Source organism: Streptomyces sp. 351MFTsu5.1, from assembly GCF_000383655.1.
Classification (GTDB): Bacteria; Actinomycetota; Actinomycetes; order Streptomycetales; family Streptomycetaceae; genus Streptomyces; species Streptomyces griseorubiginosus.
The window spans coordinates 171,449-285,690 of the sequence record NZ_KB911782.1; the positions used below are offsets into that span (position 1 = coordinate 171,449).

The 114,242-nt window shown below is 72.3% G+C and carries 102 protein-coding genes (2 of these 102 running past the window's edge); 55 read left to right on the forward strand and 47 right to left on the reverse strand.

Annotated features, from left to right (window positions below; translation table 11 throughout):
- From H295_RS0119720 to H295_RS0119730, 3 genes are all read right to left on the reverse strand, one after another.
- A protein-coding gene (locus tag H295_RS0119720) for an NUDIX hydrolase (protein WP_020137066.1) crosses the window boundary here: on the reverse strand, positions 1-144 show its start. It extends 897 nt beyond the left edge of the window; only the first 144 of its 1,041 coding nucleotides appear in the window; it begins with the start codon at positions 142-144; the stop codon falls past the left edge of the window.
- Between the two features lie 144 nt (positions 145-288).
- A complete protein-coding gene (locus H295_RS0119725; RefSeq protein ID WP_020137067.1) occupies positions 289-489 on the reverse strand; it encodes a hypothetical protein in 201 nt (66 codons plus the stop codon).
- A 182-nt stretch (positions 490-671) separates the two neighbouring features.
- Positions 672-1,622 (reverse strand): ROK family protein, encoded by a 951-nt coding sequence (locus H295_RS0119730; protein ID WP_020137068.1) that lies wholly within the window; start codon positions 1,620-1,622, stop codon positions 672-674.
- Between the two features lie 218 nt (positions 1,623-1,840).
- Between H295_RS0119730 and H295_RS0119735 the strand changes: the two genes are divergently transcribed.
- Positions 1,841-2,890 carry a LacI family DNA-binding transcriptional regulator gene (locus H295_RS0119735; protein WP_020137069.1) on the forward strand — a complete coding sequence of 350 codons (1,050 nt, stop codon included), beginning with the start codon at positions 1,841-1,843 and terminating at the stop codon, positions 2,888-2,890.
- 283 nt (positions 2,891-3,173) lie between these two features.
- Positions 3,174-3,968: a hypothetical protein gene (locus H295_RS0119740; protein WP_028809540.1), complete on the forward strand. Its 795-nt coding sequence runs from the start codon at positions 3,174-3,176 to the stop codon at positions 3,966-3,968.
- On the opposite strand, the gene H295_RS0119745 is transcribed toward H295_RS0119740, so the two are convergent.
- Both H295_RS0119745 and H295_RS0119750 read right to left on the reverse strand, forming a co-directional pair.
- Complete coding sequence (locus tag H295_RS0119745) at positions 3,914-5,893, reverse strand: serine/threonine-protein kinase (RefSeq protein WP_020137071.1); 1,980 nt, start codon at positions 5,891-5,893, stop codon at positions 3,914-3,916. The genes H295_RS0119740 and H295_RS0119745 overlap by 55 nt on opposite strands.
- Positions 5,894-6,000: 107 nt before the next feature.
- A complete protein-coding gene (locus tag H295_RS0119750; protein WP_020137072.1) occupies positions 6,001-7,305 on the reverse strand; it encodes a DUF6986 family protein in 1,305 nt (434 codons plus the stop codon).
- Between the two features lie 191 nt (positions 7,306-7,496).
- On the opposite strand from H295_RS0119750, the gene H295_RS0119755 reads away from it, so the two are divergent.
- Complete coding sequence (locus H295_RS0119755; RefSeq protein WP_020137073.1) at positions 7,497-8,390, forward strand: endonuclease/exonuclease/phosphatase family protein; 894 nt, start codon at positions 7,497-7,499, stop codon at positions 8,388-8,390.
- Positions 8,391-8,448: 58 nt separating this feature from the next.
- On the opposite strand, the gene H295_RS0119760 is transcribed toward H295_RS0119755, so the two are convergent.
- The 4 genes from H295_RS0119760 to H295_RS43385 form a co-directional block, all read right to left on the reverse strand.
- Positions 8,449-9,411: an electron transfer flavoprotein subunit alpha/FixB family protein gene (locus H295_RS0119760; protein WP_020137074.1), complete on the reverse strand. Its 963-nt coding sequence runs from the start codon at positions 9,409-9,411 to the stop codon at positions 8,449-8,451.
- Positions 9,412-9,482: 71 nt separating this feature from the next.
- Entirely contained in the window at positions 9,483-10,271 is a 789-nt protein-coding gene (locus H295_RS0119765) for an electron transfer flavoprotein subunit beta/FixA family protein (protein WP_028809541.1), read from the reverse strand.
- 275 nt (positions 10,272-10,546) lie between these two features.
- Complete coding sequence (locus H295_RS0119770; RefSeq protein WP_020137076.1) at positions 10,547-11,056, reverse strand: flavin reductase family protein; 510 nt, start codon at positions 11,054-11,056, stop codon at positions 10,547-10,549.
- Between the two features lie 208 nt (positions 11,057-11,264).
- Positions 11,265-11,678: a TlpA family protein disulfide reductase gene (locus H295_RS43385; protein WP_028809542.1), complete on the reverse strand. Its 414-nt coding sequence runs from the start codon at positions 11,676-11,678 to the stop codon at positions 11,265-11,267.
- 75 nt (positions 11,679-11,753) lie between these two features.
- Here H295_RS43385 and H295_RS0119780 point away from each other — a divergent pair, with 75 nt between their 5' ends.
- Positions 11,754-12,170, forward strand: a complete 417-nt coding sequence (locus H295_RS0119780; protein WP_028809543.1) for a DUF4395 domain-containing protein — start codon at positions 11,754-11,756, stop codon at positions 12,168-12,170.
- A 186-nt stretch (positions 12,171-12,356) separates the two neighbouring features.
- Positions 12,357-13,085, forward strand: coding sequence for a lysophospholipid acyltransferase family protein (locus H295_RS0119785; protein WP_020137079.1), 729 nt, complete (start codon positions 12,357-12,359; stop codon positions 13,083-13,085).
- A 190-nt stretch (positions 13,086-13,275) separates the two neighbouring features.
- Here the strand turns inward: H295_RS0119785 and H295_RS0119790 are convergent, their stop codons facing one another.
- The 6 genes from H295_RS0119790 to H295_RS0119815 form a co-directional block, all read right to left on the reverse strand.
- Positions 13,276-13,971 (reverse strand): B3/4 domain-containing protein, encoded by a 696-nt coding sequence (locus H295_RS0119790; protein WP_020137080.1) that lies wholly within the window; start codon positions 13,969-13,971, stop codon positions 13,276-13,278.
- Positions 13,972-13,979: 8 nt separating this feature from the next.
- Positions 13,980-14,552, reverse strand: a complete 573-nt coding sequence (locus tag H295_RS0119795; RefSeq protein ID WP_020137081.1) for a transglutaminase domain-containing protein — start codon at positions 14,550-14,552, stop codon at positions 13,980-13,982.
- 61 nt (positions 14,553-14,613) lie between these two features.
- Complete coding sequence (locus H295_RS0119800) at positions 14,614-15,129, reverse strand: GNAT family N-acetyltransferase (RefSeq protein ID WP_028809544.1); 516 nt, start codon at positions 15,127-15,129, stop codon at positions 14,614-14,616.
- Positions 15,130-15,166: 37 nt separating this feature from the next.
- Positions 15,167-16,240, reverse strand: coding sequence for a threonine aldolase family protein (locus H295_RS0119805; RefSeq protein ID WP_020137083.1), 1,074 nt, complete (start codon positions 16,238-16,240; stop codon positions 15,167-15,169).
- Positions 16,237-16,986 (reverse strand): SDR family oxidoreductase, encoded by a 750-nt coding sequence (locus H295_RS0119810; RefSeq protein WP_020137084.1) that lies wholly within the window; start codon positions 16,984-16,986, stop codon positions 16,237-16,239. The genes H295_RS0119805 and H295_RS0119810 overlap by 4 nt, the downstream gene beginning before the upstream one ends.
- Before the next feature lie 35 nt (positions 16,987-17,021).
- Complete coding sequence (locus H295_RS0119815; RefSeq protein ID WP_028809546.1) at positions 17,022-18,419, reverse strand: DUF6421 family protein; 1,398 nt, start codon at positions 18,417-18,419, stop codon at positions 17,022-17,024.
- Between the two features lie 270 nt (positions 18,420-18,689).
- On the opposite strand from H295_RS0119815, the gene H295_RS0119820 reads away from it, so the two are divergent.
- Positions 18,690-19,373, forward strand: a complete 684-nt coding sequence (locus H295_RS0119820) for a glycerophosphodiester phosphodiesterase (protein WP_028809547.1) — start codon at positions 18,690-18,692, stop codon at positions 19,371-19,373.
- Positions 19,374-19,388: 15 nt separating this feature from the next.
- Here the strand turns inward: H295_RS0119820 and H295_RS0119825 are convergent, their stop codons facing one another.
- Positions 19,389-19,925, reverse strand: a complete 537-nt coding sequence (locus H295_RS0119825; protein WP_020137087.1) for a GNAT family N-acetyltransferase — start codon at positions 19,923-19,925, stop codon at positions 19,389-19,391.
- A 71-nt stretch (positions 19,926-19,996) separates the two neighbouring features.
- On the opposite strand from H295_RS0119825, the gene H295_RS0119830 reads away from it, so the two are divergent.
- Both H295_RS0119830 and H295_RS0119835 read left to right on the forward strand, forming a co-directional pair.
- On the forward strand, positions 19,997-20,389 hold the full coding sequence (locus H295_RS0119830; protein WP_020137088.1) for a VOC family protein: 393 nt from the start codon (positions 19,997-19,999) through the stop codon (positions 20,387-20,389).
- A gap of 91 nt (positions 20,390-20,480) precedes the next feature.
- Complete coding sequence (locus tag H295_RS0119835; protein ID WP_020137089.1) at positions 20,481-21,803, forward strand: diacylglycerol/lipid kinase family protein; 1,323 nt, start codon at positions 20,481-20,483, stop codon at positions 21,801-21,803.
- Between the two features lie 21 nt (positions 21,804-21,824).
- Here H295_RS0119835 and H295_RS0119840 read toward each other — a convergent pair whose 3' ends face one another.
- The 3 genes from H295_RS0119840 to H295_RS43390 all read right to left on the reverse strand — a co-directional run bounded on the left by H295_RS0119840 (position 21,825) and on the right by H295_RS43390 (position 26,851).
- Positions 21,825-24,416, reverse strand: coding sequence for a cellulosome protein (locus H295_RS0119840; protein WP_043217649.1), 2,592 nt, complete (start codon positions 24,414-24,416; stop codon positions 21,825-21,827).
- Between the two features lie 168 nt (positions 24,417-24,584).
- On the reverse strand, positions 24,585-25,124 hold the full coding sequence (locus tag H295_RS0119845) for a MarR family winged helix-turn-helix transcriptional regulator (protein ID WP_020137091.1): 540 nt from the start codon (positions 25,122-25,124) through the stop codon (positions 24,585-24,587).
- Positions 25,121-26,851, reverse strand: a complete 1,731-nt coding sequence (locus H295_RS43390; protein WP_020137092.1) for an FUSC family protein — start codon at positions 26,849-26,851, stop codon at positions 25,121-25,123. The genes H295_RS0119845 and H295_RS43390 overlap by 4 nt, the downstream gene beginning before the upstream one ends.
- 158 nt (positions 26,852-27,009) lie before the next feature.
- Between H295_RS43390 and H295_RS0119855 the strand changes: the two genes are divergently transcribed.
- From H295_RS0119855 to H295_RS0119870, 4 genes are all read left to right on the forward strand, one after another.
- Positions 27,010-27,540: a DUF5134 domain-containing protein gene (locus tag H295_RS0119855; protein WP_020137093.1), complete on the forward strand. Its 531-nt coding sequence runs from the start codon at positions 27,010-27,012 to the stop codon at positions 27,538-27,540.
- A gap of 217 nt (positions 27,541-27,757) precedes the next feature.
- Positions 27,758-28,450, forward strand: coding sequence for a phosphatase PAP2 family protein (locus H295_RS0119860; RefSeq protein ID WP_020137094.1), 693 nt, complete (start codon positions 27,758-27,760; stop codon positions 28,448-28,450).
- A gap of 23 nt (positions 28,451-28,473) precedes the next feature.
- A complete protein-coding gene (locus H295_RS0119865) occupies positions 28,474-29,166 on the forward strand; it encodes an HAD family hydrolase (protein ID WP_020137095.1) in 693 nt (230 codons plus the stop codon).
- 215 nt (positions 29,167-29,381) lie between these two features.
- A complete protein-coding gene (locus tag H295_RS0119870; RefSeq protein ID WP_020137096.1) occupies positions 29,382-30,056 on the forward strand; it encodes a TetR/AcrR family transcriptional regulator in 675 nt (224 codons plus the stop codon).
- Here the strand turns inward: H295_RS0119870 and H295_RS0119875 are convergent.
- Positions 30,044-31,546, reverse strand: a complete 1,503-nt coding sequence (locus tag H295_RS0119875) for an LVIVD repeat-containing protein (RefSeq protein WP_020137097.1) — start codon at positions 31,544-31,546, stop codon at positions 30,044-30,046. The genes H295_RS0119870 and H295_RS0119875 overlap by 13 nt on opposite strands.
- A 63-nt stretch (positions 31,547-31,609) precedes the next feature.
- Here H295_RS0119875 and H295_RS0119880 point away from each other — a divergent pair, with 63 nt between their 5' ends.
- A complete protein-coding gene (locus H295_RS0119880; RefSeq protein WP_051135575.1) occupies positions 31,610-32,311 on the forward strand; it encodes a DUF305 domain-containing protein in 702 nt (233 codons plus the stop codon).
- Between the two features lie 24 nt (positions 32,312-32,335).
- Here H295_RS0119880 and H295_RS0119885 read toward each other — a convergent pair whose 3' ends face one another.
- Positions 32,336-32,800: a DUF6214 family protein gene (locus tag H295_RS0119885; protein ID WP_020137099.1), complete on the reverse strand. Its 465-nt coding sequence runs from the start codon at positions 32,798-32,800 to the stop codon at positions 32,336-32,338.
- A 189-nt stretch (positions 32,801-32,989) separates the two neighbouring features.
- On the opposite strand from H295_RS0119885, the gene H295_RS43395 reads away from it, so the two are divergent.
- Entirely contained in the window at positions 32,990-34,363 is a 1,374-nt protein-coding gene (locus tag H295_RS43395; RefSeq protein WP_020137100.1) for an FAD-dependent oxidoreductase, read from the forward strand.
- Positions 34,364-34,399: 36 nt separating this feature from the next.
- Positions 34,400-35,794 carry a nucleobase:cation symporter-2 family protein gene (locus H295_RS0119895; protein ID WP_020137101.1) on the forward strand — a complete coding sequence of 465 codons (1,395 nt, stop codon included), beginning with the start codon at positions 34,400-34,402 and terminating at the stop codon, positions 35,792-35,794.
- Here H295_RS0119895 and H295_RS0119900 read toward each other — a convergent pair.
- Entirely contained in the window at positions 35,714-36,067 is a 354-nt protein-coding gene (locus tag H295_RS0119900) for an ArsR/SmtB family transcription factor (RefSeq protein WP_020137102.1), read from the reverse strand. The genes H295_RS0119895 and H295_RS0119900 overlap by 81 nt on opposite strands.
- 149 nt (positions 36,068-36,216) lie before the next feature.
- On the opposite strand from H295_RS0119900, the gene H295_RS0119905 reads away from it, so the two are divergent.
- Positions 36,217-37,296, forward strand: a complete 1,080-nt coding sequence (locus H295_RS0119905; protein ID WP_020137103.1) for an NADH:flavin oxidoreductase/NADH oxidase — start codon at positions 36,217-36,219, stop codon at positions 37,294-37,296.
- Between the two features lie 32 nt (positions 37,297-37,328).
- Here the strand turns inward: H295_RS0119905 and H295_RS0119910 are convergent, their stop codons facing one another.
- Complete coding sequence (locus H295_RS0119910) at positions 37,329-38,699, reverse strand: PHB depolymerase family esterase (RefSeq protein ID WP_020137104.1); 1,371 nt, start codon at positions 38,697-38,699, stop codon at positions 37,329-37,331.
- A gap of 239 nt (positions 38,700-38,938) precedes the next feature.
- Between H295_RS0119910 and H295_RS0119915 the strand changes: the two genes are divergently transcribed.
- Positions 38,939-39,916: a pectate lyase family protein gene (locus H295_RS0119915; RefSeq protein WP_020137105.1), complete on the forward strand. Its 978-nt coding sequence runs from the start codon at positions 38,939-38,941 to the stop codon at positions 39,914-39,916.
- 50 nt (positions 39,917-39,966) lie between these two features.
- Entirely contained in the window at positions 39,967-40,770 is an 804-nt protein-coding gene (locus tag H295_RS0119920) for a pectate lyase (protein ID WP_028809549.1), read from the forward strand.
- A gap of 65 nt (positions 40,771-40,835) precedes the next feature.
- Here H295_RS0119920 and H295_RS0119925 read toward each other — a convergent pair whose 3' ends face one another.
- A complete protein-coding gene (locus H295_RS0119925) occupies positions 40,836-41,594 on the reverse strand; it encodes a PaaX family transcriptional regulator C-terminal domain-containing protein (RefSeq protein WP_043217671.1) in 759 nt (252 codons plus the stop codon).
- Between the two features lie 55 nt (positions 41,595-41,649).
- On the opposite strand from H295_RS0119925, the gene H295_RS0119930 reads away from it, so the two are divergent.
- The gene (locus H295_RS0119930; RefSeq protein WP_020137108.1) at positions 41,650-43,314 is read left to right on the forward strand and encodes an acyl-CoA dehydrogenase family protein; all 1,665 of its coding nucleotides are present in this window, start codon (positions 41,650-41,652) and stop codon (positions 43,312-43,314) included.
- Between the two features lie 137 nt (positions 43,315-43,451).
- On the forward strand, positions 43,452-45,599 hold the full coding sequence (locus tag H295_RS0119935; protein ID WP_020137109.1) for a hypothetical protein: 2,148 nt from the start codon (positions 43,452-43,454) through the stop codon (positions 45,597-45,599).
- A 229-nt stretch (positions 45,600-45,828) separates the two neighbouring features.
- Here H295_RS0119935 and H295_RS0119940 read toward each other — a convergent pair whose 3' ends face one another.
- Positions 45,829-46,416, reverse strand: coding sequence for a hypothetical protein (locus tag H295_RS0119940; protein ID WP_020137110.1), 588 nt, complete (start codon positions 46,414-46,416; stop codon positions 45,829-45,831).
- 302 nt (positions 46,417-46,718) lie between these two features.
- On the opposite strand from H295_RS0119940, the gene H295_RS0119945 reads away from it, so the two are divergent.
- Positions 46,719-47,804, forward strand: a complete 1,086-nt coding sequence (locus tag H295_RS0119945; RefSeq protein ID WP_020137111.1) for a WD40/YVTN/BNR-like repeat-containing protein — start codon at positions 46,719-46,721, stop codon at positions 47,802-47,804.
- A 54-nt stretch (positions 47,805-47,858) separates the two neighbouring features.
- On the opposite strand, the gene H295_RS0119950 is transcribed toward H295_RS0119945, so the two are convergent.
- Positions 47,859-48,695: an MOSC domain-containing protein gene (locus H295_RS0119950; RefSeq protein WP_043217652.1), complete on the reverse strand. Its 837-nt coding sequence runs from the start codon at positions 48,693-48,695 to the stop codon at positions 47,859-47,861.
- A gap of 246 nt (positions 48,696-48,941) precedes the next feature.
- On the opposite strand from H295_RS0119950, the gene modA reads away from it, so the two are divergent.
- Genes modA through H295_RS0119965 form a run of 3 tightly spaced genes read left to right on the forward strand, consistent with a single transcriptional unit; the run spans position 48,942 to position 51,708 of the window.
- The gene (gene modA / locus H295_RS0119955; protein ID WP_020137113.1) at positions 48,942-49,769 is read left to right on the forward strand and encodes a molybdate ABC transporter substrate-binding protein; all 828 of its coding nucleotides are present in this window, start codon (positions 48,942-48,944) and stop codon (positions 49,767-49,769) included.
- A complete protein-coding gene (modB, locus tag H295_RS0119960; RefSeq protein ID WP_020137114.1) occupies positions 49,766-50,644 on the forward strand; it encodes a molybdate ABC transporter permease subunit in 879 nt (292 codons plus the stop codon). Before modA ends, modB begins: the two co-directional genes overlap by 4 nt.
- A complete protein-coding gene (locus H295_RS0119965) occupies positions 50,641-51,708 on the forward strand; it encodes an ABC transporter ATP-binding protein (protein ID WP_020137115.1) in 1,068 nt (355 codons plus the stop codon). The genes modB and H295_RS0119965 overlap by 4 nt, the downstream gene beginning before the upstream one ends.
- Before the next feature lie 16 nt (positions 51,709-51,724).
- On the opposite strand, the gene H295_RS0119970 is transcribed toward H295_RS0119965, so the two are convergent.
- Together H295_RS0119970 and H295_RS0119975 are read right to left on the reverse strand one after the other, a co-directional pair.
- Complete coding sequence (locus H295_RS0119970; protein WP_063741192.1) at positions 51,725-52,501, reverse strand: aminoglycoside phosphotransferase family protein; 777 nt, start codon at positions 52,499-52,501, stop codon at positions 51,725-51,727.
- Positions 52,502-52,571: 70 nt separating this feature from the next.
- Entirely contained in the window at positions 52,572-53,348 is a 777-nt protein-coding gene (locus H295_RS0119975; RefSeq protein WP_020137117.1) for a hypothetical protein, read from the reverse strand.
- 245 nt (positions 53,349-53,593) lie between these two features.
- On the opposite strand from H295_RS0119975, the gene H295_RS0119980 reads away from it, so the two are divergent.
- Positions 53,594-54,046 carry a peptidoglycan-binding domain-containing protein gene (locus H295_RS0119980; RefSeq protein ID WP_020137118.1) on the forward strand — a complete coding sequence of 151 codons (453 nt, stop codon included), beginning with the start codon at positions 53,594-53,596 and terminating at the stop codon, positions 54,044-54,046.
- Between the two features lie 70 nt (positions 54,047-54,116).
- Here H295_RS0119980 and H295_RS0119985 read toward each other — a convergent pair whose 3' ends face one another.
- Complete coding sequence (locus H295_RS0119985; RefSeq protein ID WP_028809551.1) at positions 54,117-54,794, reverse strand: uracil-DNA glycosylase; 678 nt, start codon at positions 54,792-54,794, stop codon at positions 54,117-54,119.
- 145 nt (positions 54,795-54,939) lie between these two features.
- Between H295_RS0119985 and H295_RS0119990 the strand changes: the two genes are divergently transcribed.
- Together H295_RS0119990 and H295_RS0119995 are read left to right on the forward strand one after the other, a co-directional pair.
- On the forward strand, positions 54,940-55,911 hold the full coding sequence (locus H295_RS0119990; protein ID WP_020137120.1) for an N-acetylglucosamine kinase: 972 nt from the start codon (positions 54,940-54,942) through the stop codon (positions 55,909-55,911).
- 95 nt (positions 55,912-56,006) lie between these two features.
- Positions 56,007-56,930, forward strand: coding sequence for a sirohydrochlorin chelatase (locus H295_RS0119995; RefSeq protein WP_106960896.1), 924 nt, complete (start codon positions 56,007-56,009; stop codon positions 56,928-56,930).
- 193 nt (positions 56,931-57,123) lie between these two features.
- On the opposite strand, the gene H295_RS0120000 is transcribed toward H295_RS0119995, so the two are convergent.
- Together H295_RS0120000 and H295_RS0120005 are read right to left on the reverse strand one after the other, a co-directional pair.
- Positions 57,124-58,155 carry a lactonase family protein gene (locus H295_RS0120000; RefSeq protein ID WP_020137122.1) on the reverse strand — a complete coding sequence of 344 codons (1,032 nt, stop codon included), beginning with the start codon at positions 58,153-58,155 and terminating at the stop codon, positions 57,124-57,126.
- A gap of 122 nt (positions 58,156-58,277) precedes the next feature.
- Entirely contained in the window at positions 58,278-59,765 is a 1,488-nt protein-coding gene (locus H295_RS0120005; RefSeq protein ID WP_020137123.1) for an FUSC family protein, read from the reverse strand.
- 204 nt (positions 59,766-59,969) lie between these two features.
- On the opposite strand from H295_RS0120005, the gene H295_RS0120010 reads away from it, so the two are divergent.
- Together H295_RS0120010 and H295_RS0120015 are read left to right on the forward strand one after the other, a co-directional pair.
- Positions 59,970-60,446, forward strand: a complete 477-nt coding sequence (locus tag H295_RS0120010; RefSeq protein ID WP_020137124.1) for an Lrp/AsnC family transcriptional regulator — start codon at positions 59,970-59,972, stop codon at positions 60,444-60,446.
- 19 nt (positions 60,447-60,465) lie between these two features.
- Positions 60,466-61,152 carry an HAD family hydrolase gene (locus H295_RS0120015; RefSeq protein WP_020137125.1) on the forward strand — a complete coding sequence of 229 codons (687 nt, stop codon included), beginning with the start codon at positions 60,466-60,468 and terminating at the stop codon, positions 61,150-61,152.
- Positions 61,153-61,158: 6 nt separating this feature from the next.
- On the opposite strand, the gene H295_RS0120020 is transcribed toward H295_RS0120015, so the two are convergent.
- Positions 61,159-61,653, reverse strand: coding sequence for an FBP domain-containing protein (locus H295_RS0120020; RefSeq protein ID WP_020137126.1), 495 nt, complete (start codon positions 61,651-61,653; stop codon positions 61,159-61,161).
- A gap of 70 nt (positions 61,654-61,723) precedes the next feature.
- Here H295_RS0120020 and H295_RS0120025 point away from each other — a divergent pair, with 70 nt between their 5' ends.
- Together H295_RS0120025 and H295_RS0120030 are read left to right on the forward strand one after the other, a co-directional pair.
- Positions 61,724-62,293 carry a TetR/AcrR family transcriptional regulator gene (locus H295_RS0120025; protein WP_020137127.1) on the forward strand — a complete coding sequence of 190 codons (570 nt, stop codon included), beginning with the start codon at positions 61,724-61,726 and terminating at the stop codon, positions 62,291-62,293.
- Between the two features lie 16 nt (positions 62,294-62,309).
- Positions 62,310-63,479 carry a GDSL-type esterase/lipase family protein gene (locus H295_RS0120030; protein ID WP_020137128.1) on the forward strand — a complete coding sequence of 390 codons (1,170 nt, stop codon included), beginning with the start codon at positions 62,310-62,312 and terminating at the stop codon, positions 63,477-63,479.
- 59 nt (positions 63,480-63,538) lie between these two features.
- Here H295_RS0120030 and H295_RS0120035 read toward each other — a convergent pair whose 3' ends face one another.
- Positions 63,539-64,345: a LysR substrate-binding domain-containing protein gene (locus tag H295_RS0120035; protein ID WP_078616700.1), complete on the reverse strand. Its 807-nt coding sequence runs from the start codon at positions 64,343-64,345 to the stop codon at positions 63,539-63,541.
- Positions 64,346-64,403: 58 nt separating this feature from the next.
- Here H295_RS0120035 and H295_RS0120040 point away from each other — a divergent pair, with 58 nt between their 5' ends.
- Together H295_RS0120040 and H295_RS0120045 are read left to right on the forward strand one after the other, a co-directional pair.
- Positions 64,404-64,787: a DUF5997 family protein gene (locus H295_RS0120040; RefSeq protein ID WP_020137130.1), complete on the forward strand. Its 384-nt coding sequence runs from the start codon at positions 64,404-64,406 to the stop codon at positions 64,785-64,787.
- Positions 64,788-64,899: 112 nt separating this feature from the next.
- Positions 64,900-67,071 carry a TerD family protein gene (locus tag H295_RS0120045; RefSeq protein ID WP_020137131.1) on the forward strand — a complete coding sequence of 724 codons (2,172 nt, stop codon included), beginning with the start codon at positions 64,900-64,902 and terminating at the stop codon, positions 67,069-67,071.
- Between the two features lie 234 nt (positions 67,072-67,305).
- On the opposite strand, the gene H295_RS0120050 is transcribed toward H295_RS0120045, so the two are convergent.
- Positions 67,306-68,184, reverse strand: a complete 879-nt coding sequence (locus H295_RS0120050; protein WP_020137132.1) for a fructosamine kinase family protein — start codon at positions 68,182-68,184, stop codon at positions 67,306-67,308.
- A gap of 91 nt (positions 68,185-68,275) precedes the next feature.
- Positions 68,276-72,295, reverse strand: a complete 4,020-nt coding sequence (locus H295_RS0120055) for a helix-turn-helix domain-containing protein (protein WP_020137133.1) — start codon at positions 72,293-72,295, stop codon at positions 68,276-68,278.
- A 242-nt stretch (positions 72,296-72,537) separates the two neighbouring features.
- On the opposite strand from H295_RS0120055, the gene H295_RS0120060 reads away from it, so the two are divergent.
- From H295_RS0120060 to H295_RS0120080, 5 genes are all read left to right on the forward strand, one after another.
- Positions 72,538-72,996, forward strand: coding sequence for a hypothetical protein (locus H295_RS0120060; RefSeq protein ID WP_158691054.1), 459 nt, complete (start codon positions 72,538-72,540; stop codon positions 72,994-72,996).
- A gap of 107 nt (positions 72,997-73,103) precedes the next feature.
- On the forward strand, positions 73,104-74,132 hold the full coding sequence (locus H295_RS0120065; protein WP_020137135.1) for a hypothetical protein: 1,029 nt from the start codon (positions 73,104-73,106) through the stop codon (positions 74,130-74,132).
- Between the two features lie 94 nt (positions 74,133-74,226).
- A complete protein-coding gene (locus H295_RS0120070) occupies positions 74,227-75,282 on the forward strand; it encodes an NAD-dependent epimerase/dehydratase family protein (RefSeq protein WP_020137136.1) in 1,056 nt (351 codons plus the stop codon).
- 137 nt (positions 75,283-75,419) lie between these two features.
- Positions 75,420-77,069, forward strand: coding sequence for a C40 family peptidase (locus H295_RS48590; protein WP_028809552.1), 1,650 nt, complete (start codon positions 75,420-75,422; stop codon positions 77,067-77,069).
- Positions 77,070-77,287: 218 nt separating this feature from the next.
- On the forward strand, positions 77,288-78,058 hold the full coding sequence (locus tag H295_RS0120080; protein WP_028809553.1) for a response regulator transcription factor: 771 nt from the start codon (positions 77,288-77,290) through the stop codon (positions 78,056-78,058).
- On the opposite strand, the gene H295_RS0120085 is transcribed toward H295_RS0120080, so the two are convergent.
- The 7 genes from H295_RS0120085 to H295_RS0120115 form a co-directional block, all read right to left on the reverse strand.
- Positions 78,027-79,508 (reverse strand): MFS transporter, encoded by a 1,482-nt coding sequence (locus tag H295_RS0120085; RefSeq protein ID WP_028809554.1) that lies wholly within the window; start codon positions 79,506-79,508, stop codon positions 78,027-78,029. The two genes, H295_RS0120080 and H295_RS0120085, sit on opposite strands and share 32 nt — an antisense overlap.
- Before the next feature lie 107 nt (positions 79,509-79,615).
- Positions 79,616-81,061, reverse strand: coding sequence for an alpha-amylase family glycosyl hydrolase (locus H295_RS0120090; RefSeq protein WP_020137139.1), 1,446 nt, complete (start codon positions 81,059-81,061; stop codon positions 79,616-79,618).
- Entirely contained in the window at positions 81,058-83,742 is a 2,685-nt protein-coding gene (locus tag H295_RS0120095) for an MGH1-like glycoside hydrolase domain-containing protein (RefSeq protein ID WP_020137140.1), read from the reverse strand. Before H295_RS0120095 ends, H295_RS0120090 begins: the two co-directional genes overlap by 4 nt.
- 110 nt (positions 83,743-83,852) lie before the next feature.
- Positions 83,853-87,227, reverse strand: coding sequence for a pyruvate carboxylase (locus tag H295_RS0120100; protein ID WP_020137141.1), 3,375 nt, complete (start codon positions 87,225-87,227; stop codon positions 83,853-83,855).
- 124 nt (positions 87,228-87,351) lie between these two features.
- Positions 87,352-88,140 carry a DUF427 domain-containing protein gene (locus tag H295_RS0120105; protein ID WP_020137142.1) on the reverse strand — a complete coding sequence of 263 codons (789 nt, stop codon included), beginning with the start codon at positions 88,138-88,140 and terminating at the stop codon, positions 87,352-87,354.
- A gap of 14 nt (positions 88,141-88,154) precedes the next feature.
- Complete coding sequence (locus tag H295_RS0120110; protein ID WP_020137143.1) at positions 88,155-89,351, reverse strand: cysteine desulfurase-like protein; 1,197 nt, start codon at positions 89,349-89,351, stop codon at positions 88,155-88,157.
- 157 nt (positions 89,352-89,508) lie between these two features.
- A complete protein-coding gene (locus H295_RS0120115; protein WP_020137144.1) occupies positions 89,509-89,877 on the reverse strand; it encodes a MerR family transcriptional regulator in 369 nt (122 codons plus the stop codon).
- 100 nt (positions 89,878-89,977) lie between these two features.
- On the opposite strand from H295_RS0120115, the gene H295_RS0120120 reads away from it, so the two are divergent.
- The 3 genes from H295_RS0120120 to H295_RS0120130 all read left to right on the forward strand — a co-directional run bounded on the left by H295_RS0120120 (position 89,978) and on the right by H295_RS0120130 (position 93,164).
- Positions 89,978-91,051: an alkene reductase gene (locus tag H295_RS0120120; RefSeq protein WP_020137145.1), complete on the forward strand. Its 1,074-nt coding sequence runs from the start codon at positions 89,978-89,980 to the stop codon at positions 91,049-91,051.
- Between the two features lie 74 nt (positions 91,052-91,125).
- Complete coding sequence (locus H295_RS0120125; protein WP_020137146.1) at positions 91,126-92,385, forward strand: glycosyltransferase family 4 protein; 1,260 nt, start codon at positions 91,126-91,128, stop codon at positions 92,383-92,385.
- Positions 92,382-93,164, forward strand: coding sequence for a hypothetical protein (locus H295_RS0120130; RefSeq protein WP_020137147.1), 783 nt, complete (start codon positions 92,382-92,384; stop codon positions 93,162-93,164). Before H295_RS0120125 ends, H295_RS0120130 begins: the two co-directional genes overlap by 4 nt.
- 19 nt (positions 93,165-93,183) lie before the next feature.
- Here H295_RS0120130 and H295_RS0120135 read toward each other — a convergent pair whose 3' ends face one another.
- A complete protein-coding gene (locus tag H295_RS0120135; protein WP_020137148.1) occupies positions 93,184-94,440 on the reverse strand; it encodes a cytochrome P450 in 1,257 nt (418 codons plus the stop codon).
- Between the two features lie 155 nt (positions 94,441-94,595).
- Between H295_RS0120135 and H295_RS45555 the strand changes: the two genes are divergently transcribed.
- From H295_RS45555 to H295_RS0120170, 7 genes are all read left to right on the forward strand, one after another.
- A complete protein-coding gene (locus tag H295_RS45555) occupies positions 94,596-96,269 on the forward strand; it encodes a hypothetical protein (protein ID WP_020137149.1) in 1,674 nt (557 codons plus the stop codon).
- 84 nt (positions 96,270-96,353) lie between these two features.
- Positions 96,354-97,580: an AAA family ATPase gene (locus H295_RS0120145; RefSeq protein ID WP_020137150.1), complete on the forward strand. Its 1,227-nt coding sequence runs from the start codon at positions 96,354-96,356 to the stop codon at positions 97,578-97,580.
- Positions 97,577-98,935 (forward strand): DUF2201 family putative metallopeptidase, encoded by a 1,359-nt coding sequence (locus tag H295_RS0120150; RefSeq protein ID WP_020137151.1) that lies wholly within the window; start codon positions 97,577-97,579, stop codon positions 98,933-98,935. Before H295_RS0120145 ends, H295_RS0120150 begins: the two co-directional genes overlap by 4 nt.
- A gap of 102 nt (positions 98,936-99,037) precedes the next feature.
- Positions 99,038-99,937: an amidohydrolase family protein gene (locus H295_RS0120155; protein WP_020137152.1), complete on the forward strand. Its 900-nt coding sequence runs from the start codon at positions 99,038-99,040 to the stop codon at positions 99,935-99,937.
- Between the two features lie 144 nt (positions 99,938-100,081).
- Complete coding sequence (locus H295_RS0120160) at positions 100,082-101,020, forward strand: metal ABC transporter solute-binding protein, Zn/Mn family (protein ID WP_020137153.1); 939 nt, start codon at positions 100,082-100,084, stop codon at positions 101,018-101,020.
- Positions 101,017-101,817 carry a metal ABC transporter ATP-binding protein gene (locus H295_RS43405; RefSeq protein WP_020137154.1) on the forward strand — a complete coding sequence of 267 codons (801 nt, stop codon included), beginning with the start codon at positions 101,017-101,019 and terminating at the stop codon, positions 101,815-101,817. The genes H295_RS0120160 and H295_RS43405 overlap by 4 nt, the downstream gene beginning before the upstream one ends.
- On the forward strand, positions 101,814-102,683 hold the full coding sequence (locus tag H295_RS0120170) for a metal ABC transporter permease (protein ID WP_020137155.1): 870 nt from the start codon (positions 101,814-101,816) through the stop codon (positions 102,681-102,683). The genes H295_RS43405 and H295_RS0120170 overlap by 4 nt, the downstream gene beginning before the upstream one ends.
- A gap of 19 nt (positions 102,684-102,702) precedes the next feature.
- On the opposite strand, the gene H295_RS0120175 is transcribed toward H295_RS0120170, so the two are convergent.
- Complete coding sequence (locus H295_RS0120175) at positions 102,703-103,482, reverse strand: AraC family transcriptional regulator (protein ID WP_020137156.1); 780 nt, start codon at positions 103,480-103,482, stop codon at positions 102,703-102,705.
- Between the two features lie 71 nt (positions 103,483-103,553).
- Between H295_RS0120175 and H295_RS0120180 the strand changes: the two genes are divergently transcribed.
- From H295_RS0120180 to H295_RS0120200, 5 genes are all read left to right on the forward strand, one after another.
- On the forward strand, positions 103,554-104,375 hold the full coding sequence (locus tag H295_RS0120180) for a phytanoyl-CoA dioxygenase family protein (protein ID WP_020137157.1): 822 nt from the start codon (positions 103,554-103,556) through the stop codon (positions 104,373-104,375).
- A complete protein-coding gene (locus H295_RS0120185) occupies positions 104,372-104,671 on the forward strand; it encodes a hypothetical protein (RefSeq protein WP_020137158.1) in 300 nt (99 codons plus the stop codon). The genes H295_RS0120180 and H295_RS0120185 overlap by 4 nt, the downstream gene beginning before the upstream one ends.
- 91 nt (positions 104,672-104,762) lie before the next feature.
- Entirely contained in the window at positions 104,763-106,508 is a 1,746-nt protein-coding gene (locus tag H295_RS0120190; protein WP_020137159.1) for a SpoIIE family protein phosphatase, read from the forward strand.
- A gap of 205 nt (positions 106,509-106,713) precedes the next feature.
- Entirely contained in the window at positions 106,714-107,088 is a 375-nt protein-coding gene (locus H295_RS0120195) for a hypothetical protein (protein ID WP_028809558.1), read from the forward strand.
- 153 nt (positions 107,089-107,241) lie between these two features.
- Positions 107,242-107,631: an ArsR/SmtB family transcription factor gene (locus tag H295_RS0120200; RefSeq protein WP_020137161.1), complete on the forward strand. Its 390-nt coding sequence runs from the start codon at positions 107,242-107,244 to the stop codon at positions 107,629-107,631.
- Here H295_RS0120200 and H295_RS0120205 read toward each other — a convergent pair.
- The 3 genes from H295_RS0120205 to H295_RS0120215 are packed head-to-tail and all read right to left on the reverse strand — an operon-like array spanning position 107,597 to position 110,336.
- Positions 107,597-108,178 (reverse strand): hypothetical protein, encoded by a 582-nt coding sequence (locus H295_RS0120205; protein WP_020137162.1) that lies wholly within the window; start codon positions 108,176-108,178, stop codon positions 107,597-107,599. The genes H295_RS0120200 and H295_RS0120205 overlap by 35 nt on opposite strands.
- Complete coding sequence (locus H295_RS0120210; RefSeq protein WP_020137163.1) at positions 108,175-109,644, reverse strand: sensor histidine kinase; 1,470 nt, start codon at positions 109,642-109,644, stop codon at positions 108,175-108,177. Before H295_RS0120210 ends, H295_RS0120205 begins: the two co-directional genes overlap by 4 nt.
- Positions 109,641-110,336 (reverse strand): response regulator transcription factor, encoded by a 696-nt coding sequence (locus H295_RS0120215; RefSeq protein WP_020137164.1) that lies wholly within the window; start codon positions 110,334-110,336, stop codon positions 109,641-109,643. The genes H295_RS0120210 and H295_RS0120215 overlap by 4 nt, the downstream gene beginning before the upstream one ends.
- Positions 110,337-110,494: 158 nt before the next feature.
- Between H295_RS0120215 and H295_RS0120220 the strand changes: the two genes are divergently transcribed.
- Both H295_RS0120220 and H295_RS0120225 read left to right on the forward strand, forming a co-directional pair.
- The gene (locus H295_RS0120220; protein ID WP_020137165.1) at positions 110,495-111,295 is read left to right on the forward strand and encodes a DUF3152 domain-containing protein; all 801 of its coding nucleotides are present in this window, start codon (positions 110,495-110,497) and stop codon (positions 111,293-111,295) included.
- 30 nt (positions 111,296-111,325) lie between these two features.
- On the forward strand, positions 111,326-114,242 hold the 5' portion of the coding sequence (locus H295_RS0120225; RefSeq protein WP_051135578.1) for a S8 family serine peptidase. Its footprint extends 530 nt past the window's final position; only the first 2,917 of its 3,447 coding nucleotides appear in the window; it begins with the start codon at positions 111,326-111,328; the stop codon falls past the right edge of the window.

A 114,242-nucleotide genomic window follows, 5' to 3' on the forward strand; every position in this document is an offset into this window, starting at 1 on the left:
GAGGTGCTTGGGCGGCAGCAGGCGCACGACCGCTGCGCCGATCTCCTCGGGGTCGAAGAGCGTGCTGTTCGGGATCAGTTCGATCAGTTCCCGTGCGGCGGTGGTCTTCCCCGCACCGAACGCGCCGTTGATCCAGACGATCACGGACTCCCCCTCTTCTGTTTGGCCCCCTGTGGCTTGCCCGTTCCACCCTGCCACGGAAACCAGCCGCAGTTGAGAGCACACGAAACGGCGCCGGAACCCTCCTTCGAGGGCTCCGGCGCCGTGGCCTCGCGGGGGCGGGACCCGTCAGACGTTGTCCCCCAGCGCACTCTCCTCCACGCCGTCCAGACTGGCGTCGGCGATGGTGTGGTGGGGGTCGACGGCGGTGAGGGTCTTGTCGAGGTCGAGGTCACCGAGCGCACCGCCCGCGGCGTGCGAGGGGGTGACCGCCGCGACGACGAAGCCGGTGGCGAGGGAGGCGATGGCGAGCATGCTGCGCTTCTTCATGAGCTGATCAACGCGACCACGCGCGATGGGTCACGCCCAGCACTCCGGTCGCCCGGTGGAACGGTCCCGCCCGGGTTCCGCCGACCCTCTCCGCCCACCGGGCGGACCGTTCGGTCGGGTTCGTACGCGCCGCTCCGCCCACCCGGTGGAACGTTCCGCCACCGACCCCGCCGTCCCCGTCGTCAGACGGCCGCGGCGGTGTCCGACTGCCGGGCGAGCGCCGCCGCGGCCGCCCCGACCAGGCCCGCGTCCGTGCCCATCTGCGCGGGCACGATCGTCAGGCGCTGGACGAAGGACAGGGTCGCGTAGCCGCCCAGGGCCTTGCGCAGGGGCTCGAAGAGGATGTCCCCGGCCTTGCCCACCCCGCCGCCGATCACGGCGATGTCGATCTCGACGAGGGTCGCGGTGGCGGCGATGCCGGCGGCCAGCGCCTGGGCCGCCCGCGCGAAGGAGGCGACGGCGACCGGGTCCCCGGTCCGGGCCGCCTCGGCCACCGCGGCGGCGGAGGTGTCGCCGTCCGGGCCGGGCCGCCAGCCGTTCTCCAGCGCGCGCCGGGCGATGTTCGGACCGCTCGCGATGCGCTCGACACAGCCGCGCGCGCCGCACGGGCACGGGTCGCCGTCCAGGTCGACGCTGATGTGCCCGATGTGACCGGCGTTGCCGGTGGGACCGGCGTGCAGCTGACCGTTCAGCACCAGACCGCCTCCGACACCGGTCGAGACGACCATGCACAGCGCGTTGTCGTGCCCGCGCGCCGCGCCCTGCCAGTGCTCCGCGGCCGTGATCGCCACACCGTCGCCGATCAGCTCGACGGGGAGCCCGCCCGCCGCCTCCTGGACCCGCCGGACCAGCGGATAGTCGCGCCAGCCGGGCACGTTCACCGGGCTCACCGTGCCGGTGGAGGCGTCCACCGGACCCGCGCTGCCGATACCGAGGGCGCCGGCCCGTCCCCACAGCGGCGAACCGGTCAGCTCGCCGACGGTCTCCTCGACGGCCCGCATGACGGTCTCGCCGTCCTCCTGCGCGGGTGTGGCGCGCTGGGCGCGGTGCAGGATCCGGCCGTGGCCGTCCACCAGCGCCCCGGCGATCTTGGTGCCGCCGATGTCGAGCGCAGCCACGAGGTCGGTGTGCATCAGTGTCAGTTCTCCGCGTCACCTTGAGGAATGGGCAGTCCGGTCTCGCGGTGGGGGCGCAGGCCGGCAGATTGCGGTGGACAGTGTCTCCCGCATCTGACAACGTTGTCCAGGCTCTATGCTCGACGCCACATCCTCATACAAAATCATGGGCTGCCACACCCCTTTGCCACCACCGCTCCGTACCACCGCATCCCGACAGGACAGGACGCCGTATCGTGCCCGAGACCCACAGCCGAGCAGACCGTCTCTCCACGACCCGGTACGGCAACCGCCCGACCATGAAGGACGTGGCCGCCCGGGCCGGCGTAGGGCTCAAGACCGTCTCCCGCGTGGTCAACGGCGAGGCGGGGGTCACGGCCGAGACCGAGCACCGGGTCAAGGAGGCCATCGAAGCGCTCGGTTTCCGCCGCAACGACAGCGCGCGGGTGCTGCGAAAGGGGCGTACCGCGAGCATCGGCCTGGTCCTGGAGGACCTCGCCGACCCGTTCTACGGCCCGCTGAGCCGTGCGGTGGAGGAGGTCGCCCGGGCCAACGGGGCGCTGCTCATCAACGGTTCCAGCGCGGAGGACCCGGAGCGGGAGCAGGAGTTGGTGCTGGCGTTGTGCGCGCGGCGCGTGGACGGGCTGGTGGTGATCCCGGCCGGCGACGACCACCGGTATCTGGAGCCGGAACTGAAGGCGGGCGTGGCGACGGTGTTCGTGGACCGTCCGGCGGGCCGGATCGACGCCGACGTGGTCCTGTCCGACAACTTCGGGGGCGCGCGGGACGGGGTGGCCCACCTCATCGCGCACGGGCACCGCAGGATCGGCTTCATCGGCGACATGCCCCGCATCCACACGGCCGCCGAGCGGCTGCGCGGGTACCGGGCGGCGATGGAGGACGCGGGCATAGCGGTCGAGGACGCGTGGACCTCCCTGGGCGTCACCGACCCCGAGCGGGTACGCCGGGCGGCCGAGGAGATGCTCACCGGGCCGTCCCCCGTCACCGCGATCTTCGCCGGCAACAACCGCGTGACGGTCACCGTGGTCCGCGTCCTCGCTGAGCACACCCGGCGTGTCGCCTTCGTGGGCTTCGACGACATCGAGCTCGCGGACCTCCTCCAGCCGGGCGTCACGGTCGTCGCCCAGGACGCGGCGGCCTTGGGCCGCACGGCCGCGGAACGGCTCTTCCGCCAGCTGGACGGCACCCTCCTGACCCCGGAACGCATCGAGCTGCCCACGCGGTTGATCACGCGCGGCTCGGGCGAGTTGCCTCCGGCGGACTGAGCGCGTTGCCTCCGGCGGACTCAGTGGAACGGGGAGCGGGGGAAGTCGTACGGTGGTCGAGGTGACGAGGCTGGACAGCGGAGGCGCGGGCCCTGTGCCGGGGGCGGTGGGTCCGAGCGGCGACGGCCCGGAGGCCGGGGAGTCGGGCAGCGGCCCTTTTGAAGCACCGCATGCACAGGGCGGACCAGTCGGCGCCACCGCGGCCGCACCCCGCGATCCGAGCCGCGCCACCCCAGCCGCGGCAGCTGCTCCGACAGTCCCCGCACAGGCCGCTCCGCGCTGCATGGCCGCCCCTTCCTTGGAGGCACTGGGGCTCGCCGAGGCTCCGCGTGATCATCCGTTGCTCTACCCCGGCGCCTGGCCGACGCGCTCGGTGCTGCTCGACGGCGACCGGCTGCGCCCGCTCGACCGGCTGGTGCACGAGGATCGCGCCCCCGTCCTCGCGATCGGGTCCAACGCCAGCCCCGGACAGCTGCGGCACAAGATGGCCGAGTCCGGGATCGCCTCACCCGTCCCGATGGTCAGGGCGCGGGTGACCGGCGTCGGCGTCGGGGTGTCCGCTCATGTCAGCCGGATGGGATACGTCTCCGCCTCCCCCTTCCACGCCCCCGGCTCCACAAGGGAGTTGTTCGTCATCTGGCTGGATGCCGAGCAGCTCGCGGTCGTCGACGCGAGCGAAGGCGTCCCCCTGAGGAACGGCAACTACGGCCGCGCCTGGCTGCCCTCGCCCGAGGTGCGGGTCGAGCTGGAGGACGGCGTGACCCTGCCCGGCGTCCACTCGTACGTCAACCGCCACGGCGTGCTGCACGACGGCACCGGCCTCCCCCGCACCCACCCCGGGCAGCGGGAACTGCTCACCGAACTCCTCGTCGGATCAGCCCGGTTGAGGGAGCTGTTCGGGGTCACACCCGAGGAGTTCGTGACCCGGGCCCGCGCCGACCGCGGGCGCTGCGAGGCCGGCACCCGGCTCTTCGCCGAGGAGAGGCGGGTGACGGAGTCCGGCCTGGAGCAGTACGTGAGGGTTCAGCAGACCGGGAGCCCCGGCACCGGCTCGTCGTTGCCGCCGCCCTTGACGTAGACGACGCTGACGTACACACCGGTGTTGCCGCTGTCGTCGTCGGTCCTGGCCCACCACACGTTGGTCCACTCCCCCGAGGTCTCGCGGCGCCCCAGGTTCGACTGGCAGAAGAAATAGTTGGTGCCCGCGTAGAGAACACCGGCCTCGGCGCCGGAGGCGGTGTAGGACTTGGCGGTCTTCCAGACCGTGCAGTTGTATTTTCCACCGCCGATGGCCGTGCAGGCCGGGGCGGGAGTACTGGGCTCGCCGGTCGGACCGCCGCCCCCCGAGTCGCCGGACCCGCCGCCGTGCGCGTCGCCCTCTCCCGAAGTGCCGCCTCCGGAGGTCGCCTTGGCGGACGGCGAGGCACCGCTCGTGGGGTCGGAGCCGCCCCCCTTGTCGCCGGAGGTCGCCTTCGCGCTCGGCGTCTTCTTCTCGCCCCCGCCCGTGGGCTCGGGGCTGGTGGAACGGTCGGCGTCGGTCCGCCCGGACGCGGTGGACGAGGCCGAAGGGCTCGCCCCGGACCCGATCGGCCGGGCGTCGGCGTCGGCCTCACCCGAGCCGTTCAGCAGCGCCGCGGTCGTCCCGGCCGCCGCGAGCACGACGGCGACGGCCACGGCGGCGAGCAGGGCCCGCCCCTTGCGGCGAGGTGAGGCGGAGGCGGCTATCGGGGCGGTCGGGGGCTGCTCCTGGGAGACCTGCGCGCCTGGTCCGTGCACGAGTGGTCCGGCCGGTTCCGGCGCGCCGCCCTGCGCGCCGGGAACCCACGCGCCCGGAGCGTGAACCTGAGCCGTGGGAAGGCCCGCACCCGGAGCGTGGACCTCGGCCGCAGGACCCTGCCCCGCGGCCCCGAACCCGGCCGCGGCCGGCGTCACAGCCCCCTGCCCCGGCACCACCGTGGGATCGTTCGGCGGACCACCCGCCCCCGTCCCCTCCGACGGCTGGGGTCCGGCCCCCTGGGCGGCGCCCGCCGCTCCCGGCATCCGGAAGGCCGCCGGGAGGGCCGGGCCGCCCGGCTCCGTGCGCACCCGTGTCTCCTGCGCCTCCGTACCGCGCAGCGTGGTCGTCGCGCTGTCGGTGGCGGGGGTGTCCGCCACGGCCTGGAGCAGTTCGCGGGCCTCCTCGGCCCCCGGGCGCGCCTCGGGGCGCTTGTCGAGCAGGCGTCGCAGGACCGGTGCGAGGGGCCCGGCGCGCTGCGGCTCTGGCAGCGGTTCGCCGACGATCGCGGTGAGTGTGGAGAACGTCGAGGTGCGGCGGAACGGCGCGGCTCCCTCGACGGCCGCGTACAGCGTGGCGCCGAGGGCCCACACGTCGGAGGCCGCGCCGGGATCGGCGCCCTGGGCGCGCTCGGGGGCCATGTAGTCCAGGGAGCCGACGAGATGGCCGGTGCGGGTGAGGCTGGTGGCGGCGCCGTCCCCCGGGTCCTCCATGGTGGCGATGCCGAAGTCGGTGAGCAGCACCCGGCCGGAGTGGTCGAGCAGGATGTTGCCGGGCTTGACGTCCCGGTGCAGGACGCCGGCCCGGTGGGCGGCGGCGAGCGCGTCCATGACCTTGGCACCGATACCGGCCGCCTCGCGCGGGTCGAGCGGTCCGCTCTTGCGCAGCACCTGGTCGAGGGACGGGCCCTCGACCAGCTCCATGACGATCAGCGGGCGTCCCTCGACCTCGCCGATGTCGTGCACCGCGACGACTCCGGGGTGCCGGACCCGGGCCGCCGCGCGGGCCTCGCGCTGCATCCGCAGCCGCAAATCCGCCAGTTCGGGCCCTTCGGCGTCGTTGTAGGTGCGCAGTTCCTTGACCGCGACCTCACGGCCGAGCACCTCGTCGACCGCCCGCCAGACCACGCCCATGCCGCCGCGGCCGAGCTGGCCCACGACCCGGTATCGCCCGGCCAGCAGCCGACCGGCGTCGTCCTGGCCCTTTCCGTTGGTCTCCCCCGAAGACACCGCTGCCCCGTTCCTGTGACACGTCAATGCGTGCGGTACAGACTACGGGGCAGGAGTGACAACTCCAGTGCGAGGTTGCGACTGTGACAGGTCCGCGACGTGCGCGGCTACGGGGCGGCGACGGTCAGGTCGCCGCGCCGAGGCGAGGCGTACCCCTCCAGGTCGGCGCGGGTCAGTCCGGTCAGCCGGGCCACCTCCCCGATGTCCAGGGCACCGCAGTCCAGCCCGCGCAGCAGATAGCCGCTGAGCGCCTTGGCGGTGGCGGGTTCGTCCATGACGTCACCGCCGACCCTGCCCGCGTACCGGGCGAGCCGGGCGGCGGCCTGCTCGAAGCCCTCGCGGTAGAAGGCGAACACGGCCGCGTACCGGGTCGGGATGTGGCCGGGGTGCATGTCCCAGCCCTGGTAGTAGGCGCGGGCCAGGGCGCGGCGGGTGAGGCCGTAGTGCAGCCGCCAGGCGTCGTGGACCTTCGCGGTGGGGCCGACGGGCAGCACATTGGTGGAGCCGTCAGAGACCCGCACCCCCGTCCCGGCGGCGGCGACCTGCATGACCGCCTTGGCGTAGTCGGCGGCGGGATGGTCGCTGGCCTGGTGGGCGGCGGAGACGCCGAGGCAGGCGCTGTAGTCGAAGGTGCCGTAGTGCAGTCCGGTGGCGCGTCCTTCGGCGGCCTGGATCATGCGGGCGACGGTGGCGGTGCCGTCGCCGGCGAGGATGGACTGGCTGGTCTCGATCTGGATCTCGAAGCCGAGCCGTCCGGCGTCGAGTCCGTGCGCCTTCTCGAAGGCCTCCAGCAGCCGCGCGAACGCGCCGACCTGCTCGGCGTACGTCACCTTCGGCAGGGTCAGCACCAGCCCGTCGGGGAGCCCGCCCGCCGCCATCAGGCCGGTGAGGAAGACGTCCAGGGTGCGGATACCGCGGTCCCGGACGGCCACCTCCATGCACTTCATGCGGATGCCCATGTACGGCGCGGCGGTGCCGTTCTCGTACGCCTCGGCGATCAGGCGGGCCGCGCGGGCCGCCGTCTCGTCCTCCTCGGCGTCCGGGCGCGGGCCGTAACCGTCCTCGAAGTCGACCCGGAGGTCCTCGATCGGCTCGCGCTCCAGCTTGGCACGCACGCGCGTGTACACGGGCTCGGCGAGTTCGTCGGACAGCCCGAGGACGGCGGCGAAGGACCCGGCGTCCGGGGCGTGTTCGTCCAGGGCGGCGAGGGCCCGGTCGCCCCAGGTGCGGATCGTGTCGGCGGCGAAGGCGTCGCCGGGGACGTAGACGGTGTGCACGGGCTGGCGGGTCCCGGGGTCGCCGGGGTAGCGGCGCTCCAGTTCGGCGTCGACCGGCGCGAGGGAGGCGCTGATCTCCTCGCTGACGGCGCCCGCGAGGCTCGTCGCGACCTGCTCCTGCCGGCCCTGACCCATCCTGTACCCTCCAGTTTTCCGCTGTACGGAATCAACAATCCGTAGAACGAAGTTATCTGCGAAGCTTCCCGACGGTCAACACCCCGTCCACAGCATGAGCCATCGCGTTCATCCGAACCGCCGAGAACCCCTACGCCGTCTTCCACACTCCGGTTCGACCATTCATCCTGGTCCGTCGGGAGGGACCTCACATGCCGGACACCCACAGACCGACCCGTCGCATGGGGCTCAGAACCGCCGTGGCCGCCGCCGTCATCGTGCCGCTGATGGGCACGCTGCCGGCCTCGGCCGCCAGACCGTCCAACCGCCGGCTCGACCTCATGACGTTCAACCTGCGCTACGCCGACACCGCCGAACCCAACAGCTGGGCCACCCGCCGCCCGGTGATGCGCCGCCTGTTGCGCCGGGAGACCCCCACAGTGATAGGCACCCAGGAAGGCCTCTACCGGCAACTGCTCGACATCCACGCCGACCTCGGACCGCGCTACGACTGGATCGGCACCGGCCGCGAGGGCGGCAGCCGGGACGAGTCCACGGCGGTCTTCTACGACAACCGGCGCCTGGCCCCCGTCGAGCACGACACGCTCTGGCTCTCCGACACCCCCAGGGTGATCGGCTCGAACACCTGGGGCGGGTCGCTCCCCCGGATCCTCACCTGGGTCCGCTTCCGCGACCGGAGCGCCGACGACCGGGAGTTCTACGTCGTCAACACCCACTTCGACCATGTGGGCCAGTACGCGCGCGAGCGGTCGGCGCAGTTCCTCGGCGAGACGATCGCCGGGTTCGACCCCGCCCTGCCGGTCGTCGTGACCGGCGACTTCAACGCCACGGCCCACGACAACCGGGCGTACGACATCCTGCTCGCCACCGGGCTGGTCGACACCTGGGACGTGGCTGTCGAGCGGGGCCGGCAGTACGCCACCTTCCACGGCTACAAGCCCCTGACGCCCGACGGCGAGCGCATCGACTGGATCCTCACCACCCCGGGCATCACCGTCCACCGGGCCTCCGTCAACACCTTGACGCTCGACGGGCAGTACCCGAGCGACCACCTTCCGGTGCAGGCCACGGTGACCCTGGGATGAGCCGAGGCCCCCGCGACCGCGTCGGCGGTCACGGGGGCCTCGTACGCCCGGAGCGGGATCAGCCCTTGCGGGTCTTGATCTCCTCGGTGAGAGCCGGGACCACGTCGAAGAGGTCGCCGACGACGCCGTAGTCGACGAGGTCGAAGATCGGGGCCTCGGCGTCCTTGTTGACGGCCACGATCGTCTTCGAGGTCTGCATGCCCGCGCGGTGCTGGATGGCGCCGGAGATGCCGTTGGCGATGTACAGCTGCGGGGAGACCGACTTGCCGGTCTGGCCGACCTGGTTGGTGTGCGGGTACCAGCCCGCGTCCACCGCGGCACGCGAGGCGCCGACGGCCGCGCCGAGCGAGTCGGCGAGGGCCTCGATGATCGCGAAGTTCTCGGAGCCGTTGACGCCGCGGCCGCCGGAGACCACGATCGCGGCCTCGGTCAGCTCCGGACGCCCGGTCGACTCGCGCGGGGTGCGGCCGGTGACCTTGGTGCCGGTGGCCTGCGCGGAGAAGGTCACGCTCAGCTCCGAGACGTCACCGGCGGCCGGGGCGGCCTCGACGGCGGCGGAGTTGGGCTTGACGGTGATCACCGGGGTGCCCTTGGAGACGCGGGACTTGGTGGTGAAGGAGGCGGCGAACACCGACTGGGTGGCCACCGGGCCCTCGTCGCCGGCCTCGAGGTCGACGGCGTCGGTGATGATGCCGGAGCCGATGCGCAGCGCCAGACGGGCGGCGATCTCCTTGCCCTCGGCGGAGGACGGGACCAGGACGGCGGCCGGGGAGACGGCCTCGACGGCGGCCTGGAGGGCGTCGACCTTCGGTACGACCAGGTAGTCGGCGTACTCGGAGGCGTCGTGGGTGAGGACCTTGACGGCGCCGTGCTCGGCGAGGGCGGCGGCGGTGTCGGCGGCGCCGTTGCCCAGCGCGACGGCGACCGGCTCGCCGACACGGCGGGCGAGGGTCAGCAGCTCCAGGGTGGGCTTGCGGACGGCACCGTCCACGTGGTCGACGTAGACGAGAACTTCAGCCATGGGAATGCTCTCCTGCGGATTGCGAAGTCTGAGGGGCGTAAGGGGGGTTGAGCCTCAGCGGGCCAGAACCCTTAGATGAACTTCTGGCTCGCGAGGAACTCGGCGAGCTGCTTGCCGCCCTCGCCCTCGTCCTTGACGATCGTGCCGGCGGTGCGGGCCGGACGCTCCGCGGCGGAGTCGACCTTGGTCCAGGCGCCCTCGAGGCCGACCTGCTCGGCCTCCAGGTCCAGGTCGGACAGGTCCCAGGACTCCACCGGCTTCTTCTTGGCCGCCATGATGCCCTTGAAGGACGGGTACCGCGCCTCGCCCGACTGGTCCGTCACCGAGACCACGGCCGGCAGGGACGCCTCCAACTGCTCCGAGGCGGCGTCGCCGTCGCGGCGGCCCTTGACCGTGCCGTCCTCGACCGAGACCTCGGAGAGCAGGGTGACCTGCGGGACGCCCAGGCGCTCGGCGAGCAGGGCCGGGACGACACCCATGGTGCCGTCGGTGGAGGCCATGCCGGAGACGACCAGGTCGTAACCGGCCTTCTCGATCGCCTTGGCCAGCACCAGGGAGGTGCCGAGGGCGTCGGTGCCGTGCAGGTCGTCGTCCTCGACGTGGATGGCCTTGTCGGCGCCCATGGACAGCGCCTTGCGCAGCGCGTCCTTGGCGTCCTCGGGGCCCACGGTCAGGACGGTGACCTCGACGTCGTCGTCGGAGTTCTCGGAGATCTGCAGCGCCTGCTCGACCGCGTACTCGTCCAGCTCGGAGAGCAGACCGTCCACGTCGTCCCGGTCGACGGTCAGGTCATCGGCGAAGTGCCGGTCGCCAGTGGCGTCGGGCACGTACTTCACAGTGACAACGATCCTCAAGCTCACGCCGGCTCTCCTACTGCATCGTCATTTCTCGGCTGCCTCTTGCAGGCAGCATAGGCGCCCCAAGCGGCCGATCCCGGTCGGGGCGGGCTGCGCTCCGACCGAAATATTACTCGCCAGTACACCCAGTACGTGCCCGCTAAGCAAGCGCTTTGAACTGTGACCTTTGCAACGCAGCGTAATCGGAACTCGACGGGCGCGCACACCAGAGGCAGAGCCGACGATCCGGTCGGTGACGCGGTCCCCTGAAGCGCGGTCCCTCGGCCCGGCGCGGCGAGTCAGTCGCGCAGGGCGTTGAAACGGCCCTGGTGGTACAGCAGCGGCCGGCCCGCCCCGGCGGGGTCGCCGATCCGCACCTCGGCCAGCACGATGCGGTGGTCCCCGGCGGGCACACGCGTGTGCACCCGGCAGACCGTCCAGGCGAGGACGTCGTCGAGTAGGGGGACGCCCTCGGGCCCCTCGCGCCAGGCCGTGGGCGCGCCGAAGCGGTCCGCGCCGCTCCGGGCGAAGGTGGCGGCAAGCTCCTGCTGGTGCTCGCCCAGTATGTGCACCCCCACGTGCTCGGCCCGGGATATCGCGGGCCAGCTGGAGGCGCCCGTGCCGATCCCGAAGGAGAGCATCGGCGGTTCGGCGGAGACCGAGGCGAGCGAGGTGGCGGTGAAGCCGACCGGACCCTCCTCACCCCGCGCGGTGATCACGGCGACACCCGCGGCGTGCCGCCGGAAGAGGGAGCGCAGGAGTTCGGGAGAGGCGAGCCGGGGGGTGCCGAGGTCGGAGACGGCCGTCATGCGGGAATCCTTCTGCGAGGGGTGGCGAGCGGGACCGTGGCTGCTCAAGAAGCCGGACAGCGCGCGCTCGCGGTGCGGGCGAGGTCGACATGGACCCGCCCGTACAGAAGGAGTTCCGTTGGCATACGGTCAGGTTGACGATAGGTGCGCCGCGCAGTCAAGTACGTTCCGGGATCTGGGAGATGCCTCACCGTCGGCTCGTCCTGCGTCAAACCGCCTCCCCGACCGCCGCGATGACGTCCGCCTTGCGCGGCTGTCCCGCGGCCCGCCGGACGACCCGGCCGCGGGCGTCGAGGACCAGCACGGTCGGCGTCTTCAGGATGTCGAGTTCACGGACCAGGTCGAGGTTCTTCTCGGCGTCGATCTCGACGTGGGTCACTCCCGGAACCATGGCGGCGACCTCCCCGAGCACCCGCCGGGTCGCCCGGCAGGGCGCGCAGAAGGCGCTGGAGAACTGGACGAGCGTCGCGCGTTCACCGAGTTCCGCACCCAACTCGGCGGCGCCGAGCCTCTTGCCGTCGTCGCGCCCGCGCACCCGTACTCTCCCGCTCCGCCGCCGTTGCAGCACTCCGTAGGCGCTCGCCGCCGCGAGCACCACCCCACACACCACAAGTCCGGTCATCACCTGCACAAGCATTCACGAGACTGCAAAGATTCCCGCCTCCCCTGAGTCCTTCCGTTGCGGAATGCTTGATTCATGGACATTGACGCAAGAGGGCCGCGCTTCGGAGCGGCCGTGACGACCGTCGTTCTGGCGGCCGTTCTGATCACGGGCAGCGTCTGGCTGCTGGCCTGGCAGACGCTCGCGTTCGCGCTGGGCGCGGCGGGCGGGGTGGGGCGTTCGCCGTACGGCTGGCTGTTCCGCAAGCTCGTGCGGCCGCGGATCGGGCCGCCGACCGAGTTCGAGTCGCCCCAACCGCCGCGTTTCGCGCAGACGGTGGGCCTCGCCTTCGCGGGCCTCGGACTCGTGGGGTACGGGATCGGGCCGGAGTGGCTGGGACTCGCCGCCACCGGTCTTGCCCTCGCGGCGGCCTTCCTCAATGCCGCGTTCGGGTACTGCCTGGGCTGCGAGATGTACCTGCTCGTGCGGCGGGTGGCGGTACGCGCCGAGTAAAGGCGGCTTAAAAGCCCAAGGTGGATCACTGGAGGGACGTGACGAGAATCTCGCCCGCGTCGGGCACCAGGACTGGCTCCCCGGCCGTTCTTCGGGCACGATCTGCGACATGCCGTAAACCTACGGCTGCGTAACTTAATGCCGGAACTCCCTCCCCCGGCAGAGCAGGAAGGGCTCACCCCGCCCATGGCAGAGCTTGTCTACCGTCCCGTCGTCGGATTCGCCCAGGCGCTGTTCAAGGCGTGGGACCTCAAGATCGACTGCAAGGGTTCGGAGAACATCCCGCGCTCGGGCGGCGCCGTGCTGGTGAGCAACCACATCAGCTACCTGGACTTCGTCTTCAACGGCCTGGCCGCACTTCCGCAGAAACGTCTCGTGCGCTTCATGGCGAAGGAGTCGGTGTTCCGTCACAAGGTCTCGGGTCCGCTGATGCGCGGGATGAAGCACATCCCGGTCGACCGCAAGCAGGGCGAGACGGCGTACGCCCACGCCCTGGAGTCGCTGCGGTCGGGTGAGATCGTCGGGGTCTTCCCGGAGGCGACGATCTCGCAGTCCTTCACCCTGAAGAGCTTCAAGTCGGGTGCGGCGCGGATGGCGCAGGAGGCGGGCGTCCCCCTGATCCCGATGGCCGTCTGGGGCACTCAGCGGCTGTGGACAAAGGGGCACCCGCGCAACTTCAAGCGCAGCCACATCCCGATCACGATCCGGGTCGGCGAGGCGATCGAGGCCTCCCGGGACAAGTACGCCGGAGCCATCACCCGTCAGGTCCGCGAGCGTGTCAACGAGTTGCTGGAAGCGGCTCAGCGGGCGTATCCCGTGCGGCCGAAGGGGCCGGACGACACCTGGTGGATGCCGGCGCACCTCGGGGGTACGGCGCCCACGCCGGAAGCGGTGCGCGAGGCCGAGGCCCGATAGCGCCTGTCCGACCGTTCCCGTCGTCGCCCGGAGGGCGGCCTCGCGGCGTCAGGGTGCGTGCTCTCGGCGTACCGGGCACAGGCCCTCGCACTGGACGTACTCGGGTCTGCGCCCGGTGCGGCGATGAGGGTACCCCCTCTGGGGGAGCGTGCATGGCGTCGCGAGGCAGACGGGACTGGTCAGACCGGCCCTAGCCCGCCGCCCCCACCGTCCCGATCCGTGCTCCCGGGCTGAACTTCTCCAGCAGTTCGGCCAGTTCGGCGGCGGCCCGCTCCACGTCGGCCACCGGCATCGGCGCCAGGCTCTCCAGCAGGAAGATCCCCGAGACCGTCTCCTCCGTGAGCCTGGTGCGGGGACCCTGGCGCCAGTTCCAGCGCCGGCAGGTCACACCGGCGTCGTCGCGCCACACCACCTCCCCCGCCTCGGGGGACTCGACGACCTCCTGCCCCGCGGCCACCGTCACGAACTCCTCGTCACCGGCGGCCCGTACGAGACGCATGCCGCCCTGGATCCGGTCGAGGTCCTCGCCACCGACGGGGACGAGGTGGGCGACGCTGATCGCGTTGTAGAGGTCGACCAGAAGGTTGACGCGCGGCAGGCCGGCGCCCGTCAACGCCCTCTTGGCCAGCGCCTCGGCGGAGTTGCGGGTGCGGGACGGCTTCGCGCCGAACGCCGCGTACACCTCCCGCCAGGCCGCGATGTGCGGGTGCTCGTGCGGGGCACGCCCGTCCAGTCGTACGGCGAGACGGCGGGCCGCGTCGTCGAGGAGCGCCGAACTGGCCTCGGTGCTGGGCCCGTTGACGAGTCCGTGCGCCTCGACGGCGAGGTGGGTGAAGCCGGGCGCGAGGACCCGGACCTCGTCGGACACGGTCAGGGAGAGGGGCATCGGGGGCCTCAGAGTGCGGTGGGGAGCGTTTTCCAGAGGTGCGGGCGGTCCGGGGCCGCTTTCAGGACGCCCAGGACCACGGGATGCGGTTCAGCGTACAGCACCGGGTAGTCCATCTCGCTGGACTCCGGCTCGGGTATGAACGCCAACCGCTCCCCGCCGAGGGAGAACTGGGCGTCCACGCCGGGCTTGTTGCCCCGGGGGTCCTGGCGGTGCCAGGCGCCGTTGAAGCGCACGGCGACCAGACCGTGCACCACGTCCAGCTTCTGGTAGCAGAGCGCGGTCGGAATGTCCTCGGCGCGCAGCAGCGCGGCCAGCGCGTGCGCCTTGGCGAAGCAGATGCCGGTGCCCTGCTCCAGCACGTCCGACGCCCGCCAGGTGACACGGAGGTCTCCGGAGTCCTGGGAGTGCGGGATGGCGTCCCGGACGAACTCGAAGGCCAGTCGCGCATAGCAATACGAGTCCGCCGCCTCCTTGGCGAGCCGCGCGGCGACCTCCCGGACGGTCGGATGGCCGTGGTCGATGACCTCGTCGGCCGCCAGGTATGCGGACAGGTCGGAGGTTTTCTGGATCAGCTCCATGCCCGCAGAGCATAGGAAAACGATCACTGCGGAGTCAATGGATTTACAGCTCTTGGTATATTTATGCAGGAGCCGCATAGCAGTGCACGGTCACCGTCTGGGAAGCGCTCCATCGCTGCTCGACCGTGGCCAGCCGCGTCCAGCCCAGCCGTTCGTAAAGGGCCGCCGCGGCGGCGTCGGACGCGACGACGTCGAGCACCGGATGCAGTCCGCGGTGCCGCGCCTCCTCCGTCACCCGGGCCATCAGCAGGGCGCCGATCCGGTGTCCTCGGGCCCACGGAGCGACGAACAACCGCCCCACGACCGCGGCCTGTTCCCGGCTCGTGCCGTGCCGCTCGCTCCACAGCCCGGGGGCCATGTCGTCGTCGGCGCTGTGGGCGAGAGCGACATGGCCGGCCACCCGGCCGTCGAGTTCGGCGACCCAGGCCCCGAGCCCGGCCGGCTGCGACAGCCAGTCGCCGGGCCGGGCAGGCCAGTTCACCGGGTAGCCGTCACCGCGGTGGACCTCCTCCAGCACCTGTACGCACGCCTCGACGTCGTCATCGGTCCTCGGCCGCACCCGGCGCTCCGCGTTCACGCCGCCATGCAAGCACAGGAGCGCCCGGGCATCCGCCCTAGCGGGCCATCTCCTCCTTCAGCGCGGCCACGAACGTGTCCACGTCGTCCTCCGTCGTGTCGAAGGCGCACATCCAGCGGACGTCGCCCGCGGCCTCGTCCCAGAAGTAGAAGCGGAAGCGCTTCTGGAGGCGCTCGCTCACGTCGTGCGGGAGTCGGGCGAAGACGCCGTTGGCCTGCACCGGGTAGAGGATCTCCACGCCGTGGACCGCGCGCACGCCCTCGGCGAGGCGCTGGGCCATCTCGTTGGCGTGGCGGGCGTTGCGCAGCCACAGGTCCTTGGCGAGCAGGGCCTCCAACTGCACCGACACGAACCGCATCTTGGAGGCGAGCTGCATCGACAGCTTGCGCAGGTGCTTCATGTGGGAGACCGCGTCCTGGTTGATCACCACGACCGCCTCGCCGAACAGTGCGCCGTTCTTCGTGCCGCCCAGCGAGAGGATGTCGACGCCGACCGCGTTGGTGAACGTCCGCATGGGGACGTCGAGGGAGGCGGCCGCGTTGGCTATGCGGGAGCCGTCCAGGTGGACCTTCATGCCGTGCGCGTGCGCGTGGTCGCAGATCGCGCGGATCTCGTCGGGCGTGTAGAGGGTGCCGAGCTCCGTGGACTGGGTGATCGAGACGACCTGCGGCATCGCCCGGTGCTCGTCCTCCCAGCCGTACGCCTGCCGGTCGATCAGCTCGGGCGTGAGCTTGCCGTCCGGCGTCGGCACGGTGAGCAGCTTGAGGCCGCCCATCCGCTCGGGGGCGCCGCCCTCGTCGACGTTGATGTGCGCGCTCTCGGCGCAGATCACCGCGCCCCAGCGGTCGGTGACCGCCTGGAGCGCGACGACGTTGGCGCCGGTGCCGTTGAAGACCGGGAAGGCCTCCGCCGTGGCACCGAAGTGGCTGCGGACGATGCTCTGGAGGTGCTCGGTGTAGTCGTCCTCGCCGTACGCGACCTGGTGCCCGCCGTTGGCGAGGGCCAGGGCGGCGAGCACCTCCGGGTGGGCCCCGGCGTAGTTGTCGCTGGCGAAGCCGCGGACCTCGGGGTCGTGACGGCGGCTCGCCTGTGTGAAAGCGGTCGGGTTCACGGCTTGTCGGTCAGCCACAGACGGTTTCCGTTCACTTCGGCGGCGGGCTTCTCCCAGACGCCGACGATGGCCTCGGCCAGCTCCTCGACGTCGGTGAAGCCCGCGAACTTCGCGTTGGGCCGCTCGGCGCGCATCGCCTCGTGCACCAGCGCCTTCACCACCAGGATCGCAGCAGCCGACGTCGGCCCGTCGGCGCCCCCGGCCTTGCGGAAGGCGTCGGCGAGGGCGAGTGTCCAGGCCTCGGCGGCGGCCTTGGCGGCGGCGTACGAGGCGTTGCCCGCGGTCGGTTTGGTCGCGCCGGCCGCGCTGATCAGGACGTAACGGCCGCGCTCGCTGCGCTGGAGGCCCTCGTAGAAGGCCAGCGAGGTGTGCTGCACGGTGCGGATGAGCAGCAGTTCCAGGAAGTCCCAGTCGTCCAGGCTCGACTTGATGAAGGTCTCGCTGCCGCGCCAGCCGCCGACGAGGTGGACCAGGCCGTCGACCCGGCCGAAGTCCTTCTCGATGTGCCTGGCCCAGTCCTGGGTGGATCCCAGGTCGAGCAGGTCGACCGGCTCACCGGTGACGGTGGCGCCGCCGGACGCGTAGCGTGCCGCGTCCACGGCCTCCGCGAGCCGCTCGGGGTCGTTGTCGGCGCCGACGACGGTCGCGCCCGCCTCGGCCAGGCGCAGCAGCGCCGCCCGGCCCGCGGGACCGCCCGCTCCGGCCACCGCGATCACCGCACCGCTGAGAGCTCCGTTCCCCACCATGCGCTTCGCCTCCTGAGCTGTTGTGGTGCGGTCGCTCACGCGGCGACCCGCTCGGCACTCTCCGCCGTGATGCCCCGGGTGGAGGCGATCACGTTCTTGAGCTTCTTGGAGAGGGCCTCATAGAACATGCTCAGCGGAAACTCGTCCGGAAGCACGTCATCGACGAGTTTCCGGGGCGGCTGGGACAGGTCGAGGGCGTCGGGGCCCTTGGCCCACCTGGATCCCGGGTGCGGGGCGAGGTACTGGGAGACCAGGTCGTAGGCGGCGAACCAGTGGACCAGCTTCGGGCGGTCGATGCCGGCCCGGTACAGGTCCTCGATCTCGGCGCACAGCTGGTTGGTGACCTGCGGGGCGCGCTGCCAGTCGATGAACAGCTTGTTGTCGGTCCAGCGGACGACGTCGTGCTTGTGCAGGTAGGCGAAGAGGAGCTGGCCTCCGAGGCCGTCGTAGTTGCGCACCCGCTCGCCGGTGACCGGGAAGCGGAACATGCGGTCGAAGAGGACCGCGTACTGCACGTCACGGGCCTGCGGGACGCCGTCCTCCTGGAGCTTCACGGCCTCCTTGAAGGCGGTGAGGTCGCAGCGCAGCTCTTCGAGGCCGTACATCCAGAACGGCTGGCGCTGCTTGATCATGAACGGGTCGAAGGGCAGGTCGCCGTGGCTGTGGGTGCGGTCGTGGACCATGTCCCACAGCACGAAGGCCTCCTCGCAGCGCTTCTGGTCGTGGACCATCGCGGCGATGTCCCCGGGCAGCTCCAGACCGAGGATGCCGACCGCGGCGTCGGTGACGCGGCGGAAGCGGGCGGCCTCGCGGTCGCAGAAGATGCCACCCCAGGAGAATCGTTCCGGCGCCTCGCGCACGGCGATGGTCTCGGGGAAGAGGACGGCGGAGTTGGTGTCGTACCCGGCGGTGAAGTCCTCGAACTTGATGCCGCAGAACAGCGGGTTGTCGTAGCGGGTGCGCTCCAGCTCGGCCAGCCACTCGGGCCAGACCATGCGCAGCACGACCGCCTCCAGGTTGCGGTCGGGGTTGCCGTTCTGCGTGTACATCGCGAAGACGACCAGGTGCTGGAGGCCGTCCGCGCGGTTCGCGGCGGGCTGGAAGGCCAGCAGCGAGTCCAGGAAGTCGGGCACCGCGAAGCCGCCCTCGGCCCAGCGCCGCAGGTCCTTCACGAGGGCCGCGTGGTAGTCGGCGTCGTGCGGGAGCAGCGGGGACAGCTCTTCCACGGCCTCGACGACACGCCGAACGGCGGCCTCGGCGTCGGCGCGCGCGGGGGCGCCCTCGGCCTCGAAGTCGATCGACCCGTCCTTGGACTGCCATGGCCGGATCCGCTCCACGGCATCCTTGAGCACAGGCCATGCCGGGTGCTCCACCACCCTGGTCATGGGAGGAACCCGGTCCCCCGTCGTCGCCTGCACAAGAATTTCCGTCATGTCCCATCCTCCACGGGAGAACCTCGCGTATGGAGACCGTATACATACGGCCTTCCTTCCAGCAAGAGCGATCACGGGAAGTTATCCTGCGCAACGCAATGGTCACCGAACTTTTTCCTGTCGAGTGCCATGAACACCGCGATTGCGGGTACGAGTTACCGCTTTCCCCAGATCGCCGCGATCCCTCGTGTACGCACGGGTCCATCACACGGCGTAGCCGTTAGGCTGCGGCCCTGCACAGAGCCGCCGTCGACGGAAGCGAGTTGAACTTTGAACTTCCTTACCATCGGTCATCGCGGAGTCATGGGTACCGAGCCCGAGAACACCCTCCGTTCCTTCGTCGCCGCCCAGCAGGCCGGCCTCGACGTCATCGAACTCGATCTGCACCTGAGCAAGGACGGCGCCCTCGTCGTCATGCACGACACCCACGTGGACCGCACGACCGACGGAACCGGCCCGATCGCCGAGAAGACCCTCACCGAGCTGCGCGCCCTGGACGCCGGGCGCGGGGAACGGGTGCCGGTGTTCGAGGAGGTGCTGGACACCGTCCGCTCGCCGCTCCAGGCCGAGATCAAGGACATCGCGGCGGCCCGGGCCCTGGCCGAGGTGATGCTCCGGCGGGACCTGGTCTCCCGGGTCGAGGTGTCCTCGTTCCACGACGAGGCGATCGCCGAGATCGGCCGGCTGGTGCCCGGCGTACGGACCGCGCTGATCGGCAGCCGGTTCGGCCCCGACATCGTGGAGCGCGCCGTCGAGGCCGGCGCCGGGACCGTCTGCCTCAACATCCGCCGGCTGACCCTGGAGGTCGTGGAGGCGGCCCGCAAGGCGGACCTGAAGATCATCGGCTGGGTGGTGAACACCCAGGACCACCTGCGCCTGGTGCGCGCGCTGGAACTGGACGGCGCCACGACCGACTACCCCGAGATCAAGCGCACCGGCCGCTTCACCGCCTGACCCACGGCAGGAACGTCACACCAGCGGCTTGACCAGCAGCTCGAACCGGAGGTCGTCGCGCTGCGGGATGCCGAAGCGCTCGTCGCCGTACGGGAAGGGCGTCATCCTTCCCGTACGGCGGTAGCCGCGCCGCTCGTACCAGGCGATGAGGTCGTCGCGCACCGAGATCACCGTCATGTGCATCTCGGTGACGCCCCAGGTCTCGACGGCCAGCCGCTCCGCCTGGGCGATGACCACCTTGCCGAGGCCGCCGCCCTGGAGCGTCGGGCTGACCGCGAACATCCCGAAGTAGGCGTAGGAGCCCCGGTGTTCGAGCTGGCAGCAGGCGACCACCCGGCCGTCCCGCTCCACGGTCAGCAGCCTGCTGTCGGGCGACTTGATGACCGCGAGCACACCCTCGGGGTCGGTGCGCTGCCCCTCGAGGATGTCCGCCTCGGTGGTCCACCCGGCGCGGCTCTCGTCCCCGCGGTAGGCCGACTCGACCAGCGCGACGAGGGTGTCCACATCGGCGTCCGTGGCGTCACGGAAGGTGAGTCCGGCGGTGGTCTCCATGCGGTGTATCTCCACTTCGGGGGCACGACTCGGGCACGGCCGAGCGTAACGCCCCCGCTAGGCTCGCCCGCATGGTGCACGTACTGAGCGGCCGCGTCCTGCTGCGCCCCACCGATCCGGAGCGTTCCCGCGTCTTCTACGGCGATCAGCTGGGCCTCGCCGTGTACCGCGAGTTCGGGACGGGCCCGGAGCGGGGCACGGTCTACTTCCTCGGCGGTGGCTTCCTGGAGCTGTCGGGACGCTCCGAAGCCCCGCCCGCCGCCGACGTGCGGCTGTGGCTCCAGGTCCCGGACGTGGCCGCGGCGCACCAGGAACTGCTCGCGAAGGGCGTCGAGATCGTCCGGCCGCCGGTGAAGGAGCCGTGGGGGCTGGTCGAGATGTGGGTGGCGGACCCGGACGGGACACCGATCGTGCTGGTGGAGGTGCCGGCGGACCATCCGATCCGGTACCGGCCCGGAATCTGACCGCATCCCGCGCGACACCGTTCGTTCCTCCGGCCTGGATATGCTCCGCCGACCGCCGTGGCCCCGAGGGCGTCGAGCAGTGGAGGAGTGGATGAGCGTGGACCTGACCGGCGCGGCCTGGGACAGACAGCGATGGGCCGCCCGGGCGTCGCTGACCGCGGCGGCGCTCGCCGTGCTGCTGCCGCTCGCCTACGGCGGATGGGGCGGAGTGCTGCTGCTCGCGGCCGGCCTCGCGGGCGCGGCCGTCACGGCGGCGGCGCTGTGGTGGACGCTGACCCGGCGCGGCCCGGAGCGCTGGCCGGCGGCCGTGGTCACGGTGGTCACGCCCACCCTGCTCGTGGTGCTGTTCGCGGTGGCCCTGGGCTGGACACTCCTGCTGTCCCTCGCGCTGTGGACCGTGGCCGTGTCGAGCGGACGGTACGCGCTGCGCAGCACCGGGCGCCTCCCGCGGCGGACGAAGGAGCACCGGGCGCGGCCGGTGCAGCGGCCGTTCCTGATCATGAACCCCCGTTCCGGGGGCGGGAAGGTCGAGCGGTTCGCGCTGAAGGAGAAGGCCGAGAGGCTGGGGGCGCGGGTCGTGCTGCTCGACCCGGAGGAGCACCAGGACGTGACCGCGCTGGCCCGGCAGGCCGTGGCCGAAGGGGCGGACCTGCTGGGCGTCGCGGGCGGTGACGGCACCCAGGCGCTGGTCGCCGCCGTCGCCGCCGAGCACGACCTGCCGTTCCTCGTCGTCTGCGCCGGGACCCGCAACCACTTCGCCATGGACCTCGGCCTCGACCGCACGGACCCCTCGACCTGCCTGGACGCACTCACCGACGGGGTCGAACTGCACGTGGACCTCGGTTTCGCCGGGGACCATCCGTTCGTCAACAACGCCTCCTTCGGCGCGTACGCGGCGGTCGTGCAGAGTCCCGCCTACCGTGACGACAAGATCGGCACCACTCTGGAACTCCTGCCCGATCTGCTCACCCGCCAGCGGGGCCCGCGTCTGACCGCACGGGTCGGCGACACGACCCTGGAAGGTCCCCAGGCGGTGCTGGTGAGCAACAACGCCTATCGCACAGGCGATCCGGCCGGCCTCGGCCGGCGCCGACGGCTGGACTCGGGGCGACTCGGGGTGCTCGGCGTCAGGGTGGACAGCGCGGCCGAGGCCGCGGCACTGCTGCTCGCTCCCGATCCGCAGGGGCTCGTGGTGCTGTCCGCGCGGGAGGCGGTCGTCGACGCCGACCGGACGGAGATCGAGGTCGGCGTCGACGGCGAGGCACTGGTCCTGCCCACCCCGGTCCGCTGCCGTATCGCCCCCGGGGTACTGCGTGTCCGGGTACCGCGGAAACGGCCCGGGGTGCCGGTGGAACAACCGCGCCTGAACTGGCGGCGGTTGCGGAAGCTCGCGGCGACGGCCGGGCGGGGGTGAGCCGATTGGGTGCAGCCCGGGTCAGCCGGGCTCCTCCCCCTGGGCCAGCGGTGTCACCGTCACCTGGTCGATGACGGGGGCGTACGCGGAACGCCGGCCGTAGGTGTCCTCGGTGCCGCCCGTGAGGTCGGGGAGCCGGTCGGCGGTGAAGGTGAGGGCGTTGGCGCCCTGGCGCAGGGTCACAGGCACGGCGAGCGTCCAGAAGTTGTTGAAGTGGAAGGTCGTGGGGAACAGCACCCGGTGCCCGGGGCCGCCGTTGACGGAGATGTCGGCGTGGCGGCAGACCGGGTCCGGGTTGTAGTGCGTGGAGGGCGGCTGCTCGCCGTTGGAGTAGCGCACGGTCAGCACGTGGCGTCCGGCGTGGTCCGCGGTGACCGTCAAGGAGAGCGCGTTGGCCGGCCCGGCGCCGACTCCCTCGACCGCCTTGCCGCCGTGGGCGCAGGAGTGTCCGGCCACCCTCGCGGTCCCGGTCAGGACGCCCTCCTCGGCGGCATACACGCTCGTGGGCAGCAGTCCGCGCGAGGGGGCGATCCGCAGCCGGTCCACGATCAGGCGGTCCGAGGTGCCGGTGACGGTGATCCTGTTGACGCCGCCGGCCAGGAAGAGCGGGACGGCGCCGCGCTCGACGCCTCCGATCTCCTCGCCGTTGACGCTCAACGCCCCTTCCCCTGGCCCGAGTACGTCGACGGTCACGGAGGCCTCGCCGTCGTCGGCCGCGTGCGCCCAGAAGGTGACGGTGCCGCCGCGCGGGAGCACGGCGACTCCGGGCCCCGAGGCACCTCGATGGGCGTGGCTGACCCGGGCGCCCCCGCCGAGATCCGCGAACTCGGCGTCGTACAGGGCGGTTTCGTCCTCGTCCCGCAGGACGAGGTCCAGCTTGTCGACGACCGCGTCGCCCTGGGTGACACCGAGGTCGGGGTCCCGGGCGGCGAGGGTGATCCGGTGCCGGCCCGCGGTCAGCCGCACCCACGTGTCGGTGTGCCCCCACACCGCCCACTTGTAGCCGAGCGGCAGCCGCAGTTCGCGCGGGTCCTCGCCGTCCACGCGCAGGAAGACGTTGGTGGGGCCCTGTTCGCGCACGAGGTCCGCGAGATTGTGCGAGTTGGCGAACACCAGCAGGTCGTACGTGCCGTCCTGCGGGACCTCGACGTCGAAGGCGAGCACCGCGTCGGAGCCGGTGCGCAGGCCGCCCACGTGGTAGCCGCCGGAGGTGGCGAACCGGTCGACGGCGGTCGGTGAGCCCTCGGGCCCGTTCCTCGTGCAGCCGCCCGTGCAGGTCGCGTCCTCGGCTTCGTACGTCCCTCGCCAGCGCGCCGCCGGCGGCAGGGACGCGGCACCGTTGCCGCCGGGCGAAAGGATCACCTGGTAGGCCGACATGGCGTCGAGACCGGTCAGACTGACCGTCACCCTACCTTCCGTGACCGGGAGTTCGTCGTCCCGCAGCCGCAACGGCTGTTCCGAGGCACCCACTTGGCCCGTCCAGGGGATCTCCACGAGCCGCGCGTGGACCACGGCGCCGAAGACCTCCTCGTCCACGTGCTCGAAGACGAGGTCAGCGGCGCCGCCGGCTCCCCCGAACAGCGCCCGGGCCTGCCGCTTCTCGCGGTCGAGGGTGGCGACGCCCTGGAGGGTGTACTGCACGTTGGGGTACGGGGCGACGACCCGGACGGTGTTGCCGGTCAGCTGTCCGTAGGCGTTGTACAGCCACCACTGGCCGTTGGCCTTGTTCGCCTCCACCGCCGAGTCGTTGAGATTACCGGCGATGTTCCAGTAGGCGAGGTCGGCGTCGACCTTGGACTCCTCGATCGCGGCGATCCACTGGATCATCTGGCCGGGCACCGAGACGTGGTAGTTGTGGGCGTACTCGTTGATGTTGACGGGCAGCGGGCCGATGCCCAACTCCTGCTCCAGAGCGCGGTACTCGGCTATGTTGGTGCGCACCTCGGCGGGCGAGGACAGTTCGTGCCAGGTGACGATGTCGGGGAGCACGTCACGGGACTTCGCGAACTCCAGGAAGTCCCTGACCTCGGGGTACAGAATGCAGGTGTTGGGTCCGGCGATGCGCGCGTCCGGGTCGAGGTCCCTGATGAGACGGCAGGCGGCCTCCCAGGCGCCGAAGTATTGGTCGGGCCGGGTCCGCCAGGAGATTCCGTCGTAGCTCCACTCCCCCTCGCCGAACATGTTGCCCTCGGGCTCGTTGAACGGCACGTACACGACGTGCGACCTCAACTCCCCCAGGGTCCGCACGTGTTCTACCTGGCGGCGGATCACGTCCAGGTGTCCGGCGAGCCGCTCCTCGCCGGTGGCGCCTGGCCACTCGTAGGGGAAGCCGCGGTAGAAGTCGGGCAGATAGACGTAGACGTCCTTGCCGCCGGCCGCCACGAAGGGCGGCAGGATCTCCAGGGCGTCACCGCCGGGATGCTGGGCGCCGTCCTGGGCCTTGGTGGTCACCGTGCGCGGGTACATGCCCTCGACCACCACGCGGCTGGGCACTCCGTCGCCGTAGAGGCCGTAGAGCGTGCCGCTCGCTCCGCCGTGGAAGGGGCCGGTCTCGGTGCCGAGGTCGATGGTGAGCCGGTCGGGGGTGGGGCCTTCGGCTGTCACGGCAACCATCCTTCGTTCGATATTCCGGACGACGGTCGATGATCCGACGATGATCCGCACCGACCTGGACGAACGTAGGAACCGGGACCGGGCCGCGTCAACAGGCGACGAGTTCAAGAACTTCCGAAACCGCAGGCCGGGGCGTCAGGCCCGCAGCGATGCGGGGCTGCCCTCCCGTCAGGCCCGCAGCACCCCGAGGCTGCCCTCCAGCCGGGCGAGCAGTTCGCCGAGCCGGGTGGCGAGTTCCTCCCGCGCCTCGGGGGCGAGGACGGACAGCACGGCCGTCTCGTACGCCAGTTGCTCGGGCAGGATCCCGTCGACCAGCTCGCGCCCGGCGTCGGTGAGCCGGACGTGGGCGACCCGGCGGTCGCGGGTGTCGCCCCGGCGCTCCACCAGCCCCCGCTCGGTGAGCTGCTTGAGGCGTTTGGTGACGGCGGCGCCGGAGGAGAAGGTCTCGCGGGCCAGGTCGCCCGGGGTGAGTTCGTGGCCGGTGCGACGCAGGGCGCCGAGCAGGTCGAACTCGGGGCGGCTGAGCCCGGCCCGGCGCAGCGGGGCGTCCTCTGCCTGCTGGAGGAGGGCGGCGCAGCGGTTGACCCGGCCGATGATCTCCATGGGGCCGGTGTCGAGACCCGGGTGGACGGTCTGCCACTGCCGGACGACGGCGGCCACGGTGTCGTTCCTCGTCGTGTCCGCCGCTCGCCCGTTCGGTGCCGTCATGCGTCTGCGCCCTCCGCTCTGTGGTGCCGGACCGTCGCGGCCGCTCTGTGGTGCCGGACCGTCGCGGCGAGCGTACGGTGTCCGTTCCGCTCGGCCTGCACGACCCTCTCCTGGGGCAGGGCCCGCTGCCACCATTCGCCGGAGGCGGCCTCGACTCCGGCGCGCAGGTCCACCAGGGCGGCGGCGAGGGCGCACCGGGCGTGATCGAGCGCGCCGGGTGCCGGGCGGGGCTCCGCGAGGAGCCGTGCGGTGCGCTCCCGCGCCTCTTCCACGGCGGCCAGTGCCTGCTCGACCCGGTCGCCGGCCCGCCGGTTGGTGACGGCGACGGCGGCGAGGAATCCCACCACGGCGCCGACGAGGGTGTCCACGAGCCGCTCGGTGATCAGCCGGCCCGGCTCCTGGTATCCGGCGAACTCGGTGACGAGCAGCGCCATCGGGGTCACACAGATGCTGCCCAGCCAGTAGTTGCGGGCGATGAGCGCCTCGGCGCCGAAGTTGAACGCGAGGCAGCACAGCACGAGCGCCGCCGCCCCGAGGTGCGCGAGCGGGACCACGGCGGCGAACACCAGCACCCCGACGAGGTTGCCGACGACCCGCTGGACGCCCCGGCTCCAGGTGAGGGTGATGTTGGCCTGGTAGAGGGAGGCCGCGGTGACCAGCGCCCAGTAGGGACGGCCGACGCCGAGCGCGAGGGAGACGTATCCAGCCAGGGCGCAGCCGAGGGCGGTGCGCACGGCGATCGGGGCAAGGAGTCCGAGGGCGCGCCAGAAGGGGTGGGCGGGGAGGGCCAGTTCGACGTCCACGCCGAGGAGTTCGTCGTCGTACGGCGTCCTGGGCACCGGTCCGTTGCCGCGCAGTGCGCGGGCCCAGGCGCGCAGTCGGGCCGGGTCCGTGTCGGCGGGGGCCGCGAGGGCGATCTCGGCGCGGACGACGAGGCGTTCGAGCGCGCGCCGGGTCTCGGAGCGGGCTCCGCGCGAGAGGAGGGTGTGCCAGGCGGCCTGGACGGCGGTGTGGGCGGTCCGGCTCTCGGGAGTCAGGGCGGTGTCGGCGGTCCGGCCCTCGGGAGTCAGGTCGGTGTCGGCGCCTCCGCTCACCTCGGTCCGGCCGGAGTGGGCGCCTTGGCTCGCCTCGGTCCGGCCGGCGTGGGCGTTTCGGCTCTCCACGTACGCCGCGGCGGCGAGCAGTGCGTGGGCGGTGGCCCGTCGCTCCGGGCCGTGCGGGCGCAGCAGTCCGGGTGCCATGCAGATCAGCCAGGCCCAGACGCCCGCGGCGAGGGCCAGGGCGAGGTGGCCGGGGACCTGGGCGAGGGTCTGCGGGGCGAACAGGGCTGCGGAGCTGATGAAGGTGAGGATCACGTGCCCCGGCGGGCCGATCCGGGTCGCGTCGCACAGGGCCTTCTGCACGGCGGCCACCAGGGCGCCGACGGTGACGAGGACGACCGCGCTGCCGCTGAGGGAGGCGGCGACCAGGGCGACGCCGAGGCCGGTGACCATCCCGAGCAGCACCCAGGCCAGGGCGCGGGCCCGGGCGGCGTAGGGCCGGTTGTGGGCGTACAGGGCGCACAGGGAACCGGCCATGGTGTACATCGCCAGATCGAGCCGGCCGAGGACCAGCAGGGTGAGGTTGGGCGGGGCGACCGCGACGACCACGCTGAGGGCGGGCTTGAACCAGATGTCGGAGGGCCTGCCCAGGCGCAGCACACCGGTCAGCGGAAGACGCACGTTCATGGCCACAACCTTAATAGGTGTTTTACCTGTAAATGATATACGGCACCTGCTCCGACCTGTTGTGCTCCGTCGCACGCTCCCCTCGTACACCCTTGCGCTCGATTGCGCGCCGCACGGCCCGGGCATTCCTTGACCGACCGTCGACGGGGGAGGTGGACGTGCACGGACCGGCTTCGCCCGGCTGGCTGCTGGTGGCACTCTGCGCGGCGACCGGGGCGTACTGCCTGCTGCGGATGCGCAGCGGCGTCGAGGAACAGCGCCGGACCGCGGGCGGCGAGGCGCTGATGGGTTTCGGCATGGCCGCGATGGCCGTACCGACCGCCGTGTTCACGCCGCCGTCGTGGGCCTGGCCGCTCTACACGGCCGTGTTCGGGGCCGCCGCGCTGCGCGCGCTGTGGGCGGCCCGCACGAGCGCCCACCATCTGCACCACCTGGTGGGGGCCGGGGCCATGGTCTACATGGCGGTGGTGATGGCGACCTCGACCGGACACCACGCCGGCGCGGGCGTGCCCCTGGTGACGGGCCTGCTGCTCCTCTACTTCACCGGTTACGTCCTGCGGTCCGGCGTCCGTCTGATACCCGTCACCGCCGGCACCGGAGCCGTCGGCTGGGCCGACCGGCCCGAGCTCGCGCGGGCGTGCCGGCTGTCGATGGGTATCGCGATGGTGACCATGCTGCTGACGATGTGAGACGGGGGCGCGCCGGGCCTGCCGCCTCGGGCCCGGCCGCACGGTCGCTTCCGGCGAGGCCGGCCGGTCGCCTTCGACGAGGTCGCATGGTCGCCTTCGGCCAGGTCGCCCGGTCACTCTCGGCGCGGCCGCCCGGTCACCTTGGGCGCGGCCGCCCGGAGCCGCCCTGGCCCCGGGAATTCGCCTCAAGGCGCACCGGTCGGCGAGGATCGTTGGTATGCACACCTCGTCCGTCGCCTCCCCGCCCCGACCGTCGGAGCACCGGACCACGGCTCGCGCCACCGGTGTCCTCGCCCTGTGCTCGGTGCTGCTGCTCGTGCTGGTCGTCGCCGGGTGGAGCCCGCTGCTCACCGCCGACGGCGACATCGCCGACACCACCCACCGCTGGGCGGTGGACGAACCGGGGCTCACGCATGTCTTCCGGATCCTCTCCGACTGGGTCTGGGACCCCTGGACGATGCGCATCCTGGCCGCGGCCGCGGCGATCTGGCTGGTGTGGCGGCGCAACGCCCGCTGGACTGCCGTGTGGCTGGTGGCCGCCTGCGCAGTGGGCACCCTGGTCCAGCAGGTCCTGAAGGCCGCGGTCGGCCGCGAACGCCCGGTCTGGCCGGACCCCGTCGACACCGCGCACTTCGCCGCCTACCCCTCGGGACACGCCCTGACGGCCACAGTCGTGTGCGGCCTCCTGCTGTGGCTCCTGCATCGCGAAGGCGTCGGCGGCGCCCTGTGGGGCACGGCCCTGGCCGTCTCCGTGCTGTCCGTCGCGGGCGTGGGCCTCACCCGCATCTGGCTGGGCGTCCACTGGCCCTCGGACGTGCTGGGCGGGTGGGTCCTGGGCGCGACCCTGGTGGGGCTGGCGATCCTGGTCCACCGGCGATGGGGGCCGGGGGCGGGCCCGCACGGCCACTGAGCACGTACGCCTAGGATCGCCGCATGACTGCCGTCCTCTTCGACTTCTCGGGCACCCTCTTCCGGATCGAGTCCCCCGAGTCCTGGCTGCGGGCCGTCCTCGACGAGGCGGGACTCACCCTCGACGAGGCCGAGTCGACGCGTGCCGCGCGGGCACTGGAGAGCGCGGGTGCGCTGCCCGGCGGGGCGGCGCCCGCGATACCGATGCCGGACGAGGTCGCCGCGGTGTGGGGAGTGCGGGACGAGAGCGCCGAACTGCACCGCGCGGCCTACACGGGACTCTCGCGGCTGGTCCCGCTTCCGGACCCGGCCCTGCACGACGCCCTGTACGAACGGCACATGTCCCCCGCCGCCTGGCAGCCGTACCCCGACGCCGCCGAGGTGCTGCGCACGCTGAGCGAGCGCGGGATCGGGGTGGGCGTGGTCAGCAACATCGGCTGGGACCTCCGGCCCGTCTTCCGCGCGCACGGCCTCGATCGGTACGTCGACGCGTATGTGCTGTCGTACGAGCACGGCGTCCAGAAGCCGGACCCCAGGCTCTTCAAGACGGCCTGCACGGCGCTCGGCGTCGAGCCGGGGGACGTCCTGATGGTCGGCGACGACCGGCGGGCGGACGGCGGTGCGGCGGCCCTGGGCTGCGGAGTGCACTTCGTGGACCATCTGCCGGTGGCGCGACGCCCCGACGGGCTGCGGCCGGTCCTGGATCTGGTGGACTGAGAACCCGATCGGCGCCCGGAGATCGACGGCCGAAAACGGGGCGGCCACCCCGCCAGGAAGGTCGCCTGAGGCCACTACCGGGGCGAAAGCCCGCCCACCCTGGACGATCCCCCGCGTCGCCCAGAGCAGGCGGCAGCCCCGAACAGGCCTTTTGCGGGCCTGCCCGGATGCGCTGAGTATAGTTGGCTGAAAGCCAGTCAACGCAGGAGTCCAGCATGTCCCCGCGCAGCGCCTCGGTCAATGAAGAGTTGCGCCGCCGTTCCCGGGAGCGACTCCTGCAGGCGGCCATCGAACTGGTCTCCGAGCGCGGATACGAGGCCACGACCCTCGGCGACATCGCGGACCGGGCGGGTTCGGCGCGCGGCCTGGTGTCGTACTACTTCCCCGGCAAGCGCCGACTGGTGCAGTCCGCCGTGCACCGGCTCATGCACCGCACGCTGGAGGAGGCCCTGGAACGCGAGCCGCGGACCGAGGACGGCCGGGAGCGGATGGCGCGGGCCATCGACGCCGTCCTCGGCCTGGCCCGGGACCGGACCGTGCTGATGCGTCAGCACATGGCCGGCCTGCTCGACACCGACGGGTTCGTGCAGTGCCCCGAGCAGCAGCGCCTGGCCGAACTGCTGCGGGACACCATGGAGCGGCACGGCTCCCAGACGGTCGAGACCGACTACCCGATGCTGCGCTCCCAACTCATGGGCGCGGTCTACGCCATGGTCGTCCCCAACGTCCCGATGCCCCTCGCGACCCTGCGCGCCGAGCTGTTCACGCGGTACCGGCTCGACTGGGAACAGGGCGTCCCGCCGGGCACCGAGGCGCCCGGCGGGACGTGTGACGCGGATCTTTCGCGGTTCTTCGACACGGGCCCGGAGCCCGGGGTTCAGTCGAAGTAGTCCGGCTGCGTCTGGACGTTGAGCTCGCCGAGCCGCACCTTCCTGGCCGGATCCGTCCGCTTGTCACTGAGCTTCAGGACGTCGAAGCCTTTGACGATGTCGTTGGAGTAGATGTAGCCGTTGTAGTAGTACGCCGACCAGGCCCCGCCGGTCTGCATGGTGGTCGTGTTGAGCGGGCCACGTTCGAACCAGGCGATCTCCCGGGGCTTCGACGAGTCGGTGAAGTCCCAGACGGACACGCCACCCTGGTACCAGGCCTGGACCATGAGGTCCTTGCCCTTGACCGGGATCAGCGAGCCGTTGTGGGCGACGCAGTTCTCGGTGTCGGCCTGGTAGCGGGGGATCTTGTAGTAGCTGCGGAAGACGAGCTTGCGCTTGTCGCCCTTGCCGACGATGTCGTAGATGCCGTCGGCGCCGCGGTTCGGGCCGATCGCCGCGTTGCAGGTGGCCGCACCGCCGCCGCCCAGCTCGTCCGTGAAGACGACCTTGTTCGCCTTCTGGTTGAAGGTCGCCGAGTGCCAGAACGCGAAGTTGACGTTGTCCTGCACCCGGTCGATGACCTTCGGGTGCTCCGGGTCCTTGATGGAGAACAGGATGCCGTCACCCATGCAGGCGCCCGCCGCGAGGTCCTTGTCCGGGAGCACCGTGATGTCGTGGCAGCCGGTGGTCTTGGAGACGCCCGGGTTGGTGGGTGCGCCGGGGTTGCCGCCGCCGTCGGGGCCTTCACCCGGGAAGAGCACGGGGAAGTTCACGACCGCCGCCTGCTCGGGGGCGTTGCGCGGGACCTTGATGACCGAGATGCCGTCGTGCGGGGGCTGGCAGTCGGGGTACGCGGCGTTCGGGGAGTACGAGGAGACGTAGAGGTAGACGTCCCTGCGCTCCGGCACCAGCGTGTGGGTGTGCGAGCCGCAGGCGGTCTCCACGGCGGCGACGTACTTCGGGTTGCGCTTGTCGCTGATGTCGAAGACCTTCATGCCCTCCCACGAGGACTTCTCGGTCACCGGCTGGGTGGTGCTGTTGCAACTGCTGTCGCTGCGCGAGGAGTCGGTGGAGAGGAACAGCAGGTTCCCGGACACGGAGATGTCGTTCTGGGAACCGGGGCACAGCACCTGGGCGACCGTCCTGGGTGCCTTCGGGTTGCTGATGTCGAAGATGCGGAAGCCGTCGTAGTTGCCGGCGAACGCGTACCGGCCCTGGAAGGCCAGGTCCGAATTGGTGCCGGGCAGCGCGTCCTTGGGGACGTTGACGAGGTGTTCGATGTTGGCGGAGTGGACGATCTCGTCCTGGCCGGGTATCTCGCCGTCGGCTATCGCCGCGCGCACCTCGGCCTCGGTGCTCCTGGACACCCCCTTGCCCGCGGTCGGCCCGTCCCCGGGGTCGGGGGTCGCGACGGCGGGAGCGGCGGCCAGCAGCGCGGCCAGGAGACCCGCGGCCGCTGCGGCAACTCCCCTGCGTCTGTGCCGGTTTCGGGACTCACTCAACAGGATCACTGTTTTCCTCCCTGTGCCGTTCATGTGGAACGGTTCACACGTCACCGCAGTATCGTCTGCGCCATGCACAGATCAAAAGAGGGCAACGAACCTGTAACGAGAGGACCATGGGTGGGTACTGTGCTTTTCGGCCGCGTGCCGTACGTGACGGCCGTCCTGGCAGCCGCAGCAGCCCTGGCCCTCGCGGGCTGCGACTCCGGCGCGGACCCCAAGTCGGCCCCGGCGAGCGGGCCTTCGGTGCTGGTGCCGGGCAAGCCGGGTGAGGCGAACCGCACGCTCTCCGCGCAGGACGCGGAGGAACAGCGTGCCGACGACGACACCCCCAACTCGGCGGACGTCTCGTACGCCCGGATGATGATCGCGCACCACACCCAGGCCCTGGAGATGACCGAACTGGTCCCGCAGCGAGCCGAGTCGGCGAAGCTCAAGGCCCTCGCCGAGCGGATCGCGGCCGCCCAGGGGCCGGAGATCGAGTCGATGAGGGCCTGGCTGAAGGAGCACGGCAAGTCCGAGAAGAGCGACGGGCACCTGCACGCCGCGATGCCCGGCATGGCGACCGAATCCCAGCTGAAGAACCTGCGCGCGGCGAAGGGGAAGGCGTTCGACGAGCTCTTCCTCACGCTGATGGTCACTCACCACCAGGGGGCGATCACCATGGCGACGGAGGTGAAGGGGCAGGGCAACAACATCCGCATCGAGGAGATGGCGGACGACGTGGTGGCCCAGCAGACGAGCGAGATCAACCGGATGCGGGACATGCTCTGAGCAAGGCCTGCTCCACAGCTCTGCTCAGCGGCGGGCGTGACGAGGTGTCAGGAAGCCGGCGTCGCGCGCCTGGGAGATGAGCCGGAGCGACTTGCGGCGGCTGTGCCCGGTCGCGCACATCACCGCGAGGACCGGGTCGACGCCGTCCTCCTGGGCGGCCCGGTACTCCTGTGCGATCAGCCAGCGCCCCTCGATCCCGCGGGGCCAGGCCGGGCGGGCGCGGCGCGGCCCGCCCGTCTCTCCAGCGGCCTCCGCCCCGGGCTCCCTGCCGCACGCCTCGAAGAGCGGCCCCTCGATCCAGTCGGCAAGCACACCCAGGTCGTCGAGCGACAGCGCGGGCTGCGCCCGGACGTCCTCCAGGGACACACCGTCCCCGGTCACGACCGCGAGCGTGTCCACCCTGGCGCCGTCGGCGAAGGCCAGCCGGACGTGGAACCACGCCGTCGCGCCCCCGTCCTCCCGCACTTCCCACGCGGGCCACACGGACACGCTGCCGTCCGTCGGACAACGATCAGAAAGATTAAGAAAGGATGCTTCTAGCACACACGCAACGTAACCGCATGATCACATTCCATACGAACGGACACGCACGCCGAGGTGCCTCCGGCACCCTGTCAGAGCAGCTCCGGCGGTGCGATCCTGGAGAGGTCAGCGACTCCTCTCGTAAGGAGTTCAGCCGTGCTGCGTGTCGCCGTCATCGGCTCCGGGCCCAGCGGCTGCTACACCGCCCAGAGTCTCGTCCAGCAGGACCCCGACGTGCTCGTCGACGTCCTGGACCGGCTGCCCTGCCCCTACGGCCTGGTGCGCTACGGCGTGGCACCGGGCCACGAGAAGATCAAGTCGCTCCAGAACAACCTGCGCACGGTCCTGGAGCACGACCGGGTGCGGTTCCTCGGCGGAGTCGGGATCGGTCCGGGCGGAGTGCCCGCCGCGCGGTTGCGCGAGCTGTACCACGCCGTGGTCCACTGCGTGGGCGCCGCGACCGACCGCCACCTGGGCATCCCGGGCGAGGACCTGCCGGGCAGCTGGTCGGCGACGGAGTTCGTGTCCTGGTACAGCGCGCACCCCGACTCCACGGCCGACGGTTTCGTCGCCGGCGCCCGCTCGGCGGTGGTCATCGGCGTGGGCAACGTGGCGGTCGACGTGACCCGGATGCTGGCGCGCGGGGCGACGGAGCTCAGCGCCACCGACATCCCGCAGTCCGCGCTGACCGCACTGGCGGCCAGCGGGGTGACCGACATCCACATGGTGGGCCGGCGCGGCCCCTCCCAGGCCCGCTTCACCACCAAGGAGCTGCGCGAGCTGGGCTCGCTGCCGGACGTCGAAGTGGCGTTGCGGGAGCAGGAGTTGGCGCTGGACCCGGCGTATCCGGACCCCGCTGCCCTGCCCGCGCCGCAGCGCCGGAACGTGGAGGTGCTACGGGGCTGGGCGGCGGCCGCCCCGCGGCCGGCACCCCGCACGATCTCGTTGCGTTTCTTCCTCCGTCCGGTCGAACTCCTCGCCCACGGCGGCCGGGTGGGCGCGGTCCGCTTCGAACGGACGGCGCCCGACGGCAGCGGGGGCGTGCGCGGCACCGGTGAATTCGAGGAGATCGAGGCGCAGTTGGTGCTGCGGTCGGTGGGCTACCGGGGCCTGCCGGTGGAGGGACTGCCGTTCGACGCGGAGAGCGGCACGGTACCCAACGTGTACGGCCGTGTCGTGCGCGGCTGCTTCGTCATGCGGGGCGAGTACGTGGCCGGCTGGATCAAGCGCGGCCCGACCGGAGTGATCGGCACCAACCGCCCGGACGCCAAGGAGACGGTGGCCTCCCTGCTCGAGGACGCCCCCGCCCTCGTACAGCGCGAACTGCCCGGTGACCCGCTCGACGCGCTGCGAGCGGACGGAGTCGAGCCGGTGGAATGGGCGGGCTGGTGCGCGATAGAGCACGCGGAGGCGGAGCTGGGGGCGTCCCTGGGCCGGCGCGTGGTGAAGCTCCCGGACTGGCAGTCCCTGCTGCATGCCGCTCAGGGGACGCCTCCGGAGCACCCGGCAACTCATGGGCAACACGCCTGAAATCAACAAACTGTGCAAGGAGCTTACGGTCCCCCCATGACCCAGCACCCTGTCCTGACCAAGCACCCCGTCGACGAAGTCCCCCCGGTCCGGCAGCTCGCCGCCTTCGGCCTCCAGCACGTGCTCGCGATGTACGCCGGCGCGGTCGCCGTCCCCCTGATCATCGGCAGCGCGATGAAGCTGTCGCCCGCGGACCTCGCGTACCTCATCACGGCCGACCTCCTCGTGTGCGGCATCGCCACGCTCATCCAGTGCGTCGGCTTCTGGCGTTTCGGCGTACGGCTCCCCATCATGCAGGGCTGCACCTTCGCGGCCGTGTCCCCGATGGTGCTGATCGGCACGACCGGCGGCGGACTGCCCGCGATCTACGGCTCGGTGATCGTCGCCGGATTGGCGATCATGCTGCTCGCACCGGTCTTCGGCAGGCTGCTCCGCTTCTTCCCGCCCCTGGTCACCGGCACCGTGATCCTGATCATCGGGATCTCGCTGCTGCCGGTCGCGGGCAACTGGGTGGCCGGTGGCGTCGGCTCCGCGGACTTCGGCGCGCCGAAGAACATCGCGCTGGCCGTGTTCGTGCTGGCGGTGGTGCTGGGTGTGCAGCGGTTCGCCCCGGCCTTCCTGAGCCGGATCGCGGTACTGATCGGCATCGTGGTGGGCCTGCTGGTGGCCGTGCCCTTCGGGTTCACGGACTTCGACGGGGTCGGAGACGCCGACTGGGTCGGGATCAGCACCCCGTTCCACTTCGGTGCGCCCACCTTCGAGTTCTCGGCGATCGTGTCGATGCTGGTGGTGGCGCTGGTGACGATGACCGAGACGACCGGCGACCTGATCGCGGTCGGCGAGATGACGGACCGCAAGGTGCAGCCTCGCTCCCTCGCGGACGGTCTGCGCGCGGACGGCCTCTCCACCGTGCTCGGCGGCGTCTTCAACACCTTCCCGTACACGGCGTACGCGCAGAACGTCGGCCTCGTCGGGATGACCCGGGTGCGCAGCCGCTGGGTCGTCGCCACGGCCGGCGGCATCCTGGTGCTGCTGGGACTGCTGCCCAAGCTGGGCGCGGTGGTCGCGGCGATTCCGGCACCCGTGCTCGGGGGCGCGGGCCTGGTGATGTTCGGGACGGTGGCGGCGAGCGGCCTCAGGACCCTCGCCCAGGTGGACTTCAGGGGCAACAACAACCTGACGGTGGTGGCCGTCTCGGTCGCCATGGGGGTGCTGCCGGTCGGGGTGCCGACGATCTACGGGAAGTTCCCCGACTGGTTCCAGACGGTGATGAACAGCGGGATCAGCGCGGGCTGCCTGACGGCGATCGTGCTGAACCTGCTCTTCAACCACCTTCCCGCGAGGTCCGGTTCAGCCGCTCCCGACCCGGACGGCCTGGCGGGCGGCGGCGTCGAGGAGGGCGTCGAGAAGCCCCGGGAAGAGATCGTCTAGGTCGTCCCCGCGCAGGCCGTTCATCTTGGCCGTGCCCTGGTAGACCTGGCGGATCACCCCGCTCTCGCGCAGCACCCGGAAGTGGTGGGTGGTCGTCGACTTGGTGACAGGCAGGTCGAAGTGCGAGCAGGAGAGCTCGGCGCCGGCCGCGGCGAGCTCCCGCACGATCCGCAGGCGCATCGGGTCGGAGAGCGCGTGCAGGACGCCCTCCAGGCGGATCTCGTCGCGCTCGGGGTGCGGAAGATCCCGGCTGCTGACGGCAGGGGAGGTCACGGCGGCTCACTTCTTCCGGTCTACCGGTGTTCCGGGAAAGCTTCGGGCGAGCCCATAGTACGAGAACTCTCGTAGTTTGACATCTGACGTACTACGGTGTCTATCGTACGAGTCGACCAGCACCGGTCCCGTGACGATTGGAGCCCGCCGTGAGCGCACTCTTCGAGCCCTTCACCCTGCGCGATGTGACGATTCCGAACCGGGTGTGGATGCCGCCGATGTGCCAGTACTCGGCCGCCGCGGAGGGTCCCGGGACCGGCGCCCCGAACGACTGGCACTTCGCGCACTACGCGGCCCGCGCGGCAGGCGGGACGGGTCTGGTCGTCGTCGAGGCCACCGGCGTCAGCCCCGAGGGCCGCATCTCCCCCTACGACCTCGGCATCTGGAACGACACCCAGGTCGAGGCGTTCCGTCGCATCACCCGCTTCCTGGTATCGCAGGGCACCGTCCCGGGCATCCAGCTCGCCCACGCCGGCCGCAAGGCCGCCACCGACCAGCCCTGGAAGGGCGGCGCGCCCCTCGCCCCGGACCGCCTGGGATGGCAGCCGCTGGGCCCGAGCCCGGTGGCCTTCGACGACAAGCACCCGGTCCCGGCAGAACTGACGACCGCTCAGATCGCCTCAGTGGTGGGACAGTTCGCCGACGCGGCCCGTCGTGCCCTCGCCGCCGGCTTCGAGGTCGCCGAGATCCACGGCGCCCACGGCTATCTGATCGGCAACTTCCTCTCCCCGCACAGCAATCGGCGCACCGACGAGTACGGCGGCTCCTACGAGAACCGCACCCGCTTCGCGCTGGAGGTCGTCGACGCGGTGCGCGCGGTCTGGCCCGACGACAAGCCGTTGTTCTTCCGCATCTCGGCGACCGACTGGCTGGAGGACGGCGGCTGGACCCCGGACGACACCGTCCGCTTCGCCCGCGACCTCCAGGCGCACGGCATCGACCTCCTGGACGTCTCCAGCGGCGGCAACGCGTCCGGCGTCCGCATCCCGGTCGACCCCGGCTACCAGGTCCCCTTCGCCGCCCGGGTCAAGGCCGAGACGACGCTGCCGGTGGCCGCGGTGGGCCTCATCACGGACGCCGAGCAGGCGGAGAAGATCCTCTCCAACGGCGAGGCGGACGCGGTCCTGCTGGGCCGCGAGCTGCTGCGCAACCCGTCCTGGGCCCGGCACGCGGCGCGCGAGCTGGGCGGGGACGTCCACGTGCCGGACCAGTACCACCGCTCGGTCTGACACCGGACGTCCCACCCAGGGGCACGCGGGGCTCAACCCGCCGTGCACGCCTTCCCGTTGAGCGTGAAGCCGCTCGGCGCCGCACTGTTGCCGCCGTGGTTCGCCTGGTAGCCGATGCCGACGCTCGCGTTCGGGGCGATCGTCCCGTTGTACGACACGTTCGTGGCGGTCACGGCCCCCGAACTCGGGGTGTACGTGGCGCCCCATCCGCCGGTGATGGACTGGCCGCCGGGCAGGGTGAAGGCGAGTCGCCAGCCGTTGATCGCCGACGTGCCGGTGTTGGTGACGGTGACCGAGGCCGTCAGACCGGTGCTCCAGGCGTTGGTCGTGGCCGTCACCTTGCAGGCGCCGGGCTCGGGTTGGGGCGCCGGCCCGCCGCCGTCCAGACCGAAGAAGGTCAGGGCCCGGGCGGCCATGCCCGCGCCGTAGGCGTTGTGGCCGACGCCCCGGAGACTGACGGCCTCCACGGGGGCGCGGTCACCGGTGGCGCCGTACCGGGTGCGGGTCCAGCCGGAGACGGGCGAGTCGGTGGCCGCGGGCGTCTGACCGACGCCGAGGACGTTCGTCCACTGCTTGATCTCCTCCCCGAAGTTGGGGTAGCGCAGCACGTCGTCCTCGGTGCCGTGCCACACCTGCATGCGTGGCCGGGGGCCGGTGTAGCCGGGGTAGGCGGCGCGCACCAGGTTGCCCCACTCCTGCGGGGTACGGATGATCGTGCCGCCCGCGCAGGCGCTGTTCCACTCCGAGCCGTCGGTGGTCGCGAAGCAGCCGAAGGGGACGCCGGCGAAGGCCGCGCCCGCCGCGAAGACGTCCGGGTAGTCGCCGAGCAGGACGTTGGTCATCATCGCGCCGGAGGAGTTGCCGGTGGCGTAGATCCGGGCGGTGTCGGCGGAGTAGGTGCGGACCGTCCAGTCGATCATCGACTTGATGCCGACGGGATCGCTGCCGCCGCCCCGCTTCAGGGCCTGCGGCGAGGACACGTCGAAGCACTTGCTGGCGCGGGTGACCGAGGGGTAGATCACCACGAAGCCGTGGGTGTCGGCCAGTCGGGCCCACTCGGTGCCGTTGTACATGGCCGGCCCCGAGCCCGTGCAGTAGTGAACGGCCACGACGACGGCCGGGTGCGGGGAGACGTTGGCCGGCACGTACAGGTACATCTGGAGGTTGCTGGGGTTCGTGCCGAAGCCCGTCACCTCGGTGAGGGTCGCGGCCGGTACCGCCTCGGTGCGTGCCGAGGCGGTGGGTGCGCAGAGGAGAACCGCCGCGAGTAACGACAGCACGGCCGTCAACGCCGAACACAGCCGACCGGTCGCGGAGTTGCGGGGGGTGGCGGACACGTCGATGCCCCTTTCCATCAGCGGGAGGAGTCGGGATCTCTCGGAAGGGAAGCGTCCGGCGAGCATCGTGGCATGCACATGGCCGCCATGGAAGCGCTCCCACACGTCGAAAGAATTCGCTTGACGCAAAGCGTTGACCAGAAAGCGCTTGCCCCCTACCTTCCGTTCAGTGATGTGAACGATTCCGCGGGATCTGATCCACACATCACCGCTCTGCACTGCACCCTGCGTTCAACATGGTGATCGCTCATCACATACATGTCCAAGCTCGCTCCATGCAGGCACCACGAAGGGACGCACCCCGCATGCGTACTCGCCCCCCACGTACACACGCGCAAAGATCCGCTCTGGCCGCCGGTGCGGCCGCGCTCGCGACGGCGGCCGCGCTGGCCGTCCCGCAGCCGGCCGGGGCCGCCGAGACCTCCCCCATCGGTTTCGGCGCCGGAACCACCGGCGGCGGCAGCGCTTCGGCGGTCACCGTCTCGACCCTGGCCGCCTTCAGGACGGCCGTCACGGGCAGCACGGCGAAGGTCGTGAAGGTCAACGGCCTGATCCCCCTGAGCGGCACGGTCGACGTCGGCTCCAACACCACGGTGCTGGGCGTCGGTTCGTCGTCCGGGTTCACCGGCGGCGGACTGCGGCTGAAGAAGGTCACGAACGTCGTCGTGCGCAACCTGAACATCAGCAAGCCCCTCGCGCCCGCCGACGGCATCGAGGTGCAGGCCTCGACCAGGGTGTGGATCGACCACAACTCCTTCTCGGCGGACCGCGATCACGACAAGGACTACTACGACGGTCTGCTGGACATCAATCACGCCTCGGACAACGTCACGGTGTCCTGGAACACCTTCAAGGACCACTTCAAGGGCTCGCTGGTCGGCCACAGCGACAACAACGCGAGCGAGGACACCGGTCACCTGAAGGTGACCTACCACCACAACTGGTTCAACGACGTCAACTCGCGCATCCCCAGCCTGCGGTTCGGCACCGGTCACTTCTACGACAACTACGTCGTCGGCGCCGAGACCGCGGTGCACTCGCGGATGGGCGCCCAGATGCTCGTGGAGAACAACGTCTTCCGCGGTACCGGAGTCGCCGTCACCACGAACCGGAGCAGTGACGTCGACGGCTACGCCAACCTGCGCGGCAACGACCTCGGCGGAGCCGCCACCGAGATCTCCCGCGTCGGCACCTTCACCGCCCCGCCGTACGGCTACTCCGCCGAGCCCGCGTCCTCCGTCGTCGCCTCGGTGACCGGCGGCGCGGGCGCCGGAAAGCTCTGACCACCCACATCGCTCAACCGTCCACCCCCTACGGAAGAAGGACTCGGGACATGACTTCTTCGACACCTCCACGCGCGCGTAAGCGTGCGCTGACCGGAGCCACGGCCGCACTCGGCCTCTCGATTGGCATGATCATGACCATGCAGGCACCGGTCGCGAGCGCCGCCACCTGGCCCTCCGCCAACGGCAGCCAGGCGGTCTCCTCGACCATCCAGCTGTCCGGCACCAAGGACTACGGGATGAAGCGCCTGTACGGCACCGGCGACCTGGGCAGCGGCAACCAGGACGAGGACCAGGGGCCGATCCTGAACCTGGCCGCCGGAACCGTCCTCAAGAACGTCATCATCGGGGCGCCCGCCGCCGACGGCATCCACTGCGCGGGCAGCTGCACGCTCCAGAACGTGTGGTGGGAGGACGTCGGCGAGGACGCGGCGACCTTCCGCGGCTCCTCGTCGTCCAACGTGTACACCGTCTCCGGCGGTGGCGCGCGGTCGGCCAGCGACAAGGTGTTCCAGTTCAACGGGGCCGGGACGCTCAACGTGTCGAACTTCGCGGTGCAGAACTTCGGCACCTTCGTGCGCTCCTGCGGCAACTGCTCGACGCAGTACAAGCGGACGATCAACCTCAACACCATCGAGGCGACCTACTCGGGGAACAAGCTCGTCGGCATCAACACCAACTACGGCGACAGCGCGACCCTGAAGAAGATCACGATCGTCGGCGACTCCGGCAAGAAGATCGTCCCGTGCCAGAAGTACATCGGGAACAACACGGGCAAGGAGCCGACCACCAACGGCAAGGACCCTGATGGCACCTACTGCAAGTACACGACCTCCGACATCACCTACAGGTAGTCCTGTCGGCAGGTGAACGCGGCCGTACGGAGCGTCTTTGCCCGACGCTCCGTACGGCCGCCGTGTCAGGCACCTCGGTCGCGCTGGGGGACGGTGTCCGCCAGCTCCCGCCGATAGGCCGCGTACGCGGACCGCAGCGGTACCCCCGGCCAGTCCGGCGGCAGGAGCTCGGGCGGCAGGACCGGATCGGCCAGCAGATGCCGTACGACCGCCGCGAAGCCGGTGAGCCGGTCCGCCGGCCGCTCCGCGCGGGCGACGTGGGCGAGCAGGGCCCGGGCGTCGGCCGCCCAGCCGTCGAGGGGCCACAGCGCGGCGGCCAGTTCGGGCCCGGGGCGGTCGAGGCGTGCCGTGCCGCGCTGGGCGACCGCGTCGAGGTCGTCGGGGAGCCGTCGCTGCAGGTTGGCGGGGCGCAGCCAGACGCCCTCACGGAGTTCCGCGAGTCTGAGGGCGGTCAACCGGGCGCGCAGCTCGGCGCGTTCGGCCGGGCCACGGCCCGTCGCGGTGATCACGACCATCTCCCAGTCGCCGCTCCACGCGCGCGTGGAGGGGTGCACGGCGTCGTCCTGGCGGCGCTGCCGCGCGAGCAGACGGTCACTGAGGCCGTAGACGGAGTCGGCGCGCCGCAGGTCACCGGCGCCGACCATCCGACTGAGCGCGGCACGCAGCGTGGAGCCGCCGACCCCGAACGGCTCCACCGCGCGGATCAGGTCCTTCACCGGCATCTCCGGCGGATGCGCGCCCAGCAGCAGGCTCAGCACGACCGACCGCGCGGAGAGCGGTCGCAGGTCCACCTCACCGGGCTGCACCGACACGTCCCTCCGCATGGCCAGCACTGTACGTCCTGTTGCACTATTGCTACGACCGCAGAGCATGTGCAACATGGGCTCCATGGCCTCCTCCCCCGCGCTCGAAGCGTCCGCCACCCACACCGTCACCAACCAGCCGCCGCCCCTCGCTCCCTACGACGCCTCCGCCGACGTCGTTCTTCTGGAGGGGCTGCGCCGCGAGGGCGCCGGCTGGGCCGAGGAGCAGGTGCGGCGGCTCGGGCTGCGGGCGGGCTCCGCAGAGGCCCAGGAATGGGCGGATCTGGCCAACCGGCACGAGCCGGTGCTGCGCACGCACGACCGTTACGGCAACCGTGTCGACGAGGTCGACTTCCATCCGAGCTGGCACCACCTGATGCGGACCGCCGTCGCCGAGGGGCTGGCCGGCACCCCGTGGGCGGAGGACCGGCCGGGCGCCCATGTCGCCCGCACCGCGGGCGGGTTGGTGTGGGGGCACACGGACGCGGGCCACGGCTGTCCCACGTCGATGACGTACGCGGCGATCCCGGCGCTGCGCCGGGAACCGGACCTGGCGAAGGTCTACGAGCCCTTGCTGACCGGCCGCGAGTACGAGCCGGAACTCAGGGTCCCGGCCGAGAAGCGCGGGCTGCTGGCGGGCATGGGGATGACCGAGAAGCAGGGCGGCTCCGACGTCCGCACGAACACCACGGCGGCCACGCCGACCGCCGAGCCCGGGGTGTACACCCTGCGCGGCCACAAGTGGTTCACCTCGGCCCCGATGTGCGATGTGTTCCTGGTGCTGGCGCAGGCGCCCGGTGGGCTGTCGTGCTTCCTCGTGCCGCGGATCCTGCCGGACGGCAGCCGCAACACCTTCCGCATCCAGCGCCTCAAGGACAAGCTCGGCAACCGCTCCAACGCCTCGTCCGAGCCCGAGTTCGACCGGACCGTGGCCTGGCTGGTCGGTCCCGAGGGCCAGGGCGTCAAGACGATCATCGAAATGGTCAACTGCACCCGCCTGGACTGCGTGATGATGTCTGCGACCCTGATGCGCAGAACCCTCGTCGAGGCCGGCCACCACGCCCGGCACCGCAGCGCGTTCGGCGCCCGGCTGGTCGACCAGCCGCTGATGCGCAACGTCCTGGCCGACCTCGCGCTGGAGTCCGAGGCCGCCACCACGCTCACCCTCCGGCTGGCGGGCGCGGCCGACCGTGCGGTGCGCGGGGACACCGGTGAGCAGGCGTTCCGCCGTATCGCCACGGCGGTGGGCAAGTACTGGGTCACCAAGCGGGGTCCGGCCTTCACCGCGGAGGCCCTGGAGTGCCTCGGCGGCAACGGCTACGTGGAGGAGTCGGGCATGCCCCGGCACTACCGGGAGGCCCCCCTGCTGTCCATCTGGGAGGGGTCGGGCAACGTCAACGCCCTCGACGTCCTGCGGGCGTTGCGCCGCGAGCCGGAGACCGCCGAGGCGCTGTTCGGCGAACTCGCCCTGGCCCAGGGGGCGGACGCCCGTCTGGACGCGGGCGTGGCCCGGTTGAAGGACCTGTTGACGACGGCGTCCGAGACAGGTGCCCGACGCCTGGTGGAGCACATGGCGCTGACGCTCCAGGCCTCCCTCCTCGTCCGGCACGCTCCGGCCGCGGTCGCCGACGCCTTCTGCGCGAGCCGGCTGGGCGGCGACTGGGGCCATGCCTTCGGCACCCTGCCCGATGCCACGGACCTGGACACGGTCCTCGCGAGGGCACTGCCCGGCGACAACTGAGGCCGTTCCAGGACCTCCTGGCGAAAACCGGTCCCCCGCCCTGTCCGGATCGCTCACCGTCACCCACCGATTCCGCTTCGTTGTCAGTCCCGTGGTGCAGACTCCGATCAGTTGCTGCTTCGCCTGGGGAGGACAACGTGTTCACGGGGATCGACGAGGTCGACTGGGCCTCGCTGCGGCATGCGTACGGCAGCGCGGAGGATGTGCCCGCGCTGCTGCGGGGACTCGCCTCCGCGGACCGGGTCGAGCGGGAGACCGCCCTCGACGGGATGTACGGGGCCGTCCACCACCAGGGCGACGTGTACGACTCGACCCTGGCCTGCGTTCCGTTTCTGCTCGCGCTCGCGGCGAGCGGGGAGGTCGCGGACCGGGCGGGCATCGTCGAACTGCTGGTGAGCATCGGGGGCGAAGGGCGGGAGGACGGGATCCCGGGCCCTGCGGGCTCTCACGGCAGCGCCCCGGGTCCCACGGGCTTTGACGACCGGGTCCCGGGCCCCGCGGGCTTTCAGGACGGGTATTCGTTGCGGGCCGCCGGCGACGATGACCTGTGCGCGCGTGCCGCTGTCGGGGTGCGGGCCGGCGCCGAGGTGTTCGTCCGGCTGGCGGGGGACGCCGACCCCTCCGTCCGCCGGGCCGCCCCCGCGGCACTCGTGGGCTTCCTCGACGAACCGGCCCGTGTGCTGGGGCTGTTGCGGGAACGGTGCGCCCTGGAGCGGGACGACCGGGTCCTGCAGGCCCTCACCGAGAGCCTGGGGCTGTTCGTCCGGCGCCGTCCCGGACACGCCGCCGAGGCAATGGAGTTGCTGACGACCCTCAGCTCCGAGCCGTACGCCCCGGGACTGCGCCTGGCAGCCCTCGGCCAGCTCGTCACCTGCGCTCCCGACCACCTGCCGGCGGACCTGGTGCCGGTCGCCGTCGGACTGCTCAGGGAGCGTTCCGCGCGGCGGTCCGCGGGACGGGACGGCGTCGGCTGCCCGCACTCCGACACCCTCGCGAGCCGGTTACGGCGGCTCCGGCCCTCGGACGAGGAGGGCTCGCAGCTGCTGCGCACCCTGCACCGCGGTCTCGGTGACCGGCTCGACCTGCGGAAGGCCCTCCTCCGGGGGCAGTTGACCAGCCCGGACGTCATCGACCGCTGCAACGCCGTATGGATGGCCGCGGGGCTCCTCCGCGAATGGCGGGCCGACTGGACCGAGCCGGTGTCCCTGATCGGCGCTCAACTCGGCGTCGAGGAGGGCCGGTTGCGGGAGGCGGCCGTGTCCGTCCTGGAGGATCTTCACACCCTGGCCGCCCCCGCCGCCGACGACCTCGCCGCTCTGGTGGCCTCCCGCCCCGATCTCTGGGTACGGCGGTGGGAGCGCGGGGCGCCGACCCTGGGCGGCCCGCTCAAGGCACTGGCGAGGTGCGGGGACCAGCGGGCGGTGCCGGTGCTGGCGGAGGTGCTGGACGGTCCTGTCGTGCCGGACGATCTGGGGTATGTGATCGGTCATCTGGGCCGTTCCGCCGCGCCCCTCGGCGCCGCGTTGCGCCGACGGCTGGGCGAGACTCCCCTGGACTCCCCCGGGGTGTTCGAGCGGGCCGTGCCGCTGCTGTCGGCGGTGGCCGCGCTGGGTGACGCGGAGGCGGTGCCCGAGGTGCTGCGGGTGTTGCGGGGCGTACCGGCGGGGGCACGGCTGCGGGACGCGGTCGTGGAGTCGGCCGTCCGTGCGCTCGACGCGGTCGCGTCGGAGGGAACCGGCGCCCACGCGCCCGAGGTCATACCGGTGCTGCGTCAGCTGCTGGGGACGAAGTACGCGGCGGTCGTGGCGGGGCCGTTGTGGTCCGTCGAGGGAGACGCCTCGGCCGTACTGCCCGTGCTGACCGCGGAGTTGGCTGAAGGACGGCCCCGGCGACGGGCCGCCGCGGGGGCGCTGGCGCGGCTCGGGCCCGCGGCGGGTCCGGCCCTGGCGGAGCTGCGGCGGACGGTACGCGCGGACGACCTGTGGGAGCGGGTCGCCGCCGCGTGCGCGGTGTGGCGGATCAGCGGGGACGCGGACCTGTCCGCGCCGGTGCTGAGAGCGGCCTGGACGCAGAACCCGCACACCCGCCGGACCATCACGTCCTGCCTTGTCGCGCTGGGCCCCGCGGGCGCACCGCTGCACGATCTCGTCCGCGCGGAAGTCAACGCCCGGCGACGGCACCTTGCGTTGCCGGGCGGCGGGCGCGGGAGCCAGGACGTGCTGGACGACGAACGGTTGGTGCAGGCGTGTGGGGAGGTATTGGCGGGGGCGTCGGGGCGGAAGTGACTGGGCTGGAGGACGTGGGTGACCGAAGGCCGGGGCGGGTGGCCGAGCGTGGGGGTGTGGGTGGCCGAAGGCCGGGGCGGGCGGGACTGACCGCGGCCCGAAGACGTGAATGCCCGGGGGCCGGGGACGCGAGTGCCCGGGGCTGATGGGCGTGCCCCTGGTGCCACGGGCGATCTGGACGGCCATCCCCCGGCCGCTCACACCCCGGGCCGGCCCTCACGCCCGCCGCTCACCTCCCGTCCGCGCGCCTCCCGCCCCACAGGGGGCCGAAGTGGGCCCAGTCCGTGTCCCACTGGTCCAGGCGGCGGCGTTCCAGACGGCCGCGGAGGACTCGGGCGCCGACGAAGGGGACGGCGGCGGTGCTGACACCGACCAGCACACCGATGAGCGCGGCACGGATCTGGGCCTGGCCCTCCGTCGCGGGCTGGGTCATCAGACGACCGTGGGCGTCGGTCCAGATCGTGACCGGCGTGCCCTGGGTGCTGCCGGGGTCGACGCGGACCTGCCCCGTGTGGCCGGAGCCGTCGGCCCCGGTCCAGGCCACCTCGCCCCACACCCGCTCGCCGCTGGACGTACCCGGGTCGGCCGTGCCGGGAGCGTGTTCGGTGAGCCGGGCCACCACCGGCTGCCATTCGACGCGCTCCCGCGCCAGCTGATGCTCGACGGTCCGGCTCACCGCCAGCCCCGCGCCCACCCCCGCCAGCAGGGTGAGCAGCCAGGCACCGAGCACGACCCACGCCTCGAGGGTGTCGGCACGGCGCCTGAGCGGATTGCGCCGCCACCGCCACAGCCAGACCTTGGGACCACGGAACGCCATCGAAGGCATCCTCCTCATGAGCGACGGGCGCACGAACATGCCGGACCGCTCTCCCATACGGGAGAGTCCCCCTCGATGCTCACGGGTCTCGGCGAGTTCTCCGTCACCACCGTCCCCCGGCCGTGGGCCCGCGCGGGCATCTTGGCGAAAGACACCCGTCAAGGGCGGCGGACGGTTATCATCCCCGCCCTTACCTGCTCTGACCTGCGGCGAAGCCGACTCCAGAGGTGACTGTCAGTGGTGGGGTGCAGACTGGCCGGTGGCTGGGACAAAGACGTCAAAGCACAGCGGAGGTGACCGGAATGACAGAGAAGCTGCTTGCCGTGGGGACACGCAAAGGTCTGTTCATCGGGCGGGCGCGCGGCGGCACCTGGGAGTTCGACGAGAGCCCTTGCTTCAACGCGCAGGCCGTGTACTCGGTGGCGATCGACACCCGGGGCGAGCGCCCACGGCTGCTGGCCGGAGGGGACAGCGCGCACTGGGGGCCGTCCGTGTTCCACTCCGACGACCTGGGCCGCACCTGGACCGAGCCCGCCCGGCCGGCCGTGAAGTTCCCGAAGGACACCGGGGCCTCGCTGGAGCGGGTCTGGCAGCTGCATCCGGCGGCCGCCGAGCCGGACGTGGTGTACGCGGGCACGGAACCGGCCGCGCTGTACCGCTCCGAGGACCGTGGGGAGAGCTTCGAGCTGGTCCGACCCCTGTGGGAGCATCCGACGCGTTCGAAGTGGGTGCCGGGCGGCGGCGGTGAGGGCCTGCACACCGTCCTGACCGACCACCGGGACCCACGTGCGGTCACGGTGGCCGTCTCCACGGCCGGGGTGTTCCGTACGAAGGACGGCGGGGCGAGCTGGGAGCCGTCCAACTCCGGTGTCTCCGCGGTGTTCCTGCCGGACCCGAACCCGGAGTTCGGCCAGTGCGTGCACAAGGTCGCGCGGGACGCGGCCGACCCGGACCGGCTGTATCTCCAGAACCACTGGGGTGTGTACAGAAGCGACGACGCGGGTGCGCACTGGACGGACATCGGCGAGGGACTGCCGTCCACCTTCGGCTTCGCCACGGCCGCGCACCCGCACCGCGGTGGGACGGCGTACGTCTTCCCGATCAACGCCGACGCGGACCGGGTCCCGGCCGGCCGCCGGTGCCGGGTGTTCCGTACGGCGGACGCGGGCAGGAGCTGGGAGCCGCTGACCGCGGGGCTGCCGCAGGAGGACCACTACGGCACGGTGCTGCGGGACGCGATGTGCACGGACGACGCGGACCCGGCCGGCGTCTACTTCGGCAACCGCAACGGCGAGGTGTACGCCTCGGCCGACGACGGCGACAGCTGGCGGCAGTTGGCCTCCCATCTGCCGGACGTGCTGTGTGTGAGGGCGGCGGTGATCGGCTGACCGGGCACGGAGAGCCGGGGCAGGAGGTGACCCAGAGGTCCCGGGAGGGCGGCCTCAGCACAGGGTGATCGTGTCGCCCACCCGGACCGTGCCCGCTTCGAGGACGTCCAGGTAGACGCCGAGACAGGAGAGCCGGCCCAGGTCGAGGACGGGGACGCGGTGCTCGCGGGCGACCGCGCGCATGATGCCGGGGTCCGGCGGGAGCTCGTCGTGACCGAGGGTCGGGATCACACAGCGGGGCGTGGGCACCAGCACCCGGAACAGCGCCTCACCGGCCCGCAGCCGGGCGCCCGGCCAGGTGTCCTCGGGGAAACCCGGCTCCCCGCCGGTGTCGACGACCAGGTTCGGCCGGAAACGGCGGGCGTCGAAGTCCCCGGCGGGATGGACCTCGCGCATCCGGGCCAGGGAGGCCGTGGTGAGGAGATGGACCCGGCCGAAGTCGAGGAAGGTGCCCGGGGCGACGCTGCCGGTCGTGATGCTCGTCCCGGTGGCATCGACGGACGCGGACTCCCGCACCCTGTCCGGGATCCCGCCCTCGTACTCGGGCACGGCACGTTCGAGCCTGCTGTGCTCGGGCACGACGACCGAGAGGAAGACCTTGCGGCCCAGCAACTCGGACAGCCGTACGTCCAGTTCAGGGTCCTCGGCCGACAGGGCGGTCCCGTCGGGCAGGGCGATCCGTACCCTGCCGCGGTCGTCCCAGAGGCTGCGGCAGCGCAGCAAGGCGCCCCACTTGCGCGGGTGTTTGGCACTGCCGACCGCGCCCGTCCCGTCGAGCACGGCGTAGGTCCGGTCCCCACGGAACCCGCTCTCCGTGACCGTCACCGCGCTCACGGCCTCGCCCAGCATCGACTTCACCGGATAGCGGTACAACGCCGCCACACTCCCCATGGATCAAGTATCCCGGTGGGCGGTGCCTCCCCGACCGGCGTCCGGCACGTCGCACGTACAAACGCACATGCCAACCTCATGGATCAAGGTTCATGCTCATGCAATGACACAAGAGACTTTGGCCTCGCATATGCGGCACTATGATCGACGGTGGGAGTCGCACCGCCGAGCGTGATGTCGAGCGACCGTTGGTCAGGCCGCGAGGCCGTAGTGGGGTCCGTGAGGACCTTGAGGAGTGGACCCGTGATGACCCGTTCCGTGCGCACCCGCAGCCGTCGGCCCGTGCAGGCGGCCGCCCTGGGCGCCGCCGCGCTGCTGGCCCTGAGCGCCTGCTCCGGCTCCGACGACTCGAGCTCTGCGAAGTCGGGCTCCGCGCAGCCGGGCTCCGGGACGAAGATCTCCGGTGACATCACCGTCTTCGCCGCGGCCTCGCTGAAGGAGAGCTTCACGACGCTCGGCAAGGACTTCGAGAAGGCCCACCCCGGCACGAAGGTCACCTTCAGCTTCGGCGGCAGCGACTCCCTGGCCGCCTCCATCACCGGCGGGGCACCGGCGGACGTGTTCGCCTCCGCCAGCCCCAAGACGATGAAGGTCGTCACGGACGCCGAGGACAACGCCGGCGCGCCCGCCACCTTCGTCCGCAACCAGCTGGAGATCGCCACCCTGCCGGGCAACCCCGACCAGGTCGCCTCGCTGAAGGACCTCACCGGCAAGGATCTGAAGGTGGTCCTGTGCGACAAGACCGTCCCTTGCGGCGCCGCCGCCGAGAAGGCGCTCACGGCGAGCAAACTGAAGCTCACCCCGGTGTCCTACGAGGAGGACGTCAAGTCGGCCCTCAACAAGGTGGTGTTGAAGGAGGCCGACGCGGCCGTCGTGTACCGGACCGATGTGAGGGCGGCAGGTGACAAGGTGGAGGGTGTGGAGTTCCCCGAGTCCGCCGACGCCGTCAACGCCTACCCGATCGCCCTGCTCAAGGAGTCGAAGAACACCGAGACCGCCAAGGCGTTCATCGCGCTGGTGCGGTCCGCCGAGGGCCAGAAGGTCCTGACCGCGGCCGGGTTCCTCCGGCCATGACGCTCAGCTCCCCCCGCGGGACCGACGCCGCGGACACCGTCACCGGTGGTCCGCGGCGACGCCGTGCCTCCGGGTTCCGTGGGAGCCCGCGGACTCGCGGCGGTGCTCCGCTGCCGCTGCTCGTGCCCGCCCTGATCGGCCTGGCCTTCCTGACCCTGCCGCTCGTCGCCCTGCTGATCAGGGCTCCCTGGCGCAGCATGCCCGACCTGCTCACCAGCCCCGAGGTCTGGCAGGCGCTCCGGCTCTCCCTGGTGTGCGCGACGGCGGCGACGGCGGTGTGTCTGGTGATCGGGGTGCCGCTGGCGTGGCTGCTGGCCCGCGTGGACTTCCCCGGCCGTGGCCTCGTGCGGGCCCTGGTCACGCTGCCGCTGGTGCTGCCCCCGGTGGTCGGCGGTGTCGCCCTGCTCATGGCGCTGGGCCGCAACGGGGTCGTCGGCAAGTGGCTGGACTCCTGGTTCGGCGTCACGCTGCCCTTCACCACCACCGGGGTGGTGATCGCCGAAGCGTTCGTGGCGATGCCGTTCCTCGTCATCAGCGTCGAGGGCACCCTGCGCGCCGCCGACCCCCGGTACGAGGAGGCTGCCGCCACGCTCGGCGCGTCCCGCTTCACCGCGTTCCGCCGTGTCACCCTTCCGCTCATCGCCCCCGGTGTCGCGGCCGGCGCGGTCCTGGCCTGGGCGCGTGCGCTGGGGGAATTCGGCGCGACGATCACCTTCGCGGGCAACTTCCCGGGCCGCACCCAGACCATGCCGCTGGCCGTCTACCTCGCCCTTCAGAACGACCCGGAGTCCGCGATCGCCCTCAGCCTGGTCCTGCTCGCCGTCTCCGTCGCGGTCCTGGCGGGGCTGCGCGACCGCTGGATGAGCGCCTCATGACCGAGACCGGCAGGACCGGCGCCGCTGCGGGCCTGGACGCCCGTCTCGTGGTCGAGCGCGGCTCCTTCCACCTCGATGTCGCGCTCGCGGCGGCGCCGGGTGACGTGGTCGCGCTCCTCGGCCCGAACGGCGCCGGCAAGACCACGGCACTGCGCGCGCTCGCCGGTCTCGTGCCGCTGTCCGCCGGCCATCTGCGGCTGGACGGGGCCGAGTTGGACGGCACCCCGCCGGAGTCCCGCCCGGTCGGGGTCGTCTTCCAGGACTATCTGCTCTTCCCGCACCTGAGCGCACTGGACAACGTGGCTTTCGGGCCGCGCTGTCACGGGGCGAGCAAGGCGGCGGCCCGCGCGCAGGCCGCCGTATGGCTGGAACGTCTGGACCTCACCGCGCACGCGTCCGCCAAGCCCGGGCGCCTGTCGGGCGGGCAGGCCCAACGGGTGGCGCTGGCTCGCGCGTTGGCCACGCACCCGCGGCTGCTCCTCCTCGACGAACCCCTCGCCGCCCTCGACGCCCGCACCCGTCTCGAGGTCCGGGCCCGACTCCGGCACCATCTGAGCGAGTTCGAGGCGGTCGCGGTCCTCGTCACGCACGACCCGCTGGACGCCATGGTCCTGGCCGACCGCCTCGTCGTCGTCGAGGACGGCCGGATCGTCCAGGAGGGCACCCCGGCACACATCGCCCGGCATCCCCGCACCGACTACATCGCCCACCTGGTCGGCCTCAACCTCTACCGGGGCACGGCAGAGAGGCACACCGTCCAGGTGGAAGGCGGTGCGGAGGTCACCACCACGGAGGACCTCACCGGTCCTGTCTTCGTCGCCTTCCCGCCCAGTGCGGTCACCCTGCACCGCGACCGGCCCACCGGCTCCAGCGCCCGCAACCTCTGGCGCTGCGAGGTCGCCGGGCTGGAGACCCACGGCGACCAGATCCGCGCCGCGCTGACCGGCCCGCTCCCGCTCGCCGCCGACCTCACGACCATCGCCGCCGCGGAACTCGACCTGCACCCCGGGGCCACCGTATGGGCCACGGTGAAGGCGACGCAGACCCACGCGTATCCGGCGTGAAGGCACCCGGCGCGGCCTAAAAGCGCCCGTCCGCCTCCGGCCCGTAGGTCTCCTCGATCCACCGGGCGTCCGTGAGGTAGCGCCGGTCGTGTCCCTCGGCGACATGGCGCTGTACGGCCGTGTGGCCGGCCGCCGCTTCGGCGTGCATCCACTCCACCAGCGCCCGCAGCCGTGCCCCCGCGACGGCGGGAAGCGCCGCTCGCTCCGCCCCGGACAGGCCGTAGGCGTCGGCGAAGAGCCTCAGCCGGCGCCTTCCCTCGGGGACCGGCAGCGAGGGTTCGGCCGCGTCCGGGGCGTACAGCGGAACGAAGCGGTAGGCGGTGTACCCCACGTCCCACAGGCGCGGGGCGGGGTGGGCGGTGTCGAAGTCGATGAACGCGACGGGGAGCTGATCGCGAAAGACGGTGTTGTAGGTGGCCGCGTCGCCGTGGCAGACGACCTCCGCGGGTTCGCGCGGCGCGAACTGCCACACGTCGTCGGGCAGTCGCACGAACCCCGCCGAGGCGTCGTGGAAGTCCCGCAGCAGGCGTGCGACGGCGGTCAGCGAGGCGTCGCTGCGGACCTGGGGCGCGTCGAAGTCGTGCCCGACGTCCCCGGGCAGGAACTCGACGATCTCCTCCTCGCCGTCCTCACTCACCCCGTACGGCCGCGGTGCCCCGGTGAACCCCGCCGCCGCGAGGTGGGCGAGGAACCGCTGCACGGTCGCGCTCCATGGAGCCGCCGGGCGTCTGACCCGGTCCCCTTCGCGCACGACCTCGTTGATTCCGCCGGCCAGCACTTCGCGATCGTCCACGAAGGCACGGTAGGCGGCTCGAAGGAGAGCACGCAGCCGGTTTTCCGCAGTCACCGGTGTCGTACGGCCCTCAAGCCGTGCCCTTCCGGAGAACCGCCATCACGTCTCCGGAGGAGACCGTCTGTTCCCCGTCCGGGCTGCGGACGGTGACGGACCTGCCGAGGTCACTGAACCGCACCGAGAAGGAACGGCCGCCCTCGACCCGGTACTCGGCGAGCCGCAGCCTCGGATCGCCCCGCTCCGGGACGTACACCCGGACGGTCACCGGTCCCGTGGTCCGGGACAGCGGGCGCAGCCGCTCCCCGTCACGCACCGTCACGGGGCCGGAGACCACGTCACCGGCGCCCGTCGCGGCCTCCGCGAGCAGCGACCCCGTCCGGCACACCGGCGCGATGCCCTCCGACTCCGGTACCTCACCGGGCAGGGTCGTGACCATGTACGAGCCCCGCAGCAGCTTGGCGGCGGTCCACCGCACGTCCTGCGCCGGATCCGCGACCGGGTCGGGCTCGGGGACCTCCTCGTCCCCGGCGAGCCTGCTCACGGCCTCGGACAGTGCGCTGTCGGCCCAGCGCGTCCACACACGCTCCCCGATCAGCAGGCTCTCGGCGTCGCCCACCGTGTCCGCGCAGGCGCCGTGGCCGTCGAGGCGGGCGTCGAAGCCGGTCCGCGAGCCGTCGGGGCCGCGGAACTCCCCCGCCATGCGGAACGACTGCGCCTCGCCCAGCGGCTGAAGCGCCTCCTCGAAGGCCCGCGCCTCACCGCTGCGCCCGTCGACCGTGCACGACGTCATCGAGACGGCCGCGAGCAGCACTGCCGCGCACACCCCGCCGCCACGCGTCACCTGCATGCCCATCTCCCCGCCCCGCGCCACCCCGTCCGGCCAACAAGTGGATTATCGGCCAGAGTCAATGAATTCCTGACGCAAATCTCTTGCCGTGCATTCTCGGGATTTGGCCCGAATTCAGTCATACGAAAAAGAAGCTCGTATTCGCACGGGATTCGGGCGCATTCCCCTGGCACGCTGTGGTCGACGCGACCGCAGGCACCGGTGGTCGCGTCGTATCCGTCGCAGTCGACAGGAAAGAGAAAGCAGTGCGAACTTCTCTGGCCAGGACACTCGTCACCACCAGCGCCGTCCTCGGTATCGCCCTGGGAGGGCTCGCGGGAGCGGGTGCGAGCGTGGCGGCCCCGCAGCACTCCACCAAGGCCGCGGTCAGCAGCTCGCGACTCGCCCCCCAAGCGGTCAACAACCTCGGCCTGGACACCGCCCGGGCCAAGAACTGGCAGAGCTGCCTGAACGCGTGGGGCTTCAACGCCGGTACCGAGGACGGGCAGCTGGGCACCAACAGTTGGAAAGCGGCCCAGCGCATGCTCAATGCGTGGGGTTACAACGCCGGTACCGTCGACGGAATCGTCGGGAGCAACACGATCACGGCGCTCCAGAAGTTCCTGAACAACGTCGGCGAGAACGCGGGAACCCCCGACGGTATCGCCGGTCCGCAGACCAGGGCCGCCTTCTGGAATTACAACGCCACAGGTTGCTGAGCGGAACCTGAGTTCCGTGCAGGGCTGGTCGAGCGGCTCGTCGGCCGCTCGGCCCGCCCGCACCGCCGTCTCAGGGGAGTCGCCAGTCCACCGGCTGCACGCCCTGCCCGACGAGGAGGTCGTTCGCCCGGCTGAACGGGCGGGAGCCGAAGAAGCCCCGGTCCGCCGACATCGGGGACGGATGCGCGGACTCGATCGCGGGCAGTTCCCCGAGCAGCGGGCGCAGATTGCGCGCGTCACGGCCCCACAGGATCGACACGAGCGGCTTGCCCCGCGCCGCGAGGGCGCGTATCGCCTGCTCGGTGACCTCCTCCCAGCCCTGGCCGCGGTGCGCTCCGGGCTTGCGCGGGGCCGTCGTCAGCGCCCTGTTGAGCAGCAGCACGCCCTGCCGGGTCCACGGTGTCAGGTCGCCGTTGGACGGTCTGGGCAGCCCGAGGTCGGAGTGCATCTCGCGGAAGATGTTCTCCAGGCTCCCCGGCAGAGAGCGCACCTCCGGCGCCACCGCGAAGCTCAGCCCGATGGCCATCCCCGGCGTGGGGTAGGGGTCCTGACCCACGATCAGGACGCGTACGTCGTCGAAGGGCTGCTGGAAGGCCCGCAGCACGTTCTGTCCGGCCGGCAGGTAGGTCCGGCCGGCCGCTATCTCGGCCCGCAGGAAGTCCCCCATCGCGGCGATGCGTTCGGCCACGGGTTCCAGGGCCTTCGCCCAGCCCGCCTCAACTAGTTCATGCAAGGGTCGTGGTGCCACAGCGCGTCACCCTACTGGCCCGCACCGACACCCCGTGTACGCAGGGAGGCCCGGCGCCCGGGCCGCTACTCTTCCTCCACTCACGCGGCCGACGACTCACGCAGCGGCCGGCTCACGCGGCCGACGGCCGGGAAGGGGCGAGTTCGTGGCGGAAGGGTTCCTGGCCGTCGACTCCGGCGGGTCCGGCCTGCGGGCGGTGGTGGGCGTCCCGGGGCGGGAGGCCACGGCCCCGCGGGGGTCCGGGGTGCCGGTACGGACGGGCCCGCGCGGGATCGATCCGGGGCATCTGGTGGAACAGCTCGTGCCCCTGGTCCGGTCCCTGCTGCCCGAGGCGGGAGTGACCGCGCTCGGCACGGCCGTCGTCGGAGCGGCCGGCATGGCGACCCTGGGCGGCGCCCTGCGGGCCGAACTGCCCGATGCGCTGGCCCGGGAGTTCGGGGTCCGGACCGTCGCGCTGGTCGCGGACGCGGTGACCGCCTACACCGGCGCCCTCGGCCCGCGCCCCGGCGCGGTGATCGCGGCCGGCACCGGTCTGATCGCGATCGGCACCGACCTCAAGGAATGGCGCCGCGCGGACGGTTGGGGCCATCTGCTGGGCGACTGCGGCGGCGGGGCGTGGATCGGGCGGGCCGGGCTGGAGGCCGCGCTGCGCGCCCACGACGGGCGGCCCGGCGGCTCTACGGCCCTGCTGGCGCTGGCCGAAGAGATGTTCGGGCCGGTGCGGGAGCTGCCCGGCAAGCTCTACCCGCGGCCGGACCGGCCCGCCGTGCTCGCCTCCTTCGCACCCCAAGTGGCCGCCTGCGCCGACCGCGACCCGGTCGCGAGCGGCATCCTGCGCGAGGCGGCCCAGCACATGGCCGGGTCGGCGGCCGCGGTCTGCCCGGCGGAGGGCGAACCGCGGGTCTGTCTCACCGGTGGCTTGTTCCGGGCGGGTGCCGCCCTCGTCGTACCGGTGGAGGAAGAGCTGAGGCGGCTGCTGCCGCACGCCCGGAACGTCCCCGCTGCGGGCGGGCCGTTGGAAGGATCGGTACAGATCGCCACAGAACTGGCGCGGGGTTCGTTCACCCTGCCGAGTGACGAGTCGATGGTGTACCTGGTGACCCCAAAGAGGTGCTGAAGGGGACGTAACTCATCAGACAAAACCGGACGGATACCGCTCACCTGCACCCTCCCCGAACAGGGAAGCCCAGGAAACCAGTAACATGCGTCGCCATGAGCTCCCCCACTGGGCCCGCGTCCGGCCTGCCAGTACGAATGCCGCGACCTCGCCAGCCCGGGCGGCACCGCCGACCCGAGCCCCTGGCGGCTCCCGAGGGCGCGCCCGCGCTCGTCCTCGCGGTCCCGGGCACGCCCGGTGCCGCCACGCGCGGTCTCGCCGAGGAGGTCGTGAGCATCGCGCGCTCCGAGCTGCCCGGCCTCGACGCCCGGATCGGGTACCTCGACGGCGACGACTCGGAGTTCCCCACGCTCCAGGGCGTCCTGGTGCACGCCGCCGAGGAGCGCACGGCCCGTTACGAGCAGGCCAAGGCCGCCGGGGTGGACGTCAGGGAGCCCGAGGGCCCCGTCGCCGTCGTCGTACCGCTGCTCGCCGGCCCGGACAACGCGCTGCTGCGCCGCATCCGCCAGGCCGTGATGGACAGCCGGATCGCGGCCGACCTCACCGATGTGCTGGGCCCGCACCCGCTGCTCGCCGAGGCGCTGCACGTGCGGCTGTCCGAGGCCGGGCTGGCCCGCGCGGACCGGGCCAGGCTGTTCACCGTGGCCACGGCCGCGGACGGCATCGTCCTGGCCGCCGTGGGCGGCGAGGAGGCCGTGCAGGCGGCCGGGATCACCGGCATGCTGCTCGCCGCGCGCCTCGCGGTGCCGGTGATGGCGGCGGCGCTCGACCAGGAGGGCTCGATCGCGTCCATCGCGGACCAGCTGCGGTCCGCCGGTTCGCAGCAGCTGGCGCTGGCGCCCTACCTGATAGGGCCGGAGATCGACCCCGCCGTGATCGAGGAGGCCGCCAAGGAGGCGGGCTGCTCCGCCGCCGATCCGCTCGGCCCCTACCCGGCGATCGGCAAGCTCGCCCTCGCCAAGTACACGACCGCGCTGGGCATCGCCCCGCAGCAGGCACAGGGCGCGCCGGTGCGCTGACCGCGCCGCCCCGCCCCTTGTGCCGAAAGGGACCACTCCAGCAGTCGGAGCGGTCCCTTCGGCATGTGTGACGGCGGCGTCGCCCCGGTAAGGCGAACCGGGCCGTGGCGGACGAGCCGACCCAGGCAGTGAGCAGGCCCGGGCAGACGAGCCGGCTCCGGGCAGGCGAACCACCCAGGTGCGGCGCGCGGTTTCAGTCGAGGACCACGCAGGACGCGGCCGGTACCTCGATCGAGCCCTCGTAGCGCGGCAGGCCGGTCTGCGGATCCACGACGAACCAGGTCACCTCGCCGGAGCGCTCGTTCGCCACGTACAGGTATCCGCCGGACTCGGCCAGCGCGCGCGGCCATTCGCCGCCGCAGAAGACCGTGCCGACCAGCCGCAGTTCGTCGCCCTCGACGGCGAACGTGGACAGGACGTCCTCGCCGCGGGTGGCGGTCCACACGAACCGGCCGTCGGGGGAGGCTACGACACCCGAGGGGTAGGCGTTGCCCGCCGGGGGTCCGGCCAGCACCCGCGTCTCGCTCAGGGGCTTCAAGAGCCCTTCTTCGCCGTCCCAACGGCAGACGGTCAGGGTCGGTGTCAGCTCGTTGAGAACGTACGCGTGGCGGCCTTCGGGGTGGAAGGCCAGGTGGCGGGGGCCGGAGCCGGGGCGCAGGGCGATCTCGCGGTGGACGGCGAGGGTGCCTCCGGTCAGCGTGCACACCCGGACCGAGTCGGTGCCGAGGTCGACGGTGACGATCCACCGGCCGCTGGGGTCGGGCTGCACCTGGTGGGCGTGCGGGCCCTGCTGGCGGGGGGTGTGGGGACCCGACCCGGTGTGCCGGAGCACGGCGGAGGGGGCGGCCGTGAGGGCGCCGTCCGCGCGCAGGGGCACGGCGGTGACGCTACCGGAGCCGTAGTTGGCGGTGAGGACGTGCCCGGCGTGCACGGCGAGATGGGTGGGGCTGTTCCCGTCCACCGGCACCGGCGGCCCCGCCGGCTCGGGCCGCTCGCCGGTCACCCGGTACGCGGCCACCGCGCCCTCGGCCGTCTCGCTGACCGCGTAGAGCACCTCGCGGTCGGCCGACAGGGCCAGGTACGACGGATCGGGTACGCCCTTCAGGGCCCCCAGGGCCTTCAGCGCCCCGGTGTCCGGGGACACGGTCGCCGTCACGATGCCGGGCCCCCCGGCCGCCGTGAACGACCCGATGTAGGCCCGTCGCCGCCCGCCGCCTTCTGCCACCGTGGTCCCCTCTCGGTCCTGTGCCGTTCGGGGCGACGGTAGCAGTCGATCACGACCGGTCTAGACCAGCCCGGGTCATCTTCACGGACGGAGCGGACGGACGGGGGCCGGGGAGGTGGCCGTCAGGCTCCGACCAGCCGTGAGCCGGACGGCGCCCGCAGGGGCGTGGCCAGTTCCGCGAGCGCCCTCTCCAGGCCGTGGAGATGGGCCAGCGCGGGCTCCTCCGCGAGCGGGCGGTCGGTGACCGGGAGGTCCCGGCCGCCGGTGAGCGCCTCCACCGCGGCCTCCACCCGCCAGCACGCGGCGGCCAGCCGGGCGTCGTGCGAGGCCTCCGGATCGGCGGCGACGGCGACCAGACCGCGGATCTCGCGGGCGCAGTCGTCGAGGAGGGCGAGCACCCGGCGGGCGCGTCGCTTGCGGGCCGACATGGGGGTGAGGGGGTGCACCAGCGGGGCCACCGAGAGACGGACCCTGCCGAGCAGCTGTTCCAGTTCGGCCACCCGGCCGGCCGGGTCGGCGTCCGGCACGCCGGCCAGCCGGGCCGCCGCCTCGGCCGTGCAGGCGTGCACACAGCGCAGGGCGCGCTGGATCCAGGCGTCGGTGACGGCGTGGGTGGTGATCGGCAGCACGAAGAGCACCGCGAGGACGGCACCGACCGCACCGACGCCGGTCTCCGTGAGGCGCAGGGCCAGCAGACCGGGTTCGAGCACGCCGAGGAGGCCGTAGAGCAGCTCGGCGAGCAGGGTGACCCAGAGCATCATCCAGGTGTACGAGACGGCGGCCGTGTAGAAGATGCCGAAGACGCAGACGGCGACGAGTACGGCCGTCGGGGCCGGGGCCCCGTGCAGCGGTACGGCGACGAGCAGACCGAGTCCGATGCCGATCAGGGTGCCGAGGACCCGGCGGAAGCCGCGCACCAGGGTCTCGCCGCGCGAGGTGGTGTTCACGAAGATCCACCAGGTGGCGCCGACGGCCCAGTACCAGCGCTGCCCGGAGATCAACTGGCCGACGACGAGGGCGAAGCCCGCTCCGGCCGTGGCCTGCACCGCCTGACGGGTGGTCGCGCGGGCCAGGCCGGTACCGGCGGGCGGGGCGGGCACGGGCGCGGGGGGCAGCCGGCGCTCGTAGCACCACAGTCCGAAGCGGACCACGGCCGCGGTGAGGACGGACAGCAGGACAGCGACGTACAGCTCGGGCAGTTGCCCGGTGCCGGCGTGCAGGAACTGCGCCACGAAGAAGGTCATGAACGCGAAGACCCCGAGGCTGTGCCCACGCGGGCCCCAGCGCCGGGCGTAGACGCCGGCGCCGACCACGGCGAGGAAGGTGAGGTCGCGGGCGACGGGGTGGTCGTGCAGTCCGGCCGCCGCGGTGAGGACCGGCAGGCCGACGACGGGCAGCAGCGCGGTGGTGACCGCCTGGCCCCGAACGGTGGCGTCCGTGACGGTGAACAGGGCGAGCAGCGCGGCCAGGCCACCGGCGACGGCACCGGTGAGGGAGTGCCCCGCGAGGCCGCAGACGACGACCGCGCAGCCGATGCCGAGCACCGCTCGCGCGGCGAAGCGCAGCCGGACCCGGCCCGGGTCCGGAGCCATGAACACCCTCTTCAGCACGTACCGCCCCCTGGAACTCTCCGGACACCGGCATGGAAAAGGCGCCGCGGGGATCCGCAGCGCCATCGACGGGCACATTGCAGCATCCTCACCGCTGTCGGCTCAAGCGAGGCCGAATATGCTGGGCCATTGGTACAGGCGGAGCGGTCCTGCGGCATCCATCGGCGGGCCATCGGACCACGTGAGCGCGGAAGGTCGTACGGCATGGCCGTGGACGAACTCGACACCCGGATCCTGCGACTGCTGCTGGAGCAGCCGCGGACGAGCGTGCGGGAGTACGCCCGGATTCTGGGCGTGGCCCGCGGGACCCTCCAGGCGCGGCTGGACCGTCTGGAGCGGGACGGCGTGATCACCGGCACGGGGCCCTCGCTGTCGGCCGCCGCGCTGGGGCATCCGGTGCTGGCGTTCGTGCACATCGAGGTGACGCAGGGGCGGCTGGACGACGTGGGGGACGCGCTGGCGGCGGTGCCGGAGATCGTGGAGGCGTTCTCGATCGCGGGCGGCGGGGATCTGCTGACGCGGGTGGTGGCGCGGGACAACGCACATCTGGAGGACGTGATCCAGACGGTGATCAGCCTGCCGGGGGTGGTGCGGACGCGTACGGAGGTGGCGTTGCGGGAGCGGGTGGCGCACCGGCTGCTGCCGCTCGTGGAGTCGGTGGGGCGCGCGGCCCGGGGTTGATCTTTGTCATCCTGGAGCCATGAGCAGGCTCAGCGGCACATCGGTCATCTTCGATCTCGACGGAACGCTCGTGGACAGCGAGCCGAACTACTACGAGGCGGGCCGACAGCTCCTCGCCGAGCACGGTGTCCCGGACTTCGGCTGGGCCGACCACGAGCGGTACGTGGGGATCAGTACGCGCGAGACGGTCGCGCGGTGGAAGTCGCGGTACGGACTGCGGGCGTCCGTGGCGGAGCTGCTCGCGGACAAGAACCGGCGCTATCTGGAGCTGGCCCGGGCCGCCACGCGCGTGTACCCCGAGATGCGGAAGTTCGTGGAGCTGCTGGCAGCCGAGGGTGTGCCGATGGCCGTGGCCTCGGGGTCGTCGCGGGAGGCCATCGAGGCGATCCTGGCCGGGACGGGCCTGGACGCGCACCTGCGGACGGTCGTCTCGGCCGACGAGGTCGCCCACGGCAAGCCCGCGCCGGACGTCTTCCTGGAGGCGGCCCGCCGGCTGGGTGCGGCCCCCGCCGACTGTGTGGTCCTGGAGGACGCGGCCCCGGGCGCGGCCGCCGCGCACGCGGCCGGAATGCGCTGCGTCGCGATCCCGTACGTCCCCGCCCAGGCCGACGCCCCGGACTTCGCCCACGCCGGTCTGCTGCTGCGGCGAGGCCAGGAGGAGTTCACGGCGCGGGCGGCGTTCGCGTGGGTGACGGGGGCGTCCTGAAAAGTCCTACGACCCCACCACCTTGGCGATGAATGCGGTGAGGTTCGTGACCGTCCGCTGGACCTTCTCCTCCAGGGTGAGCGTCTCGTGCAGGCGCGCGCCCGCCCCGGCCTCCCGCTTGCCCCGCACGTACAGCGAACACGCGAGGTCGTCGCATATGTAGGCGCCGACCGAGTTCCCCTGCTGCCCGGCCTTGCCCGCCTTCGGGGCGACCATCAGTGAGACCCCGCCGGTGTGGGTGGTGAGGCACATCGAGCACATGCTCTTGCGCGTCTGCGAGAAACCGCGCGCACCGGCCCGCAGTTGGACGGCCCTCGGGCGGCCGTCCAGCACGGTCACGAGATAGGCGCGGTCGGGGGCCTGCGGATCGCGCCAGCCGAGGTAGTCGAGGTCCTCCCACGGCCGCTCGGCCAGGTCGCGCGGGACGGACAGGCGCTTCGCCTCACCCTTGGTGCAGTTCACGAAGGCGGCGCGGATCTCTTGCTCGGTCAGCGGTTCCATAACTTCACGCTAGTTTGCCTAAAAGCTTTAGGCAAACGCATAATCGGTTCAGGCGGACGAGAGGACATGCATGGCACGGGCAGGGCTGACGACGGAGCGACTGGTCCGGGCGGGCGCCGAGCTGGCCGACGAGGTGGGCTTCGAACACGCGACGGTCTCGGAGCTGGCCCGGCGCTTCGACGTGAAGGTCGCGAGCCTGTACTCGCACGTCAAGAACTCGCAGGACCTCAGGACCCGGATCGCCCTGTTCGCCCTGGAGGAGCTCGCCGACCTCTCCGCCGACGCGGTGGCCGGGCGGGCCGGCAAGGACGCCCTGATCGCGTACGCCGACGTCTACCGCGACTACGCCCACGCACATCCCGGCCGCGCCGAGGCTGCCCGGACGAGGCTCGACCCCGAGACCGCGGCCGCCAGCGCGGGCGTACGGCACTCGCAGATGATGCGGGCGATCCTGCGCGGCTACGACCTGCCCGAACCCGCCCGGACCGATGCCGTACGGCTGCTGGGCAGCACCTTTCACGGATACGCGAGCCTGGAGGGGGCAGGCGGGTTCAGCCACAGCTCACCCGACTCCGAGGAGTCCTGGAGACGCATCCTGGACGCCCTCGACACGCTGTTGCGCAACTGGCCCACCCGCTGACCGACAGGCTGAGGACATGCCCGACTGGATCACCACACCCGTCACCGCCGACCTGCTGCGCGGCGCCCTCGACGTGGAGCGGACCGAGCTCGGTGTGCTGCCGCACCGGCTGCCCGCGCGGGCCCGCGCCCAGAACACCGACGAGCAGCTGGCCATGGCCGAGTCCCAGCCCGCGGGGGTACGGCTGGTCTTCCGCACCCGGGCCACCGCGGTGGAGCTGGAGACCCTGCCGACCAAGCGGACCTACGTGGGGGCGCCACCGCGGCCGCACGGCCTGTACGACCTGGTCGTCGACGGACGACCGGCCGGTCAGGGCAGCGTGCTGGGCGGCAACGTCATCACCGTCGACATGACCGCGGGGACCTCCGAGGTGCGGCCGGGCCCGCCCGGGAGCGTGCGGTTCGACGGGTTGTCCGGTGAGGCCAAGGACGTCGAGATATGGCTGCCGCACAACGAGACCACCGAGCTGATCGCCCTGCGCACCGACGCGCCCGTCGAACCGGCCCCTCCCGCGGACCGCCGGGTGTGGCTCCACCACGGCAGCTCCATCAGCCACGGCTCCGACGCGGCGAGCCCCTCACATACCTGGCCCGCGGTCGCCGCGACGCTGGGCGGCCTTGAGCTGATCAACCTGGGCCTCGCGGGCAGCGCGCTGCTCGACCCGTTCACCGCGCGGGCGGTGCGGGACACCCCCGCCGACGTGATCAGCCTCAAGATCGGCATCAACATCGTCAACCATGACCTGATGCGGCTGCGGGCCTTCGGTCCGGCGGTCCACGGGTTCCTCGACACGGTGCGTGAAGGCCACCCGGACACGCCCCTGCTGGTCGTCTCGCCGATCCTGTGCCCGATCCACGAGGAGACGCCGGGGCCCTGCTTCCCGGACTTCAGCGAGATCGGGGAAGGGCGGTTCCGGTTCCGGACGATGGGCGATCCGGCGGAGCGCGCCACCGGGAAGCTGACCCTCCAGGTGATCCGCGAGGAACTGGCCCGGATCGTCAAGCAGCGGGCCGCCGAGGATCCGCAGCTGCACTACCTGGACGGGCGTGAGCTGTACGGAGAGCCCGACACGGCGGACCTCCCGCTGCCCGACGACCTCCACCCGGACGCGGCGACGCACCGGCTCATGGGGGAACGGTTCGCGGGGGCGGTTTTCGGGACGGACGGGGTGTTCGGGGGCAGCTGAGCGGCCAGGACGGCACGAGACCGGGGCGCTTCACCCTCTGCGCTCGGGCTTGCCCCGTCTCACCCTCTGCGCTTGGGCTTGCCCCGTCGACCCGCCGCGCCCCCCTTGGCGCCGCCGGCCCTGCCGGAGCCTCCCCTGGCGCCCCTGGCCCCGCCGGAGGCTCCCCGCGCCGCGGCTTTCCCGCCGCCCCCTCCCGGCTTGCCGCCGCCCTTCCCGGCCGGTCCCTTCTTCGGTTCCGGCTCCTGCTTCGGCTGCGTCCGTCCCCGTGAGCTGTTCACCGTCCGGCCCCGGACGATGCCGATGAAGTCCTCGACCAGGTCCGTGGTGGCGTCCTCGGGCCAGGCGAGGGCGACGGCGGACTCCGGGGCGTCGGTGACGGGGCGGTAGGTGAGGTCGCGCCGGTGGTGGAGGCGGGCCAGGGACTGCGGGACGACGAGGACGCCGATGTTCGCCGCCACGAGTTCGATCGCGTCGGCCGTGGTGGCCGGACGTTCGAAGGCCGGTTCGCCGGGCGGCCGCTCCCAGCCGATGACGTCGTCGAGGGGATGGACGACGACCTCGTCGGTGAGGTCGTCCAGGGTGATCTCCTCGGCCGCGGTCACCACGTGGTCCTTGGGGACGACGACGACCGTGGTCTCGGTGTAGAGGGGGATCGCGCTGAACACCGTACGGTCGACCGGGAGTCGCACGAGCCCGGCGTCCGCGCGGCCGTCGCGCAACACGTCGGAGGCCTCGGAAGGCGTCACCTGGAGGAGTTCCAGGGGGATGTCCGGCAGCCGCTCCTGCCAGATCCGTACCCACTTGGCGGGCGTCACCCCGGGGACGTACGCGAGCCGGAAGGACGGGGATGCTGGCGAGTCTGTCACGCGGCAAGGTTACCCACTGTGGTCGGAGGTCTCGTGCGCGGCCGATAGTCTTGATGCCATGACGTCGCACCAGAACACCCAGACGATGAAGCCCGCGACCGCGGCGAAGAAGCTGGGTGTGTACCTCCCCGCCACCCCTGCCGAGTTCCAGGAGGGTGTCGTCTCGCGCGCCGAGCTGAACGAGCTCCAGACGAACCCGCCCCAGTGGCTCCAGGACCTGCGACGCAACGGCCCGCACCCCCGTCCCGTCGTCGCGGCCCGGCTGGGTGTCTCCATCGCCGGACTCGCCCGCGGCGGGATCACCGAGGCGCTCACCACCGAGCAGATCGAGGCGCTGCGCGAGGACGGCCCCGAGTGGCTGGAGAAGGAGCGCGCCACGCAGGCGGAGGTACGCAAGGAGGCCGTGCGCCTGAAGGAGAAGAAGGCCAAGGAGCAGGACTAGCGCCCGGCGGGATCACCCGCAGGACCAGCGTCACCCGGGGCCCGAACAGGGTTGCACCCCCGCCCCGAAAACTCCGGTGCGCCCGGTCGAACACCTTTGCGACCATTCCGGCATGATCCACCGTCTGGAACGCCTGGTCATCCGGCACACCCTTCGCATCCCCTCCCCCGCGGGCCCCGCCGGGGCGGGTGACGTCGCCGCGCGGCAGTTCGACGCCGCGCTGTTGTCCGTCGGGTTCAAGCTGTCGGCCGACGCGCTGAGGACGCTGTCGGGGCTGTCCGAGGACACGGTCGTCGACACCGCCGTGCGCACCCTGGACACCGTCCGTGAGCTGGTCGGCGACCATGTGGGGCACAACGTCTACTTCGTCGACTTCCCGGCGAACGTCCCGGACACCTTCGAGTTCTGGACGCGCTGCGTGACCGAGGCGCTGGAGGACCGCAAGGCCCGACCCGGCATCATCGCCCAGCTCCGCACCGGTGTGATCAACCTGCTCACGCTGCCGTCGTACGGCGCCTACCGGCACACCTACGAGGAGATGCTGGCCGCGCACGACGAGCTGCTCACGGCGGCGGGCGACCGGCTGACCGTCCTGCACCTGGGCGGCCCGCTGGAGGCCGAGGTCACCGCCCTGTACCTGGCGCTGGCCGGGAGCAGCACGCCGCTGGGCGAGGAGCACCTGGCCGACCTCGGGGTGCTCGCCCGGTACTGCGCGGACGGCCCCCAGCCGGAGACGATCCCGGTGCGGGAGAACCGTGCCGTGGTCAACGCGGCCCGGCTGAAGGCGGGTTCGTCCCCGCTCCTGGACACCGTGACCGATGTGCTGCGGCTGGCCTGCGCGGTGTCGGACGGTGACGTGAGCCTTGAGCAGCCGACCCGGTTCCGCACGATGTCCCGGCCCGTGCGCCGCGCCCTGCTCGCGGGGCTGGACGAGGTCGTCGCCGGGACGCCCGCCAAGCTCGCCGACGTCCTCGCGCACCGCGAGGCCTTCAAACGGCTCGGCGAGCGTCTGCACCCGCACGAGTACCCGCGGTGGCCGCATGCCGCCGAGGTGTTCGCCGTCGCCCGGGGCGAGAAGAAGGCGTGCTCCTTCGACGGCCGGGTGGAGGCGCTGTTCGAGGCCGGGGACGTCACCGGGGCCGCCGAGCTGCTCAAGTCCGCGCCGGGCAAGCTGTTCCGCGGGCTGGACCGGCTGCTGCGTTGCGCCGCCGGCCAGGAGGAGCGGGACGCCGTGGTGGCCGCCGTGGAGGAGGTCGCGCCGGAAGTCTCCGGACGGGTCGTGCTGTCGGTGCGTGAGTACCTGCACAACCGTGCCGAGGAGACGGGCCGCAAGCGGGTGTTCATCAACCGGGGCGGGCGCGCGCATGTCACCGACGACGCGCGTCGGGCCGTACCGGAGGACGAGCGCAAGCGTCTGATCGCGTTGCTCGACGCGGAGACGGCCCGTCGACTCCCTTCTCCCGAGCGGCTGTTGGTGGATCCCGATGTCCTCGGGGTGGCGCTTCCGCTCAGCGGGCGGGCGACCGCGGCCGGGCTCGGTGTGCTGCCGCGGGGTTCCGTCTCGCGGGTCGAAGGGGAGCTGCTGCGGTTCTTCGTGTACTGGAAGCAGAAGCAGCGCGTCACCGACTACGACCTGTCGGCGCTGCTGCTGGACGCGGAGTACGACACGGTGTCGTGGCTGTCGTACACCAATCTCCGCGCGGCGGAGGGCGAGCACTCCGGTGACATCACCAACGCCCCGGACGGCGCCTCGGAGTTCATCAACCTGCGGCTCGGGGCGGTGCAGGGCACGTACGTCGTCCCGCAGGTCAACATCTTCTCCGGGGAGCAGTTCGAGGAGGCCGAGGAGTCCTTCTTCGGGTTCATGCTGCGCGAGGGCGAGCAGAAGGGGCGGCCCTTCGAGCCCCGTACCGTGCGCATGAAGTCGGAGCTGCGCGGTCCTGGCCGGGTGGCGCTGCCGCTCGCGTTCCGGCGTGCGGAGGACGGGACGTGGCACGCCAAGTGGCTGCACCTGTACCTGAAGGGGCATCCGGCGCACAACCGCGTCGAGGGCAGCCAGGTGTCGGTGGCGAACCTGCTGCGCTCCGTCGTCGAGCGCGAGCAGCTCACGGTCGGGTACCTGACCGGGCTGATGGCGAACGGCGGTACGGACGTGGCGACTTGGGACGCGACGGCGGTGCCGGACGGACCCGTGACCTACATCGGTCTGGAGCGGCCCGAGGGCCTGCACCCGGACTCGGTGGTCATCACCCCGGAAAACCTGCGCGACTTGATCCCCGAGTGACTGTTAGCGTTACGCCTGGCGAGGCCATGGAAGGGCTTCCTTCTCAATTGCGATGAGACCCCATGGGGCTCGGATTTCAGTCCTTCCGCTCTCCTCGCCCTCGACGTGACGCTCGCGGTGAGGCCATGAAGGGGCTTCCTTCTCACCGGTCTCGACAACCGGCCTTGCAATGGCCCCAGTTCCTTCGCTCTCCTCGCCGCGACGTCATGAGCCCAGGCGGTCCCGGACGGTGTCTCACCGTTCCAGGGCCGCCTTCGCCGTGCTGAGCGCCTGCTCCGCGTATCCGCGCCCGAACAGCACGGCGTGCACCAGCAGCGGGAAGAGCTGGTGCAGTCCGACGCGGTCCCGCCAGCCGTCGGCGAGCGGGGCGGCCCGCTCGTAGCCCCGCAGCACCTCGTCCAGGTGCGGGCAGCCGAACAGGTGGAGCATCGCGAGGTCGGTCTCGCGGTGGCCGCCGTGCGCGGCCGGGTCGATCAGCCAGGCGTGGCCGTCGGCGCCCCAGAGGACGTTGCCGTTCCAGAGGTCACCGTGGAGCCGGGCGGGCGGCTCGGCGGGGCCCGCGAGGTCGGGCAGCCGCTCGCAGAGCTGTTCGATCACCGGGGCCTCCCCCGAGGCGATCGTGCCGTCGTCCACCGCGCTCCGCAGATACGGCAGCACCCGGTGCTCGGCGTACCACGCGGGCCAGTCGGCGCCCTCGACGTTCCGCATCGGCGCCCGCCCGATGTACGCCTCCCGCGGGCCGCCGGGCGGCGCCGAGCCGAAGGCGGGGGCACCGGCGGCGTGCAGGGCGGCCAGTGCGTGTCCCAGGCCGGCCGCCGCGTCCCTGCCCGGCCGGCCCCTGGGCACCGGATCCGTGACCAGCCACCGGTCGTCATGGCCGTGCACGACGGGCACCCGTACCTCCACGCCCCCGGCCCCCGCCTCTCCCAGCCAGCGCAGACCCGCCGCCTCGGCCGTCACTTCGCCGGGCGCCTCGCCCCGCTTGACCATCACCGTCCGGCCGTCGTCGAGGGTGACTTCGGTCAGCGCGCCGGACACCGGGGACTCCCTGGTCGCCGTCCGGCCGGTGAGACGTGCCGCCGCCGCACCCGGGCCGTCACCGTCGTCGTACACCTGAACCTCCCTCGTCACCACAGCCCCCATGGTGCCCGAGGGGCTCCTGCACGGCCTCAGGCCCGGGTGACTCCGGGCGCCCCTGTCCCGCTCAGTTCTCCTTCCGGCAGCGGTTCTCGGGCAGGTCCGTGACGAGTTGTTGCCAGCGGGGGCCGTCCTGGGCCCGGGTCAGCCGGCACACCTCGGCGGCCCGGTCGTCCACATCGGGGTTCCACAGCCGTACCGTGCCGTCGACACCGCTGCTGGCGAGCGTCCGCCCGTCGGGGGCGAAGGCCACGCCCCACACCGCGTTCGTATGACCGGTCAGCGTGGCCACCGGTCCTCGCGCCCGCGTGTCCCACAGCCGCACGGTGCCGTCGTTGCCGCTGCTGGCGAGCGTCCGCCCGTCGGGGGCGAAGGCGAGTCCGCGGACCGAGCCGGTGTGCCCGGTGAGCGTGGCCGTCGCCCGGTTCCCCGCGGGGTCCCACAGCCGCACGGTGCCGTCGTTGCCGCTGCTGGCCAGCGTCCGCCCGTCCGGGGCGAACGCCACGGCGCGCACGGCGCCCGTGTGTCCGCCGAGCGTGGCGAGCGGCTGCCGGCGGGGCACGTCCCACAGCCGTACGGTCAGGTCGTCGCTCGCGCTCGCGAGGGTGCGGCCGTCGGGGCTGAACGCCACCGCGTTCACGAAGTCGGTGTGTCCGAGCAGGGTGGCCAGCGGTGTGCCCCGGGCCGCGTCCCAGAGGCGGACCGTGCCGTCGAGGCCGGCTGTGGCCAGGGTGCGTCCGTCGGGGGCGAAGGCCACCGAGAACACCGCGCCCGTGTGCCCCCGCAGCACCGCGAGCTGCCGACGCCCGGCCACGTCCCACAACCGGACGCTGCCGCCGGAGCCGGCCGAGGCCAACGTGCGTCCGTCCGGGGCGAAGGCCACCGAGAACACCGCGCCCGTGTGCCCCCGCAGCACCGCGAGCTGCCGACGCCCGGCCACGTCCCACAACCGCACCGTGTGATCCGCGTCGGCGGCGGCCAGGGTCCGCCCGTCCGGGCTGAACGCGGCGTGCCAGACCTCCGTGAACGGGCGGGCCGTCAGCGCCGAGCGGCCGAGGTCCCACAGCACGACGGACTCGTCGAACCCGGCCGTGGCGAGCAGCGTGCCACCGGGGCCCGCCGCCACCCCGAGGACGTAGTCGGTGTGCCCCGACAGGAGGGTCGTGATCCGGTGCCCGCGCACGTCCCACAGGCGCACCGCGCCGTCCCCGGCCGCGCCGATCACCGTGGTCGAGTCGGGGGTGAAGGCGACCGCGTTCACGTCGTCGCTGATGCCGGTCAACGCGGCGGTGCTCCGCAGCCGCGCGGGGTCCCACAGCCGTACGACACGATCGGCGCCGCCCGAGGCGAGCGTGCGACCGTCGGGGGCGAACGCCACGCCCAGGACCTCGGCCGAGTGCCCGGCGAGAACGGCCAGCGGCCGGTGCCGGACGGTGTCCCACAGCCGTACGGTGTGGTCGGAACCGCCCGAGGCGAGGGTCCGTCCGTCGGGGCTGTAGGCCAGGGCGTTGACGGCGTCCCGGTGTCCCCTGAAGGTGGCGACCCGGTCGTGGGAGCCACCGGCCCGCCACAGGGTGATCGTGCCGTCGGAGCCCGCCGAGGCCAGGGTCCGCCCGTCGGGGGCGTAGGCGACGGCCCGCAGCGGAACGTCCGTGGTGAGGCCGGCGACGACCCGGCGCGCGGCAACGTCCCACACCCGCACGGCTCCGCCCGCCGCTCCCACCACCGCCGCGGCCAGCATGCGCCCGTCGGGGCTGAAGGCCACCGAGCGCACCTTGCCGGGCGCGGTCAGGACCGCGGTCTGGCGGCGTTCGGCGGTCCGCCAGAGCCTGACCGTCCCGTCGCTGCTGCCGCTCGCGAGCAGACCGCCAACGGGAGCGAAGGCGACGGCGTTGACGGGCCCCGCGTGCCCGGTCAGCCGGCCGGCGAAGTACTGCGCCTGGGTGCTGAGCAGGGCGCCGCGGGCCTCCGTGGTCGGTGCGGTGGCGTAGGCCTCGGCGGCGAGCAGCAAGGCAGCCTCCGGCTGGGCGCTCGCCATCGCGGTGGACCGTACGGCCAGGGACTGGGACAGCGTGACCCGGCTCTGCCGCAGTGCCTCGGACCGCTGCTGGTAGGCGAGTCCCCCAGCGGTCACGGCCAGGCCCAGCAGGGCCGCGAGCAGGGCCAGCAGGCGGCGCTGCCGACGCGCCTGGCGCCGGTCGGCGTGCTGCCTCCGGAGTTCCTCGGCCCGGCTCGCCTCGTAGAACTCCGCCTCCCTCGGACCGAGTTCGGCCCGGTCCGCGACCTCCCGTGCCCACTCCGCAACCGTGGCGAGCCGGGGCCCCCGGTAGAGCAGGGAGGGGTCGCGTCCTTCGCGCTCCCATTCGGCCGCCGCGTCGGCGAGCTGCTGCCGGATGAGCAGTCCGGCCCGGTCCGCGTGGATCCAGCCGCGCAGTCGGGGCCAGACGTGCAGCAGCGCCTCGTGGGTGATCTCGACGGTGTCCCGGTCGACGGTGATCAGCCGGGCCCGCACGAAGGCGTCGAGGGCCGCGGCCGCCGCCGCGGGGTCGGGAAGCTGGTCCAGCAGCACCGCGCGGTCGAGTCTGCGGCGCGTCTCCTCGCTGCCGTCACCGAGCTGCACCAGCCGGACCAGGGCTTGGCGGATCATGGTCTGTTCGGCGGGGTAGAGGCGGGCGAACCCGGTCTCCGCGGTCCGCGCGACGGCCCCCTGGATACCGCCGCTCCGTTCGTAGTCCGTGATGGTCAGGGTCCGCCCGTCCCCGCGCTGCCAGGTGGCCATCAGCGCGTGGGAGAGCAGGGGGAGGGCGCCGGGCGGGGCGGGTGCGGACTCGTCGTGGTCGGGCGGTCCGTCCGCCGGGCGCGGTGGGGGCGGTTCGTGCGGTTCCTCCGGCGCGTGCCGTGCGTGCCGTGCGCTCGACGGGTACGGCGGGTGCGGTGCATGCGGTGGGTGCGGTGCGGCGGTCGGGTCCGAGCGCAGTCCCACGTCGCGCAGCAGCAGGGGGACGAGGCCGGGCGCGAGTTCGAGGCCGGCCTGCCGGGCGGGGCGGGTGATCGACTCGCGCAGTTCCCGTACGGTCATCGGCCGCAGCACGAAGAGCCCGGCGGCGAACACCGCGGCGAGTTCGGGATGGTCGAGACAGCGACCGGTGAAGTCGGCCCGCATGCCGAGGACCACGGCTGACGGGGCGTCGCCGGGCCCGGCGGCGTCCCCCTGAAACGACTGAACCGACTGAACCGACGTCGACAGGGCGCACAACGCCCGTATGAAGGCACGCCGTTCGCCCTCGTCGGGGCAGAGCGTGAAGACCTCCTCGAACTGGTCCACCAACAACACCAGTCGGCTGGGCGGCGGTTCACGGTCGGCCGGGGCCCGGTCCTCGCCCTCGGTCCGGTGCCGTGCCCGCGCTATCGCCGTGGAGAGCCGGGACGGGTCCTCGCGGAGTTCAGCGGCCGTGACGGCCAGGTCCAGGCCCAGTGTCGCGGAGGTGCGGGACAGGAGTTCGTCGAGGGGGTGGGCCGTCGGGGTGAGGGCCACGACCGGCCAGTCCCGTGACCCCGCCATCGGCAGCGCGCCGTTGCGCAGGGCGGGCACGAGTCCGGCGTTGAGCAGCGAGGACTTGCCCGCCCCTGACGGCGCCGCCAACAACAGCGGTCCGCTGCCCACGCGTTCGAAGAGCCGGTCGACCAGCGCGACGGTCGTCCGTTCACGCCCGAAGAACCAGCGGGCATCCTGGGCGGTGAAGGCGGCCAGGCCACGGTAGGGGCACTCCCGCTCCGGCTCCCCGGACCGGCCGGACCTCTCCGCGGGGGTCTGTGGCAGCAGCCGCAGGAGAGCCCCGCCCGCGTGCAGCGCCTCGTCACAACGGCGCCCGACGTCCGCCGTGGCCGGCTTGGAACCGTTCTCGATCTTGCTGAGATACCCCTTGCTGTAGTGCACCCGCTGAGCGAGCGCGGTGAGCGACAGCCCTCTCTCGTGTCGCAGCCGTCTCAGCGCGGAGGGGAAGTCCGGCGGCGCACCACCGGCACCCCCTTTTCCGGTCGCACCGTCCGTCGCCCTGTCCCCGGTCGTGCGCGGGTTCTCGACCACGCCACCTCCCCCGCGGCGGCCCGTGTCCCCCCGTCGGTCACGTCTCGCACCGCCGCCCCAACTCCACGCTACAGGCGGGCCAGTTGGGGCCCCGGCGGCGATCAGAGGCGGGTGTTTCCCTGTTTCCCGTTGCCGGTGGTCGACGGGAAACATCTCGACATGCCCACGACCTGGGCCGAAAGCTCGGAACCCGGGTCGGCCACCGAGCCGGCTCCTGAACAGGATCTTCCAGGGAGGGAACCATGAGGACCCGCACTCTTTCAGCCGTTGTGGCGGGGTCGGCCACCGCCGCGCTCCTGCTGACCGGCGTCGGCACGGCCACGGCCGCCCCGGCCAAGTCGGACCAGCTCCGCAAGACCGCCGCGCCCGCCACGGCCGAGGCCGCTCCGGCCAGGGCGGCCTGGGACGGAAACATCTACCTCTACTACAGCACCGCGGCCAACAGCGCCTGGCGGGCCTACTACAGCGGCACTCCGGACTTCGCCTCGGACACCTTCAACGCCGGTGTCGACGGCTACGGCCAGCGCGTGAAGAACAACGTCAACCGGGCGTGGAACAACGACCAGCGCTGGGCCGCGCACATTTGGTACAACGAGAACTACCAGGGCGCGGTGGACACCTTCTCCCCGGGCGAGGCACGCCAGTTGAAGGTCGGGGTGCGCAACGACAATGCCTCCCTGAGCTGGACGCTGGTGGGCTGACCTCGATGCACGCCGCGGCGGGCCGGGAAGCCCTCTCCCGGCCCGCCGCGGCCGGCCCTCGCCGTCGGACCCACCGCTCTCATCTGCCCGCCAAGGGGGACACGTCCATGCGCCCATCGTCAACGGCCCTCGGCGGCAAGGTTGTTCGGGCCGCCGCGGTCCTCAGCATCCTGACCGGTCTCGTCGCCGTCACCAGTTGTGCGGACGGGGCCACGAGCCCACGGCCCCGCGAGTCCGCCCACGGCACGACGCACCAGGGCACCGACGCCGGCGAGGGGATCCCGCCGGTGGCAGGCATCCCGGTGATCCTCGGGGTGAAGTCCCTGGTGCTGCCGATCGAGCCGTATCTGGTCACCGACCGCCAGATGTCCGCCATTCTGCGTGCCCGGCAGGAGCTGGTGGCCCCCTGCATGCGCCGGTTCGGCTTCGCGTGGCCCGACCGCGACCCTGGCACGGGCACGGGCACAGGCGACAGCGGGGGCATGCCGCCCGGCATGAAGAACGCGGCCAACATGGACCGCCGCTACGGCATCACGGATCCCGCGCTCGCGGCCCGCCTCGGGTACCACTTCGCTCCTGACGCCCGGCAGCGGACCACCGAGGAGTCCTCCGCCGCCCGGCCGGACGCCGACGCGCTGGCCGTCCTGACGGGACGCGCCGCCGACGGCACACCGGCCCCGGGCCGCCACCACGGCCTGGCGGTACCGGAGGGAGGCTGCCAGGGACAGGCGACCGCCCGGCTGACCGGCGGCCTGCCGCTCGGCAACGACCCGCTGGCCAGCGAGATCAACATCGTCAGCTACCAGAAGTCGCGGGCGGACCCCCGCGTCAGGGCGGTCTTCCGCGCATGGTCGGCCTGTATGCGCAAGCGGGGCTACTCCTACGCCGCCCCCACCGACGCTCCCGGCAAGGACCCCCGGTTCACCGGCCCCACGCCGACCCGACAGGAGACGGCCCTGGCCGAGGCGGACGTGGCGTGCAAGCGGCAGACCAACGTGATCGGCGTCTGGTTCACCGTGGACACCGCCTACCAGCGGCGGATGATGGCCTCGAAGGGGCCGGAACTCGCCCACGCGAAGGAGGCCATCCGCACCCGGACGGCGAACGCGGAACGTGTTCTGAACGGCGACCGCTGAGGACACCCGTGGCCCTGCGGGCGGTGTGGCCGACCGCCTGCCGCGGAAGATCCCCCGGTGCTTCAATGTCATCCCCGGGCGGAGGAGCGGCGGCATGGGTGCGGAGTCGGGCAGGGTCCTGGTGACCGGCGGCAGCGGTTTCGTCGGCAGTCATCTGGTACGGCGGCTGCTGGAGCGCGGCTACGAGGTGCACGCCACCGTCCGCAGCCTCGCGAACCCGGCGAAGGTAGGGCCGTTGCGGGACATGCAGGACGAATTCCCGGGCGGACTCGGCCTGTTCGAGGCGGACCTCCTCCAGGAGGGCTCCTTCGACGCGGCCATGGCCGGCTGCCGGGTGGTCTTCCACGTCGCCTCGCCCTTCTTCATGCCGGAGAAGATCAAGGACGGCCGCAAGGACATGGTCGACCCGGCCCTGACCGGCACGCGCAACGTCCTGGCCGGCATCGAACGGACGCCGTCCGTGGAACGGCTGGTGTTCACCTCCACGGTCGGCGCGATCTTCGGCGACTACTCCGACGTGCGGGACATGGAGGGGCGGATCCTGTCGGAGCGGTACTTCAACACCAGCAGCACGGTGGAGAACAACCCGTACCACTACGCCAAGACCGTTGCCGAGCGCGCCGCGTGGGACGCGGAGGCCGCGCAGAGCCGCTGGCGGATGGTCTCCGTGAACCCCGGTCTGATCCTGGGCCCCTCCCTCACCCCCGCCTCCGAGTCGGGCAGCCTCTTCCTCCTGGAGGAACTGTTCAGGGGCTACTTCTTCTACGGCGCCCCGGACTTCAGCTTCACCACGGTCGACGTCCGTGACGTGGCCGACGCGCACATCGCGGCCGCCGAGAAGCCCGACGCCAAGGGCCGTTACATCCTGGCCGCCCGGACCATGACGTCGTTCCACGAGATGTCCCGCGTCATCCGCGCCCGGTACCCCCGCGACCGGCGCCTTCCGCGGACGGCGCTCCCGCACTGGCCGGTACGGATCCTGGGTCCCGCCTTCGGGCTCACGCAGGACTACATCCGCAAGCATCTCGGCATCCGCTTCGAGGTGGACAACAGCCGCAGTGTGAACGAACTCGGCCTCGTCTACCGGCCGGTGGAGGAGACGGTTCTCGACCATTACGAGGCCTGGCGCCGACAGCGCGTCCGTCGCTGACCCCTCACCTGCGGGAACGGGCGCACGCGACGAAGGTCACAGTTACATCTCGCCCTTTTCACACTTCAATCTTCACGTGAGCCTCACAAGTTGGTTAGGTTTACGTCGAACAGCACGACGGAAGGGGCACATCTTTCATGGCGCCGGATCGAACTTCGCGCAATGGAGGGTTCAGCCTCCCGGCCAAGCGCAACTCCGCACTCGCGACGGCCGCGATGGCCTCCGCGGCCCTTCTCTCCCAGACCGGGAACGCCGCGGCCGACGAGGCGCCGAGCCGCGACGAGGTGGACCGGCGGATCACCAACCTCTACGACCGCGCGGAGACGGACTCCGGCACCTACAACGCCACCCGCGCTGCTGCCACCAGGGCGTCGGGCACCCGTGGCCGTACCCCTTCGACGAGCGGCGGGAGCCGCAGGTCCGGGGGCGAGCCCGCGCTCGAAGCCCTCGCCAAGCAGTGGTACGGCGTGGGCCGGGCGAAGCTGGGTCCGTTCGTCGAGGCGACCCTGCCGGGCGACCGGCTTCCCGCGCCCGCCGCCGAGACGCGTCGTCAGCGTCCCGCGGAGGCCCCGGCGGCACGCGCGCCGAAGCCGGCCGAACGGCCCGCGCCCGAGCTGACCGCCAAGCCGATGCTCGCCCTTCCGCCCGCGCCGGAACAGCCCCCCGTGTGGACACCGGACCCGACGCCGCAGCCGCTCACCGGCACCGGTGAGATACCCGCCATCAGCGCCCCGCAACTCGAGAGCGGGTTCCCGGAGTACAGCACGCAGACCGGCAACGGCTTCGCCGAGTACGGCACGCAGACCGGCCCGGCCCTCCCGGGGTACGGGACGCAGGGCGGCGGGCAACTCCCCACCGGAACACCGGAGTACGCCAGCCAGGCCGCCCAGGCCACCACGGGTCTGCCCGAGTACACCGGGCAGCTCACCACGGGCCGGCCCGAGTACCCGGCCCAGCCGGTCACCGGATTCCCGGAGCCCACGGGCCAGTTCAGCACGGGCCAGTTCAGCACCGTCCTTCCGAACGACACCGGCCAGTTCACAGCGCCGCTCCCCGGCAACACGGGCCAGTTCAGCACCGCGCTGCCCGGCAGCACGGGCCAGTTCGCCGCCCCGCTGCCCGACAGCACCGGCCAATTCAGCACCGCCCTCCCGAACGACACCGGCCAGTTCACAGCGCCGCTCCCCGGCAACACGGGCCAGTTCAGCACCCCGCTGCCCGACAGCACGGGCCAGTTCGCCGCCCCGCTCCCCGGTTACGCCCCCCAGCCCACCCCCCTCGCCGGCTACTCCACCGACCTCGGCAGCCCGCTCACCGCGGTCGCCCCGGCCCCCGGTATCCCCTCTCCCCGCAGCCCCGAACCGCAGTGGCAGGCCCCGCAGCAGAGCGCCGCCCCCGCCTCGCTGCCCACCGCGGACCCCGGTTACGACTCGAAGGTCATCCAGGTGCTCGCCTTCGCCCGGTCCCAGATCGGCAAGCCCTGCGTCTGGGGTGCGGCGGGCCCGGGGTCGTACGACAACGCCGGTCTCACGCAGGCCGCCTGGAAGGTCGCCGGTGTCTCCCTGCCGCGTACCTCCCTCGGCCAGGCGAGCACCGGCACGGCGGTCCCGCTGTACGCGATGCAACCCGGTGATCTGGTCTTCTTCCACGACGACTTCAGCCACGTGGGCCTGTGCACCGGCAACGGCATGATGATCCACGCGCCCGGCCCCGGGGCTTCGATCCGCGAGGAGTCGATCTACCCGACCGGCGAGTCGATCATCCGGAGCGCGATCCGCCCCGCCTGACCCGCACCTGCCCCTGAGGCACCCGCCCTGGCCGTGAGGAGTGGTGCGGGCCGCCGGTCCCCCGTGCCGGCGGCCCGCACGAAAAAGGAGAGACTCAGGCATCCCTGCTCGTGCCCGGTCTCCCCCGCTGCGGCGTCGGAGCGCCGATGTGCTGGAGTTATGTCGACAACGTCGATGTTGCCCGGATGAAGTGTGGGTCAGCGAGGTACGGGGCCGGTATGGGTACAACTGCGTATGAGCGGGTGCTGTCGGTCGCCGTGGCCGCGCTCCACGAACGCGACCCGGCGCAGCTGTGGCCACTTCTCGCGGGGGACCTGCCGGCCCTGTGCGGTGGCGACGCCCTGATCTACAAGCTGGACGACTGGAACGAGAGCGAGGGCACCCTCGGTGTGTCCCCCGCCGCCACCGCCGAGTTCACCGTGCTCGGGGACGAGGAGACGGGTCTGCTGCGCGCGGGCTACCCCCTGGCCGCGCACTACGCGGGCCGGGCGGACCGGGCCCCGGTGACCGCCGGCCGGGTGGCCGGCCGTGCCTGGCCGGGGAGCCCGATGGCGCAATTGCTCGACGGTCTCCTGGACGTCGACCACGTGCTGGGGATCCCCCTGCCCGGCTCGACCACCCCGATCACCGGGTGCCTGGTCTACCGCTCGGGCCGGGACTTCAGCGACGACGAGCTGCGGCTGGCCGAGCAGTTGCAGCCGCTGCTGGCCGCCGTCGAGCAGCAGCGGCAGCTTCTGCGGCGGCTCGACGCCTCGTCCGGGCAGGCCGCGGACCTGGCGCTCACGCCCCGGGAGACGACCGTGCTGGTCCTGCTGGGCGACGCGCTGACCGCCCTGTCGATAGGCCGCAGGCTCGGGATATCGGAGCGTACGGTCCACAAGCACATCGCGAACATCTACCGCAAGCTCGGCACGCACGACCGCGTCAGCACGGTGCTGCACGCACAGCGGCTGGGGCTCATCCCTGCGGCAGCGGCGGCCCGCCCTTGAGGCGTTCCAGGTCGGAGGGGCGGACCTGGATGACCACGATCGCGATGAGCGCGGCGAGCACGGTGAAGATCGCGGCCATGACGAAGGCGGCCGAGGCGCCGGCGGTGAGGACCTCGTCGCCCCACGGGCCCGGCAGTTGCCCGGTGCGTTCGAAGATCCGCTGCTCAGCCGGGGTGGCCTGGGAGAGGAAGCGGGGGATCTGCTTCTCCGCCTCGTTGGTGCTGGCCGTGCCGAACATCGTGACCAGGATGGACAGCCCGAGTGAACCGCCCACCTGCTGGGTGGCGTTGAGGAGTCCGGAGGCCGCGCCGGTCTCCTCGGTGGGGACGTTGGAGAGTGCCATCAGGGTCAGCGAGACGAACTCCATGCCCATGCCGAGGCTGAAGACGAGCATCGGTCCGAGGACGCTGCCCGCGTAGGTGGAGTGGACGTCGGTGAGGGTCAGCCAGCCGAGGCCGATCGCGGCCAGGATGGCACCGCCCACCATGAACGGCTTGGGACCGTAGATGGGCAGGAACCGGGAGGCCAGTCCGGCGCCGACCGCGATGACCGCGCTGACCGGCAGGAACGCGAACCCCGTGGCCAGCGGGCTGAAGTTCAGGACGTTCTGCACGAACAGCGTCAGGAAGAAGAACATGCCGAAGATGGCCGCCGCGAGGCACAGCATGATGCCGTAGGTGCCCGCCCGGTTGCGGTCGGCGAACATGTGCAGCGGGGTGATGGGCTGCCGGGAACGCTTCTCGATCATCACGAACGCCACGAGCAGGACGACCGCCGCGGCGAACGAGCACAGGGTGAGCGTGTCCCGCCAGCCTTCCTGTGCGGCCCGGATGAAGCCGTACACCAGCAGCACCATCCCGGCGGTGGCGGTCAGCGCGCCGACGATGTCGAAGTTGCCGGGGTGGCGTTCGGACTCGCGGATCCAGCGGGGTGTGGCGAGCGCGATGAGCAGTCCGATGGGCACGTTGACGAAGAGCACCCACCGCCAGTTCAGCCACTCGACGAGGACCCCTCCGGCCAGCAGCCCGATCGCGCCGCCGCCCGCGGAGACCGCGGCGAAGACGCCGAACGCCCGGTTGCGCTCGGGGCCTTCACGGAAAGTCGTGCTGATCAGCGCGAGCGAGGTAGGGGAGGCGATGGCGCCGCCGACGCCCTGGAGGGCACGTGCGGACAGGAGTTGGACCTCGTTCTGGGCGAGTCCGCCGAGCAGGGAGGCGAGCACGAACAGCAGCACGCCGAAGATGAACACCCGCCGTCTGCCGAGGATGTCGCCGGCCCGGCCGCCGAGCAGCAGCAGTCCGCCGAAGGTGAGGGTGTACGCGTTGACCACCCAGGCCAGGCTCGTCGTGGAGAAGTCCAGGGAGCGCTGGATGTCCGGGAGCGCGATGTTCACGATGGTGATGTCGAGGACCACCATCAGCTGGCAGGACGCGATGACCAGCAGGGCCATGACGTTGCCACCGCCGCCGGAGTCCGGTGGGGTGGTGCGTGCTGCAGAACTGGCCTGCGGGTCGCTGCTCATGGTCTCCGTACGACCGTACGCCGGTGCCGGGGGCCTCACCACTCGAGGACGTGGCACCCCCAGGCCGGAAGGGACACGAACAGTCCGGAGTCGTTCAGTTCGTCTCCGTCACGGTCGTACACGGCCCCGTCGAGCAGGTCGGTCAGGCGGTGTGCCCGTCCGCGCAGGTCGTCCCACGGCAGGGGCAGCCGGGCCTGGGCCGGGCCGTCGGAGTCGTTGACGACGACCAGGTGGCGGGCGTCGGCGCGGGTCCAGGTCCAGGCGAGGAGACGGCGGTGGGAGTCGTTGTCGGGCCAGCCCTCGGGGGTGACGAGGCGCCACTCCCCCCGGCGCACGACGGCGGCGGCGGTCAGCAGGCGGCCGTAGAAGGCGTGCAGGGGTTCGTCGACGGTCTCCTGCGGTCTGCGGCTCAGGAACACCGGTGGCCGCACCGTGCGGCCCTCGAACTGGCCCTCGTGCCAGAGTGTGGCGCCGGGAAGCGTGGCAACGGCCACGGCGGCCGCCCGTTCCCGGCCCCCGGGGACCACCGCGGCGATCCGGGGCTCGTCGTGGTTCTCCAGGAAACGGACGAGACCGCGCTGGTAGGTGAGGTCCGCGCCGAGGTGGGCGCGGACGGAGTCGGCGTCCTGGTGCAGGAGGCGGTCGTAGAGACGCTTGTCGTAGCAGTGGTCGAAGCCCTGCTTCTGGAGGGCCCCTTCGAGGTCCCAGTAGGCCTCCGCCACGAACAGGAACCGGGAGTGGTGCTCCCGTACCCGGGGGATGACGTACGGCCAGAAGTCCTCGGCCGGGGCCGGGCCCGCGCGGTCGCCCCAGGTCCTGGCGAAGACGTCGTTCATCAGCAGCATCGCCATGTCGCAGCGCACGCCGTCGGCCTGGTCGGCGACGGACGCCAGGGTCTCGACGGTCGCTGTCCGCAACTCCTCGCTGAAGGCGTTCAGTTGGACCACGTCCGGCCAGGGCGGGAAGTAGGGGTCGCGGCCGCGGGCACAGATCCCGCCCTCGGTCTCGATGAAACCTGCCGGGTCCCGGGCGAGATCCTCCGCACTCCCCCGGACCAGGCAGTCGGGGCGTTCGGTGAGCCAGGGGTGGTCGGGGGCGATGTGGTTGGGGACGTAGTCGAGGAGCAACCCCATTCCGCGGGCGGCCAGTTGGGCGCGGGCGGCGGCGAGGCCCTCGGGGCCGCCCAGCACCGGATCGACGACGTAGTTCCGCACGCAGTACGGCGATCCGGCGATGTCCGCCTCGGTGACATCGGGGAGGGCGTCACTGAAGGAGGCCCTAAGCCCCTCGTCCTGCAACGCGATCCGCAGTCCCGCCGGGCTGCGCTCCCACACACCCATCAGCCACACCGTGTCGACGCCGGGAGGCACCAGGGAGTCCCAGACCTCGTCCGGCACTTCCCCGAGCGTGACGTCCCGCCCGTACCGGCGGCTCAACTCGCCCAGCCACACCAGGGTGTTGATCTCGTAGACGACCGTCATGACAGCGACTCCCGTCCGCCCCGTTGCCAGTCCTCCTCGCTGATGGCGTGGAAGAGGGTCGCGGTGGCCGCCACCAGGCCGGTCCAGCCGGTCTGGTGACTGGCGCCGAGGCCTGTGCCGTTGTCTCCGTGGAAGTACTCGTAGAAGAGGACCAGGTCCTTCCAGTGCGGGTCCTCGGCGAACACCGGCTTGCCGCCGTGCACCGGCCGGTGGCCGTCGGTGTCGGGCAGGAAGGTGGCGGTGAGCCGGTCGGAGATCTCGCGGGCGACTTCGTACAGGTTGAGCAGCCGTCCGGAGCCGGTCGGGCACTCCACGGTGAATTCGGGGCCGTGGTGGGCGTGGAGGTTCAGCAGCGCGCGGATGAGGAGGATGTTCATCGGGAACCACACCGGGCCGCGCCAGTTGGAGTTCCCGCCGAACATCCCCGAGTCGGACTCGGCGGGCAGATAGCCGACGCCGTAGGTCTGCCCGTGCACGTCGAAGGTGTACGGGTGCTTCGCGTGGTACCTGGACAGGGACCGGATGCCGTGCGGGCCGAGGAACTCGTCCTCGTCGAGCATGCGGGCCAGGATGCGGCGCAGCCGGTCCTCGCCGAACAGCGCGAAGAGGTAGCGGCCGTCGGTGCCGGGGCGGTCGACTGCCTGCTGGGCGACGAAGGCCTCGACGGCCGGGTGTCGTCGGATGAAGTCCCGTGCTCCCTCGACCAGTTCGGGGAACGCCCGGTTCGCCCGGTCGCCGACGAGGCTGGTCGCCGCGAGCGGTATCAGGCCGACCAGGGACCGCACCTTCAGGCGGGTCGCGCTGCCGTCGGGCAGCCGCAGGACGTCGTAGAAGAAGCCGTCCTCCTCGTCCCACAGGCTGGTGTTGTCCTGGCCGATGCGGTTCAGGGCGACGGCGATCCACGCGAAGTGTTCGAAGAGCATCTGTGCCTGCTCGACGTAGACCGGGTTGTCCACGGCGAGTTCGACGGCGATGTCGAGGAGGTTCTGGCAGTACAGGGCCATCCACGCGGTGCCGTCGGCCTGGTCGAGACGGCCGCCGGTGGGCAGCGGCGCGCTGCGGTCGAAGACGCCGATGTTGTCGAGGCCGAGGAAGCCGCCCTGGAAGACGTTGTTGCCGTCGGCGTCCTTGCGGTTGAGCCACCAGGTGAAGTTCTTCGTCAGCTTCTGGAAGGCGTTCTCCAGGAAGGCGCGGTCGCCGTGGCCGGTGCGGTGCTTCTCCAGTTCGTAGACGAACAGGACCGCCCAGGCGTGGACGGGCGGGTTGACGTCCCCGAAGTTCCATTCGTACGCGGGGATCTGGCCGTTGGGGTGGAGGTAGAGGCGACGCAGCAGCAGGTCGAGCTGGGACTTGGCGAAGCCGATGTCGACCATGGACAGGGCCAGGGTGTGGAAGGCGAGGTCCCAGGCGGCGAACCAGGGGTACTCCCAGGTGTCCGGCATCGACATGATCTCGTCGTTGACCATGTGGTACCAGGCGCTGTTGCGGATCCGCGGGTCGGCGGCGAGCGGGTCCACGCCGTGCTCGGCGAGCCAGCGCTCGACATCGAGGTAGTAGTACTGCTTGCTCCACAGCATCCCGGCGAGGGCCTGGCGGACGAGCCGCCGCTCCTCCTCCCCCGTGGCGGGCGGGATGACACCGGCGTAGAAGGTGTCGGCCTCGGTGCGGCGCAGGTGGAGGACGTCGTCGAAACCGCTCCAGGGGTCCGGGAGTTCGGTGTCCGACAGGCGCAGGCGGATCCGGGCACTGTCTCCGGCGGGGATGGTCAGCACGTGGTGGACGGCGGCCTTGGTGCCGGTGCGGGCGGGGTTGACGGCGTCCGTCGCGCCGTGGACGACGTACCGGTCGATGCCGTTCTTCACGTACGGGGTGGTGTTCGGGCTGCCGAAGACGCGCTCGTTGTCGGTCTCGTTGTCGGTGAAGAGCGTCTCGCCGTCCTGGTGGTACAGCCATCGCGCCCCGAGTTCCTCGTGGTCGGCGCGGATCGCCTCCTCCGTGGCGCGTAGTCCCGGCACCGCCGTGCCGCCCGCCCAGGACCAGGTGTGCCGGAACCACAGGGTCGGCAGGAGGTGCAGCACGGCCTCGTCGGGGCCCCTGTTGTGGGCGGTGATCTCGATCAGGAGGTCGTCCGGTCCCGCCTTGGCGTACTCGACGAAGACGTCGAAGTAGCGGTTCTCGTCGAAGACGCCGGTGTCGAGGAGTTCGTACTCGGCGTCCTCGCGGCCGCGCGCCCGGTTGCCGGCGACGAGGTCGCCGTAGGGGAACTCGCCTTGCGGGTACTTGTACAGGTACTTCATCGACGAGTGGGTGGGCGTGTTGTCGAGGTGGAACCAGTACTCCTTGACGTCCTCGCCGTGGTTGCCCTCCGCGTTGGTCAGGCCGAACATCCGCTCCTTGAGGAGGGGGTCGCGGCCGTTCCACAGGGCGAGCGCGAAGCACAGCCGCTGTTTGTCGTCGCTGACTCCGGCGATGCCGTCCTCGCCCCAGCGGTAGGCGCGGGAGCGGGCCTGGTCGTGGGTGAAGTACGACCAGGCGTCGCCGTTCTCGCTGTAGTCCTCGCGGACGGTGCCCCACTGGCGTTCGCTCAGGTAGGGCCCCCAGCGTCGCCAGGGGGCCGTGCCCGCGTCCGCCTCGGCCAGTCGTCGGCGCTCGGCGTCCGGTGTGCCGCTTCCGTTGGTCATCCGCCGGTCCTCTCGCCGCCCGGGACATGTGACCAGACTTGGCCCCTGAGGAGCGGACCGCAATGGTGGTGAGCTGTACGGAAGCGAGTGTCACCGTTCCGGCCGAGGTGTCAGCCGATCTCGACCAGCAGGTCACCGCCTTCCACCTGCTGCACCTTGTTGATCGCCAGCCGGGACACGCGTCCGGCCTTCGACGCGGTGATCGTGGCCTCCATCTTCATCGCCTCGATGGTGGCCACGGTCGCGCCGGCCGCCACCTCGTCGCCCTCGGTGACCACGAGCGTGACGACGCCGGCGAAGGGGGCGGCGACATGGCCGGTGTTGGAGCGGTCGGCCTTCTCGGTGGTCGGGATGTCCGAGGAGGCGGCGACATCACGGATCTGGATGGGCCGCAGCTGGCCGTTGAGCGTGGACATCACCGTGCGCATGCCCCGCTCGTCGGCCTCGCCGATGGCCTCCAGGGCGATGAGGAGGCGGACGCCGGGCTCCAGGTCGACGGCGTACTCCTTGCCCGGGCGCAGGCCGTAGAAGAAGTCCTTGCTCTCCAGGAGGCTGGTGTCGCCGTAGGACTGGCGGTGGGTCTCGAACTCGCGGGTCGGGGCGGGGAACAGCAGGCCGTTGAGGGTCGAGCGGCGGTCCTTGTCCAGGCCCTCGCGGTCCTCGGCGGTCAGTTCCTGGACGGGCTTGGCGTCGGCGCGGCCCTGGAGGGCCTTGGTGCGGAAGGGCTCGGGCCAGCCGCCGGGCGGGGTGCCGAGCTCGCCGCGCAGGAAGCCGATGACGGAGTCGGGGATGTCGAAGCGGTCCGGGGTCTCCTCGAACTCCTTGGGGTCGACCCCGGCGCCGACCAGGTGCAGGGCGAGGTCGCCGACCACCTTGGAGGAGGGGGTGACCTTCACCAGGTGGCCCAGCAGGCGGTCCGCGGCCGCGTACATCGCCTCGATGTCCTCGAAGCGGTCGCCGAGGCCGAGGGCGACGGCCTGGGTGCGCAGGTTGGAGAGCTGACCGCCGGGGATCTCGTGGTCGTAGACGCGTCCGGTCGGGGAGGCGAGGCCCGCCTCGAAGGGGGCGTACACGCGGCGGACGCTCTCCCAGTACGGCTCCATGTCGCCGACCGCGCGCAGGTCCAGGCCGGTGGGCCGGTCGGAGTGGTCGGTCGCGGCGACGATCGCGGAGAGGGAGGGCTGCGAGGTGGTGCCCGCCATGGAGGCGACGGCCCCGTCCACGGCGTCGGCGCCCGCCTGGATCGCGGCCAGGTAGGTGGCGAGCTGGCCGCCCGCGGTGTCGTGGGTGTGGATGTGCACCGGCAGGTCGAACTCGCGGCGCAGCGCCGAGACGAGCTTGGCTGCGGCGGGGGCGCGCAGCAGGCCCGCCATGTCCTTGACGGCCAGGACGTGGGCGCCCGCGTCGACGATCTGCTCAGCGAGGCGCAGGTAGTAGTCGAGGGTGTAGAGGCGCTCGTTCGGGTCGGACAGGTCCGAGGTGTAGCAGAGGGCCACCTCGGCGACCGAGGTGCCGGTGGCGCGGACGGCCTCGATGGCGGGGCGCATCTGGCTGACGTCGTTGAGGGCGTCGAAGATGCGGAAGATGTCGATGCCGGTCTCGGCGGCCTCCTGCACGAAGGCGTCGGTCACCTCGGTCGGGTAGGGGGTGTAGCCGACGGTGTTGCGGCCGCGCAGCAGCATCTGGAGGCAGATGTTGGGGACGGCCTCGCGCAGGGCGGCGAGCCGCTCCCAGGGGTCCTCGGCGAGGAAGCGCAGGGCCACGTCGTAGGTGGCGCCTCCCCAGCACTCCAGGGAGAGCAGCTGTGGCAGGGTGCGCGCGACGGCCGGGGCGACGGCGAGCATGTCCTTGGTGCGTACGCGGGTGGCGAGCAGGGACTGGTGGGCGTCGCGGAAGGTGGTGTCGGTGACGCCGATGGTCGGGGACTCGCGCAGCCAGCGGGCGAAGCCCTCGGGCCCGAGCTCGGTGAGCTTCTGCTTGGAGCCGGCAGGCGGCTCGGTGTCCGGCGTCTCGGGCAGCTTGGAGACGGGGTCGATCAGCTCCGGGCGTTCGCCGTGCGGCTTGTTGACCGTCACGTCGGCCAGGTAGGTGAGCAACTTGGTGCCGCGGTCGGCGGAGTGACGGGCCGTCAGCAGATGCGGGCGCTGCTCGATGAACGAGGTGGTGACGTTGCCCGCCTGGAAGTCGGGGTCGTCCAGCACCGCTTGCAGGAAGGGGATGTTGGTGGCCACCCCGCGGATGCGGAACTCGGCGACGGCACGCCGGGCCCGGTTGACGGCGGTGGTGAAGTCCCGGCCCCGGCAGGAGAGTTTGACCAGCATGGAGTCGAAGTGGGCGCTGATCTCCGTACCGGCGTGGGTCGTTCCGCCGTCGAGGCGGATGCCGGAGCCGCCGGGCGAGCGGTAGGCGCTGATGCGGCCGGTGTCGGGGCGGAAGCCGTTGGCGGGGTCCTCGGTGGTGATACGGCACTGGAGGGCGGCGCCGTGCAGCCGGACCGTCTCCTGGGAGAGGCCGAGGTCGGCGAGGGTGGCGCCGGCCGCGATCCGGAGCTGGGCCTGGACGAGGTCGACGTCGGTGACCTCCTCGGTGACCGTGTGCTCGACCTGGATGCGCGGGTTCATCTCGATGAAGACGTGGTTGCCGTCCCGGTCGAGGAGGAACTCGACGGTGCCCGCGTTGCGGTAGCCGATCTCGTGGGCGAAGCGGACGGCGTCGGCGCAGATGCGGTCGCGCAGCCCGGGATCGAGGTTGGGTGCGGGGGCCAGCTCGATGACCTTCTGGTGGCGGCGCTGGACCGAGCAGTCGCGCTCGTAGAGGTGGATGACGTTGCCCTGGCCGTCGGCGAGGATCTGCACCTCGATGTGGCGGGGCTCGACGACGGCCTTCTCCAGGAAGACGGTCGAGTCGCCGAAGGCGGACGCGGCCTCGCGGGCGGCCGCCTCGATGGACTCGCGCAGCTGCGCCGGGTCCTCGACCCGGCGCATACCGCGTCCGCCACCGCCCGCGACGGCCTTCACGAAGATGGGGAAGCCGATGTCGTCGGCGGCCCGGACCAGCTCGTCCACGTCGTCCGAGGGCGCCGAGGAGCCCAGGACCGGCACTCCCGCGGCGCGGGCGGCGGCGACCGCGCGGGCCTTGTTGCCGGTCAGTTCGAGGATGTCGGCGCTGGGGCCGACGAAGGTGATGCCGGCCTCCTCGCAGGCCCGCGCCAGCTCGGGGTTCTCGGAGAGGAAGCCGTAGCCGGGGTAGACGGCGTCGGCGCCGGCCTGGCGGGCGGCGCGGATGATCTCCTCGACGGAGAGATAGGCCCGCACGGGATGGCCCGGTTCGCCGATCTCGTAGGCCTCGTCGGCTTTGAGTCGGTGCAGTGAGTTGCGGTCCTCGTGGGGGAAGACGGCGACCGTCCTCGCACCCACCTCATAACCCGCGCGAAACGCGCGGATCGCGATCTCACCACGGTTGGCGACCAGTACCTTGCGGAGCATTCCCGATCCCTTCGGCCTGCCGGTGACGCCCCCATGGTGTCGGCAAAGGCCGCCCGTGGCCATGAGAGTCAGGTCACGTGTCGCAGGCCGTTTGGGTGCGGCAGCGGCGGTCACCAGGTCGTGATCACTTCACGGTGCCGGTGAAGAAGGTGACCGGTCGCTCCTGGCGCTCGCCGTCCACGGTGATGTCGACGGCCTCGTTGTAGAAGGCGAGCAGTCCCTTGATCACTCCGACGGCGGGGAGCGGGTCCGGGTAGCTCCAGACGATGTTGGCGTGGCCGCCGGTGGACCAGTACCCGGCGGTGCCCTTGTAGGGGCACTGGCTGTGGTGGTCGGTGGCCTCGAGCAGGTCGAGGCGGACGTCCTCGCGCGGGATGTAGTAGCGCGTGGGCAGGCCGGTCTCGAAGAGGAGCACGGGCCGACGGGTGTCCGCGAGGACGGTGCCGTCGATCTCCACCCGGACATGGCGGCTGCTGGCCATGGCGTCGACGCGTTTGTGCGGGTCACGGGGGTGGACGAAGATCTCTTCCGCCTCCTCGTACCAGTGGTCGAGGCCGGTCCCCCACCGCCGGAACCAGGCGAAGGCGATGTGGTCGGCGAGGTCGGCGGCGGGGAGGGTCCAGGCGGCGTTCTCCACGACCTCGCCGTCGACTTCGAGGTCGTAGAAGACCTGTGATCCGGTGTGGCTCCCGGTCTGCGGGTTCTTCGCGGGCCGCAGCAGGTCCTCGCGGACGTCGGCGCGCGGGAAGGCGTACAGCGGGACGGGGACGTCGGGTTCCCAGACGAGGACGGGGTGCCGGCTGTCGACGACCGTGACGTCCCCCTTGCGGCCGCGCACCCAGCGCTCACTGGGCTCCCAGAGCAGGCCCTCCGGTGTCGTCCGTACGTTGCGTGCGGTGGGGAAGGTGGTCATGGGTGGTTCTCCCTTCACCTCTTCAGGAAGTCGCTCAGCCCTGTCAGGAGCCGGTCGACGTCCTCCGTGTCGTTGTAGGGGGCGAGGCCCACGCGCAGGCCGCCGGTGTCGCCGAGGCCGAGGTGACGGGAGGCCTCGACGGCGTAGAACGAGCCGACGGGGGCCTGGACACCGCGCTCGGCGAGGAAACCGTAGGCGTCGGCCGTGTCGTGGTGGTCGAAGGTCAGCAGCAGGGTGGGGGTGCGGTCGGCGGCCCTGGAGTGGACGGTGATCCCGTCGAGCGTGGCCAGCCCCTTGTCGATCCGGGTGCGCAGGACGTGTTCGTGGGCTTCGAGCGCCGCGTACCCGGCGGCCAGTCGCTCGCGGCGGGTGCCGGTGGCGTCCGGGTCGAGGCGGTCGGCGAGGAAGTCGACCGCGGCCGTCGTCCCGGCGAGGAACTCGTAGGGCAGCGTGCCCAGTTCGAAGCGCTCGGGGACGGCGTCGGTGGAGGGCAGCAGCTTGTCCGGGCGCAGGGTCTCCAGCAACTCCGGGCGGGCGGCGAGGACTCCGTGGTGGGGGCCGAGGAACTTGTACGGGGAGCAGACGTAGAAGTCGGCTCCCGACTCCTCCAGGTCGACGAGCGAGTGGGCGGTGTGGTGGACGCCGTCGACGTAGAGGAGGGCCCCTGCCTCGTGCACCGCCTGTGCGATGGCGGCGAGGTCGGGGCGGGTGCCGATCAGGTTGGAGGCTGCGGTGACGGCGACGAGGCGGGTGCGGCCGGACAGGACGGCCCGGATCGCGTCGACCGTCAACTCCCCTGTCGTGGGGTCGAATTCGGCCCAGCGGACGGTGGCGCCCGACTGCGTCCAGGGCCGGATGTTGGCGTCGTGGTCGAGGCGGGTGACGACCACCTCGTCACCGGGCGACCAGGTCTTGGCGAGGGTGCGCGAGAACTCGTAGGTCAGCTGGGTGGCGCTGCGGCCGAAGACGATCCCCGACGGGTCCGCGCCGAGGAGGTCCGCCATGGCCCGCCGGGCCCCGGTGACGATCGACTCGGCGTTGCGCTCCCCCAGCGTGACGTGCCCCCGGTTCGACAGGGGCTGCGCCAGCGCGTCCGCGATGGCCCGGATGACGGGCGTGGGGGTCTGGGTGCCGCCCGGCCCGTCGAAGTGGGCGGTGCCGGCGTCCAGGGCCGGGAAGTGGGAGCGGAGGGCGGCGATGTCGTACGTCACGTGGGGCTCCTTGGTCCGACCGGTTCCGTCACTCCCAGCGTGTCACGCGTCCGCGGGGACGCACGGTGGTCCCGGCACGTCACGCGTCCGTGGTGACCCACGGTGACCTCAGCGTGTCACGGCCTCCGCGGGTCCTGGTCTCGCCCTCTCACCCCCGTCACCCCGCCCGCAGCCTCTCCCGGTGAGCCCGGTTCGTGGCCATCAGGTTGTCCAGGGCGTCGCGGGTGCGGATCAGGTCGGCTATGTGGTCGGTGAGGCGGTCGCGTTCCTCGGCCATACGCTCCAGCGCCGCGTCGGAGGTCTCCTCGCTGGGCGAGTCGACGCACGGCAGCAGTTCCATGATCGTGCGGCTGGACAGTCCGGCCGCGTACATGCGCTGGAGGAAGAAGACCCGCTCGACAGCGTGCTCGGTGTAGTGCCGCTGTCCGCTCGTGCTGCGCCTGCTGGCGAGCAGTCCCTGCTCCTCGTAGTAGCGCAGGGCCCGGACACTGACCCCGGCCCGCGCCGACAACTCCCCGATGCGCATGTGCTCCTCCAGAAAGGACTTGACCCTCACGTCGACGTCAGGTTTTAGCGTAACCGCGTGCCCCGGACACGGGGACGACGGATCACGAAGGAGACGTGACGTGACGACGCTTTTCACCGGATTCGAACTCGGCGGTCTGCGGCTGCCCAACCGGGTGGTCATGGCCCCGATGTCCCGGGTGCGGGCCGCCGCGGACGGTCTGGCGACGCCCTCCATGGCGCGCTACTACGCCCAGCGGGCCTCCGCCGGCCTGATCGTCAGCGAGGGCGTGCAGCCGAGCCTGGTCGGGCAGTCCAATCCGGGCACTCCGGGGCTGCACACCGACGAGCAGGTGGCCTCCTGGCGGCAGGTGACGGAGGCCGTGCACACCAACGGGGGCCGGATCTTCGCCCAGATCATGCACGGCGGGCGGGTCTCGCACCCGGACACCACCGGACTGCGGCCCGTCGGCCCCTCGGCCGTCCCCGCCACCGGAGAGCTGTTCACCCCCACCGGACGGCAGACCCCGCCGGTGCCGCGGGAGCTGCGCACGGACGAGGTGCCCGAGCACGCCGAGTCGTACGCCGAGGCCGCCCGCCGTGCCGTGGACGCCGGGTTCGACGGGGTGGAACTGCACGGCGCCAACGGCTACTTGATCTCGCAGTTCCTCTCCACCAACGCCAATCTGCGCACCGACCGCTACGGCGGTTCGGTGACGGGCCGGATCCGGTTCGCGGTGGAGGCGGCCGCCGCGACCGTGGACGCCGTGGGCGCGCACCGGACCGGCATCCGGCTCTCACCCGGCGGCACCTTCTGGGGCGTCGAGGAGACCGACGTCCCCGAGCTGTACACCGCGCTCCTGACCGAACTGTCCCGACTCGACCTGGCCTACGTCCACTTGGAGGCCACCGCCCCCGAGGAGACGCTCGTCGCCCTGCGCCGGGTGTGGCCGGGAGCCCTCGTCATGAACCCGGTGCTGCCGCTGGGCGCCAAGCAGACCGGCCGCAGCGAGGCCGACCACTGGCTCGGGCTGGGCGCCGAACTCATCAGCTTCGGCCGGGCGTTCATCGCCAACCCGGACCTGGTCGAGCGGCTGCGCACCGGACTGCCGATCGCCCCCGCGGACGAGGCCACGTACTTCGAGGGCGGCGACAACGGCTATCTCACTTATCCCGCATACCAGTACACGGCGTGACGCCCAGGCGGCGAGGGCACCACGAAAGGGTAACGAAGGTCAACCAGAGGCAATGTGACGTGGTCTAGCCCGGCATGAAGATCTCTTTCCTGCTGCACAACGCCTACGGGATCGGAGGCACGATCACCACCACGTTCAATCTGGCCCAGACCCTGGCCCGACGGCACCACGTGGAGATCGTCTCGGTGCTGCGGCACCGGGAGCTCCCCACGTACGTCCTGGACCCCCGGGTGTCGCTGCGGTCCCTGGTCGATCTCAGAGAGGACAAGGAGCACCCCTCGCATCTGAGACCGGCGCGGGTGTTCCCGCGCTCCGAGTACCGGTACGGCCAGTACAGCGAGTTGACGGACCAGCGCATAGCCGAGGCCCTGGCCACGACCGACGCGGACGCGGTGATCGGCACCCGGCCCGGGCTCAACGTGCATCTCGCGCGCGAGGCGCCCGGCCATGTCGCCCGGGTGGGACAGGAGCACCTCACCCTGGACAAGCACTCGCCCCGGCTGCGCACCGCGCTGCGCCGGGCCTATCGCGGGCTCGACGTGCTCACCACGGTGACCGAGGCGGACGCGGCCTCCTACCGGCGCCGGATGCGGCTGCCCGGCGTCCGGGTGGAGGCGCTGCCGAACAGCGTGCCGGATCCGGTGCTGCCGCCCGCGGACGGTTCCGCGAAGGTGGTCGTCGCGGCCGGGCGACTGGTCGGGCTGAAGCGGTACGACCTGCTCGTGGAGGCCTTCGCCGCGGTCGCCGCGAAGCATCCGGACTGGCAGCTGCGCATCTACGGCAAGGGGGAGGAACAGGACCGGCTGCGGCGGCTGATCACCGACCTGAGGCTCTGGAACAACGTCTTCCTGATGGGGCCCGCGGCCCCCATGGAGGCCGAGTGGGTCAAGGGCTCGATCGGGGCGGCCACCTCCGACTTCGAGCCCTTCGGCATGACCATCGTCGAGGCGATGCGCTGCGGGCTGCCCGTGGTGAGCACCGACTGCCCCCACGGGCCGGCCGAGATCATCGCGGACGGCGTCGACGGGCGGCTGGTGCCGGTCGGGGACCGGGACGCGCTGGCCGCGGCCCTGCTGGAGCTGGTCGGGGACGACGAGCTGCGCCGCCGTATGAGCAGGGCCGCGCTGGAGAACGCGCGGCGGTTCGCCCCGGAGCCTGTCGTGGAGCAGGCCGAGAGTCTTATCGCGGAGGCGGTCGCGGCACGCAGGGCGGGCCGGCGGGTGGTGCGGGGTGGCCAGGGCGCGGCCCTGTCCGCCCGCGGCTCCGCCGCCAGGGACACCGCGCTGGTCGCGGCGAGCGGCGCGCTGCGCCTCGTACGGAAGGGACGGTCATGACCACACCACGCGCGGGGTGCGCGGTCGACGCGGACGGCAGGATCACCTTCGAGGTGCCCCGGGCCGGGGGCCTGCGGCTGCTGCTGCGGCTGCGTCCGAAGAAGGGACAGCCGGAGGAGAGTGTGCACGTCCTCGACCTGGAGGCGGATCCGTCCGACGAGGAGCGCGCGCACGCCGTGCTGGGTGCCGATCCGGTGCTTGCGGAGGGGCGCTGGGACGTGTACCTGCTCCAGGGCACGGAGCGGACCCGGCTGCGCCCGGGACCGCGCGATCTGCGCGCCCTGGTCGACGGGCAACTGCGGGAGCAGCCTGGGCCGTTGGCCGTGCGGGTCCCCTATGCCACCAAGGACGGCTTCCTCGCGGTGCGGACCTGGCTGCGGCCCGCGCACGCGGAGGTCGGCCGCGTCGACGTCACGGACCGGGCGCTGACGGTCGCGGCCCGGCTGCACGGCTCCCCGCTCACCGAGGGCGCCCGCGTGGAGCTGCGGCTGCGCCGGGACGCAGGGGTCACGCGCACGCTGGAGCCCCAGGTCCGGGCGGACGGCCGCGCCTTCACCCACACCGTCGACGACACGCTGGACCTGGACCCGGGCATCTGGGACATGTTCCTGCGGCCCTCTCCCGGGGCCCCGCCGATCCGGCTCGCCCGGCTCCTGGACGACGTGGCGGACCGCAAGGAGGTCTTCGTCTACCCGGGCGCCACGGTCGGGGGCGCGGTCGTGCGGCCGTACTACACGGTCGACAACGACCTGTCCCTGGAGGTGAAGCGGGCCGGGTGAGGCGCTGTGCCGGCGCGGTTCAGCCCCAACGCACGTGCAGGGCGGGCGGTTTGCGGAAGACCAGGCCCTGCGGGGCGGTGGGGCGGTCCGGGTCGAGGCGGAGGTCCGGGAGGCGGTCGAGCAGCTGCCGCAGGGCGATCCTCGTCTCCAGACGGGCCAGATGGGCGGCGAGGCAGTAGTGCGGGCCGTGTGCGAAGGCCAGGTGAAGGCGGGAGTTGTCGCGGCGCACGTCGAAGCGGTCGGGGTCCGGGAAGACCGCGGGGTCCCTGTTGGCGCCTGCCAGGGAGACGATGACGAGGTCGCCCTTGCGGATCGCGGCCCGGCCGAGGGTGGTGTCGCGGGTGGCATAGCGGTCGACGACGGCCGCGCCGGGCTCCAGGCGCAGGGACTCCTCGATCGCGCCGTCCAGGAGGGCGGAGTCGGCGCGGACCAGGGCGAGTTGGCCGGGGTGCCGGAGCAGGTGCAGCAGGGCGTTGGTGATCATCGCCTCGGTGGTCTCTATGCCGCCGAACATCAACACCGCGGCGTTGGAGGCTACTTCGGGCAGGGTCAGCCGTTCGGCGGCGGAGGTGAGGAGCGAGGCGGCGGCGCCCTCCGTGGTGGTGAGGGGCGAGGCGGTGGCGCCCTCCGTGGTGGTGAGGGGCGAGGCGGTGGCGCCCTCCGTGGTGGTGAGGGGCGAGGCGGCGGCCCCTCCCGTGACGGTGGCCTCGACCGCGGCCCGGAGGCGCGCGTACGCCTCGGGGCCCGCGGGGTCCGCCGCGTGGCCCGCCGTCAGGTCCGACACGGCCCGCACGATGGCGTCGTACCAGGAGAGAACCGTGCCGGTGTCGGCGTCCACCAGCCCGAGCGCCTTGGTCACCACGGCCACGGCGAGCGGGCCGGCGAAGTCCCCGCGGAGTTCGGCGGCGCCCTGGGGTTCGAGCGCGGTGAGGAGGCGGTCGGTCTCCTCCTCGATGAACTCGGCGAATCCTTCCCGTACTTCACGGGGACGGAAGGGCGCGGCGAAGGGCTCGCGGTGGCGGGTGTGCTCGGCGCCGTCGAGGGAGAGCATGCTCGGTCCGACGACCTGGGCGGTGGTGAAGCGGGGGTCGTCGACGGTGAAGGTCTCCGCGTCCCGCATCACATCGAGCGCGAGATCGCGGCGGGTCACCAGCCAGCCGTTGAGCGCGGGCAGCCAGGACACCGGCTCGTGCGCCCGCAGTTCGGCCAGGCGCGGGTGCGGGTCCCGGGCGAGTTCGGCCGGCGTGGTCGTGGCGCCGAGGGGGAATGCGATCACGGTGTCGAGGCTAGCAACCGGGCGCCGGCGCCCGTCCGTCCGCGGCCGGACGGTAAATGCCTGGCGGGGAGCGTCCGCGCGGGGTTACGCTCCCCGGCGATGACGACTCACACCTCTCAGAGATCGGAGGCCCCGTCCGCGCAAGGTGAGTGCTGATGCTCCCTTGGACCGCGAACGAGGACTCCTCCCGTACCTCCTTCTGGCCGCGCGTGCGCGAGTTCGCCGTGCCGCCCCCCATGATCGAGACCGCGACCGCCCGGCGCCTCGCCGGCGACTGGGCGGGGGCGTGTGCCGCCGCGGGCTTCGACCTCGACCTCACCCTCCGTGCCGTGGCCCGCGATCACGGCCGGGACCTCATGTCCCGGCTCCGCGCCGATCTGCGTGCCCTGGCTCCCGACCTGCTGCGCTGGCACATGCCGAGGATCGCCCCGGACGGGCTGCTGCGGCCCGGGCTGACCCTGACGCTGGCGCGGTACGAGGCCGCCGACGGCCCCGTCCACCTCGTGGCCAGGACCGCGCCCGCGTGGGCGGACTCCGGTCAGCGGATCAGCCTCGCGCTGTGGTCCCGCGCCTCGGACGACGCCGTACGCCACCCGCATCCCCGCCCGAACCGACGCTTCCGCCTGGATCTGCACCGGCATCTGTGGGATGCGGACAGGTCCGGGGAGTTGTGGGAGCGGTCGGGGGCGGGGGGACTGCTGGGGCCGTCGGGGGGTGGGGGGTTTCCGGGGCTGACGTCTGCCGGAGAGCCGCTGGAGGGGGCCGCGGCCGGGGAGCCGCTGGAGGGGGCCGCGGCCGGGGAGTTGCTGAAGCGGGCCGCGGCCGGTGAGTTGCTGAAGCGGGCCGCGGCCGGTGAACCACGGCTGTGGTCCGCACCCACTGAGCTACGGCAGCAGCCCGCACCCGGGGATCCGCCGCGGCCGTCCGCAGCCGGGGAGTTCCGGCAGGGCGCCGAGCCCAGCGATCCACAGCAGCGGCCCGGTTACGGAGAGCTGCCCTGGGAGCGGTTCGACGGCGGTCGAGCTTCCCCATCCAGTGCCGCGTTGCTCGCCCTGCTGCCCGACGGCTGTGCCGTGGAGCGCTGGGCCGCCGAGGCCCGGATTCTGCTCGGTACCGAAGGGCGTTCCGCCGGGCGGGTGTTGGTGCGGTGCGGGGGACGGCAGCGGCTGGTGTGGGAGGTGGGTCCGCACGGAGCGGTTCCCGAGCCGTGCGACGGTCCCCTCCCCCTCCTCCCCGTCCTGCCCGACGCGGCGACCTGGATCCTCCCCGACCTCGAACTGCTCCGCACCGGAGCGATCGAGGCGGACCGGCTGCACCCCCTGGTCGCGGCCGCCCTCGCCCCGGGACGCGCGGCCACCGGTCCGCCCCCGGTTCCCGACCGGCCGGGGCAGCCGCACACCGTGGAGTGCCGGGGTGCCCGCCACCGCATCGGCCTGGTCGACGGGGTGCTGGCCCCGCTGGACCACGACCCGGACGAGATCCGCCGAGAGGAACTGCTGGTCGCGCTCACGGGCACGCCGCTCCCCTGCCTCCGGGCCATCGACGAGGCGCACCGGCGCCCGCACTGTCTCGACGGCGTGCGCGAACGCCTCGCGCACGGTGACCTCACCGGCGCCCTGGCGGTGGTGGAGGGGCTGCTCGGTCCGGAGGCGCTGCTGCGTCCCGGTCCGCTCCGGGACGCACTGGAGGCGGCCGCGCGACAGCGGATCACCTACGGCCTGTTCAGAACGGGCCTGACGGGACCGGGCCCCGCCTGGTACCGCCCGCGCCCGCACGGCCGCCGCACTCGGGACCACCGCACCCGTCCACGCCACGCGACCCCGCGCTGAACGCACCCGGGTCGGCGGACTCCGACCCGCTCGCCCCGACGTACCCGCCCTTCCTCCCTTCTCACGCCCCAAAGGTGATGCCCCATGCCCACGCCCCTGACCGCCCCCTCCCCCACCCCCCAACTCGACGTCGCGGCAGACCTGTTGGCCCTCCTGCGCGACTCCACCACCGAGCCCCGCCCCGACGACCAGCTGGAGGCCCTCACCCTGGCCGTGGCCGCCGATCTGCCCGTCCTGCTGTGGGGTGAGCCCGGTATCGGCAAGACGGCCGCGCTGACACAGCTCGCCGCCTCCCTGGACCTCCCGCTGACCACGGTGATCGCCAGCGTGCACGAGCCGTCCGACTTCTCGGGGCTGCCCGTGGTCGGCGACGATCCCGCGACCCAGGGCGTGCCGATGGCCCCGCCGGACTGGGCGGTACGGCTGGTGCGGGCCGGCCGGGGGCTGCTGTTCCTGGACGAGCTGTCCACCGCGCCGCCCGCCGTCCAGGCCGCACTGCTCCGGCTGGTGCTGGAGCGGCGGATCGGCGCCCTGCGGCTGCCGCCCGGGGTGCGGATCGTGGCCGCCGCCAACCCCCGTTCCTCGGCGGCCGACGGCTGGGAGCTGAGCCCGCCGCTGGCCAACCGGTTCGTCCATCTCCAGTGGACCCACGACCACGACGTCGTCGTCCGCGGACTGGGTGGGACCTGGCCGCGGGCCACCCTGCCGCGGCTGGACCCGGCGAAGTTGCCGGAGGCCGTGGACTTCGCCCGGCGCGCGGTGTGCGGGCTGCTCGCGGCGCGGCCGACGCTGGTGCACCGGCTGCCCTCCGGGGAGACCCGGCGGGGCGGGCCCTGGCCCTCGCCCCGCAGCTGGGACATGACCTTGTCGCTGATCGCCTTCGCGACCGCGGCCGGCTCCTCGCGGGACGTGTTGTCCGCGCTGGTCCGGGGCACGGTCGGGGACGGCCCCGGCCTCGAACTGCTGGCGAGCCTGGACCGGTTGGACCTGCCGGACCCCGAGGACGTGCTCGCCGATCCGGCGGGGGCCGTGCTGCCCGAGCGGGGCGATCTGCGGCAGGCGGTGCTCGACGGCGTGGTGGCCGCCGTGCGCGCCCGTCCGGAGCGAGCCCGCTGGGACTCCGCCTGGGCGGTGCTGGTCCGGGCGCTGAACACGGGGGCGCCGGACCTGGTGGTGGTGCCCGCGACCACTCTTGCCTCGCTGCGCCAGGAGGACTGGGACGTGCCCGCAGCGATCGAGAAGCTCGCCGGGACGGTGGCGCTGTCCCGCCGTGCGGACCGGGCCGCGGTCGCCGCGAAGGGCCGCCGATGAGCAGGCACAGCACCGCGGGCACGCGCCCTGCCGACGAGACGGGCACGCACACCGGCCGGCGGGCGGCCCCGGCAGCAATCCAGGAGGCGGCCCCGCCGACCGCCCCGCAAACAGGCCGCCTCGACCGCGACAAACTCTTCGCCGCCCGTCTGCACGCCGCCCGGACCCGCCCCTACCTGGCCACCGCGCTGTTCGCCCTGCACACCGTCGAGTCGAGGCTCGTGCCGACCATGGGCGTCGACCGGTACTGGCGCTGCTACGTCTCCCCGGCCTTCGTGGCCCGGACACCGGTGGAGGAGCTGGCGGGGGTGTGGGTGCACGAGGTGTCGCACCTGCTGCGCGACCACCACGGGCGCGGTGACCGGCTGGCCCGGGAACGCGGGCTGACCGGGCTGGGGGACCGGCTGCGGATGAACATCGCCGCGGACTGCGAGATCAACGACGACGTGTACGGCGACGGGCTGGTCCGGCCGGCCGATGCCGTCGAACCCTGGAAGCTGCGGCTGCCCGAGGACCGGCTGATGGAGGAGTACGTCAGCGACATCAGCCTCGGGCCGCTCACCCTGGACCTGTCCTGGCTGGACTGCGGCAGTGGCGCGGACGGGCTGGAGCGGGAGTGGGACCTGGGGCCCGACGGCGCCGACGGGCTGAGCGAGCAGGAACGCGACGCGGTGCGCTTCCGGGTGGCGCAGGGCATCAACGCGCGGCCCGGCCGCACGCCGAAGGGCTGGCGGAGGTGGGCGGAGGAGGCGTTCCATCCGCCGCAGCCCTGGCGTGAGCTGCTGGGCGCGGCGATGCGCTCCGCGGTCTCCGCCGGCGGGGCGGGCGACGACTACAGCTACGGCCGGCCGGCCCGGCGCTCGGCGGGCCTGCCCGGAGTGGTGCTGCCGAGTCTGCGGCGCAGGCCGCCGAGGGTCTGCGTGATCATCGACACCTCCGGTTCGGTCAGCGACGAGGAACTGGGCAGCGCGCTCCTGGAGGTCGCCGCCATCGCCCGTGCCGTGGGCGGCCGCCGTGACCTGGTCCACGTCCTGTCGTGCGACGCGGCGGCCGGGGCCGTGCGTCCGCTGTGCCGGAGCGAGGGCATCCCGCTGGTCGGCGGCGGGGGCACCGACCTGCGCACCGGCTTCCGGAAGGCGCTGCGCTCCAGTCCCCGCCCGGACGTCGTGGTGGTCCTGACGGACGGCGGGACGCCCTGGCCGAGCGCCCGGCCCTCGTGCCGTACGGTCGTCGGCCTTTTCTCCCGGCCGGGGGTGAGCCAGGCGGGACGGGAGAACAATCCGGAGTACGTGCCGAAAGCGCCGCCGGCGTGGGCCCGCGTGGTCGAGATCGGGTCGGTGTCCGCGGCCCGGTGAGGTCCGCGGGTCCTGTGGGCTGGACGCGGGGGTGGTCGGCCACGAGATCATGGGTGCCTGCGATGTCCGGAGCACATTGCGCGCCTGGGTGGGAGGAGCGTCATGACCAATGTCGACGTGCACCAGCATCTGTGGAGCCCCTCGCTGGTGACGGCCTTGAGGGCGCGGCGCGAGCCGCCGTGTCTCGACGGCTGGACGCTGTATCTGGACGGCGAGCCGCCCTACGACCTCCCGCCCGCCGACCATGACGCGGCCCGGCGCGCGGAACTCGCCGCCGCCGACGGCCTCGGTCTGGCGCTGGTCTCGCTGTCGGCGCCGATCGGCGTGGAGTGGCTGCCCGCGGCCGAGGCCCGGCCCCTGCTGGACGCCTACCACGAGGGTGCGGCCGCGCTGCCCGAGCCGTTCGGGGCGTGGGCGGCCGCGGGGGTGCGCGACATCGACGTCAGGGCGACGGCCGAGGCTCTCGACCAGGGGTTCGTCGGGCTCCAGCTGCCCGCCGACAGCCTTGTGGACGCGGCGGGTTACGCCCGGTGCGCCCCGCTGCTCGATCTGCTGGAGGAGCGCGACCTGCCGCTGTTGGTACATCCCGGACCCGCGGCCGGCGGCTCCGCGGGGCCCGGCTGGTGGCCCGCGATGGTGCCCTACGTCCAGCAGATGCACGCCGCCTGGTTCGCCTTCCGTGCCTTCGGCCGGCCCCGGCACCCGAGCCTGCGGGTCTGCTTCGCACTGCTGGCCGGGCTCGCCCCGCTGCACGGCGAGCGGTTCGCCGCGCGCGGGGAAGGCGGGAGCGAGCCGGACCCGCTGGTGTTCGTGGAGACGTCCTCGTACGGGCCGCGCGCGGTCGAGTCCGTCGTCCGGGCCCTCGGCGTGGACGCCGTGGTCCAGGGTTCGGACCGGCCGTACGCCGAACCGCCGCAGCACCCCGGCCACGGGCTCGGCGGAGCGGCGGCCTACGCCTTCCGGATCGCCAACCCCCGCAGGCTGCTCACCGGGAAGGAATGAGCGGGCCGCCCACGCCAGTCGGGCCTGCGACCAGGACCAGGTCAATTAATGGCAACGGTTTTCACATACCGGCCACCGAGCCTGTTTACGACAATCATTTCCATCTAGCGTGACGGGGCAACCAGAACCGCGCTTGGAGGATCCATGCCCCCGTCCCCGTCCCGCCGCATCGCGCTGCTCGCCGGCGCCTCCGTCGCCCTGCTGGCCGGCTGCGGCAGCACTTCCGCCTCCGGGAGCGGCGGGAGCGCGTCCGCGGGCCCGGCGGCCTCGTCCAAGATCGCCGTCGTCGCCTCGACGAACGTCTACGGCGACATCGTCTCGCGCATAGGCGGCGACAAGGTCTCCGTCACCTCGGTCATCAGCGACCCCGACCAGGACCCGCACTCCTACGAGGCCAGCACCCAGAACCAGCTGGCCCTGTCGAAGGCGAAGGTCGTCGTCGAGAACGGCGGCGGCTACGACGACTTCGTGGACCGCATGCTCAAGAGCGGCGGCAACTCCTCCGCCGAGGTGATCAACGCGGTGAAGGTCTCCGGAAAGACCGCCCCCGAGGGCGGCGAGCTCAACGAGCACGTCTGGTACGACTTCCCCACCGTCGCGAAGATCGCCGACCGCATGTCCGCCGCCCTCGGGAAGGCCGATCCGGCGAACTCCGCCTTCTACGCGACGAACGCCGAAGCCTTCAAGGCACGGCTCAAGCCCCTGGAGGCCAAGGAGGCGCAGATCAAGAAGGAGCACGCCGGGGAGGGGATCGCCATCACCGAGCCGGTGCCGCTGTACATGACGGCGGCGAGCGGCCTGGTCGACAGGACGCCTCCCGCGTTCAGCGAAGCCGTCGAGGAGGGCACCGACGTCTCCCCCAAGGTCCTCCAGGAGGCGCTCGCCCTGTTCTCCGGCAGGAAGGTCGAGGCGCTGGTCTACAACGAGCAGACCTCCGGCCCGCAGACCGAGAAGTCCGAGCAGGCGGCCAGGGCGGCCGGCATCCCGGTGGTCCCGGTGACGGAGACCCTGCCCAGCGGCAAGGACTACCTCGGCTGGATGACCTCCAACGTCGACGCGCTCGCGAACGCGCTGGCCAAGTGAGCTCCGTCATCAGCCTGCGCGGGGCCGCGCTCTCCTACGGTCCGCGCACGGTCTGGCACGACCTCGAACTCGACGTGCGGCCAGGGGAGTTCCTCGCCGTGCTGGGCCCGAACGGAGCGGGCAAGACCAGCTTCGTGCGTGCCCTGCTCGGCCGGCAGCCGCTGTCCGCCGGGGAGTTGACGGTCCTGGGCCGTCCTCCCCGGCAGGCCGCCCGGCACATCGGGTACGTCCCGCAGCAGGCCGCCCTGTCCGCGCAGGCGATGCTCCGCGCCCGGGACCTCGTGCGGTTCGGCATCGACGGCCACCGCTTCGGACCACGCCTGCGAACGGCCGCCGTACGCAGGCGCGTTGACGAGATCCTCGCCTCCGTGGGCGCCTCGGCGTACGCCGACGTGCCCGTCGGCCTGCTCTCCGGCGGCGAGCGTCAGCGCGTCCGCGTCGGGCAGGCGCTCGCGACCGATCCCCGCATCCTGCTGTGCGACGAGCCGTTGCTCTCCCTCGACCTCCATCACCAGCGTGCGGTCACCGAGTTGGTGGACGCCCGCCGCCGCTCCCACGGCACGGCGGTGGTGTTCGTGACGCACGAGATCAACCCGGTGCTCGACCTGGTGGACCGGGTGCTGTACCTGGCGCCGGGCGGCCACCGGGTCGGCACCCCCGACGAGGTGCTGACCTCCGCGTCCCTGTCCCGGCTGTACGGCACCCGGGTCGACGTCGTCCACGTGGAGGGCCGGATCGTGGTGGTGGGCGCCCTCGACCATTCCGCGCACCACGTGCCCGAGGAGGTCCACCCGTGAGCGTCTGGCACCAACTGTTCGACTTCGACGACTACGGCGAACTCCTAGTCCTGGTCCGCAACTCGCTCGTGGTCGGAGCGGCCCTCGGTCTGGTCGGCGGCCTCGCCGGGGTCTTCGTCGCGATGCGCGACCTGCCCTTCGCGGTGCACGGCATCAGCGAGCTGTCCTTCGCGGGCGCCTCCGCGGCCCTGCTGCTGGGCACGAACATCGTGGCGGGCTCCATCACCGGCTCCCTGTTCGCGGCCGGCGCCATCGGCCTGCTCGGCACACGCGCGCGGGACCGCAACTCGGTGATCGGCATCCTGATGCCGTTCGGGCTGGGCCTGGGCGTGCTCTTCCTCGCCCTGTACAAGGGGCGGGCGGCCAACAAGTTCGGCCTGCTCACGGGGCAGATAGTCGCCGTGGACACCCCGCAGACGACCTGGCTGCTCGCGACCTCCGCGGTGGTCCTGACCGCGCTGGTGGTGATGTGGCGCCCGCTGGCCTTCGCGAGCGCCGACCCCGAGGTCGCCGAGGCCCGCGGAGTGCCGGTGCGCGGTCTCTCCTTCGCCTTCATGATCGTGCTCGGCCTCGCGGTCGCCCTGTCGGTGCAGGTGGTGGGCGCCCTGCTGGTGCTGTCCCTGCTGATCACCCCGGCCGCGGCCGCCGCCCGTGTCACCGCGTCCCCGGTGCTGTTGCCACTGCTCAGCGTGGTCTTCGCGACGGCCTCGATCGAGGGCGGCATCCTGCTCGCCCTGGGCAGCAGCATCCCGATCAGCCCCTACGTCACGACGGTCTCGTTCGCGCTCTACGTCGTCTGCGGCGCGGCAGGGCGGTACCGCACCCGGCGCCGGGGGGCGCGGCGAACGGTTCCGGCACCGGCGTGACCAGTACTCGCCACAGGCGCTATCCGTTCTGCTCCCGCACCGCGCGCGGCGACGCCCCCAGCTCCTTGCGGCACGCCTTGTTGAAGGCCTGCAGGTCGGGGACGCCGACGGTGGCCGCGACGGCCGGGATGGCGAGCGTCGAGGCGACGAGCAGATGCCGGGCACGGTCCATGCGGCGGCGCCGGATGTAGGCGACGACCGTACGGCCGGTGTCCGCACGGAACAGCCGGGTCAGGTGGGTGTGCGAGACCCCGGCGGCGCGGGCGACGGCGGGCACGGTCAGGGGACCCGCCAGGTGCTCCTCGATGTAGGCGACGGCCGTGCGCAGGGCGGGGTGCCGGGAGCCGGGGCGGCTCTCGGCGGCGGTGAGGCCCGTGGTGCGCCACAGCACGGTCCACAGCTCGGCGGCGGCCCTGGCCTTCGACTGCGGGCCGGCCGCGACCGTCTGCCGCAGCAGTCCGCCGAGCACGCCCGCTTCGGCGCCGGCGTCCTGCATCACCGGGACCCGGCGCCGCTCGCCCTCCCCGGGCAGCCGGAAGTGGGCGTACAGGTGCTCGCAGCGCGCGGAGTCGTAGTGGAAGTGGACCTCGGTGTCCGGCGGGACCAGGCTCACGTGGCCGGGGCGGATGGGGTGCCGGGTGCCGCCGAGGGCGAGGGTGCCGGAGTAGCCGTAGAGATGGAGCTGCCAGAGCCGCGGGAGCCGGAACACCTCGTGCGGGCCCGCGGAGCCGTGGACGCCGACGCCGGCGTTCTCCACCCGGGGCGGCAGGTCGAGGGCCAGGTCGACGTGGCTCGTCATGGTGGAAAATTACCAGTGGTCGCCGATTACGGCCCACGACTTCGCACACCCGCAGTTCCTACGGTTGCCGTATGTCAACCACACGACAGCTGCTGAACTCCGTCCAGGTGGCGCGGTTCGTGGCCCACGGATTCCTGCGCCTGGACGGCATCGTGCCCCAGGAGATGAACGAGGAGGCGCTGGAGGTCCTCGCCGCCGGGCTGCCTTCCGTGCCGTACGGCACCCCCGTGCCGAAGGCGTTCCCCGAGGGGTCCTTCACGCGTCGGCTCCTCGAACTGCCCGCCGTCGCGGGGGCACTGGAGAGCCTCGTGGGTCCCGGTCCGGAGATCGACCACCACGCGCTGCACATCCGTGAGCCGCGGGAGGGCAGCGCGCAGCCGCTGCACGCGGACGCCCTGATCGATGTGCGGCCGGACGCCTTCGACGTCCAGCTCATGTACTACCCGCAGGAGGTCACCGCGGACATGGGCGGCACGCTCATCGTCCCCGGCAGCCATCTGCGCCGGATCAACGAGTCCGACACCGGCCGCTACCAGAACCTGCTCGGCCAGACCCGGCTGACCTGCCCGGCCGGCACGGTCGTGCTCGTGCACCACGGGATCTGGCACGGGGGGCGGCGCAACGACAGCGACGTCGTCCGCCGCATGTACAAGATCCGCTTCAACCCGACCGTGCCGCAGGTGCGGCTGTGGGACACCGCGGACCTGGACGCGCCGGCCGTCCGGGAGGAGCTGGGGCGCTACTTCCCCTGGTACGAGCAGGCCACCGCACGGCTGGAGATCCTGAACCGGGTCCGGCTGTGGCGCACCCTGACCGGCGACCCGCACTTCGACATCGACCACTGGGCCACCCGGATCGACAACCGGCCCGCCGCACAGAGGAGCACCGCGTGACCCACTCCACCACCGTGCGCCAGCAGGTCCTCGTCCTGTACCTGGAGACCTCCGCGCTCGACTCCTGGGTCAAGGGCTGGGCGCGCTACGACGGCACCGGCCGCACCCGACCCACCACCGGGGACAGCGACGAGCCGCCGTACAGGACGGGTGTCGACGCCCTGCTGGACGGCTGGCGGCTCTTCCAGGCGTCGCAGCTGATCCCGCCGTACCCGGGGTCCGAGCACGAGACGTCGTTCCTCAAGCACGAGTTCTTCTTCGAGCGGCTGGTCGAGACGGCGGAGGACGCGGGATGAGATTCAGCTCATAGCTTCGAGGCCTCGAAATGTGGTCCAATACGCCATAAGTATGACGAAACGGACTCCGCCCTTCGAGGAATCACACCTGATGAGCCAGCCCCCGCTGTCCGCCCGTCCCACGCCCTCCCTCCCCACGGAGAGCCTCAGGGTGCTGTCGGAGGCGGCCCGGGCGGCGGGGGCCGGGCAGGCGCTGGACTACCGCCGGTTCCTGGACGGGACACCGGCGGCCGTCGCCGTCCTGGACCCGGAGCTGCGCTACCTGTACCTCAACGACACCTTGGCGGCGCTCAACGGGCTGTCCGTCGAGGACCACCTGGGCCGCCCGATGCCGGAGGTGATCCCGGGCTCCGGGTCCTCCGCGGAGGTGGCCCGCGAGGTGATCCGCACCGGCCGGGCGCAGACCGTCGTGTTCGACGGCCGGGTGCCGGTCGACGTGGCGGACACACCGCGGTGGTGGCTCGGCGCGTTCCACCGGCTCGACGGCGAGAACGGCGAGGTCCTCGGGGTCGCCGCGGTCGTCATGGAGGTCACCGAGGGCATCCGGCAGCGGGAGTCGCTGCGGCGGGCCCAGGATCGCCTGGAGCTGCTGGAGGAGACCGCCACCCGGGTCGGCAGCACGCTGGACGCGGCCGAGGCCTGCCGGGCGCTGACCGATCTGCTGGTGCCGCGGTTCGCCGACTACGCCGCGGTGGACGTCCTCGACCCGGAGGGCACGCGCAAGGCCCCGGCCACCCCGGTGCCGGTACGGCTGCGGCGCATGGCGGTGGCCGCCGCGCCCGGCATGCCCGAACCGCTCACGCCCACGACCAGGAGCGGTGAGGTGATCTTCCACCAGGCCAGTTCCTCGATGACCCAGGTGCTGACCGGTCACCGGCCCATGGTCCTCAACCGGCCGGACGACGACACCGTGCGGCTGCTCGCCCCCACCCGGCAGCGACTGGAGCGCTACCGGGCCCTCAAGGTGCACTCCGTGGCCTATCTGCCGCTCATGTCCGGCGGTGAACCCGTGGGTGCGGTCATCGTGGGCCGCCGGGCGGACTCCCCCGAGTTCACGCCGGAGGACGTCGAGCTGCTGGAGCTGCTGACCGGGCGGGCCGCGACGGCCATCGGCCACGCCCTGCGCTACACCCACGAGCACGAGACCGCGCTGGAGATGCAGCGCGCCTTCCTGGCCACCCCGCACACCCAGGGGCCCGGCGTGGAGATCGCCAGCCGCTATCTGCCCGCCGGACGGGGCGCCGAGGTCGGCGGGGACTGGTTCGACGCCGTCGCCCTGCCCGGCGGACGCACCCTGCTGGTGGTCGGGGACGTCATGGGGCACGGGGTGCGGGCGGCCGCGGCGATGAGCGAGTACCGCTCACTGCTGCGCGCGCTGGCCCTCCAGGGACTCGACCCCGACCGGCTGCTCACCGAGGCGGACCGCACGGCTCACGCCCTCGACCTGGACCGTGTCGCCACCTGTGTGCTGGCCCTGCTGGACCCCGCCGCCGGGGAGGCGGTCCTCGCGACGGCGGGCCACGTCCCGCCCCTGCTGGTACGGCCGGGCGCCGCCCCCGAGCTGGCGGACCTGCCCGTCGGTCCTCCGCTGGGCACGGGTTCCGACAGCTACGAGAGCAGGCGCTGCCCGCTGCCGCCGGGCTCCCTGCTGCTCGCCTACACCGACGGACTGGTGGAGCGGCGCGGCGAGGACATAGACACCGGTCTCGCCGCGCTCACCGCGCTTCCGCTGGCCTCCGGGTGTCCCCTGCCGGACGTCCTCACCAGCGTCCTCGACCGCCTGGCCCCGGCCAGTTCGGAGGACGACGTGACCCTGCTGGCGGCCCGCACCCACTGAGCACCGCGCGCGCCGTCGGTGTCATCTTCCGTTCCCCGAAGGCCAGTTGTGGCCCGGCAGATGGTCGTCTCGTGATGGTGTTCGGTCAACGGGGAGCAGTCCCGAAGACCCCGGCCGCCGGCCGCGGCTCGGCGCATACGGTCCGGGGATCCGGCGGACGGACCCGGCAGGGCCCGCCGCGACCCACAGGCACAAGGGAGGCACCGTGGCGAGTGTGGAAGTGTCGCTGAAGGAGATGATGGCCGGCACGGAAGGGGCGGTGGCGGCCGCGGTCGTCGACTACACCAGCGGGATGGCGCTGGGCACCCTGGGCGGCGGCAAGGACCTGGACCCGACGGTCGCGGCGGCCGGCAACACCGACGTCATCCGGGCCAAGGTCCGCACCATGGAGCAGCTGGGGCTCAAGAGCAACATCGAGGACATCCTCATCACGCTGGAGCACCAGTACCACCTGATCCGTCTGGTGACCGGCCGCAACGGCAACGGTCTGTTCCTGTACCTGGTCCTCGACAAGGCCCGCTCGAACCTGGCGATGGCCCGCCACCAACTCAAGCGGGTCGAGGAGCAGTTGGAGGTATAGGCCCACCCCGGTCGGGGTCGTCGTGCGCCCACGATGTGAAGACTTCTTCAAGTCGCCACATCCACATGAGTCCATTCCGTGGCCGCCCGGCGTCCCCGACCAGCAGGATCGGCACCGACGACCCCGTACCGTCCGGCAGGGAGCGAGCGCCCCATGCAGGTCCCCCTCTACCAGGCCAAGGCGGACTTCTTCCGCATGCTCGGCCACCCGGTGCGCATCCGGGTCCTGGAGCTGCTCCAGCACGGGCCGGTGCCCGTCCGTGACCTGCTCGCCGACATCGACATCGAGCCGTCCAGCCTCTCCCAGCAGCTGGCCGTCCTCCGGCGGTCCGGCATCGTCGTCTCCATACGGGAGGGCTCCACGGTGAGTTACGCGCTGGCGGGCGGTGACGTCGCCGAACTCCTGCGCGCCGCCCGCCGTATCCTCACCGAGCTCCTCGCCGGCCAGAACCAGCTCCTGAGCCAGCTCCAGCAGGCGGACACCGCGTCCGCCCCGGCGGGGAGCCTGCTCACCGAGCGGGGCAGCGCGCGTCCGGCACCCTGACCGTGTCTCCGCCGCCGGTCACCTCCGCGGCCGGCGAGGGGGTGGAGGGACGCGTGAGGCGGTACGCGGCGGTGGCCGTGCACACCAGCTGCCGTACCCCGAGCTCGCTCAACCCGGCCATGCCCGGGGGCAGTCGGATCGTCATCGTGTTCCCGGCGACCGTCGCGGTCGGGGTGTCCGACGCGGAGTTCCCGGCCGCGCCGGACGTGTCCGTCAGCGGGCTCCCCGGTTCGTCGGTGGCGGGCGACGGCAGCGCCAGGGCGGTCGGGAGGGCCGGCACCTCGGTGGTGAGACCGCCGCGACCGTCGACGGCCCGCTCGCCGGCCAGCGGACCGTCCATCAGCAGCCGCAGCGCGTCCGTGGGGTCGCCCGGGCGCCCGGTGTTGCGCGGCACGGCGACGAGTCGGCCGTTCTCGACGAAGTAGACCTGCGTGAGCGGCAGGGCCCCGCTCGCGGGAGCGCCCGCCTCGACGACCCCGGTCGCGGGGATCCCGCAGGAGGTGACGGCGAGCAGCGCCAGCAGCGGGGCGCGGTCGAGGACCTTCATGGCCGGTACTCCTCGGTCGGCTCCGCCCGCCGCAGCGGGAGTTCCACGGTGAAGACGGCACCGCCCGCCGGGTGGCCGGCAGCGCGCACGGTACCGCCGTGGAGGCGGACATTCTCGGCGGCGATGGACAGGCCGAGGCCGCTGCCCTCGGAGCGGATCCGGGCACTGTCGGACTTGTAGAACCGCTCGAAGACGTGGGGCAGGACGTCGGACGGGATGCCGGGGCCGCTGTCCCGGACCTCGATCACGGCCACCGTGTCGTCCCCGCTCAGGTGCACCGTGACCGGACGGGCGCCGTGCTTCAGCGCGTTGCCGACCAGGTTGGCGACGACCACGTCGATGCGGCGCGGGTCGACCCGTGCGCGTACCGCGTGCGGCGGCGGCAGTTCGGTCTCCACCGTGTCCGTCCAGCCGCGGGAGGCGAGGGTGCGCCGGATCGACTCGGCGAGGTCGATCTCGTCCAGGTGGAGCACCGCGGCGCCCGCGTCGAAACGGGAGATCTCCATCAAGTCGTCGACGAGACGGGCGAGTTTGACGGTCTCCGTGCTGATCAGCCGGACCGCGGTGGCGGTGTCCGGGTCCAGTCGGGCGGCGTCCTCGTCGAGAACGTCGGTGACCGCGGACATCGCTGCGAGCGGGGTGCGCAGTTCGTGCGAGACGTCGGCGGCGAACCGGCGGGCCCGCGCCTCCATCTCGCGCAGTTCGGCGACCGAGGTCTCCAGTGCGGCGGCCGTCTCGTTGAACGTGTGGGACAGTTCGGCGAGTTCGTCGGAGCCGTTGACCGCGAGCCGCGTGTCCAGCCGGCCCTCGGCGACCCGGCGGGTGGCGAGCCGCAGTTTCCGCACCGGGACCAGCACTCCGCGCGCGGCGAGGAGGGCGAGCACCACGGCGAGGGCCAGGGCGGCCACCATGGCGCGTTCGGCCGCGGTCACCAGGGCGTCGACGTAGGCCTGTTCGGTGGTCTGCGGGACGACCAGGAACACCCGGGCCCCGGTGACCGTCTCGACGCTGTCCGGGATGCGCTGGGTGCCGAAGAGGATCGACATGCCGACGACGAGGTAGGTGCGGCCGTCGTGGCGGACCCGCTGGAAGACCGTGGCGCGGCTGGACGCGACGGCCTGGCGCAGGGCGGGCGTCACCTCGGTGAAGGGGTCCCCGGAGGCGGAGGAGCCGCTGAGGTCTCCGTAGGTCACCAGGACCCGCCAGCTGCCCTGGGACTCGGTGGCCGCCGTGTCCTCCGCGAACTTCTCCAGCGCCGACCGCTCGGGAGGGAGGGCGAGTTCGGCCGCGTGCTGGTTGAGCTGGGCGCGCAGTTGTCTGATGGTGGCGTCCTGACTCTGCTGGAGCACTCCGGTGCGGGCCTCCCGGAAGGTCAGGGCACCTGTCGTGACCGCGGAGACCGCGGCGACCAGCCCGAAGGCCACCACCAGGCGGAACCGGAGCCCGCGCAGCCGGCGCGTCCTCACGGCGCCGCGAATCGGTAGCCGAAGCCGCGCACGGTGTGGATGTACCGGGGTGCGCGGGGCGGTTCGGACATCTTCGTGCGCAGGCGCTTGACGCAGGCGTCCACCAGGCGCGCGTCCCCGTGGTAGTCGTGCTCCCAGACCGCCTCCAGAAGCTGCTGACGGCTGAACACCTGGCCCGGCGAGGCAGTCAGGGTGAGCAGGAGCCGCAGCTCCGAGGGGGCGAGGGCGATCGGCTCGCCGTGCAGCACGACCGTCAACCCGGCCCGGTCGACGGCCAGTTCGCCGTAGGTGTGGATCTTCGGCAGGCCCTCGGCACCGGGCGCGGCCCCGGCCGCCCGGCGCAGGACGGCGCGTATGCGCGCGTCGAGCACGCGGGCCAGGACTGGTTTGACGACGTAGTCGTCGGCGCCGGCCTCCAGACCGACAACGATGTCCACTTCGTCCCCCCGGGCGGTCGCCATGATGATCGGCAGGGTCTGGTCGAGGGTCCGTACGGTGCGGCACACCTCCAGACCGGTCATGCCGGGGAGCATCAGATCGAGGACGACGATGTCCGGCCGGAAGGACCGCAGTCGGTCGAGGCCCTCCTCGCCGGTCGCGGCGGCGGCGACGTCATGGCCTTGCCGGCGCAGGGCCAGCGCGACGCCCTCCCGGACGGCCGGGTCGTCTTCGATCAGCAGTACGCGTGACATGCGCACAGTATCCACATCGGCATGACCACGAGGAGGGTTATCGTTTCGTTATCTTGCGGGCCAGGTCCGATCACATGGCGATCACATCGTGAACGACCGTGACAGCCCACAAACGAAACCCCGGCGGCGGTCGTCGCCGGAAACGCTCCGCGGGGCCCGTGCAGGGCCGACTGACCGGCGGTCTGGCCGCGTTGGCGGTCTTCGCGGCGGTCGGTGGCGCGGTGGTGGCGTGGCTGCCGTCCGACGCGAACCGACCGCCCACGGCGACCGCGCCTTCCGGGAGTCCGGTGACCGTCTCCCCCGCGCCCTCCGCAACTCCCGCGCCGCCGGGGGCCGGTGAGCCGCCGGGACCGGACCGGAGCAGCGCGGCGGCCGGCCCGTCCGGCACCCCCCTGCCCGAGAGCGGCCCGGGGACCTTCGTCACCGCCTCCGGCGAGGGCGAGAAGGTCGGCAGGGGCACGCCCCTGCGCTACCGGGTCGAGGTGGAGAAGGGCCTCACGATCTCCCCCGCGGACGTGGCCGCACAGGTGGAGCGGACCCTGGCCGACCCGCGCGGCTGGACGGCCGACGGCCACTCCGCGTTCCAGCGGGTCTCGAGCGGGCCCACCGACTTCAGGGTGCGCCTCGCCACCCCGGGGACCGTCGACGCGATCTGCGCCGAGGGCGGCCTCGACACCGGCGGCAAGGTCAATTGCAGCGTGCACGACGACGTGATGGTCAACCTCCGGCGCTGGGTCCTGGCCACCGAGTTCTACAGCGAGGACGTCGTCGGGTACCGCTCCCTGATCATCAACCACGAGGTGGGCCACTTCCTCGGCCACGGCCATGTCACCTGCCCCGGCAAGGGCCTTCCGGCCCCGGCGATGATGCAGCAGATCAAGGGCCTGCACGGCTGCGTCCCCAATGTCTGGCCGTACGACCGCGACGGCCGCCTGCTCACGGGCCCGACCGCCCCGTGAGCACTGATCCACCGACCAACTGGAGTTCAGATGCAGTTACGCGTACGCCAAAGACACGCGGCCCTGGCCGCGGGGGTGGCTTCCGCCGCCCTGGTCCTCGCCGGGCTGCCGGCCGGGGCGGGAGCCGTCGGCACGGGAACGGTCGGCGTGGGAGCCGTCGGCACGGGAACGGTCGGCGTGGGAGCCGTCGGCGTCGCCTCGGGCAAGAGCGCCCGGACGGCCTCCGCCGTGAAGACGGTCACGCTCGTCACCGGCGACCGGGTCCTCGTGGACGGCACCGGGCAGATCTCCGGGGTGCAGCGGGCCCAGGGCCGCGAGGGCATGCCGTTCTCGGTCCGGGTCGTCGCCGGGCACACCCGGGTCGTTCCCGGTGACGCCCAACTACTGCTCGCACAGGGCAAGTTGGACCCGCGGTTGTTCGACGTAACCCAGTTGGTGAAGGACGGCTACGACGACACGGGCCGTTCCGACCTGCCGCTGATCGTCACCTTCCACGGCAAGCGAGCTCCCTCCACGAGCCCGTTCACCGCGGCCGGGGCGCGGCTGGGCCGGCAGTTGCCGGTCGTCAACGGCAGGGCGATGCGCTCCGCGAAGAAGCGCGGTGCCGGGTTCTGGAAGGCCGTGACCGACAACTCGGCCGCGGGGACTGCGCGGTTCGCCTCCGCGGCCGGCATGGAGAAGCTGTGGCTCGACGGGAAGCGCCGGGCCTCGCTCGACCGGAGCGTCCCCCAGATCGGCGCGCCGACCGCCTGGGCCGCGGGCTTCGACGGCACCGGCAGCAAGGTCGCCGTCCTGGACACCGGCATCGACAGCAGCCACCCCGACCTCGCGGGCAAGGTGGTCGCGGAGCAGGACTTCAGCGGCACCGGCACCACGGCCGACAGATACGGGCACGGCACGCACGTGGCGTCCACCGTGGCGGGCAGCGGAGCGAAGTCCGGCGGGAAGTACAAGGGCGTCGCACCGGGCGCGGAACTCCTCAACGGCAAGGTCCTGAACGACTGGGGCGAGGGCGACGACTCCGGGATCATCGCGGGCATGGAATGGGCGGTGGCCCAGGGCGCGGACGTCGTCAACCTGAGCCTCGGCGGCCCGGATCTTCCCGGCACCGACCCGATGGAGGAGGCGGTCGACCGGCTCTCCGCCGAGTCCGGCACCCTCTTCGTCATCGCGGCCGGCAACGACGGCGACGGCGAGCGGACCGTCGGCTCACCGGGCAGTGCGGCGTCCGCCCTGACCGTCGGCGCGGTCGACAAGTCCGACGCGCTCGCCGCCTTCTCCAGCCGCGGTCCGCGCGTCGGCGACGGCGGGGTCAAGCCCGACCTGACCGCGCCCGGCGTCGACATCACCGCCGCGGCCGCGGCCGGCAGTGCCCTGGCGGAGCTGTATCCCTCGGACGTCCCCGGCTACCTGACGATCGAGGGCACCTCCATGGCCACCCCGCATGTGGCGGGCGCCGCGGCGATCATCGCCCAGCAGCACCCCGGCTGGCGCGGCGAGCGGATCAAGTCGGTGCTGACCGGTTCCGCGAAGCCGGGCACGTACAGCTCCTTCCAGCAGGGCACCGGACGGGTCGATCTGGGCCGGGCGCTGAACGAGAGCGTGGTCACCGAGCAGGGCCCGCTCGACTTCGGCGTCCAGCAGTGGCCGCACGACGACGACACGGCCCGGACCAAGAAGCTCACCTACCGCAACCTCGGCACCGCGCCGGTCACGCTCGACCTGTCCGTGGACGCGTACGGAGTGGACCGCAAGCCCGCCGCCGAGGGCATGTTCACCGTCTCCCCGCAGCGGATCACGGTCCCCGCGGGCGGCGAGGCGAGCGCGGAGGTCACCGCGGACACCCGCGCCGGAACCGTGGACGGCAGCTTCGGCGGCTCGGTCACGGCCTCCTCCGCCGACGGGAGGATCCAGGTGCGGTCCGCGGTCGGGGTGGACCGCGAGGTCGAGTCGTACGACCTGACGCTCAGGCACACCGACGAGGACGGCACGGCGACCGGCGACGCCGTGACCTCCGTCGCGGACCTGAACGGCAGCTTCTACGCCGAGTACGCCGACGAGCGGGACGGCGAGCTGACGGTCCGGCTGCCGAAGGCGGACTACCTCCTCAACGGGGTGATCCACCCCTCGACGAGCTCCGCCACGCACGCGGTCCTGGTACAGCCCAAACTGACCCTGGACAAGGACACGACCGTGGAGGTCGACGCCCGGCAGGCGAAGCCGATGGACGTCACCGTGCCGGACGCCGCGGCCGTGAACGACGACGCCACGGTCACCGTGGAGTACGGGCGGGGCGAGGGGCTCGACGACGCCCATCTCGAGTTCCTGTTGCCCACCTTCGGGGGCTCCCGCTTCGGGCGGCTCGGCCCGGACGGCTCGGTGACGGGCCTGACCTCCCTGTTCTCCGGCCGCTGGGCCGGCAAGGACAAGGCCGGCAGGCCGGCCAACTACCACCTGAGCTGGTACCGGGAGGGCAGCCTGGACGGCTTCACCGCGAAGATCCGGCGGGGACAGCTGGCCAGGGTGAACCTGGAGGTGGGCGAGTCGGTCGACGGCCGGCGCGTCCAGGCCGAGGTGACCCCGCACCTGCCCGACGGCCGTCTGGTGCCCGGCGGCAGCGACATGCGCGGTGACCTGCCGTACCGGAGCACCGAGTACGTCCTCGACAACGGGGTGAAGTGGTCGGTGCGCACCTGGCAGCGCTTCGGTGACGGCGAGGACGCGGTCTTCGAGGGCTTCCTGATGCGCATGCCGAGGCACTGGAAGGCGGGCCGCACCTACTCCGAGCGATTCGGCGTCGGCGTCTTCGGACCGGTCCTGAACGGCCCCGACGACCTCGGGCCGGGCCGGGGCTACCCGGGTGTGGGCCGCGACGGGAACACGCTCAGGGTCTTCCTGCCGCTGTTCGGCGACGGCTCCGGGCACTGGGGGCTGAGCCGGCCGGCCA

Bases quoted from the DNA above. Each gene is read 5' to 3' on its own strand.
- H295_RS0120130 (WP_020137147.1), top strand. From the start codon at position 92,382: ATGACCACACCACGCGCGGGGTGCGCGGTCGACGCGGACGGCAGGATC.
- H295_RS0119975 (WP_020137117.1), bottom strand. From the start codon at position 53,348: ATGCAGGTGACGCGTGGCGGCGGGGTGTGCGCGGCAGTGCTGCTCGCG.
- H295_RS0120190 (WP_020137159.1), top strand. From the start codon at position 104,763: ATGAGCCAGCCCCCGCTGTCCGCCCGTCCCACGCCCTCCCTCCCCACG.
- H295_RS0119880 (WP_051135575.1), top strand. From the start codon at position 31,610: ATGCACAGATCAAAAGAGGGCAACGAACCTGTAACGAGAGGACCATGG.
- H295_RS0119730 (WP_020137068.1), bottom strand. From the start codon at position 1,622: ATGCACACCGACCTCGTGGCTGCGCTCGACATCGGCGGCACCAAGATC.
- H295_RS0119790 (WP_020137080.1), bottom strand. From the start codon at position 13,971: ATGCCCCTCTCCCTGACCGTGTCCGACGAGGTCCGGGTCCTCGCGCCC.
- H295_RS0120160 (WP_020137153.1), top strand. From the start codon at position 100,082: ATGCCCCCGTCCCCGTCCCGCCGCATCGCGCTGCTCGCCGGCGCCTCC.
- H295_RS0120155 (WP_020137152.1), top strand. From the start codon at position 99,038: ATGACCAATGTCGACGTGCACCAGCATCTGTGGAGCCCCTCGCTGGTG.
- H295_RS0119920 (WP_028809549.1), top strand. From the start codon at position 39,967: ATGACTTCTTCGACACCTCCACGCGCGCGTAAGCGTGCGCTGACCGGA.
- H295_RS0119780 (WP_028809543.1), top strand. From the start codon at position 11,754: ATGGACATTGACGCAAGAGGGCCGCGCTTCGGAGCGGCCGTGACGACC.
- H295_RS0119950 (WP_043217652.1), bottom strand. From the start codon at position 48,695: ATGGGGAGTGTGGCGGCGTTGTACCGCTATCCGGTGAAGTCGATGCTG.
- H295_RS0120030 (WP_020137128.1), top strand. From the start codon at position 62,310: ATGCCCGACTGGATCACCACACCCGTCACCGCCGACCTGCTGCGCGGC.
- H295_RS0120115 (WP_020137144.1), bottom strand. From the start codon at position 89,877: ATGCGCATCGGGGAGTTGTCGGCGCGGGCCGGGGTCAGTGTCCGGGCC.
- H295_RS0120205 (WP_020137162.1), bottom strand. From the start codon at position 108,178: ATGAAGGTCCTCGACCGCGCCCCGCTGCTGGCGCTGCTCGCCGTCACC.
- H295_RS0119725 (WP_020137067.1), bottom strand. From the start codon at position 489: ATGAAGAAGCGCAGCATGCTCGCCATCGCCTCCCTCGCCACCGGCTTC.
- H295_RS0120125 (WP_020137146.1), top strand. From the start codon at position 91,126: ATGAAGATCTCTTTCCTGCTGCACAACGCCTACGGGATCGGAGGCACG.
- H295_RS0120180 (WP_020137157.1), top strand. From the start codon at position 103,554: ATGTCAACCACACGACAGCTGCTGAACTCCGTCCAGGTGGCGCGGTTC.
- H295_RS0120090 (WP_020137139.1), bottom strand. From the start codon at position 81,061: ATGACGGTCGTCTACGAGATCAACACCCTGGTGTGGCTGGGCGAGTTG.
- H295_RS0119940 (WP_020137110.1), bottom strand. From the start codon at position 46,416: ATGGCGTTCCGTGGTCCCAAGGTCTGGCTGTGGCGGTGGCGGCGCAAT.
- H295_RS0119865 (WP_020137095.1), top strand. From the start codon at position 28,474: ATGACTGCCGTCCTCTTCGACTTCTCGGGCACCCTCTTCCGGATCGAG.
- H295_RS0119930 (WP_020137108.1), top strand. From the start codon at position 41,650: ATGGGCTCCATGGCCTCCTCCCCCGCGCTCGAAGCGTCCGCCACCCAC.
- H295_RS48590 (WP_028809552.1), top strand. From the start codon at position 75,420: ATGGCGCCGGATCGAACTTCGCGCAATGGAGGGTTCAGCCTCCCGGCC.
- H295_RS0120175 (WP_020137156.1), bottom strand. From the start codon at position 103,482: ATGACGAGCCACGTCGACCTGGCCCTCGACCTGCCGCCCCGGGTGGAG.
- H295_RS0120105 (WP_020137142.1), bottom strand. From the start codon at position 88,140: ATGACCACCTTCCCCACCGCACGCAACGTACGGACGACACCGGAGGGC.
- H295_RS0119845 (WP_020137091.1), bottom strand. From the start codon at position 25,124: ATGACGGCACCGAACGGGCGAGCGGCGGACACGACGAGGAACGACACC.
- H295_RS0119860 (WP_020137094.1), top strand. From the start codon at position 27,758: ATGCACACCTCGTCCGTCGCCTCCCCGCCCCGACCGTCGGAGCACCGG.
- modB (WP_020137114.1), top strand. From the start codon at position 49,766: ATGACGCTCAGCTCCCCCCGCGGGACCGACGCCGCGGACACCGTCACC.
- H295_RS0120020 (WP_020137126.1), bottom strand. From the start codon at position 61,653: ATGGAACCGCTGACCGAGCAAGAGATCCGCGCCGCCTTCGTGAACTGC.
- H295_RS0120010 (WP_020137124.1), top strand. From the start codon at position 59,970: ATGGCCGTGGACGAACTCGACACCCGGATCCTGCGACTGCTGCTGGAG.
- H295_RS0119825 (WP_020137087.1), bottom strand. From the start codon at position 19,925: ATGGAGACCACCGCCGGACTCACCTTCCGTGACGCCACGGACGCCGAT.
- H295_RS0120070 (WP_020137136.1), top strand. From the start codon at position 74,227: ATGGGTGCGGAGTCGGGCAGGGTCCTGGTGACCGGCGGCAGCGGTTTC.
- H295_RS0119910 (WP_020137104.1), bottom strand. From the start codon at position 38,699: ATGCTCGCCGGACGCTTCCCTTCCGAGAGATCCCGACTCCTCCCGCTG.
- H295_RS0120095 (WP_020137140.1), bottom strand. From the start codon at position 83,742: ATGACCAACGGAAGCGGCACACCGGACGCCGAGCGCCGACGACTGGCC.
- H295_RS0119770 (WP_020137076.1), bottom strand. From the start codon at position 11,056: ATGACGGCCGTCTCCGACCTCGGCACCCCCCGGCTCGCCTCTCCCGAA.
- H295_RS43390 (WP_020137092.1), bottom strand. From the start codon at position 26,851: ATGAACGTGCGTCTTCCGCTGACCGGTGTGCTGCGCCTGGGCAGGCCC.
- H295_RS0119785 (WP_020137079.1), top strand. From the start codon at position 12,357: ATGGCAGAGCTTGTCTACCGTCCCGTCGTCGGATTCGCCCAGGCGCTG.
- H295_RS0119925 (WP_043217671.1), bottom strand. From the start codon at position 41,594: ATGCGGAGGGACGTGTCGGTGCAGCCCGGTGAGGTGGACCTGCGACCG.
- H295_RS0119760 (WP_020137074.1), bottom strand. From the start codon at position 9,411: ATGGCTGAAGTTCTCGTCTACGTCGACCACGTGGACGGTGCCGTCCGC.
- H295_RS43385 (WP_028809542.1), bottom strand. From the start codon at position 11,678: ATGACCGGACTTGTGGTGTGTGGGGTGGTGCTCGCGGCGGCGAGCGCC.
- H295_RS0120025 (WP_020137127.1), top strand. From the start codon at position 61,724: ATGGCACGGGCAGGGCTGACGACGGAGCGACTGGTCCGGGCGGGCGCC.
- H295_RS0119895 (WP_020137101.1), top strand. From the start codon at position 34,400: ATGACCCAGCACCCTGTCCTGACCAAGCACCCCGTCGACGAAGTCCCC.
- H295_RS0119830 (WP_020137088.1), top strand. From the start codon at position 19,997: ATGGTGCACGTACTGAGCGGCCGCGTCCTGCTGCGCCCCACCGATCCG.
- H295_RS0120215 (WP_020137164.1), bottom strand. From the start codon at position 110,336: ATGTCACGCGTACTGCTGATCGAAGACGACCCGGCCGTCCGGGAGGGC.
- H295_RS45555 (WP_020137149.1), top strand. From the start codon at position 94,596: ATGCTCCCTTGGACCGCGAACGAGGACTCCTCCCGTACCTCCTTCTGG.
- H295_RS0119795 (WP_020137081.1), bottom strand. From the start codon at position 14,552: ATGGAGCTGATCCAGAAAACCTCCGACCTGTCCGCATACCTGGCGGCC.
- H295_RS0119995 (WP_106960896.1), top strand. From the start codon at position 56,007: ATGAGCTCCCCCACTGGGCCCGCGTCCGGCCTGCCAGTACGAATGCCG.
- H295_RS0119815 (WP_028809546.1), bottom strand. From the start codon at position 18,419: ATGACGGAAATTCTTGTGCAGGCGACGACGGGGGACCGGGTTCCTCCC.
- H295_RS0119965 (WP_020137115.1), top strand. From the start codon at position 50,641: ATGACCGAGACCGGCAGGACCGGCGCCGCTGCGGGCCTGGACGCCCGT.
- H295_RS0120150 (WP_020137151.1), top strand. From the start codon at position 97,577: ATGAGCAGGCACAGCACCGCGGGCACGCGCCCTGCCGACGAGACGGGC.
- H295_RS0119810 (WP_020137084.1), bottom strand. From the start codon at position 16,986: ATGGTGGGGAACGGAGCTCTCAGCGGTGCGGTGATCGCGGTGGCCGGA.
- modA (WP_020137113.1), top strand. From the start codon at position 48,942: ATGACCCGTTCCGTGCGCACCCGCAGCCGTCGGCCCGTGCAGGCGGCC.
- H295_RS0119840 (WP_043217649.1), bottom strand. From the start codon at position 24,416: ATGGTTGCCGTGACAGCCGAAGGCCCCACCCCCGACCGGCTCACCATC.
- H295_RS0119915 (WP_020137105.1), top strand. From the start codon at position 38,939: ATGCGTACTCGCCCCCCACGTACACACGCGCAAAGATCCGCTCTGGCC.
- H295_RS0120040 (WP_020137130.1), top strand. From the start codon at position 64,404: ATGACGTCGCACCAGAACACCCAGACGATGAAGCCCGCGACCGCGGCG.
- H295_RS0120085 (WP_028809554.1), bottom strand. From the start codon at position 79,508: ATGGCCCTGCTGGTCATCGCGTCCTGCCAGCTGATGGTGGTCCTCGAC.
- H295_RS0119740 (WP_028809540.1), top strand. From the start codon at position 3,174: ATGGCCGCCCCTTCCTTGGAGGCACTGGGGCTCGCCGAGGCTCCGCGT.
- H295_RS0120080 (WP_028809553.1), top strand. From the start codon at position 77,288: ATGGGTACAACTGCGTATGAGCGGGTGCTGTCGGTCGCCGTGGCCGCG.
- H295_RS0119755 (WP_020137073.1), top strand. From the start codon at position 7,497: ATGCCGGACACCCACAGACCGACCCGTCGCATGGGGCTCAGAACCGCC.
- H295_RS0120045 (WP_020137131.1), top strand. From the start codon at position 64,900: ATGATCCACCGTCTGGAACGCCTGGTCATCCGGCACACCCTTCGCATC.
- H295_RS0119945 (WP_020137111.1), top strand. From the start codon at position 46,719: ATGACAGAGAAGCTGCTTGCCGTGGGGACACGCAAAGGTCTGTTCATC.
- H295_RS0119870 (WP_020137096.1), top strand. From the start codon at position 29,382: ATGTCCCCGCGCAGCGCCTCGGTCAATGAAGAGTTGCGCCGCCGTTCC.
- H295_RS0120145 (WP_020137150.1), top strand. From the start codon at position 96,354: ATGCCCACGCCCCTGACCGCCCCCTCCCCCACCCCCCAACTCGACGTC.
- H295_RS0120100 (WP_020137141.1), bottom strand. From the start codon at position 87,227: ATGCTCCGCAAGGTACTGGTCGCCAACCGTGGTGAGATCGCGATCCGC.
- H295_RS0120065 (WP_020137135.1), top strand. From the start codon at position 73,104: ATGCGCCCATCGTCAACGGCCCTCGGCGGCAAGGTTGTTCGGGCCGCC.
- H295_RS0120060 (WP_158691054.1), top strand. From the start codon at position 72,538: ATGAGGACCCGCACTCTTTCAGCCGTTGTGGCGGGGTCGGCCACCGCC.
- H295_RS0120015 (WP_020137125.1), top strand. From the start codon at position 60,466: ATGAGCAGGCTCAGCGGCACATCGGTCATCTTCGATCTCGACGGAACG.
- H295_RS0120200 (WP_020137161.1), top strand. From the start codon at position 107,242: ATGCAGGTCCCCCTCTACCAGGCCAAGGCGGACTTCTTCCGCATGCTC.
- H295_RS0119835 (WP_020137089.1), top strand. From the start codon at position 20,481: ATGAGCGTGGACCTGACCGGCGCGGCCTGGGACAGACAGCGATGGGCC.
- H295_RS0119750 (WP_020137072.1), bottom strand. From the start codon at position 7,305: ATGGGTCAGGGCCGGCAGGAGCAGGTCGCGACGAGCCTCGCGGGCGCC.